Annotated in this window: 79 protein-coding genes (1 of these 79 running past the window's edge); 41 read left to right on the top strand and 38 right to left on the bottom strand. The window is 45.5% G+C overall.

The features are described from left to right. The 12 genes from nuoL to dxs form a co-directional block, all read right to left on the bottom strand. Window positions 1–778, bottom strand: the beginning of a protein-coding gene (nuoL, locus tag NQ565_RS00395; RefSeq protein WP_005657492.1) for an NADH-quinone oxidoreductase subunit L. 1136 nt of this gene lie to the left of the window's left edge; only the first 778 of its 1914 coding nucleotides appear in the window; the start codon lies at window positions 776–778; its stop codon lies off the left edge, out of view. Between the two features lie 173 nt (window positions 779–951). Continuing rightward, entirely contained in the window at window positions 952–1260 is a 309-nt protein-coding gene (nuoK, locus tag NQ565_RS00390) for an NADH-quinone oxidoreductase subunit NuoK (RefSeq protein ID WP_004289123.1), read from the bottom strand. A gap of 5 nt (window positions 1261–1265) precedes the next feature. Further along, window positions 1266–1778: an NADH-quinone oxidoreductase subunit J family protein gene (locus NQ565_RS00385; protein WP_005657487.1), complete on the bottom strand. Its 513-nt coding sequence runs from the start codon at window positions 1776–1778 to the stop codon at window positions 1266–1268. Between the two features lie 29 nt (window positions 1779–1807). Further along, complete coding sequence (locus NQ565_RS00380) at window positions 1808–2317, bottom strand: 4Fe-4S binding protein (protein WP_005657486.1); 510 nt, start codon at window positions 2315–2317, stop codon at window positions 1808–1810. 59 nt (window positions 2318–2376) lie between these two features. Further along, the gene (nuoH, locus tag NQ565_RS00375) at window positions 2377–3453 is read right to left on the bottom strand and encodes an NADH-quinone oxidoreductase subunit NuoH (RefSeq protein ID WP_005657484.1); all 1077 of its coding nucleotides are present in this window, start codon (window positions 3451–3453) and stop codon (window positions 2377–2379) included. 79 nt (window positions 3454–3532) lie between these two features. Beyond that, window positions 3533–5125: an NADH-quinone oxidoreductase subunit D gene (locus tag NQ565_RS00370; RefSeq protein ID WP_034535985.1), complete on the bottom strand. Its 1593-nt coding sequence runs from the start codon at window positions 5123–5125 to the stop codon at window positions 3533–3535. A gap of 14 nt (window positions 5126–5139) precedes the next feature. Continuing rightward, a complete protein-coding gene (locus NQ565_RS00365) occupies window positions 5140–5727 on the bottom strand; it encodes an NADH-quinone oxidoreductase subunit B (RefSeq protein ID WP_005657479.1) in 588 nt (195 codons plus the stop codon). Then, window positions 5718–6068, bottom strand: coding sequence for an NADH-quinone oxidoreductase subunit A (locus NQ565_RS00360; protein WP_005657477.1), 351 nt, complete (start codon window positions 6066–6068; stop codon window positions 5718–5720). The genes NQ565_RS00365 and NQ565_RS00360 overlap by 10 nt, the downstream gene beginning before the upstream one ends. 98 nt (window positions 6069–6166) lie before the next feature. Then, complete coding sequence (locus NQ565_RS00355) at window positions 6167–6514, bottom strand: hypothetical protein (protein ID WP_005657473.1); 348 nt, start codon at window positions 6512–6514, stop codon at window positions 6167–6169. A 125-nt stretch (window positions 6515–6639) separates the two neighbouring features. Further along, the gene (locus NQ565_RS00350; RefSeq protein WP_005657471.1) at window positions 6640–8091 is read right to left on the bottom strand and encodes a TrkH family potassium uptake protein; all 1452 of its coding nucleotides are present in this window, start codon (window positions 8089–8091) and stop codon (window positions 6640–6642) included. An 88-nt stretch (window positions 8092–8179) separates the two neighbouring features. After that, on the bottom strand, window positions 8180–9520 hold the full coding sequence (gene trkA / locus NQ565_RS00345) for a Trk system potassium transporter TrkA (RefSeq protein ID WP_005657469.1): 1341 nt from the start codon (window positions 9518–9520) through the stop codon (window positions 8180–8182). A gap of 78 nt (window positions 9521–9598) precedes the next feature. Continuing rightward, on the bottom strand, window positions 9599–11506 hold the full coding sequence (gene dxs / locus NQ565_RS00340; RefSeq protein WP_005657467.1) for a 1-deoxy-D-xylulose-5-phosphate synthase: 1908 nt from the start codon (window positions 11504–11506) through the stop codon (window positions 9599–9601). 410 nt (window positions 11507–11916) lie between these two features. Here dxs and NQ565_RS00335 point away from each other — a divergent pair, with 410 nt between their 5' ends. The 5 genes from NQ565_RS00335 to NQ565_RS00315 all read left to right on the top strand — a co-directional run bounded on the left by NQ565_RS00335 (window position 11917) and on the right by NQ565_RS00315 (window position 20071). Beyond that, a complete protein-coding gene (locus tag NQ565_RS00335) occupies window positions 11917–12906 on the top strand; it encodes a GSCFA domain-containing protein (protein ID WP_040316219.1) in 990 nt (329 codons plus the stop codon). Then, window positions 12882–15413, top strand: coding sequence for a bifunctional UDP-N-acetylmuramoyl-tripeptide:D-alanyl-D-alanine ligase/alanine racemase (locus NQ565_RS00330; protein ID WP_005657457.1), 2532 nt, complete (start codon window positions 12882–12884; stop codon window positions 15411–15413). Before NQ565_RS00335 ends, NQ565_RS00330 begins: the two co-directional genes overlap by 25 nt. 121 nt (window positions 15414–15534) lie before the next feature. Continuing rightward, complete coding sequence (locus tag NQ565_RS00325) at window positions 15535–15750, top strand: Sec-independent protein translocase subunit TatA/TatB (protein ID WP_016661901.1); 216 nt, start codon at window positions 15535–15537, stop codon at window positions 15748–15750. Window positions 15751–15827: 77 nt separating this feature from the next. Beyond that, the gene (gene tatC, locus NQ565_RS00320) at window positions 15828–16652 is read left to right on the top strand and encodes a twin-arginine translocase subunit TatC (protein WP_016661900.1); all 825 of its coding nucleotides are present in this window, start codon (window positions 15828–15830) and stop codon (window positions 16650–16652) included. After that, the gene (locus tag NQ565_RS00315) at window positions 16649–20071 is read left to right on the top strand and encodes an AAA domain-containing protein (protein WP_005657448.1); all 3423 of its coding nucleotides are present in this window, start codon (window positions 16649–16651) and stop codon (window positions 20069–20071) included. Before tatC ends, NQ565_RS00315 begins: the two co-directional genes overlap by 4 nt. A 315-nt stretch (window positions 20072–20386) precedes the next feature. Here the strand turns inward: NQ565_RS00315 and NQ565_RS00310 are convergent, their stop codons facing one another. The 3 genes from NQ565_RS00310 to NQ565_RS00300 form a co-directional block, all read right to left on the bottom strand. Next, a complete protein-coding gene (locus tag NQ565_RS00310; RefSeq protein WP_005657446.1) occupies window positions 20387–21850 on the bottom strand; it encodes an MFS transporter in 1464 nt (487 codons plus the stop codon). A 142-nt stretch (window positions 21851–21992) separates the two neighbouring features. Beyond that, window positions 21993–22949 (bottom strand): 5-dehydro-4-deoxy-D-glucuronate isomerase, encoded by a 957-nt coding sequence (gene kduI, locus NQ565_RS00305; RefSeq protein ID WP_005657444.1) that lies wholly within the window; start codon window positions 22947–22949, stop codon window positions 21993–21995. A 45-nt stretch (window positions 22950–22994) separates the two neighbouring features. After that, complete coding sequence (locus tag NQ565_RS00300) at window positions 22995–24368, bottom strand: PTS galactitol transporter subunit IIC (RefSeq protein WP_005657443.1); 1374 nt, start codon at window positions 24366–24368, stop codon at window positions 22995–22997. Window positions 24369–24660: 292 nt separating this feature from the next. On the opposite strand from NQ565_RS00300, the gene NQ565_RS00295 reads away from it, so the two are divergent. Both NQ565_RS00295 and NQ565_RS00290 read left to right on the top strand, forming a co-directional pair. Then, the gene (locus NQ565_RS00295) at window positions 24661–25884 is read left to right on the top strand and encodes a glycoside hydrolase family 88/105 protein (protein ID WP_005657439.1); all 1224 of its coding nucleotides are present in this window, start codon (window positions 24661–24663) and stop codon (window positions 25882–25884) included. Beyond that, a complete protein-coding gene (locus NQ565_RS00290) occupies window positions 25881–26852 on the top strand; it encodes a pectinesterase family protein (RefSeq protein WP_005657436.1) in 972 nt (323 codons plus the stop codon). Before NQ565_RS00295 ends, NQ565_RS00290 begins: the two co-directional genes overlap by 4 nt. A 7-nt stretch (window positions 26853–26859) precedes the next feature. Here NQ565_RS00290 and NQ565_RS00285 read toward each other — a convergent pair whose 3' ends face one another. After that, a complete protein-coding gene (locus NQ565_RS00285; protein WP_005657434.1) occupies window positions 26860–27207 on the bottom strand; it encodes a cupin domain-containing protein in 348 nt (115 codons plus the stop codon). A 59-nt stretch (window positions 27208–27266) separates the two neighbouring features. Here NQ565_RS00285 and NQ565_RS00280 point away from each other — a divergent pair, with 59 nt between their 5' ends. The 5 genes from NQ565_RS00280 (at window position 27267) to NQ565_RS00260 (ending at window position 36389) form a co-directional block, all read left to right on the top strand. After that, complete coding sequence (locus tag NQ565_RS00280) at window positions 27267–29033, top strand: pectinesterase family protein (RefSeq protein WP_005657432.1); 1767 nt, start codon at window positions 27267–27269, stop codon at window positions 29031–29033. Window positions 29034–29052: 19 nt separating this feature from the next. Then, window positions 29053–30372, top strand: a complete 1320-nt coding sequence (locus NQ565_RS00275; RefSeq protein WP_005657430.1) for an acetylxylan esterase — start codon at window positions 29053–29055, stop codon at window positions 30370–30372. Between the two features lie 313 nt (window positions 30373–30685). Continuing rightward, window positions 30686–33679 carry a SusC/RagA family TonB-linked outer membrane protein gene (locus NQ565_RS00270; RefSeq protein WP_005657428.1) on the top strand — a complete coding sequence of 998 codons (2994 nt, stop codon included), beginning with the start codon at window positions 30686–30688 and terminating at the stop codon, window positions 33677–33679. 20 nt (window positions 33680–33699) lie between these two features. Then, on the top strand, window positions 33700–35232 hold the full coding sequence (locus NQ565_RS00265) for a RagB/SusD family nutrient uptake outer membrane protein (protein ID WP_005657426.1): 1533 nt from the start codon (window positions 33700–33702) through the stop codon (window positions 35230–35232). 14 nt (window positions 35233–35246) lie between these two features. Further along, a complete protein-coding gene (locus NQ565_RS00260) occupies window positions 35247–36389 on the top strand; it encodes a dienelactone hydrolase family protein (protein WP_005657424.1) in 1143 nt (380 codons plus the stop codon). 108 nt (window positions 36390–36497) lie between these two features. On the opposite strand, the gene NQ565_RS00255 is transcribed toward NQ565_RS00260, so the two are convergent. Both NQ565_RS00255 and NQ565_RS00250 read right to left on the bottom strand, forming a co-directional pair. After that, window positions 36498–40919, bottom strand: a complete 4422-nt coding sequence (locus NQ565_RS00255) for a two-component regulator propeller domain-containing protein (RefSeq protein ID WP_005657422.1) — start codon at window positions 40917–40919, stop codon at window positions 36498–36500. A 20-nt stretch (window positions 40920–40939) separates the two neighbouring features. Beyond that, window positions 40940–42097: a dienelactone hydrolase family protein gene (locus NQ565_RS00250; RefSeq protein ID WP_005657420.1), complete on the bottom strand. Its 1158-nt coding sequence runs from the start codon at window positions 42095–42097 to the stop codon at window positions 40940–40942. A 77-nt stretch (window positions 42098–42174) separates the two neighbouring features. Between NQ565_RS00250 and NQ565_RS00245 the strand changes: the two genes are divergently transcribed. Then, the gene (locus tag NQ565_RS00245; protein ID WP_040316255.1) at window positions 42175–46647 is read left to right on the top strand and encodes a hybrid sensor histidine kinase/response regulator transcription factor; all 4473 of its coding nucleotides are present in this window, start codon (window positions 42175–42177) and stop codon (window positions 46645–46647) included. Between the two features lie 273 nt (window positions 46648–46920). Here the strand turns inward: NQ565_RS00245 and NQ565_RS00240 are convergent, their stop codons facing one another. From NQ565_RS00240 to NQ565_RS00230, 3 genes are all read right to left on the bottom strand, one after another. Next, complete coding sequence (locus NQ565_RS00240; protein WP_005657416.1) at window positions 46921–48708, bottom strand: RagB/SusD family nutrient uptake outer membrane protein; 1788 nt, start codon at window positions 48706–48708, stop codon at window positions 46921–46923. A gap of 21 nt (window positions 48709–48729) precedes the next feature. Continuing rightward, on the bottom strand, window positions 48730–51954 hold the full coding sequence (locus NQ565_RS00235; protein WP_005657414.1) for a SusC/RagA family TonB-linked outer membrane protein: 3225 nt from the start codon (window positions 51952–51954) through the stop codon (window positions 48730–48732). Window positions 51955–52214: 260 nt separating this feature from the next. Then, window positions 52215–53417 (bottom strand): VapE domain-containing protein, encoded by a 1203-nt coding sequence (locus NQ565_RS00230; protein WP_117741726.1) that lies wholly within the window; start codon window positions 53415–53417, stop codon window positions 52215–52217. Between the two features lie 347 nt (window positions 53418–53764). On the opposite strand from NQ565_RS00230, the gene NQ565_RS00225 reads away from it, so the two are divergent. The 8 genes from NQ565_RS00225 (at window position 53765) to NQ565_RS00190 (ending at window position 68440) form a co-directional block, all read left to right on the top strand. Next, on the top strand, window positions 53765–54403 hold the full coding sequence (locus NQ565_RS00225) for an HU family DNA-binding protein (RefSeq protein ID WP_005657408.1): 639 nt from the start codon (window positions 53765–53767) through the stop codon (window positions 54401–54403). 298 nt (window positions 54404–54701) lie between these two features. Further along, entirely contained in the window at window positions 54702–57932 is a 3231-nt protein-coding gene (locus NQ565_RS00220) for a SusC/RagA family TonB-linked outer membrane protein (protein WP_370527567.1), read from the top strand. 22 nt (window positions 57933–57954) lie between these two features. Then, on the top strand, window positions 57955–59892 hold the full coding sequence (locus NQ565_RS00215) for a RagB/SusD family nutrient uptake outer membrane protein (RefSeq protein ID WP_005657403.1): 1938 nt from the start codon (window positions 57955–57957) through the stop codon (window positions 59890–59892). 18 nt (window positions 59893–59910) lie between these two features. After that, window positions 59911–61791, top strand: coding sequence for a DUF5123 domain-containing protein (locus NQ565_RS00210; RefSeq protein WP_005657401.1), 1881 nt, complete (start codon window positions 59911–59913; stop codon window positions 61789–61791). Between the two features lie 23 nt (window positions 61792–61814). Continuing rightward, complete coding sequence (locus NQ565_RS00205) at window positions 61815–63539, top strand: pectinesterase family protein (protein ID WP_005657399.1); 1725 nt, start codon at window positions 61815–61817, stop codon at window positions 63537–63539. A 58-nt stretch (window positions 63540–63597) separates the two neighbouring features. Beyond that, entirely contained in the window at window positions 63598–65205 is a 1608-nt protein-coding gene (locus tag NQ565_RS00200) for a polysaccharide lyase domain-containing protein (RefSeq protein ID WP_222620302.1), read from the top strand. 42 nt (window positions 65206–65247) lie between these two features. Next, entirely contained in the window at window positions 65248–66936 is a 1689-nt protein-coding gene (locus tag NQ565_RS00195) for a pectate lyase family protein (RefSeq protein WP_005657395.1), read from the top strand. Window positions 66937–67006: 70 nt separating this feature from the next. Beyond that, complete coding sequence (locus tag NQ565_RS00190) at window positions 67007–68440, top strand: pectate lyase family protein (RefSeq protein WP_229127176.1); 1434 nt, start codon at window positions 67007–67009, stop codon at window positions 68438–68440. A gap of 239 nt (window positions 68441–68679) precedes the next feature. Here the strand turns inward: NQ565_RS00190 and NQ565_RS00185 are convergent, their stop codons facing one another. The 5 genes from NQ565_RS00185 to NQ565_RS00165 all read right to left on the bottom strand — a co-directional run bounded on the left by NQ565_RS00185 (window position 68680) and on the right by NQ565_RS00165 (window position 76616). Further along, complete coding sequence (locus NQ565_RS00185; RefSeq protein WP_005657390.1) at window positions 68680–71157, bottom strand: glycoside hydrolase family 95 protein; 2478 nt, start codon at window positions 71155–71157, stop codon at window positions 68680–68682. Between the two features lie 6 nt (window positions 71158–71163). Next, entirely contained in the window at window positions 71164–71814 is a 651-nt protein-coding gene (locus NQ565_RS00180; RefSeq protein WP_005657388.1) for an HAD family hydrolase, read from the bottom strand. Window positions 71815–71975: 161 nt separating this feature from the next. Beyond that, window positions 71976–73652 (bottom strand): glycoside hydrolase family 43 protein, encoded by a 1677-nt coding sequence (locus tag NQ565_RS00175; protein WP_005657386.1) that lies wholly within the window; start codon window positions 73650–73652, stop codon window positions 71976–71978. Window positions 73653–73676: 24 nt separating this feature from the next. Beyond that, window positions 73677–74906: a DUF4861 domain-containing protein gene (locus NQ565_RS00170; RefSeq protein WP_005657384.1), complete on the bottom strand. Its 1230-nt coding sequence runs from the start codon at window positions 74904–74906 to the stop codon at window positions 73677–73679. 111 nt (window positions 74907–75017) lie between these two features. Then, window positions 75018–76616, bottom strand: coding sequence for a glycoside hydrolase family 28 protein (locus NQ565_RS00165; RefSeq protein WP_022103704.1), 1599 nt, complete (start codon window positions 76614–76616; stop codon window positions 75018–75020). A gap of 334 nt (window positions 76617–76950) precedes the next feature. Between NQ565_RS00165 and NQ565_RS00160 the strand changes: the two genes are divergently transcribed. Both NQ565_RS00160 and NQ565_RS00155 read left to right on the top strand, forming a co-directional pair. After that, window positions 76951–77808, top strand: a complete 858-nt coding sequence (locus NQ565_RS00160; RefSeq protein WP_005657379.1) for an enoyl-ACP reductase FabI — start codon at window positions 76951–76953, stop codon at window positions 77806–77808. Window positions 77809–77937: 129 nt separating this feature from the next. Then, on the top strand, window positions 77938–78642 hold the full coding sequence (locus tag NQ565_RS00155; protein ID WP_005657377.1) for an SAM-dependent methyltransferase: 705 nt from the start codon (window positions 77938–77940) through the stop codon (window positions 78640–78642). On the opposite strand, the gene NQ565_RS00150 is transcribed toward NQ565_RS00155, so the two are convergent. The 4 genes from NQ565_RS00150 to NQ565_RS00135 all read right to left on the bottom strand — a co-directional run bounded on the left by NQ565_RS00150 (window position 78608) and on the right by NQ565_RS00135 (window position 84180). Further along, a complete protein-coding gene (locus tag NQ565_RS00150; RefSeq protein WP_005657375.1) occupies window positions 78608–79726 on the bottom strand; it encodes a hypothetical protein in 1119 nt (372 codons plus the stop codon). The two genes, NQ565_RS00155 and NQ565_RS00150, sit on opposite strands and share 35 nt — an antisense overlap. Window positions 79727–79785: 59 nt before the next feature. Next, window positions 79786–80649, bottom strand: a complete 864-nt coding sequence (gene lipA / locus NQ565_RS00145) for a lipoyl synthase (RefSeq protein WP_005657374.1) — start codon at window positions 80647–80649, stop codon at window positions 79786–79788. Next, window positions 80650–82866 carry a S9 family peptidase gene (locus NQ565_RS00140; protein ID WP_005657372.1) on the bottom strand — a complete coding sequence of 739 codons (2217 nt, stop codon included), beginning with the start codon at window positions 82864–82866 and terminating at the stop codon, window positions 80650–80652. 162 nt (window positions 82867–83028) lie between these two features. Further along, a complete protein-coding gene (locus NQ565_RS00135) occupies window positions 83029–84180 on the bottom strand; it encodes an MFS transporter (protein ID WP_005657371.1) in 1152 nt (383 codons plus the stop codon). Between the two features lie 250 nt (window positions 84181–84430). Between NQ565_RS00135 and NQ565_RS00130 the strand changes: the two genes are divergently transcribed. The 7 genes from NQ565_RS00130 (at window position 84431) to rprY (ending at window position 93057) form a co-directional block, all read left to right on the top strand. Next, on the top strand, window positions 84431–85357 hold the full coding sequence (locus NQ565_RS00130) for a TIGR01212 family radical SAM protein (protein ID WP_016661869.1): 927 nt from the start codon (window positions 84431–84433) through the stop codon (window positions 85355–85357). Window positions 85358–85421: 64 nt separating this feature from the next. Continuing rightward, complete coding sequence (locus tag NQ565_RS00125) at window positions 85422–86621, top strand: FprA family A-type flavoprotein (RefSeq protein WP_005657367.1); 1200 nt, start codon at window positions 85422–85424, stop codon at window positions 86619–86621. A 38-nt stretch (window positions 86622–86659) separates the two neighbouring features. Beyond that, on the top strand, window positions 86660–87472 hold the full coding sequence (gene nagB / locus NQ565_RS00120; RefSeq protein WP_005657365.1) for a glucosamine-6-phosphate deaminase: 813 nt from the start codon (window positions 86660–86662) through the stop codon (window positions 87470–87472). Between the two features lie 212 nt (window positions 87473–87684). Further along, window positions 87685–88200, top strand: a complete 516-nt coding sequence (locus NQ565_RS00115) for a methylated-DNA--[protein]-cysteine S-methyltransferase (protein ID WP_005657364.1) — start codon at window positions 87685–87687, stop codon at window positions 88198–88200. Between the two features lie 190 nt (window positions 88201–88390). After that, window positions 88391–90547 (top strand): elongation factor G, encoded by a 2157-nt coding sequence (locus NQ565_RS00110; protein ID WP_005657363.1) that lies wholly within the window; start codon window positions 88391–88393, stop codon window positions 90545–90547. A 261-nt stretch (window positions 90548–90808) separates the two neighbouring features. Beyond that, window positions 90809–92350 (top strand): sensor histidine kinase, encoded by a 1542-nt coding sequence (locus tag NQ565_RS00105; RefSeq protein ID WP_005657362.1) that lies wholly within the window; start codon window positions 90809–90811, stop codon window positions 92348–92350. Window positions 92351–92355: 5 nt separating this feature from the next. Then, window positions 92356–93057: a response regulator transcription factor RprY gene (gene rprY, locus NQ565_RS00100; protein ID WP_005657361.1), complete on the top strand. Its 702-nt coding sequence runs from the start codon at window positions 92356–92358 to the stop codon at window positions 93055–93057. Window positions 93058–93138: 81 nt separating this feature from the next. Here the strand turns inward: rprY and NQ565_RS00095 are convergent, their stop codons facing one another. Both NQ565_RS00095 and NQ565_RS00090 read right to left on the bottom strand, forming a co-directional pair. Continuing rightward, on the bottom strand, window positions 93139–93315 hold the full coding sequence (locus NQ565_RS00095) for a hypothetical protein (RefSeq protein ID WP_005657360.1): 177 nt from the start codon (window positions 93313–93315) through the stop codon (window positions 93139–93141). 143 nt (window positions 93316–93458) lie between these two features. Further along, on the bottom strand, window positions 93459–93905 hold the full coding sequence (locus NQ565_RS00090; protein ID WP_005657359.1) for a MarR family winged helix-turn-helix transcriptional regulator: 447 nt from the start codon (window positions 93903–93905) through the stop codon (window positions 93459–93461). A 148-nt stretch (window positions 93906–94053) separates the two neighbouring features. Here NQ565_RS00090 and rpsF point away from each other — a divergent pair, with 148 nt between their 5' ends. Genes rpsF through rplI form a run of 3 tightly spaced genes read left to right on the top strand, consistent with a single transcriptional unit; the run spans window position 94054 to window position 95138 of the window. After that, entirely contained in the window at window positions 94054–94398 is a 345-nt protein-coding gene (gene rpsF, locus NQ565_RS00085) for a 30S ribosomal protein S6 (protein ID WP_005657357.1), read from the top strand. Window positions 94399–94400: 2 nt separating this feature from the next. Next, on the top strand, window positions 94401–94673 hold the full coding sequence (gene rpsR, locus NQ565_RS00080; RefSeq protein ID WP_004288442.1) for a 30S ribosomal protein S18: 273 nt from the start codon (window positions 94401–94403) through the stop codon (window positions 94671–94673). Between the two features lie 15 nt (window positions 94674–94688). Beyond that, a complete protein-coding gene (rplI, locus tag NQ565_RS00075; protein ID WP_005657356.1) occupies window positions 94689–95138 on the top strand; it encodes a 50S ribosomal protein L9 in 450 nt (149 codons plus the stop codon). Window positions 95139–95360: 222 nt separating this feature from the next. Here the strand turns inward: rplI and NQ565_RS00070 are convergent, their stop codons facing one another. Further along, entirely contained in the window at window positions 95361–95567 is a 207-nt protein-coding gene (locus tag NQ565_RS00070; protein ID WP_005657353.1) for a hypothetical protein, read from the bottom strand. Between the two features lie 157 nt (window positions 95568–95724). Continuing rightward, the gene (locus tag NQ565_RS00065; protein ID WP_022103304.1) at window positions 95725–97398 is read right to left on the bottom strand and encodes a long-chain fatty acid--CoA ligase; all 1674 of its coding nucleotides are present in this window, start codon (window positions 97396–97398) and stop codon (window positions 95725–95727) included. 84 nt (window positions 97399–97482) lie between these two features. On the opposite strand from NQ565_RS00065, the gene mtaB reads away from it, so the two are divergent. From mtaB to NQ565_RS00045, 4 genes are read left to right on the top strand one after another with little or no spacing between them, the layout of a single operon-like run. Then, window positions 97483–98805, top strand: a complete 1323-nt coding sequence (gene mtaB, locus NQ565_RS00060; protein ID WP_005657347.1) for a tRNA (N(6)-L-threonylcarbamoyladenosine(37)-C(2))-methylthiotransferase MtaB — start codon at window positions 97483–97485, stop codon at window positions 98803–98805. Between the two features lie 34 nt (window positions 98806–98839). Further along, window positions 98840–99739, top strand: a complete 900-nt coding sequence (locus NQ565_RS00055; RefSeq protein ID WP_040316217.1) for a lysophospholipid acyltransferase family protein — start codon at window positions 98840–98842, stop codon at window positions 99737–99739. After that, complete coding sequence (locus tag NQ565_RS00050; protein ID WP_005657343.1) at window positions 99732–100748, top strand: glycosyltransferase family 2 protein; 1017 nt, start codon at window positions 99732–99734, stop codon at window positions 100746–100748. Before NQ565_RS00055 ends, NQ565_RS00050 begins: the two co-directional genes overlap by 8 nt. 48 nt (window positions 100749–100796) lie before the next feature. Then, entirely contained in the window at window positions 100797–101315 is a 519-nt protein-coding gene (locus NQ565_RS00045) for a methylglyoxal synthase (RefSeq protein WP_005657341.1), read from the top strand. 62 nt (window positions 101316–101377) lie between these two features. Here NQ565_RS00045 and folB read toward each other — a convergent pair whose 3' ends face one another. After that, window positions 101378–101758, bottom strand: coding sequence for a dihydroneopterin aldolase (folB, locus tag NQ565_RS00040; RefSeq protein ID WP_005657339.1), 381 nt, complete (start codon window positions 101756–101758; stop codon window positions 101378–101380). A gap of 433 nt (window positions 101759–102191) precedes the next feature. Between folB and NQ565_RS00035 the strand changes: the two genes are divergently transcribed. From NQ565_RS00035 to NQ565_RS00025, 3 genes are all read left to right on the top strand, one after another. Continuing rightward, a complete protein-coding gene (locus tag NQ565_RS00035; RefSeq protein WP_175455995.1) occupies window positions 102192–102857 on the top strand; it encodes a DUF3575 domain-containing protein in 666 nt (221 codons plus the stop codon). Beyond that, window positions 102854–103867, top strand: coding sequence for a DUF6562 domain-containing protein (locus NQ565_RS00030; protein ID WP_005657336.1), 1014 nt, complete (start codon window positions 102854–102856; stop codon window positions 103865–103867). Before NQ565_RS00035 ends, NQ565_RS00030 begins: the two co-directional genes overlap by 4 nt. Before the next feature lie 65 nt (window positions 103868–103932). Beyond that, complete coding sequence (locus tag NQ565_RS00025) at window positions 103933–107022, top strand: DUF6562 domain-containing protein (protein WP_005657334.1); 3090 nt, start codon at window positions 103933–103935, stop codon at window positions 107020–107022. A gap of 403 nt (window positions 107023–107425) precedes the next feature. Here NQ565_RS00025 and NQ565_RS00020 read toward each other — a convergent pair whose 3' ends face one another. Together NQ565_RS00020 and NQ565_RS00015 are read right to left on the bottom strand one after the other, a co-directional pair. After that, complete coding sequence (locus NQ565_RS00020) at window positions 107426–110116, bottom strand: 4-alpha-glucanotransferase (protein WP_005657332.1); 2691 nt, start codon at window positions 110114–110116, stop codon at window positions 107426–107428. Between the two features lie 130 nt (window positions 110117–110246). After that, window positions 110247–112784 carry an adenosylcobalamin-dependent ribonucleoside-diphosphate reductase gene (locus tag NQ565_RS00015; RefSeq protein ID WP_005657331.1) on the bottom strand — a complete coding sequence of 846 codons (2538 nt, stop codon included), beginning with the start codon at window positions 112782–112784 and terminating at the stop codon, window positions 110247–110249. Between the two features lie 341 nt (window positions 112785–113125). Between NQ565_RS00015 and NQ565_RS00010 the strand changes: the two genes are divergently transcribed. After that, window positions 113126–113860 carry an NADPH-dependent oxidoreductase gene (locus tag NQ565_RS00010; protein ID WP_016661853.1) on the top strand — a complete coding sequence of 245 codons (735 nt, stop codon included), beginning with the start codon at window positions 113126–113128 and terminating at the stop codon, window positions 113858–113860. A 91-nt stretch (window positions 113861–113951) separates the two neighbouring features. Here the strand turns inward: NQ565_RS00010 and dnaA are convergent, their stop codons facing one another. Then, window positions 113952–115343 carry a chromosomal replication initiator protein DnaA gene (gene dnaA / locus NQ565_RS00005; RefSeq protein ID WP_005657328.1) on the bottom strand — a complete coding sequence of 464 codons (1392 nt, stop codon included), beginning with the start codon at window positions 115341–115343 and terminating at the stop codon, window positions 113952–113954.

Raw genomic sequence — 115343 nt, 5'->3', positions numbered from 1 at the left:
CGGCATGAATCAGTGCGCTCACCGGAGTAGGACCTTCCATGGCATCGGGCAGCCAGATGTGCAGCGGGAACATGGCGCTCTTGCCGGCTCCGCCGATGAACATCAGTCCCAGCGCCAGCGGAATCATGGCAGCGCCGCCTTTCAGCAAGGCCATTTCATTGGGTTGGAAGGTGTAGGTTCCGGCATAGTAACCGTAAACCAGGATACCGATAAGGAAGCCCAGGTCGGCAAAGCGGGTCACGATAAACGCTTTCTTGCTGGCGGCGATTGCTGCGGGTTTCGTGTAGTAGAAGCCTATCAGCAGGTAGGAAGACACACCCACCAGCTCCCAGAACAGATACATCTGGAAGATATTGGTTGCCACCACCAGTCCGAGCATGGACATCGTAAACAGCGAGAGGAAAGCGTAGTAGCGTTGGAAGCCGCGTTCGCCTTTCATATAGCCGAAAGAGTAGAGGTGTACCATGAACGATACGGTACTTATGACAATCAGCATCATCACCGATATGGGGTCGAGCAGGATGCCCAGGTCAATGCTGAGTGTCGGCGTAAACGGCAGCCATGTACAGTTGTAAGGCATCAGTGTGGCAAATGTGCCGTCTGCCAGCCGCGGGGCGGTGAAATAGTGTATTGCGGTGAGGTAGGAGAGTACCGCCACTGCACCCAGCACAGCCGTGCCGATGAGTCCGGCAGTGCGGTGCGACATCCATTTGCCGCCCAGTCCCAACACAAGGAACGAGAGCAAAGGAAGGAGAAGGATTAGAATCGTATATTCCATAATTATTGAATTGAGAATTGAAAATGGAGAATTGAGAAATGCTGCTCAGTCTCTCTTTTTGTTTTTATTGAATGGCTCATTATGCAGGCGGTCTGCACAACTCTATGCAGGGTGTCTGCACAGTGCTATGCAGGACATCTGCACAGGCTTATGCAGGATGCCTGCACAGGCATCTACCATTTGAGTTCGTCCAGCTTGTTCACCTGTATGCTGCGGATATTGCGATAGATGTTAATCATGATGGCAATGGCCACGGCCGTTTCGGCTGCCGAGATGGCAATGGAGAACAGGGAGAAGAAGTAACCTTCCAGTCCGCCGGGAAACAGGAAACGGTTGAATACCGCGAAGTTGATGTCCGTAGCATTCAGTATCAACTCAATTGAAATCAGTATCGCCAACGTATTGCGGCGGGTAAAGAACCCGTAGATGCCGGCGAAGAACATGATAGCCGAGACTATCAGGTAATATTCCATGTGTATCATAAATCTTATCTTTTACGTGCTATTAACAATCCGCCTACGATACATGCCAGCAGCAGGATGCTGACGGCCTCGAAGGGCAATAGGTAACCGTATTTGTCGCCGCTCAGCATGTGGTGGCCGATGGTCTTGATGTTGACTTCGAGCGGTTCGATGTCTGTGGTGGCGATGAACTTATGTTTCAGGGTTATGAACAGTACGATGACGGCTCCTGCCACGGTAGCGCCCAGTCCGGCAAGGAACTTGCTGCGTTTCAGCTTGGCCGCCATGTCGCCTTCACCGCTGGTGAGCAGAATGGAGAAGACGTAAAGCACGACGATACCGCCCGCATAGACCATAATCTGTACCGAACCGAGGAACGTATATCCCAGCAGGAAGTAGATGCCTGCCGTGCCGAAAAGCACGAACAGCAGGTATGTGGCCGAACGTACCATGCGTCTGGTGGTTACCGTCAGTATGGAGAATACGCTGATGAAGGCCGCAAGGAAGTAAAATACTATTGTTTCAAGATTAAATTCCATGTTATTGATTACTAATTATGAATGACTGATTACTTCGCTGCTTCAGGCTGGGGAGCGGCGGGTTTCTTCTTCTCTTCTACGTGACTGCCCGGATGGTTCAGCGTCAGTACCAGTTTGCTGCGGTCGAATACGGCATGCTCGAAGTTCTGGTCGAACGTAATGGCATCGTGCGGGCAGGCATTGACGCAAAGCTGGCAGAATATGCACGAACCGAGGTCGTATTCGTACTTCGCCAATATCTTCTTTTTCTTGCCGTCTTCCGTTTCTATCGTCTGGCTCGTCACCTTGATGGTGTCGTTGGGACAAGCCGTCTGGCACAAGCCGCAGGCCACGCAATGGTGTTCGTTCTTCTCGTTGTGGGGCATTGTCAGCGTGCCGCGGAAACGTTCGGAGAGTTTCAGCGTCTTCCGGTTTTCCGGATACTGTTCGGTAGTCTTCTTCCGCCAGAAAACGGTCATGGTGGTTTTCATGCCCGTCAGCAGGGAAGTGATACCGTGTATGAGGCTGCCTATGTAAGAATTATGTTCTTTTTCTTTCATTGTTGTAATTATTATTTAGTGTTGCCCGAAAGGAAATATTGCTCCGGTGCTGTGCCGGCTTAGAAATGCAATTCAAATACTACGATTAATACCATTAGAATCAGGTTCACCATGCTGATGGGAACCAGATATTTCCATTCGAGGTTCAGAATCTGGTCGATACGCAGACGCGGGAATGTCCATTTAATCCACATCAGCAGGAACACCACGAAGAATGCCTTGCCGAAGAACCATACAAAGCCCGGAATGTAATCCATTACAGCGTTGAAGCCGTCCAGGCCCACGATGTGCAACGGCATCCAGCCGCCTAAGAATATCGTGGCTGCCACACTCGCTACGATGAACAGGTTCAGGTACTCTGCCAGGTAGAAGAAGCCGAAGCCCATACCGGAGTATTCCGTATGATAGCCTGCCGTCAGCTCGCTTTCGGCCTCGGGCAAGTCGAACGGACCGCGGTTGGTTTCCGCATTGCCGGCAATCAGGTAGATGATGAAAGCTATCAGAGCCGGGATATGTCCTTTGAAGATGAACCAGCCGTCGGCTTGTCCGGCTACGATTTCGGAGAACTGCATCGTACCCATCAGGACTACCATCGTCAGGATGCTCAGTCCGCACGAGAGTTCGTAACTGATGATTTGCGCACCGCTTCGCATGGCTCCGATAAGCGAGAACTTATTGTTGGAACTCCAGCCGGCAAGCAGGATACCTACCACGCCGATGCTCGAAGCGGCAAGCAGGAAAAACACGCCCACGTTGAAGTCCAGCACTTCCAGACCTTTGCTGACAGGCAGGCAGGCGAAGGTGAGGAACGAGGCTATGATGACCATGAACGGCGCCAGGTTGTAGAGGAATCGGTCGGAGAACTTCAGGTCGATGATTTCCTTGGTCAACATCTTGATAACGTCGCACGGCACTTGGAGCAATCCCCATTTTCCTACACGCATCGGACCGAGGCGGCATTGGAAAAAGGCGCATATCTTGCGCTCCATGTAAATCAGGATAATGGCAAGCACTGCATACATCAGGATGATGCATACGCCTATCACTACACATTCAAGAAACACCGCCAGACCTTCCGGCATGAGGGAGGTCAGCATCTGGTGAATCCAATTGGTTACTATACTAAAGTCAAACATCTGTTTATTTACGGTTTTACGATTTACGATTTGATGTATGTCTGCTGTCTGTTATTGACGTTCTTTTTGCTTTTTACCGTTATCGGTCGATATCGGGTACTACATAGTCCAATGTACCGCCGATAGCGATAAGGTCGGCAATCTTTGCACCGCGGCAAATCGTATCTACGGTAGATACCAGCGGAAGCCCCGTGCTGCGGAAGTGCAGGCGGTAGGGTGTCTTGTCGCCGTGGCTCTCAAGGAATACGCCGAACTCGCCGCGGCTGCCTTCTACGGCAGCGTAGTAAGTGCCTTCCGGTACGCGGATAATCGGTTTCATCTTCTCCTGGTATGCACCTTCGGGGATATTGTCTATCAGTTGTTCGATGATTTTCAGGCTCTCCATGATTTCGTCCATACGGATGAGGTAGCGTGCCCAGGAGTCGCCCTCGGTGCGGACAATCTCTTTGAAGTCCACCTTGTCATACACCCCGTAAGGCATGCGCTTGCGTACGTCGCACGCCCAACCGCTGGCACGGCCCGTACCGCCGGTGGCTCCGAACGCTATGGCATCTTCACGGGAGAGTACGCCTACGCCTTTCAGGCGCTGCTGCGCAATGATGTTTCCTGTAAACACGTCGTGGTATTCGTGCAGGATGCCGCGCAGGTATGGGATGAACTCTTTGACTTTCTTCTGGAAGTCGGGGGCGATGTCGGCTTGCACGCCGCCAATCGTGTTGTAGTTCATGATGAGGCGTCCGCCGCAGGTTCCTTCGAAGATGTCGAGAATCTTTTCACGGTCGCGGAAGCCGTAGAAGAAGGCGGTCAGTGCACCGAGGTCCATTGCCAGGCAGGAGTAGAAAAGCAGGTGCGAGTCGATGCGCTGCAACTCGTCCATGATGGTACGGATGTACTGCACACGTTCGCTTACCTCTATGCCCATGGCTTTTTCGATACACATACACAAGGCATGGCGGTTCTGGTGAGCGCCCAGGTAGTCCAGACGGTCGGTCAGCGCCAGTGTCTGCGGGTATGTAAGACTTTCGCACATCTTTTCGATACCCCGGTGGATATATCCGCAGTTGGCATCGATTTTTTTGATGATTTCACCTTCCAGCGATACGCGGAAACGCATTACGCCGTGGGTTGCGGGGTGTTGGGGACCGATGTTCACCACATATTCGTCGTCGCCGAAGAGTTGCGTTTCCTTGTTCTTTACCGTTCCGTCCGGGTTCAGTTCCAGTTCGGTGGTGGTATCAACCGTTTCCTCATTGTCCATGCGCAGCGGGTTCTGTGCTTCCGGGTCATCGTCTTTACGCATCGGATGCCCTACCCAGTCGTTGCGCAGGTAGAGGCGGCGCATGTCGGGGTGTCCTACGAATACCACGCCGTAGAAGTCGAACACTTCACGCTCCAGAAAGTCTGCCGCTTTCCAGATGTCGCATACAGAGGGAAGTTCGGGATGCTCGCGGTTGAGTGTGGCGGTGCGGATGGCAGTCCGCTTGCCGGTGACGGTGGATTCCAACTGATACACCACGCCAAGTCCGCGCGGAGTGTCGGGAGTGTCTTTGGCGGCATCCGGTTCGCCCCAGTCCATACCGGTGAGGCATTCCAGAAAGTCCATTTGTTCTTCCTGCCGCAGGCGCAGCATTTCGTCATGCAAGGCTGCGGGTTCTATATATCTTATTTCCATACTCATATTCATATTCATTCTTCCGGTCTTTCTTCTTTTTGGTTTACACCGCCAAAGTATTTCTCTATTTTTACTTTACGCTGCAACTGCATCATTCCGTAGTAGAATGCTTCGGGGCGGGGAGGGCATCCGGGGATATATACGTCCACCGGCAAAATCTTGTCTACTCCGTTCACAACGTGGTAGGACTTCTTGAACGGGCCGCCGCTGACAGCGCAACCGCCTACGGCTATCACATACTTAGGGTCTGCCATCTGGTCGTACAAGCGTTTCAGCACCGGAGCCATCTTGTTCGTGATTGTTCCGCACACCATAATCATATCTGCCTGGCGCGGACTGGCACGGGCTACCTCAAACCCGAAGCGCGCCATATCGTAGCGGGCTGCACCGAGGGCCATGAATTCGATACCGCAACAACTGGTTGCAAACGTAAGCGGCCACAGCGAATTGCTGCGTCCCCAATCGATGAAATCGTCCAGAACGCCGATAGCCACATTAGCGCCGCCGGCATTAAGTTCCCGAACCAATTTCTCCAACGTTTCGTTGTCTGTAAACTCCTCATAAGGGATGGATTTTATTTTGGGTTTCTTCGTTACTTCCATTCCAACGCTCCTTTCCTCCAGGCATATGCAAGGCCCAGAACCAATATAATAAGGAAAAATAAAATACTGAAAAGTCCGGCAGCTCCCAGCTCGCGTGCTATGACTGCCCACGGAAACAGGAACACCGTCTCCACTTCAAACATCAGAAACAGGATGGCAAACAAGTAGTAACCTACCCGAAACTGCATCCATGATTTACCGCGGGTGGGAATACCACATTCGTACGGCTCCATTTTCTGCACATTGTACGAACGGGGGGCTATCGCATTGGACAATGCGATGACGATACCCACGAAAGCAATTGCCGTCAGCAAGACGGCTACCAACAAAGTAAAGTTCATAAATCCGATAAGATTTTAGATATATAAAATATAGATATACTGCACTAAAACAAGGATAAAGCGATAAGGCGACAAGGTGATAATGCTTTACCTTTTTTTTAAATGATAATCTTCCTTAACCCGATTATGTAATAATGCGGACCGGGCACGGTAAGACAGTGTACATTCGGCATACGGTCATAGCTTTGCGCACGCAGCAGTTGCTGCATACGGATAATATCAGTGCGCAACAGGGAGCTTTTGTTGTTTGGAACCTGCTGGCTTTCCACATGTTCCAGGCAAGAAGCGGCGGATGATGTATGTCTGTAATAATTATGAATGACCTGTTGGGCGGTAGGCGCCTGCGTCAAAATGCAACTCTCTGCTTTGCAACCGGCCGGAGCGCACAAAAAATCCGCAGCCTCTATTGCACCGTTGTGTAATAAAACCGCGAGTATGGCTATCATACAATATTTTATGCACTGTTTCATACCTCCCTATCTGTTTCAGGGCGCAAAGATATAACAAGTATCTCTCATTTTGCTATCTCTGCATAACAAAATAAGACTATTTTTACACTTTTTATCCTAAATCAATTCCGTTTCCAGAATTCCGGGGTGAACAAAAGTAAGACGGTAAACAATTCCAGACGTCCCAATAACATGAGGAATGACAGTAACCATTTGGCGGCATCGGGCAGGGCATTCCATGAATATGCCGGACCGGTATCACCCAATCCGGGGCCCATATTGCCGATGCTGGATACAACACAGCCGATGGACTCTTCGGCACCTATCCCCATCCCCATCATTATCAGTATGCTGATGATGATAATGATAAAATATAAAAAGAAAAATGCCAACACGGTGGATACGATGGAAGGGGGGATTACTTGTTTGTTTATACGCACCGGCAACACTGCGTTGGGATGGAGGAGGTGCTTGCACTCATTGCGGGATACTTTGGCCAGAATGACCATACGGATACATTTCAGACCGCCGGAAGTGCTGCCGGCACAAGCTCCCATCACCATGACAATGGTAAGAAGTCCCCAAAGCACAGGTGTCCATAACATATAGTCGTCTGTGGCAAAGCCGGTGGAGGTGTGCAGCGATATGACCTGGAACAATGATTTGCGGAAAGCCTCTTCCGCATCCATTGAACCGGTATAATAGAGCACTACGGCTATCACACCGGTAAAGCCTGCTACCGACCAGAAATACCATTTCAGCTCGGCATTGTCAATTACCTTTTTGAATTTCCGGTTGACAAAGAACAGCAATAGCGTAAAGTTGATGCCGGAAATAAACATGAAAATGGAGATTACATATTCTATATAAGGAGAATTGTAATAGGCCACACTTGCCTGCTTGGTGGAGAAACCACCCGTGCCCGTAGTAGCAAAGGCATGGCATACGCTGTCGAACCAGTTCATGCCGCCCAGCATTAACAAGACTACAAGTATGAGAGTGAGTCCGGCATAGATGCTCCATATCCATTTGGCTGTGATGCCGATGCGCGGATGCACCTTGTCGTGCGTGGGACCGCTGGCTTCGGCGGCAAACACCTGCAGGCCGCTGACCCCGAAGATGGGTAATACGGCAATCGTAAACATGATAATTCCCAAACCGCCTATCCATTGTGTCATACCGCGCCAGAACAGCAATCCGTGAGGAAGCGATTCTATATTATCCAGCACGGTGGCTCCCGTACTTGTAAAACCGGACATGGTTTCAAAGAAAGCATTCGTGATGTCAGGGACATATCCGCTGATGTAGAAAGGCAACATACCGAAAAGAGAAAAAGCCACCCAGGCAAAGCTGACCAGGACGTAACCGTCGCGGCGGGTAAGTTGTTTCTCACCGCCTTTTCCGGCGATAGCCATGAGCAGGCCCACTCCTGCTGTGATACCTGCCGATTTCCAGAAATCGAGGAGGGCTTCGTCATTATAGTAGTACGATATTGCCGAACATGCCAGCAACATGACTGTCTCCAGCAGTAGCAGAATACCGATAATCCGTATAATTGTCTTAAAGTTAATCACGCTTGTTTGGATTTTAAGTCGTTAATTTTGAATTATGGGACGGGGCGCAGGTGCAGCCAATTCATAATTCAGAATTTATAACTCCCGATTAATTAAAGTATTTTTCGATTTTCTTAATCATCATGTTCAGGCAGAATACCACCACGTGGTCGCCGGGCTGTATTTGCGTGTTACCCATAACTACCACACCCTCGCCGTTGCGTATCAGTCCGCCGATGGTTGTCCCTTTGGGCAGGCCGAGGTCTTTCACCGGATGTTTGGTTATCTTTGAACCTGCCTTGACGGTAAATTCCGCTACATCGGCATTGGCAAAGGTGAGGCATTTTACGTTGCTTACATCGGCATCCAGCATCATCTGGTAGATATGGCTGGCGGCAATCATCTTCTTGTTGATAACCGTGCCGATGTCGAGGCTTTCAGCCATGCCTATATAGTCGATATTTTCTACTTCGGCTACGGTTTTTCTTACACCCATGCGTTTTGCCGCCAGACAGGCAAGAATGTTTGTTTCCGAGTTCCCGGTCAGTGCCACAAAGGCTTCGGTATTCTTCAATCCTTCTTCTATGAGCAGGTCCATATCCCGTCCGTCGCCGTTGATAATCATTGTCTTGTCATCCAGCAGTTCGGTCAGACGGTTACAGCGGTTCAGGTCGTTGTCCACGATTTTCACCTGCATATAGTCGGGGACATATTGTGCGGTACGTACGGCGATGCGGCTTCCACCCATAATCATGACATTGCGTACGTCGGCATAATCTTCTTTGCCTGCTATCTTGCGGATGTATGGTACGAATTTGCGGGTGGTCGTGAAATAAACAATATCATGCAGTTTCACAACATCATCGCCGCGGGGAATCAGTGTTTCGTTACCGCGCTTGATGGCCACCACATGATAAGGCAATTCCGGTCCGCCCAACTGATGCAGGGGGATGTTCAGGATTTCTGCTTTTTCGCGCATCTTGGCGCCTATCAGAATCAATGCGCCCCCGCAAAATTCCCACCATTGGCGTACCCAGCTCATACGGATGGAAGATACAATCTCTTTTGCCGCAAGCATTTCCGGGTAGATAAGCGAATCTACTCCTAACTTCTGGAAAAATTCCTTGTTTTTGGGCAGCAGATATTCGTAATTGTCAATGCGCCCTACGGTTTTTACCGCACCCAGGTTGGTTGCAAGCATACAGGCGGTAATGTTACGGCTTTCGTCGGGAGTAACGGCAATGAACAGGTCGGCCTCTCCCGCTCCCACCTCTTTCAATCCTTTTATGGAAGTGGGGGAGGCGTTAACGGTCATCAGGTCGAAGTTGGAACTGAGCGTGCTCATCCTTTCTTCGTTGTCGTCTATTAATATGATGTCTTGCTTCTCGCGCGACAATAGTTTGGCCAAATGTGTGCCTACTGCACCGGCACCTGCAATGATTATTTTCACAATGCTTTAAGAAATGAAGAATAAAGAATCAGGAATGAAGTACGGAGGCTTGCATAATGCAACCCGGTTCTTCATTCATCATTCCTCATTCTTAATTAATATATTATAGATTCCTTCTTCGTCCATTCCGCACAGCCGGTGCAGCTCCTGTACCGTACCATGTTCTATGAATGCGTCGGGTACACCGATGCGCTCGACGTGCGGGGTATAGTTGTTGTCTGCCATGAATTCCAGCACGGCGCTTCCCATACCTCCCTTCCGTGTGCCGTCCTCTATGGTGACGATGCGCTTGAAGTTACGTCCTGCTTCATGCAGCAATGCCTCGTCCAGCGGTTTGAGGAAGCGCAGGTCGTAATGGGCTATGGAGAGCCCTTTTTCCGCTTCTGCCCGTTCGATGGCGCGTGCGGCAGTATTTCCTATCGGTCCGATGGTGATGACGGCAATATCCTTTCCGTCCTTCAGTTTGCGCCCTTTGCCCACGGGGACTTCTTCGAGCGGACACTTCCAGTCCACCAGTACGCCTCGTCCGCGGGGATAACGGATAACGAACGGACCTTTGTCCGGCAGTTGTGCCGTGTACATGAGGCGGCGTAATTCATGTTCGTCCATGGGCGAGGATATGGTCAGGTTCGGGATAGGGCGGAAGTAGGCAAGGTCGTATACGCCATGATGTGTCGGGCCATCCTCTCCCACCAGTCCGGCGCGGTCCAGACAAAGGACAACGGGCAGCCTCAGGAGGGCAATGTCGTGTATCACATTGTCGTATGCCCGCTGCATGAAAGACGAGTAGATGTTGCAGAAAGGTTGCATGCCTTCCTTTGCCATGCCGCCGGAGAATGTGGCTGCATGCCCTTCGGCAATGCCTACATCGAATGCACGGTCGGGCATGGACTTCATCAATAGGTTCATGGAACATCCTGTGGGCATGGCAGGAGTAACTCCCACTATCTTCGGATTTTTCTCTGCAAGTTCTACCAGCGTCTCTCCGAACACGGTTTGGTACAGAGGGGGCAGGTTGCTGGTGTCGGTGGTGATGCGCTCTCCGGTTTCGGGGTCGAATCTGCCCGGTGCATGCCAGATGCCCGGGTCTTTTTCGGCAGGTTCGAAGCCTTTGCCTTTTACGGTGTGCAGATGGAGTATTTTAGGACCTTTCAAGTCCTTGATGTCCCGTAGGATGCGGGCAAGATTCTTCACATCGTGTCCGTTTATGGGACCGAAATAACGGATGTTCATCCCCTCGAAGATGTTCTGTTGTTGGGCTGCCATTGATTTCAGGCTGTTGGAGAAGCGGATGAGCGCTTTGCGCCGGTCCTCGTTCAGCACACCCATTTTGAACAGCATTTTGGATGCTTTGAAGCGTAGCTGGTTGTAGCGGTTGGAAGTTGTCAGGTTGAAGAGATATTGCTTCATGCCACCCACGCTGCGGTCTATCGCCATGTCGTTGTCGTTGAGGATAATCAACAGGTTGTTGTTGGTGGATGAGGCGTTGTTCAACCCTTCGAAAGCCAGTCCTCCGCTCATGCTGCCGTCGCCAATGACGGCCACTACGTGGCGGTCTTTTTCTCCTTTCTTGGCTGCTGCGACAGCCATACCCAAAGCCGCCGAAATAGAATTGGAGGCATGTCCGCAGGCAAAGGTGTCATAATCGCTTTCTACGGGAGTGGGAAAAGGACGTATGCCTTTGAATTTGCGGTTGGTGCAGAAAGCCTCGCGACGTCCGGTGAGCATTTTGTGCCCGTAAGCCTGATGCCCCACATCCCATACAATGCGGTCGTATGGAGTGTTGTAGACGTAATGCAGCGCAACGGTCAGTTCCACCGTACCCAAACTCGCAGCAAAGTGTCCCGGATTGCAAGAAAGTTCCTGAATGATGTCTTGTCTTAATTCCTTACATATCTCCGGAAGTTGTTCCACGCTCAATTTGCGCAAATCCTCCGGATAAGAAATGGAATTTAGCAAGTTATATGTTGTTGACTCTGTTTTCATCACTGTACTGAAGATTACAAAATGCAAAAATAGCAAAAGAAAACGGATGGCTGTATCATTTTGTCTGTTTTTTGTTTTGCCGCTTGTCTTTTGCGGGAATTTGTCCGGACGTTTTCGCCTCTTTTAACAGAAATGCTTTCCCTTTGCGAAGCGAGTTTACCGGATTGGCGTACGGGATATGTCCGACACCCGGGTCTTGGTATGTCCGACACCCGGGTCTTGGCATGTCTGACATCCGGGTCTTGGTATGTCTGACACCCGGGTGTCAGACACGGTGTTCTTGCATACGCGGATATGTATAGTTGCCTGAAGAAGCAACGGAGCATGTCCTTTGCGGTTTTTAGAAGGTGCTTTTCCGGTTTTTGCAGTATTTCTTTGTATCTTTGCAGCCCCATTGAATTAAGTTACGTATGAACTTCATTACTCCTGTCGAACTTCCCGCCCATCTGCCTTGCTTGCGGCATACGGACCACTTGCTGCTGCTGGGCTCCTGCTTTGCAGCCAATATGGGCGCAAGGTTTACCGAAGCGAAATTTTCCTGCGATGTCAATCCTTACGGCGTACTTTATAACCCTCTGTCCATATCCGCCGCTTTGCGTGAAATCGTATTTGGGAAAGTGTATGGTAAGGAAGACCTGTTTTTCTTTCGCGATTGCTGGCATAGTCCCATGCATCACGGGGATTTCTCGTCACCGTTGGCAGACGAAACGTTGAAGAGAATCAACGGACGGATTGCCGGTGCGCACGAACAGATTTTCCGTTCGGCGTGTTTGCTACTGACTTTCGGCACGTCCTGGGTGTACGAACAAAAAAATACGGGGCGTATCGTGGGCAACTGCCATAAGCTGTCCGAGAAGGAGTTTACCCGCAGGCGGCTGACAGTAGATGAAATTGTGTCGGACTATGTTTCGCTGCTATCGGGGCTGCTGGCGCGCAACTCCGGATTGAAAGTGATATTTACCGTCAGCCCTATCCGCCATGTACGCGAAGGCATGCATGCCAATCAGCTCAGTAAGTCCGTCTTGCTGCTGGCTGTAGACAGACTGCAAGCTGCTTTTCCGGAGAATGTATTCTATTTTCCCGCCTATGAATTGGTTTTGGATGAATTGCGGGATTACCGCTTCTACGCTGAAGATATGGTGCATCCTTCCGAAGTGGCGGCGCAGTATGTGTGGGAACGCTTCTCGTCCGCCTGTTTTTCGCCGGAGACGTTACAGATCATAGAAGAAAGTGAAAATATACGTAGGGCATTGGCACACAAGCCCTTTCATCCCGGCTCTGAGGAGTATAAGCGTTTTTTAGGACAAATTGTGTTAAAAATAGACCGACTTAACGGAAAATACCCGTACTTAGACTTCCAAAAGGAAAGAGAATTATGTCATACACGATTGAAGATATAGCTCGCATCATCGGTGCGCGGCGGATAGGGGATAGGCCTGCCGCTATCGACTGGTTGCTTACAGACAGCCGTTCCCTGAGTTTTCCCGAAGAAACATTGTTTTTTGCCTTGCCTACAAAGCGGAATGACGGTACCCGTTATATCCGTGATTTGTATGCGCGCGGCGTACGTAATTTTGTGGTCAGCGAAGAGAGGCTGAATGAGGTTGGAATCGGAGAACCAAAAGTTGAAGACGCCGTACGGCAGGAAACTGTGGATACTGCTGCGATGCAGCCGGCTTTCAACTTACTGGTCGTTCCCAACCCGTTGAAAGCCTTGCAGAAACTGGCAGAGCAACATCGGGACCGGTTTCAGATTCCTGTTATCGGCATTACAGGCAGCAACGGAAAAACCATTGTGAAAGAGTGGCTGCATCAGTTGCTGAGTCCCGAACGGATGATAACACGCTCTCCCCGCAGCTACAATTCCCAGATAGGCGTACCTTTGTCCGTGTGGCAGATGAGTGAACAAACGGAGCTTGCCATATTGGAGGCCGGTATCTCGGAACCGGGAGAAATGCGTGCCTTACAGAATATTATCAAACCTACAATCGGTATCCTGACAAATATAGGAGGCGCACATCAGGAGAATTTCTTCTCTTTGCAGGAGAAATGTATGGAGAAGCTGGCTCTCTTTAAGAACTGCGATGTGGTGATTTATAATGGTGACGACGAGTTTATCAACAATTGTGTGGGTAAATCCATGCTTGCCGCCCGTGAAATAGCATGGAGCAGGAAAGATATGGAGCGTCCGTTATATATAAGTAAAGTGGAGAAACAGGAAGATTCCACAGTTATTTCCTATCGTTATTTGGATATGGACAATACGTTTACATTGCCTTTTATAGATGATGCTTCTATTGAAAATTCGCTGAACTGCCTGGCGGCCTGCCTGTATCTGATGCTTCCTGCCGAACAGATAACGGAACGCATGGCAAAGCTGGAACCGGTAGCAATGCGTTTGGAAGTAAAGGAAGGCAAAAACGGATGCCTGCTGATAAATGACAGTTATAACTCTGATCTCGGTTCGTTGGATATAGCGCTTGATTTTCTGTACCGTCGCTCGCAGAGTAAGGGTCTGAAGCGGACGCTTATCCTTTCGGATATATTGGAGACGGGACAGAATACGCCGACTCTCTACCGTCAGGTGGCACAGTTGGTAAACAGCCGGGGAATAGAGCGCATAATCGGTGTGGGAAATGAAATATCTTCATGTGCCGCACGGTTTAGCATCGAGAAGGCTTTTTATCCGGATACGGCTACGCTGATTGAAGCCATTGGCCGGGGAGAACTCCGACTGGAGAATGAAATAATTCTGATTAAAGGGGCGCGTAAGTTCGGTTTCGATGCGTTGACGGAAGCCTTGGAGAAGAAAGTGCACGAAACGATATTGGAGGTAAATCTCGGTGCAATGATCGCTAATCTGAATCATTATCGCGGCAAGCTAAAACCTGAAACCAAAATGGTGTGTATGGTGAAGGCTTCCGCCTATGGCGCAGGTTCGTATGAAATAGCCAGAACTTTGCAGGAACATCATGTGGATTATCTGGCTGTTGCTGTTGCCGATGAAGGGTCGGATTTACGTAAAGCGGGCATTACGGCAAGCATTATCATTATGAATCCAGAGATGACGGCATTCAAGACGATGTTCGACTATAAACTGGAACCGGAAGTTTACAGTTTCCATTTGTTGGATGCGCTGATTAAAGAAGCTGAGAAAGAAGGTATCACCAATTTCCCCATTCATGTGAAACTGGATACCGGCATGCACCGGTTGGGGTTTGCTCCGGAAGACATGCCCCGGCTCATAGAACGTCTGAAAGGACAGAATGCGGTTATTCCCCGTTCGGTATTCTCTCATTTTGTAGGAAGCGACGCTCAGCAGTTCGATGCTTTTACGCGTAAACAGATAGAAACTTTTGAAAAGGCTTCCATGCTGCTGCAGGAGGCGTTTCCGTATAAGATACTTCGTCATATCTGTAATTCGGCCGGTATAGAGCGCTTTCCGGGAGCACAGTTTGATATGGTGCGGTTGGGAATCGGATTGTATGGCATCAGTCCGATAGATAATTCTATAATGCATAACGTCAGTACGTTAAAGACTACCATCCTGCAGATTCGTGATGTGCCCGAAGAAGATACGGTGGGATATAGCCGCAAGGGACATTTGACGCGTCCTTCACGTATTGCTGCCATTCCTATCGGCTATGCCGACGGGTTGAACCGTCACTTGGGCAATGGACACGCCTATTGCCTGGTGAACGGACAGCGTGCTCCTTATGTGGGTAATATCTGTATGGATGTTTGTATGATTGATGTTACTGACATTGATTGCAAAGAAGGCGACAGCGTTGAGATTTTCGGAGATCATCTTCCTATAACCGTCCTCTCCGATGTGCTCGGGACAATTCCCTACGAAGTGCTTACAAATGTTTCGACACGTGTGAAGAGGGTGTATTATCAGGATTGAGAAGATGACAAGGCGTAAAGTATGGATTATACTTCATATTTTATACTTTATACTTTGTATTTCGTGCTTCGTACTTCATAAATCTTCTTATCTTTGCAATCAAATTTAATCCGATATGATTATGACAAACTTACTTTTATTAGGTTTCTTGCCCAGCGGTTCCGAATGGATTATCATCGCATTGGTTATCTTGCTGCTGTTTGGCGGTAAGAAAATTCCTGAACTGATGCGCGGTTTGGGAAAAGGCGTAAAGAGTTTCAAAGAAGGGGTAAACGAGGCTAAAGACGAAATCAATAAAGCAAAGGAAGAGGTGGACAAACCTGTAGATAATAAGTAATAAGGTGATGAAGCGGTTGTTGTCGTCCCGTTACCTTGTTGTTTTACCGCCTTGTCACTCTATCGCTGTTTATGTTTATGGCAGATAAAGAGTTAACCTTCTGGGATCATTTGGACGAACTGCGCCGGGTGCTGTTCCGCATTCTTGGTGTATGGTTTGTGTTGGCTGTGGGTTATTTCATTGCGATGCCTTATCTGTTTGATAATGTAGTGCTGGCTCCTTGCCATAATGATTTCATCTTTTATGATTTGCTGCGTTATATCGGTGAAGTATTTGACTTGCATGACGAATTCTTTACGCAGGAGTTCCAGATAAAATTGATAAATATTAATCTGGCCGCACCGTTTTTCATCCATATATCTACAGCATTTTGGATGTCGGTGGTGACGGCTGCGCCATATGTATTCTTCGAGATATGGCGGTTTGTCAGTCCCGCACTCTATCCCAACGAGCGCAAAGGGGTACGGAAAGCACTCGGTCTGGGTACGGTGATGTTTTTTGTAGGAGTGTTGCTGGGTTACTTTATGGTATATCCGCTGACCTTACGTTTTCTATCCACTTACCAGCTTAGCGCAACGATAGAGAACCAGATTTCTCTCAATTCGTACATCGACAATTTTATGATGCTGGTACTCTGCATGGGACTTGCTTTTGAACTTCCGTTGGTAACGTGGTTGCTTTCGTTGCTGGGGTTGGTGCATAAGACATTCCTGCGGAAGTATCGTCGCCATGCAGTGGTTATCATTGTTATTGTTGCCGCTGTCATAACTCCCACTGGCGACCCGTTTACACTGACCGTCGTTGCCGTTCCGCTCTATCTTCTTTATGAAATGAGTATCCTGATGATTAAGGACAAGAAAGCGGATGAAACCGAGGAGATTATAGAGACCGGAGAGAGATGAATGCTGAAATAGAGGAATATTTTTATTTACTGCGGGAAGTCTGTCGTGCAGATGACTCTTCTTTGGGAACCGCTTACCGTCAATTGCGGGAACTGCTTGAGCATTTATGCCGTACGCAAATGACGGATAGCAGTCTGCAAATGACCGACCTTGCCGCCCGTATCAATTTTGTATCTTCCAAGCTGGGGCTGACCGTTGCAGAGCAAAATCGCCTGCATACTTTCCGGCTTGCCTCTAATGCCGTCCTTAATCGCCAGGCAGAGCCTTCACGCGAAAAACTGCTGCGTGATGCCAAGACAGTATCTTTCTTTGTGAAACGTATAACCGGTGAAGATATTCCGGCAGACCTGTATCGTCTCTTTCCGCAGGCTGATGCCACGTACATTCCAGCTCCCCTGGCAAAGGAGCGTGTACGGCGTATGCGCGTCAATTTTCAGTATGCCGATACGGATTATCTGTATGTACTGCCTGTGGATAGCGTGGCGGACGAACCGTTGCGGGTACGTTATAATGTGCCTCAAATCAATGATGAATTTGCTGAGACTTGTGGTTTGTTGTGGCGGCATGCCCAGATTAATCTGCTGGATGTGGCAGTAGATGAGGCAGGTGTGCTTACACCCTCTTTCATTATTTTAGAACCGGATTATCTGCTTGATATCAGCTCATTGGCAGAATGTTTCAGGGAATATGGCCATCACCCGGCAAACTATATGCTGGCAAGGTTGCAGATGCCCGACAATACCCGCCCTCTTTTGTTGGGTAATATAGCCAACCTCTTTTTGGACGAATGGATTCATGCGGAAAGTGAACCTGACTATCTGGAATGTATGAAGAAAGCGTTCCGCTCATATCCCATTGAACTGGCTGCCTGCGCAGATTTGCGCGACCGGGAGAAAGAACGTGAATTCTTTGCCGACTGTAAACGGCATTTTGATAATATCCGGCAAACTGTTACAGATACTTTCCGGGCTTCGGGGTATGAACTGGACAAAACGGATGCCGTGCTGGAACCGTCTTATATATGTGAGGCGTTAGGTTTGCAGGGACGCTTGGATTATATGCAGCGTGATATGTCGTCTTTCATCGAAATGAAATCGGGTAAGGCGGATGAATATGCTATCCGGGGTAAGGTAGAACCTAAAGAGAACAATAGGGTACAGATGCTGCTGTATCAGGCGGTATTGGAGTATGCCATGGGGAAAGAACATCATCGGGTGAAGCCGTATTTGCTCTATACACGCTATCCGTTGCTCTATCCGGCACGTCCTTCGTGGGCAATGCTGCGCCGGGTAATGGATGTCCGGAACCGTATTGTAGCGAATGAATACGGCATCCAGTTGCGCAATAGTCTGCAATATACGGCAGAGCGTCTGCGCGATATTGCTCCGGGAACTCTGAATGAGCGGCAACTGGATAATACCTTGTGGAAACGTTATCTGTATCCTTCCATCGATGCGGTGACACAGAAGATTCATGCGTTGTCTCCATTGGAACAGTCGTATTTCTATGCGTTGTACAATTTTATAACAAAAGAACTCTATACTTCAAAATCCGGTGATGTGGAGTATGAAGGACGCACCGGCGCATCTGCTTTATGGCTTGCTACTTTAGAGGAGAAAAGCGAGAACGGAGAGATTTTATATGATTTGGCGATACGGCAAAATTGTGCGGCGGATATTCATAAACCTTATTTACTGCTGAAGCGTACACATACGGATATTGATACTTTGCCCAATTTCCGGCAAGGAGATGCCATTGTTCTGTATGAGCGGAATGTCAGTGAAGATAACGTTACCAATAAAATGGTGTTTAAGGGGAATATCGAGGAAATTTCCGATTGCAATATCCGTATCAGACTCCGTGCGGCACAACAGAACGTCAGGGTCTTGCCAATGGAAAGCCGCTATGCAATAGAACATGATTATATGGATACCTCTTTTCGCTGCATGTATTGGGGATTGTCGGCCTTTTTGTCTGCAACGAAAGACCGTCGGGATTTGTTGCTGAATCAACGTAAACCGGAATTTGATACTGCCCTTAACGGAGCTATATCGGCTGCTGCCGATGATTTTGTACGCATTACTTTGAAGGCGCAAGCTGCTAAAGACTATTTCTTGCTGGTAGGTCCGCCGGGAACCGGTAAGACCTCTCGCGCTCTGCGCAGCATGGTAGAGGCTTTTTATAGGGAAGGGAAAGAAATACTTTTGCTTTCATATACTAACCGGGCAGTGGACGAGATATGTAAGATGTTGACAGCCATTACACCGGAGGTCGACTTCATACGTATCGGCAGTGAACTTTCCTGTGACGGCGTGTATCGTCCGCATTTGATAGAAAACGTGTTGGAGTCTTGCTCTACACGCCGGGAGGTGCAGGAGCGTATGGCGCGTTGCCGAATTTTTGTGGGAACGGTTGCTACACTGTCTGCCAAGACCGAATTGTTCCGTTTGAAGACTTTTGATGTGGCCTTGATAGATGAGGCTACTCAGATATTGGAGCCGCAACTGTTGGGATTGCTTTGCATGCGCGGCGTTACCGGCGGGAATGCTATAGGGAAGTTTGTCCTGATAGGTGACCATAAACAATTGCCGGCTGTTGTACTCCAGTCATCGGAGCAATCGGAAATTCAGGATGAAGGTTTGCGGGGCATCGGTTTGCATAACTTGAAAGATTCTCTTTTTGAACGTCTTTATCGGAATGCCATTAGGCAACAGGCGGTTGGCGGTCGGCAAACCTCTGCTTTCAACTCCCGGTTTTCAGCTTTCAATTCTCTTGATATGCTTTGTCGCCAGGGACGTATGAATGTGGAAGTTGCAGCTTTTCCGAACCGTGCTTTCTATGGCGGGTTGTTACAGCCGGTAGGATTGGAACATCAAACAGGGGTTCTTAAACTGTCTCCTCAGCTTTCTGCTGATGAATTTGCCGCTTTGCTGACCCGGCGGGTAGCTTTTCTTCCGTCCGTTCCCGAACCGCCTATGCAGTCGGCAAAGATGAACCGTTCGGAAGCAAAAATCGTAGCCGGACTGGCTGCTGCTGTCTATCGGCAGTATACATTTGCCGAGGGATGCTTCAGCGCAGCTTCTACTTTGGGAGTAATAACCCCTTATCGTAGTCAGATAGCTTTGATAAAGAAAGAAATAGAAGCTTTGGGAATTCCAGCCTTGAATGAAATCCTGGTAGATACGGTGGAGCGTTTTCAGGGAAGCGAACGTGATGTCATCATTTACTCTTTCTGTGTGAACAGGTTGTCTCAGCTGAGATTTCTTGCCAATCTGACAGAGGAGAACGGAATACGGATAGACCGTAAGCTGAATGTGGCTTTAACCAGAGCGCGCAAGCAGATGTTTATAATCGGAGTCCGACAATTGTTGGAGCAGAATCCAATCTATGCGCAACTGTTGAAAAGTTGTGATTCATAAGGTACGAAACGTTTCCTATTGCCGTAGATTGCAGCTATTTCTTCATTTAATAAATCTTAAATATTTTCTTTCTCTTTATATGCTTTATTAATAACATCGTGTGTTATAAAGCCTTATCTTTGCAGCACGTTTTTTTCATAGAGATTTAGATTTAAGGTTAGAAGAATTGTGGAAGTCGTGAGACTTCCCTTTTTTTTATCCCTTAATTCTTGTTCTCTCAGAATTTACCGACAAATCTTATATTGCCAAGAGGATATAAAAAAAAGCTCTTTCATGCGAAAGAGCTTTTTTTTATATCTATATATTCTGTCTGTATCAGTTCAGTACGATGGGTTTGTATTTCGGTACCAGAAGCTTCATGATGCACCAGCCGATAAGGTAAGCAACGGCACAGATGCAGAATATGATGAAGTATCCGGCTGCCTTGCCTTCGAATCCCATGAACATCATCTGGGTTTCATCAGCGTAAGTAAACAGTGTGCCCGAGCCTTTGTTGATGAGGAACGAGCCGATACCGCCCGCCATACCTCCCAATCCGGTAATGGTAGCTACTGCACTTTTGGGGAACATATCGCCCACTACGGAGTAGATGTTGGCAGACCAGGATTGGTGAGCTGCTCCGGCAATACCTATAATGATAATCGGATACCAATAGGAGTATTCTCCTAACGGTTGTGCAAATAGTGCGAGTAACGGGAACAAAGCAAAGATGAACATGGCTCGCATGCGGGCTGCATACGGATTCATACCGGTTTTGTTTATGATGATGGTAGGCAGTTTTCCACCATAGATAGACAGCATGGTAATGGCATAAAGTACGAATATCAGCAACTGTGCCGTTCCGCTGTCCGAAGAGAATCCGTAGACATCGGAGATGTAGGCCGGAGTCCAAAACAGGAAGAACCACCATACACCGTCGGTCATGAATTTACCGATGGCAAAAGCCCATGCCTGAGGGTATTGGAGACATTCCATAAACGACATCTTTCTTTCAGGCTTTTCAGAGACAGCCTTGTCTTCTTCTCTGAGTTTATCTTGTTCGATATAAGCAATTTCTGCTGCATTGACGCGCGGGTTTTCATGAGGTTTCTTATACATGAACATCCACATGCCCATCCAGACGAAGCCTAATCCACCGATGACGATGAACGCCATTTCCCAGCCGTTGCCTACACCGATGCTTTGGAAGTACCGTGCTAAAGAGGGGATGGTGACAGGAGCTATTAAAGCACCTACTGTGGCGCCGGCATTGAAAATGGAAGTTGAGAATGCACGGTCTTTTTTCGGAAAATACTCGGCGGTGACTTTAATTGCTGCGGGGAAGTTTCCGGCTTCACCGACGCTCAATATCACACGGGCAGCGATGAAAAAGTAAACACTGGTAATGGCAATGGTCGATGCTACGGCACCTGTTGCGGAAATCATGGCAGCGGCATCATGAATGCCCACTACATGTTCGGTTGCCCATCCGCAAACAGCATGCAGGCAAGCTCCTAATGACCATACGAAGATAGCCCAGAGATAACCTTTTTTGGTTCCTAACCAATCGATGAAGCGTCCGGCAAATAAGTTTGCAATGGCATATACTATGGAAAATACGGCTGTGATATCTCCATAATCGGCATCTGTCCAATGGAATTCCGGGGCGATAAAATCTTTCCAGGTAAGTGATAATACTTGTCGGTCGAGATAATTAACTGTTGTCGCGAAGAATAACATGGCGCAAATTGTCCAGCGATAGTTAGACATTTTGCCCAATGTGTTCTGATTTGTACTCATGATAATAGATTTAATTTATAATGTCGCAAAAATACGCGTTCTTGTGTTATGTGTATGTGTAATATTTGGTAGAAATCATGGAGAAAATGACAAAAATAGGCATAGTTGAGAACAACCATGCCTATTTTCTTGTCTACGGATATTATTTCATATCTGTGTATTTGATTTCATCTTTGTCGCTGTACTTCAGGTTCTCACCTCCCATACCCCAGATGAAAGTATAGTTGCTGGTGCCTGCAGCTGCGTGGATGCTCCATTCGGGAGAAGTGATGGCCTGCTCGTTGTGTAACCAAATCAGGCGTTCTTCTTGAGGCTCACCCATTAAGTGGCAAATTGCATTTCCCGGAGCCAGGTTGAAGTAGTAATAGGCTTCCATACGACGTGTGTGAGTATGGGCAGGCATGGTATTCCATACAGAACCCGGAGCAAGCTCGGTAAGTCCCATCTGTAATTGGTTTGTACCGCCGTTTTTCACTCTTTCCAAAACATCTTTTACAATCAGCTGGTTTACGATACGGTCGTTGCTGTCTTCCATTTTTCCGTAATGGTCGGAAATGCCCAAAGCATATTTTTTAGGATTGGCCTTTTGAAGTTTGGCATCGGTTGTAATCAACTGAGTAACGTAAGGTTTGTAAGCCGGAGCCGAGTTGATATAGAATTTGGCAGGGTTGGCAGCATCGTTGCTCTTGAAAGTTACTTCTTTATTGCCACAACCTACATAAAGAGCTTCTTTATACTTCATGGGGTATTCTTTACCGTCTACGGTAACTACTCCATCGCCACCGGTGTTGATAACACCCAACTCGCGACGTTCGAGGAAGTAAGTGATTTCAGGACCCAACTCACGGAAAGTCTCCAGTTTCAATACTTTGTTTACAGGCATTGCACCTCCGTAAATCAAACGGTCATAGAGGGTGTAAGTAACATTGATTTCGTCCGGAGCCATTACTTTGCTCATCATAAAAGAGCTACGGAGACGTTGTGTGTCATAATGCTTTACGTCCAATGGATGGCAGGCTGTCTGCACAGTGTAATTTACTTGGGCGGAAGCCGTAACTGCGGCTGCACCCAACATCAGGGCAATTGCTAATTTTTTCATGTCTGATATAAACTTTAAATATTAATATGCTTAATGATTACTTTTTTATTTAGCACTCTCTTTAGCTTCTTTTTCACTGCGGACAATGATGCGACGGTTGATGAACATCATGGTTATTGCTACCAGTACCAGCAGTGCAGCACCTACATACGAGAGTTTTACACCTCTATATATAGTCCAGCCGAAGAAAGAAGCGGCAAAGTCGATGGAACCGCCATCAAATCCTTCAGGAATGTGTGCCGTAGGATCGTGTGTTTCGGCATATACCTGATTGGCTGCCAGCGTGAAGTCCGGTGCCATATCGGTTACGAAATACAAACCTAAAATAAGAGTGATAAGACCGATAATAAGTGTCTTCAATACATTTCCTTTAGTAAAGGGCAATATCATCGGAAACAGATAGAACATACCTGCAAGTGAGGCCAATGGCAGGAACTGATTACCCGGCAGGAATACGGCAAGTGCCAGGATAACGGGAATCAGGATAACCGATGCCACCAATGTAGCGGGGTGGCCGATAACCAGTGCCGGGCTCATACCGATATGTACTTTCTTACCGTTGAATTTAGCTTTTACCAGTTCCGAAGTCTTTTCGGAGATAGGCTTCAATCCTTCGATAAACAGAGAAGTGATGCGGGGGATGAGTTCCATTACGGCTCCCATTGTGATACCCAGGAAGAGAACTTTCTTGATGTCGAGTTGGGCTGCCCAGCCTATCAGCATACCTACGATAACTCCCAATACCAGCGGTTCACCTATTACACCGAACTTTTTCTTCATGCCTTCTGCATCGATTTCCAGCTTGGAGAAACCGGGAATTTTATCTAATGCCTTATTGATAAGTATGGCAAACGGTGTGAAACTCTGGCAGAAAGGCTGGGGAATAGAGATACCGTCCAAATCATAGAACTTTTGGAATTTTTCTGCGGTAAGGTCTGCGCAGACCAATGTAATAATGTAGCAGATGATAGCGGCGAAATAGCCCCATGCCAGATTCTGGCCGGTAACAAAATAAGCCACAGCACCGATGAAGGCGAAGTGCCAATAGTTCCACAAGTCTATGTTTACAGTACGTGTGGTCTTGGTGATAAGCATCAGGAAATTGACGCCTAAGCAGATAGGAATGATAAGCGCACCAACAGCGGTATTATAAGCTACGGCAGCGGCGGCGGGCCATCCCATATCGAATACGTTCAGTTGCAGGTGATACAAATCGGATATGGCTTTCAGAGGAGAATTAAAATTTGTTGTCAGCAGGGCGGTAACTACGCCTAAGCCCACAAAACCGACTCCGACAAAGAGACCTGATTTCAGAGCCTTGCCAAATTTCATACCGATGCACATGCCTATGATTGTAAAAATAATAGGCATCATTACAGACGCTCCCAAAGCGATGATGTAACCGAAAACTTGTTCCATTCTTTATGTGATTTAATTGATAAATGATTATGTTTTACAATAGTACGAATTGAAAATCGGGGTCAAAAATAAGACCTTTTCCTAATTAATCAAACTGTAAAGGCATAATAAATAGTAAATAAGGATGATTTTGGACAAATTTGTCGTTATCGTGCACAAATTTGTTCGTTTTCGTACACGAAAATCAAAAAATGCACCCTCTGCGCCAAAAAGTGCACAGGTGTTTGGAAAGAAACATCTACTTTTGTTTCGTGAAAAATTATAAGGTCTAATACCCAAAAAGAACAACTACATGAAAAAGAACTTTATTTGTAATTTTATTCTATCCGGTTTATTGTTGTTTTCTCCTTTAAGCATGTTTGCACAGCGTGTGGATTCAAACTTGCCGTGGTCGGTACGTATGGTGGAGTCCGAAATGATTCGTTGTCCGGAATCCTGGCAGTTGGACTTTCAGCCTAAATTGAAATGGGATTACTGTCACGGGTTGGAATTGCAATCCATGCTGGATGTGTATGATCGCTACGGTAATCGGAAAATCTATGATTATGCTTTGGCTTATGCCGATACAATGGTAAATGCAGATGGTACTATCAAAATGTACAAACGTGAGGAGTATAGCCTTGACCGTATAAACTCCGGTAAATTTATATTCCGCATCTATGAACAGACGAAAGATGAGAAATATAAGAAAGCGCTTGCATTGATGAGAAGTCAGCTCGATGAGCATCCCCGGAATGCCGACGGCGGCTTTTGGCATAAGAAGATTTATCCGAATCAGGTATGGCTGGATGGTATTTATATGGGAGCGCCTTTCTATGCGGAATATGCTTTCCGTAACAATCAGGTAGACGATTATGCGGATGTTATCAATCAATTCCTGATGGCGGCCCGTCATACTTACGACCCGAAAAATGATGTGTACCGTCATGCTTGTGACGTAAGCCGTAAAGAACGTTGGGCCGATCCTGTTACCGGACAATCAAAGCATAGCTGGGGACGCGCTATGGGCTGGTATGCCATGGCCTTTGTAGATGCTTTGGATTTCATTCCGAAACATGAAGCGGGCCGTGATTCCATGTTGGTTATCTTCAATAAAATAGCTTCTCAGATAAAGCGTTTGCAAGATTCCAAGACCGGTTTGTGGTATCAGGTACTGGACAAGAGTGGAGCGCCGGGTAATTATCTGGAATCTTCCTGTTCTACTATGTTTGTATATTCTCTGTTCAAGGGTGTGCGTAAAGGGTACATTGACAAATCCTATCTGGAAGTAGCAGTTAAAGGATATAAGGGCATCCTTGGCAACTTTATAGAAGTGGATAAGAATGGTGTGGTAAGCATCACAAAGGCTTGTGCCGTAGCAGGACTTGGCGGAAAGGTCTATCGTTCGGGAGACTATGATTATTATATCAATGAAACTATCCGCAACAATGACCCCAAAGCTGTAGGTCCGTTTATTCTTGCATCATTGGAGTGGGAACGTCTTCAGGACGTGAAAGTGATTGTTAACCGGAAATGATAGCGAAAGTAACTATGAAAGCACTGTGTAGTTTTATAATAGCCCTGCTTTGCGGGGTCGGTTCGTTATCCGCGGCGCAGCAGTGGAAAGATACGATTGTTGTAGCCCGTGACGGCACGGGAGATTACCGTACGCTGACCGAAGCAATGGAGGGTATCCGTGCCTTTATGGATTATAAGGTGACGGTTTTGGTTAAAAAGGGTGTATATAAGGAAAAGGTTGTTCTTCCTTCTTGGTTGGAAAACGTCGATTTCATCGGTGAAAATGTAGAAAATACGATTATCACCTACGATGATCATGCCAATATAAATAAGATGGGAACTTTCCGTACCTATACTTTGAAAGTGGAAGGAAGTTCCATCACTTTTAAGAACTTGACGATAGAGAATAATGCTGCACGGCTGGGGCAGGCAGTTGCGCTTCATACGGAAGGTGATCGCTTGGTCTTTATCAATTGTCGCTTTTTGGGCAATCAGGATACTATTTACACCGGTGCAAAAGGTACTCGTCTCTGCTTCCTGAATTGTTATATTGAAGGTACTACCGATTTTATTTTCGGTCCTTCTACGGCATTGTTCCATAATTGCACGATTCATAGTAAAGCCAATTCGTACATCACGGCAGCCTCCACTCCGAAAGACATTGAAGTGGGATATGTTTTTAAGAACTGTAAGCTGACTGCCGCACCGGACGTTGATAAGGTTTATTTGGGGCGTCCGTGGCGTCCCTATGCAGCTACAGTGTTCATTAACTGCGAGATGGGTAAACATATCTGTCCGGCAGGATGGGATAATTGGCGTAATCCGAAGAATGAAAAAACAGCCCGTTATGCTGAATATGGTAATACGGGAGAGGGGGCTGATAATACAAATCGGGTAAAATGGGTAAAGCAACTGACCCGGAAGGATGTTGCAAAATATGAGGAACCGGATTATCTTTTCAAGATATGCAGTGAATGGAAACCGTAAGTTTATCTTACGGTTTCAGAAAATCCGCTCTCATAGGACTGAAGCAGTCGATTAATATACCGGCTTCCAGACAAGTGCATCCATGTTCGGCATCCGGTTCGATATAAACACCGTCGCCAGCCGATACGATTTGTTTTTCACCGTTAACCGTGAATTCAAATTTACCGCTTGCCACATAAGTTGTTTGAGTATGATAATGGGTATGTGTTGTACCTACTGCACCTTGTTCAAATTTAACCTTGACGAGCATTACCTGACCGTCGTACCCCAAAATCTGACGAACAACGCCCTCTCCGGCGGGTTCCCATGCTTTCTCGTTTTCGAGAATGAATGCATTGCTTCTTGTTCTTTTCATTGTGTGAATGATAATTTTACTGATACAAATATAGCGATAAATAATAAGTTTGAAAAACCATGAAAAGTAAATTGATTCTGCTGTTGGCAGCTTTTTTCTTGTGTTCCGCTTTCAAGGCCGATAAGCCGGTAATTACCATTTTTATGATTGGTGATTCTACGATGTCAAATAAGTCGTTGGTGGGCGGTAATCCCGAAAGAGGGTGGGGGCATGTCCTGCCCGGTTTCTTTTCTGAAGACATACGGGTGGATAATCATGCCATGAACGGACGCAGTTCCAAGAGTTTTATCGATGAGGGGCGCTGGGACAAAGTGCTTTCACTGATAAAGAAAGGCGATTATGTTTTTATTCAGTTCGGGCACAACGACGAAAAGCCCAAAGCCGACCGCCATACAGACCCGGGAACAACCTTTGATGCCAACCTGCGTAAGTTTGTTAATGAGACTCGTGCGAAAGGCGGTATTCCTGTTCTGTTCAACTCCATTGTGCGCCGTAACTTTGGTACGGCCGATAATAAAGCCGTAGCGGAAGCTATTCTTCAGGATGATATTCGCAAGGGAATCAATCCTGATGCCAAGCAAGACGCCTCTCAGGAAAAGAAAGTGGTGGAAGGAGACAAACTGATTGATACGCACGGAGCATATCTGGATTCTCCGCGCAATGTAGCAAAAGAGTTGAATGTTCCTTTTATTGATATGAATAAACTCACCCACGATTTGGTAGAAAGCTTGGGACCGAAAGAATCGAAGAAACTCTTTATGTGGGTACCCGTCAACACAATTGCTGCCATGCCTAAAGGTCGTGAAGACAATACTCACCTCAACATATACGGTGCACGTGTCATAGCCGGTATTACAGTAGATGCCATTGCCAAAGAAGTGCCGGAATTGGCAAAATATGTCCGCCATTATGATTTCGTGGTAGCTCAGGATGGCAGTGGCGATTTCTTTACTGTACAGGAAGCTATTAATGCCGTACCCGATTTCCGTAAAAATGTACGCACCACGATATTGGTGCGTAAAGGCGTATATAAAGAAAAACTGATTGTGCCCGAGAGCAAGATTAATATCTCTTTGATAGGACAGGAAGGAGCTGTCATATCCTATGACGACTATGCCAATAAACAGAATCTCTTTGGAGAGAACAAAGGTACGTCCGGTTCATCTTCCTGTTATATCTATGCGCCCGATTTTTATGTGGAGAATATCACGTTCGAGAATACATCCGGTCCGGTAGGGCAGGCGGTTGCCTGTTTTGTCAGTGCCGACCGTGCTTATTTCAAGAACTGCCGTTTTCTCGGATTTCAAGATACACTCTATACGTATGGGAAGGGAGTGCGGCAGTATTATGAAGATTGTTATATAGAGGGTACGGTCGATTTTATATTCGGTTGGTCTACGGCGGTATTCAACCGTTGCCATATTCATAGTAAACGTGACGGGTATGTCACGGCTCCTTCTACCGATGAAGGACAGAAATACGGCTATGTATTTTATGACTGCAAATTAACTGCGGATGCCAACGTGAAGAATGTTTATTTGTCCCGTCCGTGGCGTCCTTTTGCTCAGGCTGTGTTCATTCATTGCGATTTAGGAAAGCATATTCTTCCGGTCGGTTGGCATAACTGGAATAAGAAAGATGCTGAGAAAACCGTTTTCTATGCAGAGTACGACAGCTATGGCCCGGGTGCTAATCCTAAAGCACGCGCTGCTTTCTCCCATCAGTTGAAAGATACGGAAGGATATGAAATAGAGTCCGTCCTTGCCGGTACTGACGGTTGGAATCCGATTGCTAACGGCAATGCATTGGTAAACATTAAACGTTGATTGATAAAACAATTCTGATATGGTAAAGAATAAAACAATATTGGGTGTTCTTACTCTGCTATTGGGTTTGGCATTGACTGCCAGTGCGGAAAATTATCCTTACAGGAGCGATGTACTTTGGGTTACCGTACCCAATCATGCCGATTGGCTCTATCAGACAGGGGAGAAGGCTACCGTAGAAGTACAATTCTATAAATACGGCATCCCGCAGGATGGTGTAACTGTCTGTTATGAACTTGGAGATGACATGATGCCTTCGGATACGAAAGGCTCTGTTACGTTGAAGAATGGTAGAGCCGTTGTTACTATCGGCACAATGAAGCAACCCGGATTCCGGGATTGCCGCTTACAGGCTACTATCGCTGGAAAAACTTATAAACATCATGTAAAGGTAGGTTTCTCGCCCGATAAACTTCAACCTTATACGAAGATGCCTGCCGATTTCGATGAATTCTGGGATAAGAGTAAGTCTGAAATTGCAACTTTCCCTTTGTTGTATACGAAAGAGCGGGTTGAAAAGTATTCTACCGACAAGATAGACTGTTACTTGGTTAAACTACAGTTGAACAGTCGGGGACAAAGTATTTACGGCTATTTAACCTGTCCCCGGAATATGCAGAAAGGTGCTTGCCCGATAGTGCTTTGTCCGCCGGGTGCAGGAATCAAAACTATCAAAGCCCCTCTTCGTCATAAATACTATGCAGAGCAGGGATGTATCCGTTTTGAGATGGAGATACATGGACTCAATCCGGAGATGTCCGAAGCGGAGTTCAAGGAAATCAGTAATGCATTCAACGGCAGAGAGAACGGGTATTTATCAAACGGACTGGATAATAAGGATAATTATTACATGAGACGCGTTTATCTGGCATGTGTCCGCAGTATTGACTTTCTAACTTCTTTACCCGAATGGGACGGTAAGAATGTCATTGTGCAAGGGGGTAGCCAGGGAGGTGCTTTGGCATTGATTACCGCCGGACTGGATACACGGGTAACAGCGTGTGTAGCCAATCATCCGGCTTTAAGCGATATGGCAGGCTATAAGGCTGGCAGAGCGGGAGGTTATCCGCATTTCTTCCGTGTAGCAGGTATGGATACTGCCGATAAGCTGAATACAATGGCTTATTATGATGTAGTAAACTTTGCCCGCCGGATAAAAATTCCTACTTACATGACTTGGGGATACAATGATGATACTTGTCCGCCCACTACCAGTTATATCGTATATAATGTGTTGAATTGCCCCAAAGAAGCGCTAATCACTCCTATTAACGAACACTGGACATCTGAAGCTACGGAGTATGGGCATTTGAAGTGGATATTGAAACACATGAAATAAGCAAGAATTATTCTATGTACTTTCCTCTCTGATATATTTTTGGGGTAATATATCAGAGGGGATTTTTTATAAACCTCTCCGTTGTAGAATAATCGATTGCCGAAGGATAAAAATGTGCAGAAAACATGTGGAATAATTGTTTAAAGCTCTTCCATAGAGACGTTCTGAGTTAGTTAGACTATTTTTTTAACCGATTTGAGTATATTTTTCACCTTAAAAATCAAGATAATCCCCTTCTTTGCATAGTAAGGTGAAAGACAAAATCTTATAGAGAAACTTTGAATCTTTATTTATTAACTCCAAATGTATTAATATGAAAAACAAACTGCATTTTGACTTTAGAAAGTTATGTTTTGTATTGGCATTAATATTGACACAATGTTTGTATGCACAAAACAAGACGATTACAGGAACGGTGACTGACTCGACGCAAGAGCCGTTGATTGGTGTGAATGTTACTGTGAAGGGTAATTCAAGCGTAGGAACAATTACCGATATGGATGGTAAATATACCTTGCCTGTTCCCTCCGGAAAAATCACTCTTGTGTTTTCTTATATAGGATATATGGCACAAGAAATTGTAGTAGGTTCACAGAGTACGATTGATGTAGTACTGTTGGATGATGCCCAGGCTTTGGAAGAAGTGGTAGTAGTAGGTTACGGAACAATGAAAAAGTCCGATTTAACCGGTTCCGTATCTTCCATTAGTAGCGACCGATTTAAGGTGGGTACTGACTTGAGTCCTCAGCAGTTGATGCAGGGCGCCTTTTCTGGTGTAAATATCAGCCAGAATAGTGGTAAACCTGGTGGTTCTAATACAATCCGTGTCCGTGGAGGTACATCCATCTCCGCTTCCAATGACCCATTATATGTAATTGATGGCGTACCTATTAATAGCTCTGCTGGTGTAAGTTCTAGTCATATTGCTTCCAATGGTAGTAATACGGACTTCTTCGATCAGGAGTCGGTGAATCCCCTGGCTTCTATTAACCCTAATGACATTGAATCCATCAATATCCTGAAAGATGCTTCTGCTACTGCCATTTATGGTTCCCGTGGTGCTAATGGGGTTATTATGATTACTACCAAGAAAGGAAAGAAAGGAGTGAAGCAATTGGACTATAGCTATAGTTTAGGTATTTCTAATGTGAGCAATAAGCTGGATGTATTGACGGGTGATGAATATCGTAAGGCAGTGAATGATTTAGGACTGACATTGGATGATAAAGGTGATAATGCAGACTGGCAAGACCGTATTTTTCGTACGGCAATCTCTCAGAACCATTACCTTTCTTTCATGAGTGGGGGTGAGGATACAAACTACCGTGCATCTTTGGGGTATAGCGATCAGGAAGGAGTCATGTTAGGTTCCGGTATGACTAGTGCCAATGCCCGTATGAATATTAATCATACGGCACTGGATGGCAAACTAAAATTGAGCATGAACTTGAACTATGGTGAAACAAATGCCGATCAGGCACCGGTATCCAATACGGTTGGTAGTGAAATGGGAAGTAGCATGCTATACGAAGCTTATGTTTTTAATCCAACTTATCCGGTCTATAATGATGAAGGTGATTTCTATGATGTACCTCCTTATCGTGTTAACCCGGTGTCTTTCGCATCGGAGATTTTGGACGAACGTAAGAACAGGAAGTTTTTGGGTAATCTGACCGCAGACTGGAATTTCTACAAACCTTTCACGTTTCAGGTGAATTTGGGTTACACTTATAATTCGATTGAGCGTAATTCCTATATATCCAAAAGCAATCTGCTTGGTAATGGTAATGGTGGCTACGTCAGTGTACAAAAGTTGCAAGACTATTCTAGATTGTTGGAAACTATCCTGAAATATAATCAGAAGTTTGGCAAACACTCTATTGATGCCATGTTGGGTTACTCTTACCAATATTTCTATGATGAAGGTAACCATACCCGTGCCTATGGCTTTTTGTCTGATACATTCAAATGGTATAGCCTTGCTGCGGCAAAGACAGTGGAGAGCATAAGCAGTTTTGCTGAAAGTAACACACTTATATCTATGTATGGCCGTATAAACTATAATTATGGAGATAAATACCTGTTTACTGCTACTGTACGTCGTGATGGTTCCAGCCGTTTTGGTGCCGACCACAAGTGGGGTGTTTTTCCTTCGGCTGCAGCTTCCTGGAGAATTTCTCAAGAAGAATTCTATCATAGCGATATTCTTACCGACCTGAAACTGCGTGTCAGCTATGGTATCACAGGTAATCAGGAAATAGGCAACTATAATTCCCTGAATACGCTGGGAGCCAGCACTAACGGATATTTGGTAGGCGGTGAAAAAGTGACCATTGTGTTGCCGCAACAATATTCCAATCCGGATATAAAGTGGGAACAGACTGCACAGACGGATATAGGTTTGGATTTCGGACTTTTCAACGGAAGAATTCATGGTAGTATTGATTATTACTATAAGAAAACCACCGATTTGCTGCTTTCCGTAGCTGTTCCTTCTCCGTCTTTGATTACTTCGCAGATTGCTAATGTAGGTTCTGTAAAGAATCAGGGTATTGAAATTGATTTGGGATTCGATGTGTTGCGTACAAAGGATTTCTCATGGGATATAAATCTGAACTTCAGTCGTAATAAGAATGAGTTGATAAGTCTGTCGAATGATAAGTGGACCGGTGAAAATATGAAGGTGGCTCCTTGTCAGGGGCAGGGTCTTTCCGGTTCTTATGCCCAGTTGGTTATGCCGGGACAACCTTTGGGAACCTTTTATGGAAAGAAGTTTATTGGCATCAAGGATGGAAAAGAACAATTTGCCAATGATGGTGAGTCTGAAATCATCGGTTGTGCACAGCCCGACTTTACATACGGCATCTCTACCACTTTGCGCTATAAAAACTGGAGTTTGAGCATGAATCTGCGCGGTAGTGTAGGCAATGATGTATATAACTGTACGGCGAATAATCTTGCTTATCTGAATAACCTGCCGGGTAGAAATGTGTTGAAAGAAGCTGTGACCGCTGGTGTGAACCGTGAAGAAGCCAAGGTGTTCTCTTCCAGATTTATAGAAGATGGTTCGTTCCTGCGTATGGATAATCTTTCTTTGGGTTATGATTTCAGTTTCAAACCGTTGCGTATTACCCATGCACGTGTATTTGTCTCCGGTCAGAATCTGTTCACCATCACCGGATATTCTGGTCTGGACCCTGAAGTAAACTCCGAAGTTTCAAGAACTGGCGTAGCTCCGATGGGTGTCGACTATCTGAGTTATCCAAAAGCACGTACTTTCACAATGGGTATCAACGTTTCATTTTAACCTTAATTTATTATCAGAAGATGAAAACAAAAAGAATATTTAAAAGCATAGTTGCTTGTGGCGTCGGAATCAGTATGTTGTCCGGTTGCCTTAATTTGGATGAAGAGTTATATGGCAGACTTTCTCCTGAGACCTATTATCAGACAGAAGAAGAGGCTCTCTCTTCTGTAGTCGGTGTATATCAATATTTGGCATATATGTCCAGAGCTGGCGGTGATGGCTGGCGAATAGGAGAGTTTGGTACAGATGAGTTTTTCTGTCCGGGGCGTGCCAGTGGTGGTTGGTATGACGAAAGCAATATGCAGATAATGGCGCATAAGATAACACCGGATAATGCCCGTCTTGAAACCTGCTGGGGAACCTATTTGTTTCCGGGAATCGGCGCTGCCAATGCTGTGATAGCCAGCATGGAAGCCTCTCCCATGAAAGATGACTTGAAAGCCCTGATTGCAGAGACACGGGCTCTTCGTGCCTACGGATATTATTACGCGATGGATTATTTCGGAAATGTTCCTCTTTTCACAGAAGCTAAAGTGGATGCGAATGATTTGCCGAAAACTGCATCCAGAAAGGAAGTTTATGAATTCGTGGTAAAAGAGTTTACAGAGGCGGCTGCGGAGTTGCCTTCCATTAAAGAAGTGAATCGTACTGCTTATTATCCTCGTTTGACAAAAGAGGCGGTATATACAGCGTTGGCTTCCGTCTACCTGAATGCTGAGGTGTATGCCGGCGAGGCTCATTGGGCTGATGTGGTGACGATGTGTGATCATGTTATCGGAACCAATGCCTATTCACTGGAAAATAAAGTGGGAGACTGTTTCCTTGCCACCAACGAAGCAAACTCGACGGAAGTCATTTCTTCCTTTGCAGTAGACCCGTCGAAAGGTGTGGATGGAAATGAGTTTATACTTTATACTCAGCATGCTCTCGACCAGAAAAAGTATAACTTATCTTTTGCTCCGGCCAATGGATATTGCTTCACTGATGATGCCTTGAAGAGATATGAAGAAGGTGATGAACGTCTGGAACTTCTGGAATATGGTCCTCAGTATTATCAGGATGGAGTGACTCCGCTATGTGATGATAAAGGTACTCAACTCGTACTGACAACTATCAAGGATATGGTTGCCGCACAGGATAATGAAGGCTACAGGGTATTGAAGTATTCACCGATAGGTGTGGCATGGTCCGGCAGTAAAGCGGATAATGATTATATTTTGGAACGCTATTCCAATGTTCTTCTTATGAAGGCTGAGGCTTTGTTCAGGCAAGGAATACAGTTGGACGAAGCACTCGAATTGGTCAATCAGGTGCGTCGGCGTAGCGGAGTGGCCGATTGGGATGAACTGACCCTGAAAAAGATAGAAGAAGAACGCGCCCGTGAATTCATTTGGGAGAATCAACGTCGCCGTGATATGATTCGTTTTGGATCTTACTTCACAGATACTTGGTTTTATAAAACCGGTGTAACAGAAGAGTGGAGAGGAATTTATCCAATACCTGCCATTCAGTTGAATAATAATCCTAATTTGAAACAAAATCCGAATTATTAATATATGTTTTTAGTATGATAAAAACTATCATTCTTTGCGTGTTAGGGCTGGTCACTTCGGTGGCTGCCCTTTCTCAGCATTTATCCGGCTACGAGCTGGAGAGAGAGATGCCGGTTTTTTTGGACCAGCTAAAGCAAGAGTTGACGTACCCTATGGCTTGGGGAAACAGTCCGGTCAAGAACTTTAAGAAATGGCGTAAGAAGGCGCGTAATGCAGTGCTGGATGCCATGTTGGCCCCGCCTCCTTATACTACTGATTATAAATTGGAGGTAGTTGCGGAAGAACAACGGGATGGGTATAAAGCAAGGAAACTGCGTTTCAACCTGACGGGCTATTCGCGTGTGAATGCCTATATGCTGGTTCCTGACGGCGAAGGACCATTTCCGGCAGTTGTACTTCTTCATGACCACGGAGGTCATTATACAATTGGTAAAGAGAAAATGATCCGTCCCTTCGGTGTGTCTTCTGAGGTGTTAGCTGATGCTGATGCATGGGCTAAACAATGCTATGGTGGGCAATATGTAGGCGATTATCTGGCGATTCATGGTTATGTGGTTATCTCTATTGATGCCATATTCTGGGGCGAACGCGGGCGTAAAGAAGGGATTGACGGTGACAGTCATATGGCTGTAGCGGGTAACTTTATGATGTTGGGACGTAGTTGGAGTGCTTTTATGAACTATGAAGACATGTATACCACTGATTTCCTGGCGACATTGCCGGAAGTTGACCCTGAACGCATCGGTTGTATGGGCTTCTCCATGGGAGCTTACCGTGCCTGGATGCTTTCGGCGCTGACAGATAAAGTAAAGGCAGGTGCAGCAGTTTGCTGGATGGTGACTACGGATTGCCAGTTCTCGTGGGAGTATGGACGCGAAAGAGGAGGCTTTGCCAATATGTTGCCGGGTATCAGACGTTATCTGGATTATCCGCATATCGCTTCCATAGCTTGTCCCAAGCCCATGTTTTTCCTGAATGGCGAGCATGATAAATTGTTTCCTCCGGTGGGTGTCAATGCGGCTTTTGCCGAAATGAGGAAGGTATGGGAAAGCCGTTCGGCAGGTGATAAACTTGTTACTGAGTTATGGGATATGCCGCATGACTGCGGGATAAAGGTGCAGGAAGCTGTTTTGTCATTCTTGAATAAAAGTCTGTAGATCAAAGGCTGGTAGCAAAGGTGTCTTGCCGCAGCCTTGGCAACATTTAGCCCCTTCTTTGGCAAGGTTTTGCCAGAGAAGGAGCAAAATGCATTCGATATCTTTCCGTTAATCCATGTTCGGCTTCCGGCTTTCTTTGTACTCAGTTGGGGTAATGCCATATTGTTGCTTAAAGCATTTACTGAAATAGTGAGAATCATTAAGCCCCACCATGTAAGCTATCTGAGCCATGCTGTATTCATCAGTTTCTATCAGTTGGGCGGCACGTTTCATACGTATTTCTTTTAGGAACTCAACGGGCGATAATCCGGTCAGTGTTTTCAGCTTTTTAAAGAATACGGAGCGGCTCATATTTACTTCATTAGCAATATCCTCAACCATGAGGTTGCCGTTATCTAGATGCTTTTCTATGGTTTTCATTACTTTATCCATAAATTTCCGGTCGTTTGGGGAGAGGGCAGGAGATGCTTCCTTTCCTTCGCCCGGCTGTTGCTCGATGGATGTGGGTAACAGGCTGGCACAGAACAATGCCTGCAACTTCTTGCGCTGGTCAATCAGATTGAAAATCCGTGCTTTCAGGTAAGCTGCGCTGAATGGTTTTGTAATATAATCATCCGCCCCTGATTCTAGACCCTCTATTCTGCTCTCAATGGTCGACTTGGCTGTAAGCATTACGATAGGAATATGGCTGGTGCTCATGTCTTCGCGAAGCTCACGCACCATCTCAATGCCGTCTTTCTCGGGCATCATCACGTCGCTGATAATAATATCCGGAAGGTATTTCTTACTCTTTTCCAATCCGATAATTCCATTTTCGGCTTCTATCACATTGAAATGCTGGATGAAGATGGTCTTGATGAAGAAGCGCAGTTCTTGATTATCTTCTACAATTAGGATGGTCTCCTTTTCATTATTTAGTTTCTCTCTTTCGCTTTCGGCAAGGGAGGTTAGTGAGGCATTCATGTATCCCGGAGCAACATCAGTTATGGTGTAATCAGTCAGGATGAACTCAACAGTTTCGTCGAAATGCTCCTTGCCTTTGGGGAGTTTTACCGTAAAGCAACTTCCTTCACCGGGCTTACTATGGATATTTATCGTTCCGTGATGCATATCAATCAGCTCTTTTACGAGCGAAAGACCGATGCCGGTGCTGGCCTGATTGAACAGGTTCTTGTCCACTAGGTTTTCAAAACGGATGAATAGGGATTTCTGCTTGCTTTCGGCAATGCCAATGCCTTGGTCTTCTACCGCAATCATTACTTCATCTTCTTCATCTTGCACGATAACTCTAATTTGCTTGCCCTGAGGCGTATATTTGAATGCATTTGATAACAGATTAAATAATATCTTCTCCAGTTTATCCGGGTCCGCCCATATTTTGAGTTGGGAGACTTGCGTAGTCATTCCAAAGTCTATTTGATGTTCGTCTGCCAGCCTGTTGAAGCTTTCCATAATCTGGCGGGTGAAGGGGATAAGGTCTATCTGTTGCACTCTCATTTTCATCTTCTTGTTCTGGATTTTGCGGAAGTCCAGTATCTGATTGACAAGGCGAAGCATGCGGTTCGTGTTACGTTCCACTAACATCAATTGTTCCCTTTCTTCATTATCTAGCTTACCATGTTGCAATACGTGCTCTATGGGACCGGCAATCAGGGTCAACGGGGTACGCAGTTCATGAGAGATGTTCGTAAAGAAACGTAGCTTGATATCTGAAATCTCTTGCTCGACAGAGACTTTATGCTTAAGCCTGAAAATGGTAAAGAGAATATAGGCGGCTGTGAAAATGACTAACAGGATGAAGAGTACATAGAGAAGATACGCCCAAGGGGTTTCCCAGAAAGAGGGGAGCACAGTGATATGCAATGTGCGTGTATTTTCTACCCATACGCCGTCACTGTTGGTGGAGCGAACTTTCAGGGTATAATGTCCTTTGGGAAGATTGGTGTAAGTGGCGGTGCGCTGGTTCCCTATATCATTCCAGTTTTTTTCGAACCCTTCCAGTTGGTAGGAGTAAGAAATGTTATCAGGGTATTTCATGTCCAACGCTGCAAACTGAATACTGAATCCATTCTTGTCATGTGGCAATGTCAGGAGTTGGGTATCATCAATGTGGGTGATTAGTATGCCGCCTTCTTCGGGTGTTACCGTCTTTTCCGCTTGCTGCAGGCGGGTAAAAATGATTGGCGGAGTATAAGTGCTGGTGTGGATTGAATCTGGAAAGAAATAAAGGATACCTTTCACAGTGTTGAACATCAGATAGTCGGAATGTGTGCGTAGCGCAGCTCCTTCGCTGAAATTAATTCGTCTCGGAAAAACTCTGGAAGGGTAGTTTGTGATCTTCTCCGTATCCGGTATAAACTTGCAAAGCTCTTCTTCGGTGGCGCACCACAAATTGCCGTCTGCATCTTCTTCGATGGATAATAACACGTCTGAGGGAAGCCCATTCTTCATGGTATAGGCTTTAAATGTGGCCTGCTCTTTGTTGAGTGATAGTAATCTGTTCAGCCCACCTCCAAAAGTAGCCACATACATTTCTCCTTTTTGAGTGAAAAAGATATTGTGCACATCATTATTGCTGAGGCTTTGCGGGTTACCCGGTATGCGGCTATAGCGATGGAAAGTGATCTTCTCCGGTTCGCTGAAATCTCCTTCGCACATCAGCAATCCTGTGGCACTACCTATCCAGATATTGCCTTGGGTATCAGAAGTTATGAAGCGCGTGCGGTTACACTGGGTAATGGGGTAGTTTTTTAACCGGTTCCGGTAGTTAATGAACCGGGCGGATTCTTCATTCACTCCTTTTTCCAGATAGTTTACTCCGCCCTCAAATGTTGCAATCCAAATTCGTTGCTGTTTATCTTCATACAAACTATAGATTTCATTACCACTCAGACTGTATATGTTGTCAGTATCGGCTGTGTATTGCTTCAGGCGATAGGTCAATGGTTTGTTTTGGGGAGTGGCTGCAAATAGCCCGTTGCCTTTGGTACCAATCCAGATAGTTCCTTCATGGTCCTGCGTGATGGCATAGGCAATGCCCAACTCATCTGTGGCGTGGGGAGAAATGGTTCCTTGTGCTGTAAGATTACCTATGTAGCGTTGTTCTTTGTCGTAAACCCGCACTATCTTATCTTTGTTTCCGGTCCATAGATATCCGTCACGGTCTTGATAGATAGCACGAATGTTGCTGCCGGGAAATTCCGGATCATCCGGAGCGGCTGTTAAAAGATGGAAGTGGTTGGTATTGAAAGATACTTTCTCCAGCCCGTTTCCATATGACCCCAACCATAGATTACCTTGTTTATCAGTGAAAATAGCGGTGACTTTATTGTCGGAGCTCCATCCGGATTGTAAAGCTGGGTTATAAAAGGGCTTTATCCGATTGTTTTTACGGTCATACCAGGCAAATCCACCGCCGGAGGGGTGCAGCCATAAAGCTCCGTTTATATCTTCATAGATATACATCTCGGGGCGGGAATCAACTATATCTTTCCCATATTTATCTTTTAGAATGAAGAAATCGAATTGTTCGTTTTCCGGGTTGAAATGTGTTACTCCTTTAGTTTGCAGGCGTATCCAGATTTCTCCGTTGGAGTCTACATATGCTTCCTTTATCTGATTATCCCTTAATGAAGAGCAGGTGGAGGTGTTGTAATGGCGAAAACTTTTGTTCTTGAGGTCGTGAATGAAGAAGCCGTCGGATGCTGTACCGATAAATAGTTTATCGTGCTTTAGTTGCCGGACAGACTTTATAGAGGAGTGGGTGGTGAATTCTTGTCGTGAAAACTGACCGTTATCGGGGTGGTATTCGTACATCCAACCTCGTTTGGAGGTAAAGTAAATGGCATGCTCATTCTCTAATGCATCGTAAAAGGGTTGCTTATCCTTGGCTGAGGGAGAGACGAAGTAGGAGGATAGTTGCTCTTCCTCCTTATCCTTGCTCAACCTGTATAACCCGTTTTCTGTAAGTATCCACTGGTTTTGTTGCTTATCTTGAAAGATAGAGTTAATTCGTTCTGAAGATGAGATTTGATGAGACTTGAAGAAATTGGTAGCTTTCATTTCCCGGGTGTCGGGCTGAATGGTTATGCGGATTAATTCATTGAGTGCAGTAACTACCCATACATCTCCACATGAAAGCACATATATGTCCTGAGACAGATAGTTTCCATAAGGAATTGCCTGAAATTGTTCGGTTCTTGGATTAAACCGATAAACCTGGTGGTCATAGCTTCGCACCCAGATATAGCCGTATTTATCCTCTTTTATGTTGTCCAGGCGGTTGTTGCTTAGTCCGATACTATCTCCCGGTTGTGCTTTATAGTTCTTGAATGTATATCCGTCAAATTTATAAAGTCCATCCCATGTGGCGAACCACATAATTCCTTTATGGTCTTGCATAATTCCCTGTATGGTTTTCTGTGCAAGTCCATCCTTAGAAGTATATTGTGTAAAGGTGTGTGGCAATTGCGCTAGACATACAGTGATGCTGAGTATACAAAAAGTGAATAGTATTCCGATTCGTTTCATGATTGGATTCCAAACGAGATTTATTTCAACCATTTATTAAAGAACTCCAAAGTTTCCCGTTGCATCTCTTTATTGAAAAAGTGCTTCTCTTCCCATATTTTAGTAACCAGACGGTCGGAGACTTCCTGGCTCTGCCAAACAGACTGCATGATGCTATAGGCATCTTTTACTCCTTCTACAGGGAATAGTTTGTCTTGGGTACCATTGAAGAATAAGGTTGGTTTGGGACATGCAATGCTTGCCACGTGCGGGTAATCGAGGTAGCGGCGTAGGCCGGGTATCAGCATTGAAAAGGCGGAACCGCCCTTATTCTGATTATTAGTCAGCGTCATCAGATGCTCTGTGGTATTCATCCAGCAGATGGAAGCGGATGCTTTTACACAATCAGTCAGCGCAGCCAGCATCCAGGAACGGTAGGCTCCCATAGAGAATCCCAAACAACCGACCCTGTTTTTATCTACCATTGGCAGTGAAGCCAGAAACTCGGCACTACGCACATCATCCATGTTGATAAAAGCCCCCCAGGATGCTCCCATTTGCATGAAATTGGAAACCAGTGCCTGCTGTCCGTCATAACTTACTCCTTCCTTTCGTCCGCGTTCTCCCCAAAACAGGGCGTCAATAGACAGTACTACGTAACCGTTTTGTGCAAAGTAATCTCCGGTATATTGTCCGTCGTAACAACGGACCACCCAATCTTCGGCATCAGCCGATATTTCCGGTGAGACCCCGAAAGGACGTACCATTTTCTCTTTGCCGATGGAAAAGTGTGCTCCATGATCGTGCAGCATTATCACAGCCGGAAAAGGCCCTTTTCCGTCAGGAACCAATAAATAAGCCGGTATGCGGGACCATTCCGAAACATTAAACCATATCTTGCGGGCTTCATATCCCGCCCGCTGCTCTGTTCCGACGACAGACATATCGTATTTCGCGGGAGCAGGTGGCAGATTCTGCATGCACTCCATCACTACATTTCGTGTTTCGATTCTCCATTTCCCGAAGTCTTTTGTGGTAGACTTTCCCCATGCTGCGGGATAGGTAAGTTGCTGTTTCAGTTGCTCGTAGAAAACGGGCATGTTTTTTGTCACTTCATAACTTACCGTATCAACTTGTTGAGCCTTTATACCCAGACTTACGGTAAGGAAAACAGCATAAAGTATAACGCTTGGTTTCATAGTGGTATTTAAAATAATGACAAATATACGATATTTTCGGCGAAATGCGTATCTTTACCCCACAGAACGAATATGTTATGAGAAAACTTCTATATCTGGTCATAGGCTTATTGTTTGTATTTGCGTTACCGTCCGGAGCACAGCCGGAGTGTGTCTTTACCCATTATTCGTCCGAAGAGGAACTTTCGCAGAATACTGTCATGAATATTCTGCAAGACAGAAAGGGAAATATGTGGTTTGCCACTTGGGATGGCATCAATAAATTCGATGGGTATGATTTCAGGACTTATAAGGCAAAGTTTGATAACCGCATTAACCTGACAAACAACCGGGTGGACTATATGTATGAAGACCGGTACGGCTTTCTGTGGCTGCTCACTTACGACAATCAGGCTTGGCGTTTTAATCCCCGTACCGAAGTATTTGAACATGTTCCTGCCATGAAAGAAGAAGGAAGCCGGTTTGTGGTAACTTCAATCAAGGTATTGCCTTGCGGTTCGGTCTGGTTGCTTTCGGAGGAAGAAGGGGCTATCCGCCTCAAGACCGATCCGGAGAGTTTTCGCCTTTCGCCAGAGATGTATTCAGCTGATAACGGTTTGTTCCCGGCCGCACGCGTATATGATGTTTATGAGGATGCTTCCGGAAATGAGTGGATGCTGACTGACAACGGGCTGGGGATGCTTGCTGCCGGAAGTGGTGCCCTTACGTCCTTTTTCGTAGAGAAAACATTGAAGAAAGAGAAAGGCGGCCAAATTTTTTATACAGCCCAGGAATGTGGAAATGAAATCTTTTTCGGGTCGGATAGCGGACGCGTATGGCGTTATCAGAAGAAAAACGGCCGGTTTCTGTTATTGCAGTTGCCTTGTGCCTCACATATCGTGGCTGTAGGAAAGATTGACGAACATAATCTGATAATGGTTACAGAGACAGACGGCTTTTTTACTTACAATGCGTCCGCTAAGACAACTGTTCATTATCCGGCTTCCCGTCTGCCGGGTGCTCCTGTTCACTCCATTTATATAGACAGAAACTCGGAAGTATGGTTCGGGCAGGATATTGCGGGAACCGTTGCACATTTTAATGCGAGGACAAAAGTGCTGAAAACGGAAGTAATCCCGGTAGAGCCTACATCTACCGACCGTTCCCGTCCGGCTTTTCACGTGCACGAAGATATTTTCGGTTCTGTTTGGGTGCATCCCTATGGCGGAGGTTTTTCGCGTTTCGATAAGGCTGCTAATTGCCTGCGTCCCTTCTATAACGGCTTTTCGGATACCGACTGGCGTTTTTCCAATAAAATCCATTCTGCTTTTTCCGACAGGCAAGGCAATCTGTGGATGTGCACCCATTCCAAGGGACTGGAGAAAATCACTTTCCGCTCTTCCTTTTTCAGTATGATGACGCCGGAACCTCATCGGTATGAATCATTGAGCAATGAGGTGCGTGCTCTTTGCGAAGACACGGAGCATAATCTTTGGGTGGGACTGAAAGACGGCAAAATAAGGATTTACGATAAGAATCGCACGGAACTGGGATACTTCACGGAGACAGGTACGATATCACATGCGGGGATACCGTTAAAGGGAAATACTTATTGCATATTTCAAGACAGTAAGCACAACATTTGGATTGCCACCAAGGGTGAGGGATTGGTAAAAGCCCGGCCTCAGGGTGGAGGACATTATAAACTGACCCGCTATTGCCATAGTAGGGATGATATCTACAGCCTGAGTGACAACAATGTATATTGTGTCTATGAGGACGTGAAAGGACGTATCTGGGTTGCCACTTTTGGAGGAGGAATCAACTACCTCACCCATAACCGTGGCGGACGGGAGATATTTGTTAACCACCGTAACAACCTGAAAGGTTTCCCTATAGATAATTGCCATAAAGTACGCTTCGTTACAGGTGACCATCGCGGAAATATATGGATTGCCACTACAGTCGGCGCATTAATGGTAAACAGTGATTTTAAGAAGCCCGAAGATGCAGTGTTTCATCACTATGTACGTGTGCAGAACGATGTAAACAGCTTGAGTAATAACGATGTGCACTATATTCTGTCTACCCGGAAGAACGAACTTTATCTGGTTACTTTCGGCGGCGGGTTGAATAAGTTGCAGACTATAGATGCTGCCGGCGACGCAATATTCAAGTCGTATGGCGTGGCCGAGGGATTGCCTTCGGATATATTGCTCTCCATACGTGAGGATAATAAGGGCAATCTTTGGATGAGTACGGAGAACGGCATCAGCAAATTTATTCCTGAAGAAGAACGTTTTGAAAACTATGCAGACGGTCATGTCTCGCCTCATGTCCGCTTCAGCGAAGCGGCATCGGCCTATACTTCGTGGGGAGACTTGCTGTTTGGTACGAGCAACGGCGTCTTACTGTTCAATCCCGATTCTATCAGGAAGAGCACATATGTACCGCCGTTAGTGTTTTCCAAATTGCTTATAGCCAATGAAGACGTTGTGCCGGATGAAAAAAATATATTGAAAGAGAGTTTGGATGATACCCGTGAATTGAAACTCTCGCACGAGGAAAACATTTTCACGATTCGTTTTGCCGCACTTGACTATACGGAACCTGCCGGAATACAGTATGCCTATATTCTGGAGGGATTTGAGAAATCTTGGAACTATGTCGGCAAGCAGCGTACCGCCACCTATACCAACCTGCCCAAAGGGCATTATGTGTTTAAGGTACGTGCCACCAATGCTGATGGAGTATGGACGGATAACATGCGCTTGCTTGATATTGAAGTGCTTCCTTCCTTTTGGGAGACTCCTTTTGCCTATTTCCTGTATGTCCTGTTTGTTCTGTTGATTATAATAACGGCTGTTTATATCTTGTTTACGATTTATCGTCTGAAGCACGAAGTTGTTGTGGAACAGCATATGACAGATATGAAATTGCGTTTCTTTACAGATATTTCCCATGAACTGCGTACTCCTTTAACCCTGATTTCAGGTCCGGTGGAATACGTGCTGGAGCATACGCAACTGCCGGCGGATGCCCGTGAACAGCTACAGGTTGTGGAGCGCAACACAAATCGTATGTTGCGTCTCATCAATCAGATACTCGACTTCCGTAAGATTCAGAACAAAAAGATGAAGATGCAGGTGCAGCGTGTCAATGTAGTGGCCTTTACCCGCAAGATAATGGAGAATTTCGATTCAGTGGCCGAGGAGCATCACATTGACTTCTTGTTCGAGACGGAAAAGCCCGAACTTTATCTGTGGGTGGATGTCGATAAATATGAAAAGATTATTTTCAACTTGCTCTCCAATGCTTTCAAATATACTCCGAATGGAAAAATGATAAAGGTTTTTATCCATGAGGACGAGGAAACCGTTTCTATTGGCGTGCAGGACCAGGGCATCGGCATTGCCGAGAACAAGAAGAAATCTATTTTTGTCCGTTTTGAGAATCTGGTAGACCGTAATTTGTTCAATCCAAGCACCGGCATCGGTTTGTCATTGGTAAAAGAACTGGTGGAGATGCACAAAGCTTTGATTACGGTAGATAGCAAGTTGGGAGAAGGCAGTTGCTTCAAGATAGACTTTATGAAAGGCAAGGAGCAGTATGACGAATCGGTGGAATTTATGCAGGACGATATAACAGTTGGTCTGGAGGCTTATCACCGGCAAACGGCGGATACGGAAGATGCGCAGTCTTCACAACCGGAAACGGGTTCTCAGGAAAAAGGCGGTGGAGATGCATCCAAAGATTTGATGCTGCTGGTAGAAGATAATTCCGAACTGCGTATTTTCCTGCGCAGCATCTTCGCTTCCGAGTATCGCATTGTAGAGGCTGCCAATGGTATGGAGGGGCTGAATAAGGCGTTGAAGTTTCTGCCGGATATTATTATCAGCGACGTGATGATGCCGGAAAAAGACGGTATCGCCATGACCCGTGAATTGCGTGCTGATATGACTACCAGCCATATTCCCATTGTGTTGCTTACGGCGAAGTCGTCCATCGAAAGTAAGTTGGAAGGATTGGAGTACGGTGCTGATGATTATATAACCAAACCTTTCAGCGCCACCTATTTAAAAGCACGTGTAAAGAACTTGCTTGCCCAGCGGCAGAAACTGCAAACTTTGTACCGCCAGAACTTGATGCAGGCAGGAGCGGTTGCAGCTGTTGCCGATGAACAGAGTATCGGTAATGTCCAGGATAATCCTCAAACGGATAAATCTGCGGCAATGTCTCCCAACGACCGTAAGTTTATGGATAAACTTATAGAACTGATGGAGAAGAACATGGATAACGGTGACTTGGTTGTAGATGATTTTGTGCAGGAACTTGCCGTGAGCCGTTCCGTATTCTTCAAGAAGTTGAAAACCTTGACCGGACTGGCGCCTATCGAGTTCATTAAGGAAATGCGTATCAATCGTGCAGCTCAGTTGATAGCCACCGGTGAGTATTCCATGACGCAAATATCCTATATGGTGGGTATCAATGACCCTCGTTATTTCAGTAAGTGTTTCAAGCAGAAAAAGGGAATGACACCCACGGAGTATCGGGATAAAGTGCTGAAATAAACCATTATTCGTGTTCAGAATGAACATAAACTATTGGAGTCTTGTTGTATTTGAATTATTTGAAAACTAAACAAAGTCTATGATTATATATTTGATATGCTTGCTGGTTATTGGCTTGATAATAGCCTGGAATATAAAAAAGGCTCCTTCGGATAAGGATTTGTGGGGAGAGGATGAGTAAGCTGTAAAAAGAGAAAGATGAATTCCGAAGTATCAGAATTTCGGAATTCATCTTTCTTTTAGTGAATATTATTCAGAAAACGGAAGCAATAATCAATATCCGGGATTTTGGTCTTCCATACTCAACTGGCCGTTGGCATCGATAGCTGCTTGTGGGATAGGCCATAATAATTTTTCTCCTATGGTAGCAGCGGCTGTACCTATCATATGCGGATTGTATTTGTTGTTGTATTCAACCAATTTACCGGTACGACGAAGGTCCATACGACGATAACCGTTTCCAAACATTTCGCAGGCCGACTCTTTCAATATGATGTCCAAATCAATATTATTTTCAGCTGTTAAACCGGCGCGTTCACGTACAACATTCAAACGCTCCAAGGCTTTGGGATCATTCAATTTGTAGTAAGCTTCGGCTGCTACGAAAAACATTTCCGGCAGTGTGATTACGTGGAGGTCGCGGAAACTCTTTCCGGCATTATAGTCAGCGGTTTGGCTATCGTCAAATTTACGGCAAGGCTGTACAGACCAACTGAGTTTTTGCGTGGAGGCATCGTCAAAATCATATTTGGCAATAACCCCGTCCGGATATTCTGCCAGATCTTTTACGTAAGTGGACATTGGCTCCATTTTGGCTGTCTTATCATTTTGTGGAATGATAAATGTGTTTTTCCGGTTTTCCGGGTCTTTGGCACGCCACTCAGCAACGGAAGCAGCGTCACTTTCCCAATAAGCCGGATAATACACTCCTACCATTTTGCCGTCAGCTTTACCGCCATTTTTGTAGAAAGAGAAATAGTCGCCGATAGGCTTGCCTTTTTCATCTTTAAATCCGTTCTTGATATCCCATTCTTTCTTGACCAGTAGGGTCTTCATGAAAGTTGCATCGTAGCGTTTGTCTCCTTTTTCAAAATTTCTCAATGCATGCATGTAAGGTATGAAAGATGAACTACCATTTTTCATGCCTTCTTCACTACCCCCGTAATAGTTGGAAAAGAAACTCTGCCAACGATTACCGTCATTTTTGTCATGCTGGTTTTCTGCATCGTATTCCACATCGAAGATAAACTCTTCATCGTCATCTCCGGAGCGGTCAGCTGCCCATAATTTGGCAAATTCGGTTGTCAGTTTGCGTCCGGCTATAACTTCGTCGGCATAGGCTGCCGCTTTGGTAAAGTAATCATCTTTCTTTAAGTCCCATGCAGCAGACAAGTAAGTTTTTGCCAGCAATGCCTTAACGGCTTCTATGCTGGCTTCCCCTCCTCCTTTTGTTGCAGAAGAAGCAACCAATTTGTTATTGTCGATAATGTTGGTCAGTTCTGTGATGATATGCGTATATACTGCTTCTGCCGTAGCACGGGGCTGTTCTTTGATTTCACCGGCCTGTTTGGCATATTCGGTTACTAAAGGAACGCCACCAAAGTTATTGACCAGCAAGTAATAATACAAACACTCGATGAAACGGCCTTCATCAATGTTTTTTTGTTTTATATCTTCACTCACCGTTGATTGTGCAGCATAGTACTGAATGGCAAGACATGAACGTATTCCATCGTAGCAATCCGTATAGAAGTTTTTTACAGTCCCATTTTCAGGAGTAAAATTAGACCAACGGTGAAGAGCTGCACTGATATCATTGCGTCCATCCTGATACAAGTCTGTTCCGGAGTTGAAATAAGCGGTTACATCACTGCTGTTAAAGATATTTTTCAGTTGGGCGTATGCATCGTATGTCAGAGCTTGTAAACCGGCAGAAGTGGTAAAATATTCCACATCATTTACCGCGCTTTTATTGTCAGGTGTGAGGAAATCGTCACAGCCGGTCAATGTGATAGAGCCAGCCATGCACATTGTGTATAATAGTTTTTTATATAGTTTCATATTACTTATATGTTTTACTGGTTAGAATTTGATATTTGCACCAATCTGGTAGGTTACGGAAGCCGGTCCGCCGTCAGTCAGGTTTGCGCTTGCCCATTCCGGATCGAAACCATCGTAGCCGGTGAAGCAGAACGGATTAAGTACGTTTACGTAAAGGCGTAAATGTTTAACGGCTATTTTGCTCATCCACTTCTTCGGGAAAGTATAACCTAAAGTGATGTTTTTAACCTTTACAAAAGACGTTTTTTGGTATCTTACTCCCGAGCTGCTTTTACTGAAGTAACCGCCACCGGTTTTTTCATAATTGTTAGGATAGGGGTAAGCACCCATATGCGGTGTTTCCAAGTAAGTGATGTCTCCTGTTGCCTTGTCCAAAACCGGAGTTCCTGCTGGGATATAGTAATCGAAACTCATCTTTTGACGGCCACGGTCGCTGATATCCATGTATTGTTCGTGGAAATAACTGCGTGACCATTGTCCTTGTTTGGTGTAAAGCATAAACGAGAAGTCGAAGCCTTTATAGGTCATTGTGGAGCTCAGGCTACCGGTCCATTTAGGGTCGGTGCATCCATAAATCTGCTTGTCCTCGTCATTGATTTTTCCATCATCGTTCCAGTCGTTTACAGCCATCTGGCCTTCGTACCATTTCAGTTTATTGGGACTCTTGGGACCATATTTGTCGTACACTTCCTGTAATGTATAGTGTTTGTCTCCATTGATAGTGTGCATCGTGACTCCGTCCGCCGTAATTACACCTGCATAGGTGTAGTCGCGCAGTACATTCAGGCGTTCGCCTATGAACCAGTTGTTGCTGACATCGTCTCCGCTCGGCAATTCTTTGATTTTACTCCAGTTGCGTGCGAATGCTACATTGACATCCCATGTAAAGTTCTGGTTGCGTATAACTCCGAAGTTGACGCCCAACTCAATACCGGCGTTCTGAACAGAGCCAATGTTGGTTGTCAGACTGCTTTCTCCGGTTTCCAAAGGCACTGTCGATTTCATGATTTGTCCGTCGGCAAGGCGGCGATAAGCATCTGCCGTTATATTGATCCGGTTCTGCAATACGGCAAAGTCCACACCGAAGTTGAATTCCTTGATTTTCTCCCACATCAGGGCTTGGTCAATGATTCCGTTACCGTAATAACCTTGGAATTCATTACCGCCGATTACAGCATAAGACGGTCCCGATGTGTAATAGCTTGTAGCATAATCTCCTACATTATTGTTACCGGTAATACCATAGGACAGGCGAAGTTTCAGATTATCCAACCATTCCACATCTTTCAGGAAATCTTCTTCAGACATTCTCCATGCCAGGGCGGCAGAGGGGAACCATCCCCAGCGGTTGCCTTTTGCGAAGCGTGAAGAGGCATCGGCACGTACGGTAACTGTGGCCATGTAACGTTCTTTGTAGGCGTAGTTCAGGCGGGCAGCTACGGAAACCATGGACGATTCGGTATACGAGGACTTGGTAGCCTGGTTTTTGGCACCTTTTTCCATGGCATGATAAGACAATCTGTCGTCTGATATATCGGTAACGGATTGGGTATAAGTCTCTTTGTCTGTTCTATACATGGAGAACAATCCCATAGCTCCCAAGCGGTGATTGCCCCAGGTCTTGGTGAAATCAATCTGGTTATCCCATGTCCAGTCCATCCGGTCTGTGTTGACAACCGATGCATAGTTTTGCTTTTTATTCTGGTAATATGCCGTTCCGTCAGGATATTTGTCCGAAACGCCGGTACCCATGAAGATACCTTGACGTCCATGGTAGAAGTTGGGAGAGAAAGTCGTTGTGAATTTCAGTCCTTTCATAAGATTGAAGCGGAGATAAGCATTACCGAACACATGGAATTTGCGGGTCTGGTTTTCGTAAGCATCGATATCCAAATCAACCAATGGAGACGGAGTAGATGTTAAAGACATATTGCCCACTTTTGCTGGTCTGGCCAACAGGTTTCCGTCTTCATCCCACGGAGAAATGACCGGAGCAAACCAGAAAGCATTGTTGTAAGGAGAATACGCATTGGAAGAATCGGTAATCCAGTCATCCTGTACATCGTATACCATATTGACCGACATACCTGCTTCCACTACTTTAGATAATTTGCTGTCGAAAGCAGCTTTGATGTTGAAGCGGTCATAGCTGTTTTTCTTGAAAACATTTTCTTCGCCTTGATAACCAGCGCCCAAGCGGTAGGATGTTTTCTCGCTTGCACCGCTTGCACTGATGAAGTGGTTTTGTTGTGAACCGGTCTGCAACACCTGGTCTGCCCAATCATAACTTTCATTATTCATCCACCGTGCATACAAAGGCGACTCTTTCCACTCAGTGCCATTCTGGAATACAGACTGCAAGTCTGCATCTTTGATTATATATTTGATATGTCCCGTTTCATCCGGACCGCTTGAAGTTGTATATTTGGCAAAGCGGTAGTTCATCCATTCCGTAGACTCCATGAATTTGGGCATGCGGGCTACTTTTCGGATACCGTAGTAACCATCGTATGTAATTTCTACCGGTTGGGCTTTGCTTTGTCCGGCTCCGGCTCCTTTAGTGGTAATCAAAATCACTCCTTCGGATGCACGCGAACCGTAGATGGCTGTGGAAGAAGCATCTTTCAGCACATCGATACGTTCGATATCTTCGGAGTTCAGAAAGTCGATAGAAGAGACTACCATACCATCCACTACGTAAAGAGGACCGTTTGAATTGTTAATGGAAGATTGACCGCGGATTTGCATGCTGAATTTACCATTGGCGCGACTGTTGGTTGCCGTGATGTTGACTCCCGGAACAGATCCCTGCAGAGCATCTTCTACGCGAAGCGCACCACGGGCGGCCAATTTATCGGCAGAAACCGAAGCCAAGGAACCTGTCACATCGGTTTTCTTCATTGTTCCGTAACCTACCACCACCACTTCATCCAATGCCTGCGCATCTTCTTTCAGTGTTACCTTAATGTTCTTTTGGCTGCCCACTGTAACGGTTTGCGTGATATAACCGATAAATGATACCTGGATTTTTGCATTGGGCTGTACACTGAGTTTGAAATTACCGTCAATATCGGTAATTACACCGTTGGTCGTACCTACTTCCAATACGTTTGCACCGATAATAGGTTCACCTGTACCGTCGATTACGGTACCTGAGATTTGGTGACCTTGTGCAAAGGCGATTAAGCATAGCATACTCAACGACAGAGTAGCCAATGCTCTTTTTGCAAGTCTTTTTAGATTCATAAGTTTGTTTTTTATAGTTATTAAATGTAGTAAGGCTGATAATCGTAATGAGGTATTCTCACCCGTTATCGAGCACAAAAATACATGATACATCGTAAATATTATAGTATTTTTTGATATTCTTTGTGGAAAAATTAACTGTTATCCTCTGACTGTCCGTGTGACATATTCTCCTTTCTCCCTTCACATCTTCCTATTCATCAGGCTTTGCGGGTGAACCCTTTGTTGGGAGGACCATAACAGATAAGCACCTCATCTTTTTATGTCAGAGACACTACCGGATAGAAATTTCCATAGCGTCCGTGCTTTCGCAGAAAACCGGCAGGCACGAGCTGCTGCGAAAAACTGTTCGGGTTGCTTCCCCTCATGGCGGCAGGGTTTTGCTTTTTCAGTTCTTTGAAGATGTCGGCAGCGGAGAGATTTCTTATTTTTTCTTTTGGGTCCTCGGATGTTGCAGGACGGAAACAACTGCGTAGTACTTCTTCTGCCGGATTGCGGTGCTGGAAGATGAGGTTGTGCTCTTGGAGCTCTTCCTCTTCTTCGGCCGAAAACCAATAGCGTGCTCCGTCCGAAAGTTCCTGTTTCAGTTGTGCATAGATTTGCTTGTGCTCAATGCAGGTACAATCAATTTTATCCTTTACCTCTACACAGAGAAAACGGCGGCTGCCGGTGTTGTCGGACAATAAGTCGAAACGGTTGCTCGTGCCGATGAAAGAAGCGATACGGGGCAGGTTACGGAAATTCTTTTGGTATGCCTTGCAAAGGTTTAAATCCGCCATTTGCATCAGGTTTTTGAGCAGCGGTATTTTTCCTGGAGAATATTTATCGAATTCATCGAGGTTCAGCAGTCCCATTTCCGACATTTTGCGGGTGGCATTGCTCCGTGAGGTAAGCTCCACTTCATCCGAATAGTAGCGGGACAGGCTGTCGGGCATCAGACTTTTGCAGAATGTGGATTTCAGACAGCCCTGTCGGATGCTGACGAGTAGGGGAGCTACGCTGTTGGCATGCTTTCCGGTCTGTCCTGTCCATTGGGCAGTGAGACCGAGCATCCATGTATGGAAACCGTTTATCCAATATGATTCGGACGAGATGCGTTGGGCCAGTCGGGTTATCCGGTCGATGCCATCCCAAACGGGAAGCTGTTCAAAATAAAGCAGGAAGGGATGATATTCAGGTACATGTTTGGAGAAAAGAAAACGGCTGATATCTTTGTCCCAACATAGAATTCCCCGGGCATGGGCTTCGAGGCATAGGGTATTCAGTTCCCGTTTGCCGATGGTGACAAACGTTTTGTCTGCGGCATTGGCGGGGCGGTATTCGGTTTCGTCTGTCAGCAGGTTGTAACGGAAGAGGTAACTGTTTTGCAAAAAGCGGTTTACCTGTTCTGTCAGGTTACATTTTTGCACGCGGGCAGGTTTGTCATGCTTCCGGTTTCTTAGTAGAAAGAGGATAAATTTCATAATGCTTTTTTTCATGGTATGCATTGTTTTTATTAATGGGTTCATGCCACTAAGTTACTATCGGCAGGAAGCCTTTTGCAAGCCTTTCTTATACTATTTTTATTGGTGGTACAGTATGTGGAAAGACCTTGTGTTATTGTATTTTCAATGTGAGATAATTCTTTTTCTCTCGTTGCAAAATAGGGTGTTGACTATAGTCAACCGTTCTGTTCATTACTGTTGGCTGTTCTGTTTACAACAGTCGGCTGCTTTGTTGACTGTTGTCGGTAACCGGTTTATCTTAAAGGAAAAATAGATTATCTCGTAGGAAAACACTATATTTACACAATATAAATAAATACTGCACAATGGCAATTCATTTTGAATGGTATGAGAATCCGGTTCCACCAAACCGGCCGGATGAGAAAAAACTCCATGCACGCATTACGTACAATGGAAAGGTAGGGACAGACTACGTGAGGCGTAAAATCCAGGAGCGTTGTTCGCTGACGGAAACGGATGTAACGGCTGTGCTCGATGCACTGTCGCATGTGTTAGGGCAGGAACTGGGCGACGGACGCCAAGTGCATCTGGACGGGATAGGCTATTTTCATCCTACGCTGAAATGTATAGAAGAGGTGACGGCAGAGACGAAACGCAAAAATACCAAGGTTCGCTTAAAAGGTATCAAGTTTCGTGCCGACCAGGCATTGAAGAACGAAGTAGGAGCTGTAAAGCTTAAAAATATCAAGCATGACGGACACTCCAGTAAGTTATCGGACGTGGAAATAGACATGTGTCTCCGTGCTTATTTTGCCGACCATCAGCTGATGACCCGTGCAGACTTCCAACAGATTTGCGGATTTATGAGGTCGAAGGCTATGGAACATATCCGCAGATTGAAGTTGGAAGGAAAAATACGGAATATAGGGCTGCCTATGCAGCCGATATATGTGCCTGTGGAGGGATATTACGGGATAAGCAGGGATAGGATTGTCAGGAAATGATTTTTAGACTTTTATTATGGATTTGCGGGTGAAGGCTTGGAAAGAGGCTTCACCCGCAAATGCTGATGGATAGGGAGATGTGAAGGGTAAAGAGATAAATGACAGATGGATATAAGCATATATCCTTATGATGTTTTTTAGCAGGTAAAACAATTTTTAGCAGTTTTATGTCAAAATCTACACAAGAGATGTGACTTAAAAAATGAATTTTGCCCCGTGAACAAATATCGTGGAGAACATTATTTTTTTAACACATCTTTTTATGTATAATCAACAAAGACTAAAGAAAGTTGCTTTGATGCTCATGATGAGCATGCTTTGCCTGATTTCCTTTGCACAGGAAAGACAGGTGCAGGGCATCGTGAAAGACAAGAGCGGTGAACCGATGATTGGTGTCAACGTTTTGGTAAAAGGTACCACCAACGGTACCATAACTGGAGTGGACGGAGATTTTACGCTTTCGGGCGTGAAAAAGTCCGATATCCTCTCTTTTACCTATATCGGCTTTAAGAATAAAGAGCTGAAGTATGAAGGAGAGAAACTGCTGAATGTGGTTTTGGAAGAGGATTCCGAGTTATTGGATGAAGTTGTTGTCATTGGTTACGGTACGGTGAATAAGCGAGACCTGACCGGTTCCGTAGCTTCCGTCAGTTCGCAGGATATTGCATCTATTCCGGTATCTAGCGCTTCCGAAGCATTGACCGGTAAAATGGCGGGGGTGAATATCACTACTACGGAGGGTTCTCCCGATGCGGATATTAAGATACGTATACGTGGTGGTGGTTCTTTGTCGCAAGACAATTCACCTCTTTATATAGTAGACGGTTTTCCTGTATCCAGTATCAGTGACATTGCTCCGTCTGAAATTCAGAGTATTGATGTCTTGAAAGATGCTTCTTCTACAGCTATTTACGGTGCACGTGGTGCTAATGGTGTAATTATCGTTACTACCAAGAGTGGTAAAGAAGGAAAGGTTCAAGTGGATTTTGGCGCTTCGTTCGGTTTTAAGAAAGTGACTAAAATGACCGAAGTGATGAGTCCTTATGATTTTGTGGCTTATCAACGTGAAATCGGTTCGTTGGATTACGGAAATTATAATGATATGGATATCTGGAAATCAATCGATGGTATTGACTATCAGGATGAGATATTCGGACGAACAGGTAATCAGCAGCAATATAATGTGAATGTGGCCGGGGGTAGCAAACAATTGACCTACAGTGTAAGTTATGCTCATAATGAAGAAAAAAGCATTATGCTTGGCTCAGGCTTTAAGAAAGATAATATCAATGCAAAGCTTAAGTCGGAACTGAACAAATGGCTGACTTTAGACTTCAATGCGCGTTTGAGTTATTCTACTATCGAGGGTTTGAGTGGTGGTGCTGATACGAATGAGTCCAATGCTGCTAATTCTACTGTAGCCAATGCGGTGGTTTTCCGTCCGGTCAATGCTTTGTCTCATAGTTCGGATGATGATGAGGAGAGCAATGCTGCTTTACAGAAAACGCCTTTGGAACGTTTGCTGGCAACGAATAAAGGACGCAATTCTTTCCGTCAGAATTATAATTTCGGTTTGAATTGGAAGCCGTTTAAGAACTGGACTTTCCGCTCGGAATTTGGTTATGGTTGGAGATATGAAGATACAGAACAATATTGGGGTACTGACGCTGTAAGTAACTCTAAATATGGTTATAACGGACGTCCTCAGGCATATTTGCTGCGTGAGACGACAAAGAACTGGCGCAATGCCAATACTCTTACTTACGAAAATAAGAAAATGTTTGATGGTCGTGACCGTTTGAATGTGCTCGTGGGACATGAAGTGAGCAGCAGCATGGAGGAATCCATAGAGAATGTATCTGTAAATTTCCCTACAACAATGGGATTTGAGGATATGAAAGCCAATATGGGGGCCGGCACGGCATTGCCGAACCAGTCTACTATCTCTGCCGAAGAGAACATGCTTTCATTCTTCGGGCGTGTCAATTACACGATGATGGACAAGTATTTGCTTACGGTAACGGTACGTGCCGATGGTTCCAGTAAGTTTGGAGATGGAAACCGTTGGGGCGTTTTCCCCTCTGCCGCATTGGCATGGCGTATTTCCGATGAGGCGTTTATGGCTAATACAAAGGATTGGTTGTCTGCATTGAAATTGCGTTTGAGTTTTGGTACGGCTGGTAACAACCGGATTAATTCAGGGCTTCTTTATACTACTTACTCGTTGAGTGGCAATGATTCCCGTAATCCTTTCTTCAATGGAACCAGTACACCTATGTTGGAACATGGGACCTATCTTTATAACCCAAAGTTGAAATGGGAGACTACCGTTACCCGTAACTTGGGTATTGACTATGGTTTTTGGAACAATCGTATTTCGGGTTCGGTAGATGTATATTGGAATACGACCAGAGATTTGCTGATGAAGGCGGAGATACCCGGTAACTCCGGTTATTCTTATCAGTATCAGAATTTTGGACAGACTTCGAATAAAGGTATTGAAATGTCGATGGATGCAGTATTGGTAGATACGAAAAACTTCAGCTTGAACTTTACTGCCAATGTTGCCTACAACCGAAACCGAATTGACAAATTGACCACCGACAGCCCTTGGCAGAGTAGCAATTGGGCAGGAAGCACTATTTCCAAATATGAAGATTTCCGTGTGGAAGAGGGTGGACGTCTGGGTGAAGTATGGGGATTCCGTACCAATGGATATTATACAGTATATGATCCTGTTACCAATCCGACCGGAGAATTGGTATGGGGCGATAAACAATGGGTGCTGAAAGATGGTATGAAAGATAACAGCCCTACGATAACAGGAGGTTCTTACTATCCTGGCGGATTGAAAATACAGACCGATGAGAATGGAAATCCTTTGAAACAGCGTCTTGGAAACACTGTAGCTCCTTGGGTAGGCGGTTTTGGGCTGAATGGGCGTTTCGGCAATAGCCGCACCGGTGAGTTGGATGTGAATATCTTCTTTAACTATTCTACCGGCAATGTGATTATCAACGGTACAAAACTGGCATCGTCTTTCCGTTCCGGCTCTAGGACCGGTTATAACTTGAATAATGATTTCCGTCTTGGTAACCGATATACATGGATCGATCCGGAAACAGGCTTGAATCTTGCCAGCTCTTCAACCGCAGTCTTGAATCATTATGGTGACATGCAAGCTGCCGGATTGCGCCTGAATGAAATCAATTCCAATGCCAATATGTATAATCCGGCTGCTGCTTCTACTATGCAGTTAATAGATTATGCGGTGGAGGATGCTTCTTTCTTGCGCCTGAACAATCTTACTATCGGTTATTCGCTGCCTAAGCACCTTGTTAAGAAAGCATTCTTGCAGAATGTAAGGGTTTATCTGACCGGATATAACTTGTTCTGTTGGACCAGCTATAGCGGAGCCGATCCTGAAGTGGATGTGAGCAGCAAGCGCAACGCCATGACACCGGGTGTGGACTATGCCGCTTATCCCAAGAGCCGTACGTTTGTAGGCGGCATTAACATTACATTCTAAAACCTAACAGATATTGACTGATATGAGAAATATATATAAAACTTTATGTTTAGCGGCAGGGTTGGTTGCCATGACTTCCTGTTCTGATTTTCTGGATCAGACTTCTCCTTCCGAACTGGATAATAAAACTACTTTTAATAACACATACTATACGGAACTGACCGTGAATAAGATTTACGGAAGTCTGACTCAGGACCAAGCCTACTCCAACTTTATGCCTATTATAGCAGGTCTGAATACGGATTGTGAATTGGTGGACGGACTTGGTACCGATGCCAGCAATACCTCCAGCGAACGCGGTAATATGAATTACAATGCTAATCCGGGTTGGACGCAACTTTCGCGTGTATGGGATGTGATGTATGGCATTATTGAGAACGCCAATCTGGTAATAGATGGCATAAACAACAGCGAGCTGATTAAGACGAAAGGCGATGATTGCGATATGATGCTACGCTTCCGTGCCGAAGCTAAAGTGTTGCGTGCAATGATTTATTTCGACTTGATTCGCCTTTTCGGAGATATTCCGTTTGCTACCGGTGCTTCGGATAGCAATCTGGAAAATGTGTATGTAGGGAAGACTGACCGTGATGTTATTATGGAGGCTTTGATTGGCGATTTGGAAGAATCCATTCCTTATCTGCCTTGGGCAGGTGGTACAACTTACACCACAGAGCGTGTCACCAAAGGATATGCACATGGTTTGCTGGCAAACATAGCATTGACCCGTGCCGGATGGTTTATTCGTGAAGCTGCGAAGGAAGGATATGTGACAGCTACGGAAAACTCAGATCCGGCTTATCCTACTCAGCGTTGCGATGATGAAAAACGTCATGAGATGTATAAATTGGCAGAGGAACATCTTGCCGCTATCATCAATGATAATACACACTCGATGACTCCCACTCTTGCAGGTTATTGGAATGGGGTGAACTTGTGTGAACTGGATAATACCTATCGTGAAAATTTGTTTGAAATCCCGATGGGGCTGAATAATAGCAGTGAATTGGGGTATACTGTAGGATTTCGTGTAAACGGTGCTTTTCCCGGTGGTGTGTCTGAGGAACATAACTATGGTCCGAAAGGTAATTCCAGTGGTAAGCTCAAACTGACAGCTCCTTATTATATGTCTTTTGATGCTGCAGACCAGCGTCGTGACCTGACTTGTGCCCTGATGCAGATTCGTACGAAGAGTGGCGTTTATAAAGAAGATATGCTTGGCAATGCTCCTTTTGCCATTTATTGCGGCAAGTGGGACTATCGTAAGATGAAAAATCGGAAAGACGGTTGGTGGGATGCTGTGAAAGCAAGCGACCAGAAAGTGTGCAGTGGCATCAATGTTGTAAAGATGCGCTATCCTCATGTTTTGCTTATGTATGCGGAGGTTATGAATGAACTTTACGGCAGCTATAATACAGGTGGCGAGTATTGTTCAAAAACAGCTTTCGAAGCTCTTTCCGAGATACATACACGTGCCTTCAACGGTGACAAGGCTGCTGCAGAGGCTCATTTGACGAAACTCATTAATGAACAGGGCTTCTTTGAAACGATTGTTGATGAAAATGCCTGGGAATTGGCAGGTGAGGGTGTACGTAAATTCGACCTTATCCGTTGGAATCTGCTCAGTGCCAAGATTGACGAGTTCAAGGAGAGCTATCGTAATGCAGTGAATAATGGTTCATATCCGGCTAAAATTTATTATAAGTTCAAGGAGGATAATTTCACGATTGATGTAACCACATTCAATTACAACGAACCTGTGGATGCCGGTTACTTTAGCGCCAATTTCTTCGGCAGAGAGACTACAGATGCCAAGCAGGAGCAACTGCTTGTTAATCTGCCCAGTATTTCGGCAGGGTTGAACCGTGTAGTGAAAAACCGTTATTTGCTTCCTATCGCTTCTACCACGATTTCTACATCGAATGGCAAGTTGCATAATTCTTATGGATATAGTGATTAATCTTAAACACTCAAGGAAATGAAAAATATCAGAAATATATTGGCTAAAGGGGTATTTATGCTCCTTGTCTCTTTACTTGCAATGGCATGTACAGAGAAAAGCGATTGGGGTATTGATGCCTCGTACAGCCGTCCGTTTGGAACCAATGAGGATGGTATAAATGTGACAAAAGATGAAAAAGTAGCTCGGGTTACGGTAACTTGGGATGCCATGCCCGGCGTAGAATATTATATTCTTGAAATAAGCAAGAATGAGCTGACTGATGAAATTCCTATGGGCTCGGAAGAGAACGGTAATCTTGTTTATGGGAATACGGTAGAAAACCGCATATTGAAAGCTCCTTTTTTAATTGACAATCTGGAAGCAGGTGCGGAATATTATCTGCGTATTAAGTCTGTGGCAAATGGCAAGGAATCCTATTGGGCTTATTTAGACGAACCGTTCAAAACAGTAACGGAAGAGGATGTATTGAATGTGCCTGCCGAAGAGGATCTTCCGGTTGCATCAGGTAAGGTACGTATGTCATGGGAAGCTGGTCTGACGGTAACGCATTTCGAGATTGTGGGCGGTGCTGCTCCTATAGAGCGGGCAATTACGGCTGAGGAAGCTGCTGCAGGAGAGGCATGGATTGAAGGACTGAAAATATTCACAGCTTATACTATCAGCATTTATAATAATGAAACGTTACGCGGTTCACAGGAAGTGGTAGTGCCGGGATTGGAAATAGAGTCTACCGTAGATGAGATTACAGCCAATACGGCAAGATTCTCTTGGGATAATACAGTGGATGTGGACCAATATATCTGTCAGCCCTCTTCGGCGCCTACTCCGGATGATGCCACCGGAGCAGTTTCGCTAAGTGCTTCCGAGGTAAATGAACATGCCGTTATTATACCGAATCTGGAACCAAGTACGGAATACACAGTTTATGCTTTCTATAATGGGGCTATATGTGCACGTGCTACATTTACAACAAAGAAGGGAAAACCTGTTGGGTATACGGAATATAATGGTGTTGAGGCTTTAATAGCCGATTGGGATAACTTGTCCGGTAATATTTTAGTGACAATCAGTGCAGATGCGGATTTGAGTAACAAATCTGAGATACCTGCTGCGGTTACTAATATTGTCTTTTGGGGTGAGGGAGCTACACAACCGAAATTAGCTGTTAAGAATATGCAAACTTTAGGGGCTATTGATAAAATAGAGTTTTATAATCTGAATATCAGTGCACTTAGTAACGATTGTGTTATTGCTCCGAATACAGAAGGTTCTTCTATAGCAAATATTGAAATAACTTCATGTACTATAGAAAATTATCGGGGTATTGTTCGTGTGCGTAAGGTAAATGGGGAAAGTAGTCTGAAATTGAATATTGATGACTGTATTATTAGAAACTTGGGTACTAAAAGCACAAGTAACTACTATGGTATTGTTCAAACGGATGGGGCTGTGAAATCTGTAATTATTAATATGATGAACTCTACTTTTGCTAATCCAGGTGGAACCAGTGCATCGCTCCTAAGAGTTGATAAGGCTGATAATTCTATTTCTGTAATTAAAAACTGTACTTTCTATAATTTAGTTGATAAAGATGCTCTTGTGAGAGGAGCGAAAGGTAGTCTTACTGTAGAAAATGTTTTATTTGCAGGTAGTAATACTTTCCAGATATTCTATGATGATAAAACTCTTCCGGCTTCTTTAAATTGGTCGAAAGTTTATAGAACATCAGACCTTACTGTTTCAAAACCTGGTTCTACATCTACTACAGCTTTGTCCTATTCTTCATCCCAACTGTTCCCGAATGCATCTTCAAGTACCGATGTGCTTGATTTGACTTTCGGTGCAGATATTCCGAATGAAGTTAAGATAATCGGTGATCCGCGTTGGAATAAATAATAAATTTAATAACATGAACTAATATGAATACAAAATCTATTTATACAGTAGGCAAATGCTTGCTCCTCTTGTTACTTATCTTCACAGGTTATGCCTGTGAAGATAACGATGAAGGCAAGGAAAATACAAGTGCTCCTGTTCTTATTTCATGCAATATCAATGGTACGGAGGTTGATCTTGCCAATATTGATTCGGAAACGGAGAACAATTTGACGGCGGGTACTGATGGTTATGTGGAGTTTGTCTTTAGCAAAACCATGCGCCAGACTCCGCCGACTAAGGATGAAGAAACCGGTGAAGTGCTGACAACCGGAATTTATTTCAATGATAAGGTTGCTTCCAATCAGATTGTCATCAATTATGAGAAAGTCCGCTATCCTTATTCTGTCAGTGAAGGTTCCGAATGTTCCTTATTTATCGAGGCGGGTACATTGACGGATATGCAGCATCGTCCTTACAGCAAAGATATTACTTTGAAGTTTACAGCCACTTCCGGTATTTCCGGTGGAGATAGCGAAACGGTGTTTGATGCTGTTGTTGATGCAAACGGAAGAGGTGATTATACCACTGTACAAGCTGCTATTAATGCCGCTCCTGCCAATTTGACATCGCCTTACCTGATTTTTATTGCAGCAGGAACCTATAATGAATGTGTATATATACCTAAAACAAAACCGTTTATTCATTTGATTGGAGAAAATCCTGACAGAGTGAAAATTCAATTTGCGTTGAATCGTGTAGAGGAGCAAACTAATTCGGATACATGGCCTTATTCTATTCACAATCCTAATTCACCTGCGCGCCTTGCAGGATATACCACAGATCAGAATTGTGTAGTATTGATTAAAGCCACTGATGTTTACCTGGAGAACATTTCCATTATTAACTTGTACGGTGCATTGAAAAGCCGCTATGACGGTGGTCTTGGAAAAGGTGGACAAGCTGAAGCTCTGTGTAGCCATTATGATAGATTGGCTATGAATAATTGTAAATTGGTTTCATTCCAGGATACGTGGTGGACGCGTTTCCAGAAAGTGAACGGAACGTATGGTATTTGCCGGGCTTATGTACAAAATTCATGGATTGAAGGTAGTACGGACTATATCTGGGGAAGTGGTGATGTGCTGATAGAAAACAGTACTTTTTATAACACGGGCAATGGTAGTTTTATTACGGCTTCACGTAGTAACGAAACCGATGCTTATGGGTATGTGATGAAAGACTGTACGATAGACGGTGAGGCAGGTATAACCGCTTTTTCTTTCGGACGTCAGCAATCAACTTCTGCGAAGGCGGTTTTCATTAACACTGCTTTGAAGATGGATATTATAGACGGTCATTGGACTGCGGGTAGCGCAGCGCCTGCTCTTTTTGGCGAATATAATACGGTTGATAAAAATAATCAGGTAATTTCAACAGGAGATATGACAGTTGGTAGCGGCAGCAGTCAGTTTACTGCAAAAGTTCTTTCTGCAGATGAAGCTGCCGGATATACTTATGAGAACATCATTGCCAGAGAGGGATGGAATCCGAAACAGTATATGCAGACCCCAGGCACTACTATGGCTACCTTGGATGGTACTACTTTAAGTTGGAATGCAATAGACGGAGCAGCAGGTTATCTTATTTTTGTGAATGGCGTCTATTTGGCACAGACTACCGAAACTTCGGTATCTGTTACGACTGCTGCTGACGGGGTATACACAGTCAGGGGAGTAGGACACTACGGAAGCATCAGTGCTGAATAATTGTTTTATAAAAGCCGGTAAATCTGCTGCCGGCTTTTATGTATTAAAAAACTTACTTATGAGAATATTGAAACTCGTTTATTTTGGTTTGCTGTGTTTCATCCTTTCTGCTTCAGTAGTGGCATGTTCGGATGATAATCCGGTTTCTGGCGGAACGGAAGTTCCGCCAGAAACTGATAATAATGGGGATGGAGATAATAATCCAGATACGGATAATACATTGGAAGAGTATCCTGCTCCGGACCGTTCTTCGATTGCTGCATTTCCGGGTGCATATGGCGCCGGTCGGTTTACTACAGGCGGAGCAGGTGGAAAGGTGTATGTGGTGACTTCATTGGCAGACACCAACGAAAAAGGGACTTTGCGTTACGGTATCAGCCAAAGCGGAGCGCGTACGATTGTGTTTGCAGTGAGTGGACTGATAGATTTGAACAGCCCGCTGAAAATAGTAAATGGTGACCTGACAATTGCCGGTCAGACAGCTCCCGGAGACGGTATTTGTTTGAAAGGTTATCCGGTTTCTGTACAGGCTGATAATGTCATTATTCGTTTTATGCGTTTTCGAATGGGATCTGATAATTTCACAACTGAAGGTGAGGCGGATAGTGGCGATGCACTTTGGGGAAAGCAACATAAGAACATCATCATAGATCATTGTTCCATGAGCTGGTGTACGGATGAGTGTGCTTCCTTTTATGATAATAGCAATTTTACTATGCAGTGGTGTATTATCAGCGAGAGTTTGAACCGTTCTGTACATACCAAAGGTAATCATGGGTATGGAGGTATTTGGGGTGGCTCACCTGCTACGTTCCACCATAATCTTCTGGCACATCATAGTAGTCGTACTCCTCGTCTATGTGGCAGTAGGTATACCGGTAAACCCGGCAATGAAAAAGTAGATCTACGCAACAATGTCTTTTATAATTGGGGACCTACCAATGGCGGCTATGCCGGTGAAGGAGGAAGTTATAATTTTGTGAATAATTATTATAAACCGGGGCCTTCTACCAATGAAAAACCAAATATTGTCAATCGCATTTTTCAGCCGAATGGAGATGATGGAAAAAATAAAAATGCAAAAGGAACATGGGGAATGTTTTATCTGAATGGTAACTATTTTGATGGTACATGCCCTCAATTAAATCCTGCTTATCAGTCTTTGCTGGAGGAGGTGAACAATGATAATTGGGTCGGTTTGCAGCCGAATGAGACATCCGGTGTACTCTTACCTTCCGGTGGAAAGTCTGCTATTCAGGCTAACTCGGAATTTACAATAACCGATGATGCGGCATTATTTACGCAGTCTGCTTCAGAAGCTTATAAAGCCGTACTGCTGTATGCCGGTGCTTCGTTGAAGTCTGATGCGGTGGACAGGCGTATAGTAGACAATGTACGTAATGGAGATTATACGGCCTCAGGAAGTAACGGCAGTGTGCTGGGACTTATTGATAAGGCAACGGATGTGGGAGGATGGCCTGTATATGTGAAAGAGAATGCCCCTGTGGATACAGACGGCGACGGAATGCCGGATGCTTGGGAGGCAGCCAATGGGTTGAATCCGAAAAGTTCTGCAGATGGAGTCAAATATAATCTGAGTAAGGAATATACAAATTTGGAAGTATATATCAATAGCTTGGTAGAGAAACTTTATCCGGCTAAATGATATTTGTATAATTACATATTTGGATTAAAAAACGGATAAGATATGAAAGGTATATATTGGTTGTTCTATTTGCTATTTGTTTTAGGATTCGGGGGTATTTCCTGTTCCGGAGATGATCCGATTGTAGATTCGGAAGGAAATATAGGTAGCAACGGCGACGATGAAAGCAATGGTGAGGAAAACGACTCTCCTGATACCGGAGTGAAAACATTGGACTATGGCGAGTTATTTGCTTTTCCTTATGCTGAAGGTCATGGTCGCAATGCGACCGGTGGCCGCGGAGGTGCTGTATATGTTGTGACACGTTTGGATGACCCTGCCAGCAAGCCGGAAGGAACTTTACGATATGCAGTAGAGAAAAGCGGTGCACGAACTGTTGTTTTTGCAATTTCCGGTACTATCATGCTGGAACGTGAACTTAAAACAAAAAATGACAATCTTACGATTGCAGGGCAGACCTCGCCGGGAGGAATCTGTATAGCAAATTATCCTTTTACCATAAACTCTGATAATGTGATAATCAGATTTATTCGCTTCCGTCCGGGTAATATCAATACGGATAATGATGGTCTGGGAGGTTCGGATAATAAGAATATTATTATCGATCATTGTTCTGTAAGTTGGGGAACGGATGAAGGATTGTCTGTATATGGTTCGGAATATACTACGGTACAGTGGTGCTTGGTTGCGCAGTCATTGCGAGTAACTCCTGCCAAAATAACAGGAGAGAAATTTAATACTCATGGATACGGAGGCAATTGGGGAGGACACTATGCTTCTTATCACCATAATATAATTGCTCATTGCGAAAGCCGGGTACCACGTCTTGGACCTCGCTACACGACATTGGCTCTTGATAAGGGTGAACTTGTTGATATACGCAATAATGTGTACTATAATTATGCGGGAGAAGGCTGTTATGGCGGTGAAGCTCAAAAGGTGAATCTTGTAAACAATTATTATAAACCCGGACCTGCAACTAAACTTTTTACCGGCAGTAAGGAAAAACGTCAGTATCGCATTGCCAAACCCGATGTGTATCCGAAAGATTATTCGGGAGCAGATTATAAAAAATGGCTTCAGACCTGGGGCAGGTTTTATGTTAGTGGAAACTGTGTGGAAGGATATAGTGACGTGACTGCCGATAACTGGCAAGATGGTGTATTCGGACAAATGGATGCTAAAAATTGCGAAGGCGGGGAGAGTTCAGCCCTTTGGAAAGAACATACAAGCATAAAGGTAAATTCTCCTGTTTCCGGAGCCGGACATGTGACGACCCATTCTGCCGTTGATGCTTATGATATGGTTTTACAATATGCCGGTGCTTGCAATTATAGAGATAAGCTTGATGAACTTATTATAAGTGATGTCAGAAAAGGTGTGGCAACTTGTACAGGCAGTGCCAAAGAATGGGAATCATTGAAGGGATGGTCGGATAATAAACCGGGATATATCAATAAGCCGTCTGACATTGGTACTAATGCCGGACAATTGGATGAAAAGGGATTCCCGGTTCTGGCAACAGATACTGAAATATGCACTGAAGATACTGACAGTGACGGAATTCCGGATTATTGGGAAAAGGAATATGGGCTTGATTTTAAGAAAAATGATGCGAATGAACGGACTGTTGATGTTAATGGTAAATATACTAACATCGAGATGTATATGAACAGTCTTGTACACGGTATTATGGAGGCTGGCAGTAAAGGCGGTGCTGTGGCTGATTGAGATGTGTTTTGTTTAAAAAGAATTTGTTATGAAAAAGAACTTGTTATTGGCTGTCTGCATGGCAGGGGTTATGGTATCTTTTGTTTCTGAGGTATTTGGACAGAGTTTGCCGGTATATGATACTCCCGACCGTTCTAAGATTCCGGCTTTTCCGGGTGCAGACGGAGCAGGAAAATACACAACCGGAGGAGCTGGTGGTGAGGTATTGGTCGTAAACTCTTTGAAAGATGACGGAACAGAGGGTACTTTACGTTGGGCCTTGAGAAAGAAGGGTTCTCGTACTATAGTTTTTGCTGTTAGTGGCTTGATTGAATTGCAGTCACCTCTGAAAATTAATAACGGTGATGTTACCATTGCTGGACAAACAGCGCCGGGAGATGGTATCTGTTTGAAAAATTATACGTTGAGCGTACAGGCAGATAATGTAATAATCCGTTTTATCCGTTCGCGTATGGGGGCAGAGATAAAACAAAAAGGCGATGATGCGATGAATGGTTTTAAACATCATCGTAATATCATTATTGACCATTGCTCTATGAGTTGGAGTACCGATGAATGTGCAACTTTTTATGATAACAGTAATTTTACGTTGCAATGGTGTATTATCAGCGAAAGCCTTGCAAATTCCATTCACGAAAAAGGTGCTCATGGGTATGGTGGTATATGGGGCGGTCAAACGGCGTCTTTTCATCATAACCTGCTGGCGCATCATATGAACCGTACTCCGCGTTTATGCGGAAGTCGTTATACTGGCAAGCCTGAAGATGAAAAAGTGGATTTGTTCAATAATGTAATCTATAATTTTGGTAGTGATGGAGCGTATGCCGGTGAAGGAGGAAGCTATAACTTTATAAATAATTATTATAAACCGGGACCTCATACGGCTACTAAATCATCTTACAAACGTTTGTTTACTGCTTATTCCGATGATGGGAAACATCAAAATGTAAAAGGAACGCATGGTGTATTCTTCTTTTCCGGAAATTATATGGATCCTACTTGTGAAAAACTGAACGAGAAACAACGTCAGGAGATGATGTTGGTTAATAAGGATAATACAGTTGGATTGATAGTGAAGAATAATTTTGCTCCGAAAAGCGATTTGCTGGCAAAGCAGCCGTTCGATTTTGCAGAACGTACTTCTTTGCAGTCTACATGGGATGCTTTTGAAGCTGTCCTTCAATTTGCCGGCGCATCATACAGCCGTGACATAAATGATAAGCGTATTGTAGAGGAAACCCGTAAAGGGATATATACCAATGAGGGTAGTCATGGGAGTACAAATGGCATGATAGACAGACCGGAGGATGTTGGTGGGTGGCCTGAATATAATTCTAAAACAGCTTTGACTGATGCCGATTTGGATGGTATGCCCGATGAATGGGAGATAGCTAACGGGTTGAATCCGAATGATGCCTCGGATAGTAAAAATTATAACTTAAATGCAAATTATACGAATTTGGAGATTTATCTGAATAGTTTAGTGGAACATCTCTTTCCCTAATAAATCTCTTCTTTCTTAAATAGGAGCATTTGGTGACTATCCTAAAGAATAAGATGGTATATGGAAATGATTGATTATAATTACTCCATATACCATCTTTATATTTAATATTCTGTATTGTCTACTAATTCTTATCTATTCAGACATACTATTTTGAAAAGAATCTGAGCCTATTTATGAGATAGCATCAATAAAGACTTGGAATTTTAAATGTATATGTAAACTTACATCATGGTAAACTAATCGGTAGGGAGAAACGTATACCTTTCTCCGGCTTTGGTCTTGATGTCATAAATATACGATTGCTGCTTTTGAGGTACTGATAGCGGTGCACTGGCTGCAACCAACGGCTTCCGTATCGGTTGGGATAGCAGCAGCGGATTATTGCATGACTCTTCTGTCGCCGGTGTCAGCTTTTCTCCATTCAGATATAAAGGGGAGGCGGTACGTATACGTAAGGTTCCGCCGATGGTGGAAGCTATGGTAACCGTTTGCACTTTTCCTTTTTCCCATTTCATCTCTTCCAGCAGAAAACCGCCGCGACAGCGAATTCCTTTTATAGTGCCATGTTCCCACACATTGGGCAATGCAGGCAGGAGATGAATGGCACCGTCATGGCTTTGTACAAGCATTTCGGCTATGCCGGCCGTGCATCCGAAATTGCCGTCTATCTGGAAAGGCGGATGGGCATCGAACAGATTAGGATAGGTCCCCCCGTTTTGTCCGCGTTCATCGGTGGTGGGGTGGAGTTGTTCGGTAATCAGTTTATAGGCGTGATTACCGTCGAGCAGCCGTGCCCATAGGCAGACTTTCCATCCCATAGACCAACCGGTGGAGTGGTCTCCACGGGCAATCAGCGATTTCTTGGCCGCTTCAAAAAGAACAGGAGAATTATAGGCGCTGATTTGACGGCCGGGATATAGTCCCCATAAGTGGGAAACATGACGGTGGTGATCCTGAGGATTGTCCCAGTCTTCCATCCATTCTTGCAACTGTCCCCAGCGTCCTACCTGCATGGGTGCCAAATGCTTGGCCACGGTTTGCAGGCTGTCTGTGAAGGATTTATGCTCATTCATTAAGGTGGCGGCTTGAATGGTATTGTGGAAGAGGTCGTAAACCATTTGATTATCCATCGTAGCACCGGCAACAATTACAAAATCGCGTTTACCGTTAACAGACGGACTGTTTTCCGGTGAATAGGAAGGAGCTACTACCAGCCAGTTGTTTTGGGGTTCGCGTACTAAGAAGTCCAGATAAAATTCGCAGGCGCCGCGCATAATCGGATAAACCTCTGCCAAATAGTTCTTATCGCCGGAGAACAGATACCGATCCCATAAGTGCTGGCAGAACCAGGCGTTACAAGTGGGCCAAATACCATATTTAGGACCGTCTACGGCGCCTGTACTGCGCCATATATCGGTGTTGTGATGCAACGTCCAGCCACGGCAGCCGTACATGGCGGCACTCTCGCGACCTTGTATGGCTACTTCTTTTACCAATTGCAGAAACGGCTCGTGCATTTCGGGCAAGGCAGTGGTTTCTGCTGGCCAATAATTCATTTCTACGTTAATGTCGGTGGTGTACTTCCCGTCCCAGGGAGCGCGTAACTGATAGTTCCAGATGCCTTGCAGGTTGGCGGCTTGTCCACCCGGCTGTGAAGAACATATTAAGAGATAACGTCCGAATTGGAAGTATAGGGCAGCCATTTGCGGATCGGCAGTAGAACTGAATTCTTTTACACGCCGGTCTGTCGGTTTTTTGATTTGGGAATTGCTGCCCAAGTCGAGGGAAACGCGGTTAAAGTATTTTTGATAGGCGGCAATGTGGGCTTCTTTTCTTTTTGTGTAGTTCTTGCCGGCCTGCTTCATGTATTGCTGTGCGGTTTTAAGTGCATCTCCCGATATGTCTTTGTAGTTTATGAAGTTTGTGCCGATGGAGACGTACAGAACAACGCTATTGGCATTCTTGACTTGCAAAGTACTGTCGGAGGTTGCTTTTAGCGTACCGCCGTTATTCTCAATCCGGGTAAGTGCGGTGAATCGAACCTTCCCCTCAATGCCTTCGTGGTCGTTGGCCTTTCCGTTGAGTTGCAATTCGTTGAGGGAAGAGATGCGGCGCTCTGTGTTTTCGGTATAAGGAGTGGTGTAATGCGCAGTGAAAGAAATGCTTCTTTTTTTCGAGGCTGTTAGTCTGATAACTAATAACCGGTCGGGAAATGAGGTGAATGTTTCCCGTACGTAAGTAATGCCATTGGCTGTGAAACGGGTGGTGGCTATTGCCTTTTCAATATCCAGATCCCGGTAATAGTCATCGTATTTACTGATTCCTTCAAAATCGAGATGCAGTGTGCCGACCGTTTGATACGGCATTCCATTGGCGGATTGTGAACAGATGGCAGGGCCGCATAACTCTTGCGCTTCTTTATTTTTCCCTTCGAATATCAGTTGGCGTATGCGAGGCAATGCTTCTTTTGCCTTGGGATTGGTGTTGTTGTGAGGTGAACCGCCCCAAACAGTCTCTTCATTGAGCTGGAACCGTTCGTGTATGGGGTCGCCGAAGACCATTGCTCCCAAGCTTCCGTTGCCCAATGGCAGAGCTTCTACCCATTGTCTGGCTGGGCTGTCGTACCATAGTTTCAGGACGGTATCATTTTGTGCCGTGACCTTACCGCCGATACAGCAAAAGGTAAGGATTAGCATGAACCATTTTTTGATCATAGCTTGTCAGTTTATCCGTTTTAAGATTTCTTCCGCTTTGTCTGCAATATAATCGGGGTGAAACTCCTCTAACTCTGTCCGTGGACGGAACCCCCAGGTTACTCCGCAAGACGTTACTCCGGCATTGATTGCCGTCTGCATATCCACGCCGGAATCTCCTACATAAAGCACATCTTTTCTATCTGTTTTGGCAATGGATAGAATATCGTCTACAATGGTCGGGTCGGGTTTCACGTTTACTCCTTCCCGTTGGCCGAATACGGCGACAAAGTTTATTTTCGGGAAATAGTGAGCTATCAGTTTTTGGGTTGCTGCTTGGTATTTATTGGATGCAACCGCTATTTGCAGTCCCAGCGACTGTAATTGTTCTAGCAGTTCGGGTATGCCGGGATAGGGACGGCTCTTGTCGGCATTGTGTGCATCGTAGTAAGGAATGAATTCCTTACGGACACGGAGCACATTTTCTTCGCTCTTCTCTCCTTCGGGAAGGGCCCGCTCAAATAGTTTGTTGATTCCGTTGCCCACCATGAAGTTATAGGCTGATTCCTCGTGGGTGGGGTAACCAAGTACGCTTAATGCATGGTTGGTGCTTTGCGCCAAATCGGCAATGGTATTTAATAATGTACCGTCTAAGTCGAATATAACAAGTTTCTTCATTGTTTTCTCTTTTTTATTTTGGGAACAAAGATATAACAATTTGCAGGGGTTATATAAAAACTCACCATAGATAACGCGGATTAATACCGATTTTAAGATAGATACCTGATAAACCGGAAATCAATGTTATCTATGGTGAGGCAGTATTTCCATGAAGCCTGTTATCTGGTAATTCTGAACCAGTCTACATCTGTCCAGCCGCCGTCGTTGGTAACGATAGCCGGGCGGGTACAGAACATGCCAACTTTGGCACCGATCCACTTGCCTTCTTTTACTTGGAACGGTTTGCCCAATGGCTGGAATTTCTTTCCGTTGAGGCTGTAACTGAAGTGGCACATTACCAACAGGTCGTGTCCGCCTTCGCTCTTGGAAATCTTTTTTCCGTCAGAGGTGAACTTGGCACGCAGGTAAATCGTATTATCCTTTAAATCGACTGTACCGTTTACGGTTTCGGAAGTACCTTTGTCTGCTTTTGGGCAAGACACTTGAGACAATACCAGGCCTTTGTCCGTATTTTCCAGGATAAGTCCGGCGTAGTCAAGTCCCATAACTACCAGTCCGGTACGTTCTCCTTTGTATTTCTCCGTCGGTTTGAAGGTCAGCTTCATTGTGGCAGTAAAGTTGTCGGAGGGAGTTTTTTGCAACAATAGGTTGGCTGCATCCCAAAGGTTCTTATATTCTTTGACAACCGGGTAGGAGTAAAGACGTACAATGCCCCGGTCGCCTGCATAATAGGCCCATTTTTCATTGATGTTGGCATGCCATTGCCACTGCGGAGAGAGGGTATAACCGTCAAACTCATCGCTTTCTTGCGGAGTGCGGATAGGATATGTCTTGCCTACGTTCGGCTTCGTATGAACCAGAACCGGGTCGCCGCAGCCGTCGCCGTCTTTGTCGATGCCGATAACCGGCCAGTCGTTTACCCATTTCATAGGTTGCAGGTGCACCAGACGGCCGTATGCGCCGACATCCTGAAAATGCAGGAACCAGTCTTCACCGGTAGGAGTGTCGACCCATGCTCCCTGATGAGGGCCGTTGATAGGGCTGTTACCCTGTGCCAGTACCTTCTTCCATTCGTAAGGACCGTATATGTTCTTGGAGCGGAGGACAACCTGCCAGCCGGTGGGCACGCCGCCTGCCGGATGGAAGATGTAGTAATATTCTCCTCTTTTATAGAGTTTGGGACCTTCGCAGGTCTGATGCGCTTCATGACCGTCGAAGATGATGCGCGATTGTGTCATGGCTTGGGTGGCATCCGCATTCAACTCGCAGATGGATATGATGCTTTTCAATCCGGCACGGCTTCCTGCATAGGCGTGTACCATGTAGACCTTTCCGTCTTCATCCCAGAAAGGGCAGGTGTCTATGATGCCCTTGCCCGGTTTTACGAGCACGGGTTCTGTCCACGGGCCTTTGGGGTCTTTGGCTTTTACCATGAACGCGCCTTGGTCGGGGTCGCCCCAAAAGATGTAGAATTCACCGTTATGATGGCGGATGGCAGGCGCCCATACACGGTTGCCATGCTCCGGACGTTCCGGTGTTTCGATAGGGGGGAGGGCGTAGGGAACGGCAGCGCCGATGATACTCCAGTTAACGAGGTCTTTGGAGTGTAAAATCTGCAGACCCGGCAGGCAGTTGAAACTGGAAGAGGTCATATAGAAATCATCTTCTACGCGGCAGGCATCCGGGTCGGAATAGTCTGCGTAGAGTATCGGGTTCTTATATTTACCGTTGCCTTGGTCGGCTACCCATACCTCGGAAACATAATTCTTTTCTTGTGCCGCCAGCGGCATTGCCAGCAGCAGGCTGAGTCCTAAAAGTGCGTTTCTGCTTTTCATGTTACGATTTGATTCTTTGAGTGTTTAATTCTTGATTTTAATCTGAACCGGGTGTTGCAACTCTTCTTTCCACTCGCGCATATAGGCAAACCATGCTTCGGGAGTAGGATATCCGAAAGTTTCCTTGCATGAAGTAAACATGGTGTAATGGTGGAAACGGTCGCTACCCGGTGCAGAAAGGGTATAAAGGAAATTATCTTTATCTTTTACTTCCTGACGGATATATTTCTGAGGAACATAGGTGGCAATGCCCACTGTCTCTTTGGCGTATTTTACGGTGTCGTTGACCGGCCAGTGCCTTCCCCAACTGCCTATCAATCCTTTGTGATCTGATTCCGAGCGTGTTTCGTTGCCCATGATATTCTGCACACCGGTACAGAACACTTCGTTCTCCAGCGGTTCGTCAAAGAAAGTCTCTACCAGCAGGTCACGGTGTCCGGCATAAAGGATATAGCGGTTGGTCATGTTCAATTCTTTTCCCTGATAGTTCCAGCCTTTTACGGTTACATCGACTATGGTGCGTATAGGGCCATAAGCAAGAATGCTTTCGGTGCGGAAAGCTATCGGTTCTATGTGGATGGCCTTCGTTCCGTCCCAACCTTTCAGGGCGCCGACACCGCAACTGTTGCCAACCATCAGTACATCGTCTCCGAAACCGCGTGCAAGCTGTTCGTCATTGGGATAAAAACCGCTTTCCTTGATTTCCAGTCCTTTTTTAAACTTGCCATACGGGTCAACGGTTTGCTTTTGATTGAAATAAACGCGGTAAGCCACTAATTCCGATTCGAACATCGGCCCGTGCCCGTGTAGCATATTATAAAAATTGGTAGAGCCCGGTACTGTAACCGACTGTGTGGGGGCGTGCTTCTGCTTTTTTGCATCGCGTATCAGCATTTCGGCAAATACACGTGCCGGATAGGTCTTATCTGCTTGGGCGGAAGACAGGGTAATTGCCAGCGTTTTCTTGCTTTGGGCAGGAATGTCCATGACAAATGCCAGCTCATCGGCTTTTAAATCGCCGTTCAAGTCGTCCAGTTGCGAGGGGATTTCCTCACTGCCGTTCATTACAACAGCCGAACGTACGCGGAAGCCGGGTTGCAGGTCTTTGATTTTCAGTACTACCGGAGCATCGCTCTTGTCCTTGCTCCATGAGTTGGTTACTTCTACCGAAATGGTTTTGGTATTTGGTTGTGATTGTGCGGCAAGAGTGCATGCGCACATTAACAGGAAACCGGTTAAAAAGGTCGTTTTCATAAGGAATGTGTTTAATAAACTGCGGCAAAATTAAACTAAATAGAGCAGACAGCTCTTTTCCTTTTGGCAAAAAGACTGTCTGCTTTGCGCTTATTGCTTATTGAACTTTACTTAAAAATCCAGCATTTTTCCTTCTGCGCCAATAGCGGAATATACTTTTCCGTCCACTTTCAGATTTTTGGCGTTTTTCACATCCAATGTGTGTCCCTTAGTCTCTATACGTATGTTTTCCAATGTGACACCTTCCGCCTGGCTGATGACAACGCCTTCTTTGGCATCGTTGATGATTACATCCTTTACGGTTACATTCCTGATGGGCATTTCGGGCAGTCCGTTGAAGAACATGGCGCGTCCGGAACCCTTGCAGATGATATTGGAGATGTGAATATCCCGGAAAGAAGGCGTTTCAACAGTCACTTGGGGAACTGCTGTCTTCATGCGGCCTTTCAGGTCTTCTTCCGTTTCTTCACCGGCAGCCTTGCCGCCATAGAATAGGTCGAAGAGCAGTGCTTCGTGGGGTATATCAATCATGTGGATGTTGTGAATATAGATTCCCTCTACAACACCGCCGCGTCCTCTGGTGCTTTTAAAGCGCAAACCTACGTCTGTGCCGAGGAAAGTGCAATCTGTTACATAAATATTTTTCACACCGCCGGACATTTCACTGCCCACGACGAAACCGCCATGACCGTGTAACACAGTGTTATTCTTTACGATAACGTTCTGGCAAGGTTCGCCGCGTTTGCGTCCGTCCTCGTCTTTACCGGATTTGATGCAGATGGCATCGTCACCGGCATCGAAGATGTTATTGATTATCAATGCATTCTTGCAGGATTCCAAATCCAGGGCATCGCCGTTCTGAGAATACCAGGGATTGAATACTTTTACTTGGTTAATGGTGATGTGCTCGCATGATAGCGGATGCAGACACCAGCTTGGTGAGTTCTTGAATGTAACACCTTCTAACAGGACTCTTTTACTCTTGACGATATTGAGCAATACGGGGCGCAACCACGGACGGATTTCATTCCATTCCTCGTCTGTTTCGATACCTTCGGGATTGTTGAAGTTCTTGCAGGCCAATGCTCCCTTTAACGATCCGGCTGTGGGATACCATATGGATTTGTCTACTACACCGCCCGACTTGACAAGTGCATCCCATTGGCCGGCAGTCAGTTTGCTTTTTTTCACCGGACGCCAGCTATCGCCCGAACCGTCGAATACACCATAGCCTGTAATGGCTATGTTTTCTGCGTTGCGCGCAGAAATAGGCGACTGGCAACGGCGGGTATTCAACCCTTCAAACGATGTCTCAAGAATGGGATAGGCATTGAAATCATCTGTAAAGACAACGAGGGCATTTTTCTCCGTATGCAGATTGACGTTGCTCAATAACTCAATAGGACCTGTCAGCCACAATCCTTCTGGAATGACTACTTTACCGCCGCCTTTTGCATTGACGGCTTTAATGGCATCATTAATCGCTTTTGTGTTTAAGGTAGTTCCGTCGCTTTTGGCTCCGAATTGCAGGATACTGACTGTATAATCAGGAAACGACGGCTGCTCAACCTTTGGCATGTTGAAAGGCAATTCTTTATAGATGTTCTCATCTATAGAATTTTTGCATTGGGCATGAACAGCATTCTGTGCAGGCAGTAATGCAAGAGAAAATGTGGTAAGCGTAAATAGCTTTTTTAGTAATGTGTTCATTCGTGATACTATGTTAATGAATTTATGAATTCTGATTTGCGGATTAAGCGGCATTTCCTAATCTTTACTTTCCATCTTATTACTTCCCCGTAAGCTGCTCTCACGAGTGGCTTACGAAAGAAATAATAAATGATTCATGTTAACCTAATTCTAACCTTAAATAAATTATTATGAAAAAACCTCTTAATTACCGTTTGCAAATGTATCGGGCTTTGGTAGAAAAGATGTGTACAAATTGTTGGTTTTGGTGTATTTTTTGCGGTTTTACCCTTTTCTTTGCGTGCATTCGGGGTTTTTGCACTATCTTTGCAACTCAAAACTTAGTAAAAAAGGTATGAGTTACAATTTGTTGAAAGGAAAAAGAGGCATTATTTTTGGTGCTCTGAATGAGCAGTCCATTGCCTGGAAAGTAGCAGAAAAAGCAGTAGAAGAAGGTGCAACGATCACCTTGTCCAATACACCTGTCGCTGTACGTATGGGTGAAGTTTCGGCATTGGCCGAAAAACTGAATTGCGAAGTCATAGCAGCGGATGCCACCAGTGTGGAAGATTTGGAGAATGTATTCAAACGCTCTATGGAAGTGCTGGGCGGTCAGGTGGATTTTGTCCTTCATTCTATCGGTATGTCTCCTAATGTACGCAAGAAACGTACATACGATGACTTGGATTACGATATGTTGGATAAGACGCTGGACATTTCGGCAATATCTTTCCATAAGATGATACAGGCTGCCAAGAAGATGAACGCTATTGCCGAATACGGTTCTATCGTAGCTTTGAGTTATGTGGCAGCGCAACGTACGTTCTACGGTTACAATGATATGGCGGATGCAAAAGCACTGTTGGAGTCTATTGCCCGTAGCTTTGGTTATATCTACGGACGTGAGCACAATGTACGTGTCAACACAATTTCCCAGTCTCCGACAATGACCACTGCCGGTTCGGGTGTAAAGGGTATGGACAAACTGTTCGACTTTGCCAACCGTATGTCTCCGCTGGGTAATGCTTCGGCTGACGAATGTGCGGATTACTGTATCGTTATGTTCTCCGACTTAACCCGTAAGGTTACTATGCAGAATTTGTTCCACGATGGCGGTTTCTCCAGCGTAGGTATGAGTTTGCGCGCTATGGCTACTTATGAAAAAGGTCTGGATGAGTACAAAGACGAAAACGGAAATATAATCTACGGATAAAAAAGGATGATGAAGCGGTAAAGTGATAGGGTATTCAGGCTCATAGCCTTATCGCCTTACCGCTTTACCGCTTTTTTATATCCCTTTATAAATCTTACCACTCTATTTTTATTTCTTTAGTTGATTTACATGGAAACTGCTCTTTATCTGTTGCCTGTTACTTTAGGCGATACTCCTGTTGAAACCGTATTACCCTCTTATAATAAAGAAGTGATTTTAGGTATCCGTCATTTTATAGTGGAGGATGTGCGTTCGGCACGTCGTTTCCTGAAGAAAGTCGACAGGGAAATAGATATTGATTCGCTTACGTTCTATACGCTCAATAAGCATACTTCACCGGAAGATATATCCGGATATTTGAAACCGCTTGAGGCAGGAAATCCAATGGGAGTGATTTCCGAGGCAGGATGTCCGGCTGTTGCCGATCCGGGGGCGGATGTGGTGGCTATAGCGCAGCGTAAGAACTTGAGGGTGGTTCCTTTGGTCGGGCCTTCTTCAATCATATTATCGGTTATGGGTTCCGGTTTTAACGGACAGAGTTTTGCCTTTCACGGATATTTGCCTATTGAACTCGGTGAGCGTGCCAAGAAACTGAAAGCGTTGGAACAACGCGTGTATAATGAGCATCAGACCCAGCTTTTTATAGAGACTCCCTATCGTAACAATAAGATGATAGAGGATATTCTGCATAACTGCCGTCCTCAGACCAAACTTTGCATTGCTGCCGATATTACATGTGAGGGAGAGTATATTAAAACGAAAACGGTGAAAGAATGGAAAGGGAAGGTTCCCGATTTGTCTAAAATTCCTTGTATTTTTCTCTTGTATAAATAATTTCTTTTGTGTGTTCGTATTCACGTTCGAAACAACTGCTGAAAAAGTTTCTGTGAAGGTTATGCTCTATTTGCTGGAATGTCCAAAGTTTTCCGCCTTTGAACTTTTTGTTGCATAGGATGGAATCATTGTTCAGGTCAAGGATAAAGTTGTAGACCAGGCGGTTGGTAATTTCATTCTCAAAGTGGTACATGAAACAGAAGTGGAGATTTTGGGGCGGAGCTGAGGGAAGGATTTCTTGTAAGATTCTTTCAGCACCTTGTTCCAGAGTTTCTCCATACAATAAGTAGTTCTCCATTAATATATCCGTTTTGCCTTTTTCGAGTATGCTGCATTGAGGACGGGGCAGTAAAAACAGCATACCGTGTGAAGTTACGGTGATGCGGATAACGGGATTGATATATTCGTTTTTCCGGTTGATGGCTTCTGAGGCCATTGCTTTTCCAATAACATCTCCTTTTTTTGTCACGATAGGTACAAATACGGTATGACTCATTATCTTGTTGAAATAGTATATGCCGAACTGATTGAACAAGATACCCAGTATGAATACGCAGGGCGGCATGATACGGAATAAAATGTAGCGTAGCGTATCGTTCAGCGGATGCCCGAACAATATGGCAAGCGATATGATAAGAAAATGCAGGAAACCGATGAGCAGTAATACACGGGCCGATACTATGGCGGCTTCGGCTCCTTGTGCAAAAAACTGCTTGCAGCATTTATGGGTCTGGGCTGTGTGATAGTTCAAAAAGCGTCTTCTATTCAGAAAGATGATGAGCGGAGGTATAATCGCACTGATTTCCAGCGTAAACGGAAACATTGCTTCCGGACAATAATCAGCGGAAAAAAAGGAAGTTATTGTCAATAACAGTAACATTCCTGTCGTGCTGTATAATATGAATTGGGGGATATGCGGCCCCTTGCGCTGCCACATATAGATACTGGACAACACACCTACGCCTGCACCGATGTAGATAGCAATGTCTTGTATTATGAATTCACATAATATAATGGATATAATAACGGGAATATATCCGAGCGACATATTAAACTTAGATGATAGAATTCGTTGCTTGCCCATTACTACGCTATTTTGCCGTTTCCTATTCAACAAACAGCCGGTATAAAATGTTCTTTATTTCATTTTTTTTGTAGATATTGGGTTGATTTTTCTGCATGGTAGGACGAACGGACCAATGGTGCGCTTTCTACCTGGGTGAATCCTTTTTTTAATCCGAGTTCCTTGTAGGCGGTAAATTGGGCAGGGGTAACATATTCTGCTACGGGATAATGCTTATGCGTAGGTTGCAGATATTGTCCGATAGTGAGTATCCGGCAACCTGCGTCGCGCAGGTCGTCCATGAGCGCTGCCACTTCATCCGGAGTCTCCCCCAATCCTACCATAATGCCGGATTTGGCAACAGTGCCGCTTTCGGATATCTGCCGCAATACTTCAAGGCTTGTTTCATAATGAGCAGCACTCCGTACCAGCGGACTGATACGTTTTACGGTTTCCATATTATGGGAGATTATCTCCGGCCGGGCTTCGATAACCATGTCTATGAGTTCCTTTCTGCCCTGAAAGTCTGGAATCAGTACTTCAACGGTCGTATCCGGGTTGAGGCGTTTGATTTCGCGGATCGTTTGCACCCAATGGGCGGCTCCCAAATCCGGCAGGTCGTCTCTGTCTACGGAAGTGACAACGGCGTGGGAGAGCTTCATTAAGGCGATGGATTCGGCTACGTGCACCGGTTCTTGCGGGTCAAGCGGCATGGGCTTGCCTGTTTGTGTATTGCAGAACTTGCAGCAACGGGTACAGATATCTCCCCCTATCATAAAAGTGGCCGTACCTTTTCCCCAACATTCTCCCATATTGGGACAACGTCCGCTGCTGCATATCGTGTGCAGGCAGTGGGATTCTACAATGCGTTTTGTCTCGGTATAACGTTCGTTGGCACCGATACTTATTTTGAGCCATTCCGGCTTACGTACTCTTTCGCTCATTTACTTTTTCAATTCCCGATTAAAGAAGTTCGTTAATTTGGTATACAGATGCAGACGGGTGTTGCCTCCGAAGATGCTATGGTTGCGGTTGGTATAAACCTGCATGTCGAACTGTTTGCCAAGTTGTACGAGGTGTTCGGCATATTCCGCGCAATTCTGGAAATGAACGTTATCATCCGCCATGCCATGTACCAACAACAGATTGCCATGCAAGTTGTTGGCACGGGTAAAGGCGGACGAGGCTTTGTAACCTTCGGCATTTTCTTTCGGGGTACGCATGAAACGTTCGCCGTATACGGTATCGTAATAGTTCCAGTCGGTAACCGGAGCAACGGCTGCTCCGGCTTTGAATACGGGAGTTCCTTCGCTCATGCTCATAATGGTCATGTAGCCGCCATAACTCCAGCCCCAAATTCCGATACGATTTTTATCTACGTAAGGTTGGCGTCCTAAGTACAGGGCGGTTTCCACTTGGTCTTTGGCTTCTTTGACACCGAGATTCAGATAGGTGCTTTTGGCAAATTCCGCACCGCGTCCGCCCGTGCCTCGTCCGTCTACGCACACTATGACATAGCCTTGGGAAGCCATGTAAGTTTCCCAGCTCACGCCGAACTTGTCAAGTACCTGCTGCGAGCCTGGACCGCTGTACTGATACATCAGAACCGGATATTTTTTGCTTGCGGAGAAGTTTGCCGGCTTTATCATCCAGCCATTCAGTTCAGTGCCCTCGGAGGTCTGGAAAGAGAAGAATTCTTTCTTCGGCATATCATATCCGTTTAATTTCTGCTTCAGTGCGGCATTATCTACAAGTGTGGTCAGCGTTTTGCCGTTATTGTCGTTCAGGGTGATGACAGTCGGAATGTCCAGGCTTGAATAGCGGTTCATGAAATACTTCATGTCTGTACTGAACAGGGCGCTATTTGTCCCTGTATGCGATGATAACTTTGTTTTTTTGCCTTTGCGGTCTATCTTGTAGATAGCGCTGCGCAGCGGACTTTCTTCGTTGCTGCTGTAATAAAAACTTCCGTTTTCGGGGTCATAACCCAGAAAATCCTGTACTTCGTATGAGCCGGAAGTGACCTGTTTGATAAGATTTCCGTTTATATTGTACCAGTACAAGTGGTTGTATCCGTTTCTTTCACTGACAAAACTGAAAGTCTCCGGATAGAAAATGATGTTGTCAAATACATTCTCGCGGATATAAGTGCCGCTCTCATCACGTACGGCCAACTTGCATACGGTACTGCGAGGGTCGGCAAAATACAAGTCGAACCGGTTCTGGTGGCGGTTCAGCGTCATGATGGCAAGCTTGTTCGGGTCTTGTGTGAAACGGATACGGGGAATGTAGCCGCCTTCTTCCAAAGGAAGATTGATTTTGCGGGTTACTTTGGATTTGATATCAAAAGTATGTACGGATACTTTTGAATTCTTTTCACCTGTCTTGGGATATTTATAAGTATATTCTCCCGGGTATTTCTCGTAAGGGGCAATATGAGGCACTTCTCCGGCAAATACCGGGAAAGTATAAGAGGGAACTTCCCGTTCGTCGAAACGGATGAAAGCCAGCATCTTGCTGTCGGGACTGAATTCCAAGGCACGGTTAAATGCAAACTCTTCTTCGTATACCCAGTCGGGAATGCCGTTCAGCACTTCATTGCGGCTGCCGTCTTCAGTCACCTGGCTTTCGCTGTTGCCGTAAAGTAATTTAACGAGGAAGATGTTGTTGTCGCGCACAAAAGCCACTTGGTTTCCATCGGGCGAGAAGATGGGGACTTGTTGCGGTCCGCCGTCCGACAGTTTCTCCACTACATTGTTTATCTTGCCGTCCAAATTCCGCTTCAGGCTATATATATAATGTACTGCTGTATAAGAGTGGCGGTATACAGGCACTGTTTCTGTTGCAATAAGCAATTTGCTGCCGTCCGGAGCAAAGCTGTAGCTGTCGAACTTCTTGAATGGACACTCGCGGGCAGTAGCCGCATCGAACAGCACTTCTACCGATTTACCTGTCTTGAAAGAGTATTTGATGATTTGTGTCTTATCCGCATTCATTTGCGAATAATGTTCGCCGTCTCCCGGAATAGGGATGACACCCGAAATGTTTTGAGGGATAAATTCTCCGGATACGATTTCTTTCAAATCGAGTGGCTTGCTGTTCTGGGCAAAGCCTGCCAGTGCACAAAGGCAGAAAAAAAGTGCAAAACTTATTTTTTTCATATCTCTTAATTCGGTTATTCAGGGCAAATATACGATAAAGCGAAAATCTAATCTAATTAATTAATGATAAATTCCGTTTTGTGTCAGGAAATTTTTCCGGCTTTTCCACCATGTCGTGAGTTTTCTTTAATAATTCCCGGCAGAATGCAGAGGGTAAATAATTTATTTGAGTGAACGCTTAAACAAAACAAGCATGATAGCCAGTGAACCTATCATTATATAAGGGTAAAGCACGATGCCGTTGTCATATGTGAAAACCATTCCCATCAGTCCGTTCATGGCAGTTTGTCCTATAAGGGCGATGGCGAGCGCTATGCCGAATGCCGTTCCCGACAATGAAGGGTAGCGGGTTCCGAGAATACTCAGGATAACCGGATAAGTAGACGATAATCCCATTCCTATTACAGCCATTCCTGCAGCAGTCCGTATGAAACCGGGAGCTGCTGTCAGCAGGGCAAAGCCTGTTGCAGTGAGGATAAGACTGTAGGGGAGCACCTTTGCCGGTTGTATCTTTTTGAAAAGTACGATTTGCAGCATACGTGCTACGGTGAGTCCGGCAACCATACAGGTGAGTGCTATCAATCCCTGATTGGCAGGTATGTCGGTTACCTGACCGAAATAACTGGTGGACCAGTTATTGCATACTCCTTCAATGCCGCTTTGAAAGAATAGAATGAAGCTGAGCAGCAGCAGGCTGCTTTCTTTCAGCAGGCCTAATCCTTCCTTTACAGGAAATCCCTGTGCTTGTTTGGGTGCGGGAAAACGTATGGGGATGCAGAACAATATACCTGCCAGCATAATGATGCCTATACCTTGCAGGATGGTTTCAAAAGAGTAATGCTCGGACAGGATTCCCAAAAGGCTTGGTATGCCAAGCGCTCCCAACCCGTAGAACACTCCCAGGAAGCTGATCCGGGAGCCTTTTTCGGATTCTCCGGAGATGTCGGAAACCAAGGCGTTGGTTTCACCGTTAAGGATGCCGCCGCCCAGACCTATGCCTACAATGGAGATTTGAAGGAGCGGGATGCTTTCGAAGAATATCAGTCCTTCCAATCCCGATAATACGATGATGCAACTGGGCACCAACAATGCTTTGTGTCCGAAACGGTCCGCAATAGGACCGAAAATCAACGAACCGGCCAGCATGCCGATGGGAAGAAAGGTTACCAGTGACGTAGTTTGCAGTCCGCTTAATTCCAGTTTTGTGACGAGAGAAGGCAGTACCGAACCCAATGTAATCATTGAAACACCGAAAAAACACATTCCGATGCACGCTGCCGTGAACACAAGATTCTTATGATAACCGCTATTCATACAAATGTTTTTTTTGATGGTAGGAATATTTTGTTGTGTCTTTCCATATTATATACAAAGTTATGAATTTATTTCAATCGCTATGCTTCCGGTATTATAAATTTGCATGTAGAATATGTAATCGGACTCTGAAATGTATTTGTTGACGAATATGTGCCTCTTCCATGGCAGTTGTTAACATATCTAATCCGTTTTCTATTAGTAAAAATCGAAGAAAAGTTTTACTTTTGTTTCTAAATAACATAGGCTTATGAGTGCGACTCCTCTTTATAATGAATTTCCTTCTTTCCTGAAACGTTATTTTCCGTATAAGGTACAGAAAATTTCGTTGAATGCCGGGTTTACCTGTCCCAACCGTGACGGGAGCAAGGGGTACGGCGGCTGTACCTACTGCAATAACCAGACTTTCAATCCCGACTACTGCCGTACCGAGAAGCCGATAGCCCTGCAACTGGAAGAAGGAAAGCGTTTCTTTGCGCATAAATATCCCGAAATGAAGTATCTGGCATATTTTCAGGCTTACACCAATACGTACGGAGAGCTGGAGTCCTTGAAGCGGAAATATGAAGAGGCATTGGCGGTAGACGGAGTGGTGGGGCTGGTTATCGGTACACGTCCCGACTGCATGCCCGATGATTTGCTGCGGTATCTGGAAAATCTCAACAAGCATACTTTCCTTTTGGTGGAATACGGTATTGAGAGTACTCGCGACGAGACACTCCGCCGCATTAACCGCGGGCATACTTTTCAAGTTACCGTCAATGCGGTGGAGCGTACGGCTGCTTGCGGAATACTGACCGGCGGACATGTAATCCTGGGGCTGCCGGGCGAGACTCACCGCAGTATCGTGGCACAGGCGAAGGACCTGTCGCGTTTACCGCTTACTACGCTGAAAATGCATCAGTTGCAATTGATACGCGGCACCCGTATGGCTTTGGAATATGAACGGAATCCCGAAGACTTCCATCTTTTCAATGTCGATGAATATGTTGACCTCGTGGTGGACTATGTAGAGCATCTCCGTCCGGATATTGTTCTGGAACGCTTCGTCTCCCAATCTCCCAAAGAGCTGCTTATTGCACCCGACTGGGGACTGAAAAATTATGAGTTTAACCACCGGGTGCAAAAAAGAATGAAGGAACTTGACGCATATCAAGGAAAGAAGTATGAAATGTGAGAAAAAAGACTTATTTTTGCCGCTGATTAAATATGGAATCAATCTAAATTAGAAGATAATAACAATGAACCCAAAAACAGTGATAAAAGGAAAAATCCACTATGTGGGAGTGAATGACCGCAATAAGCATTTGTTTGAAGGTATGTGGCCATTGCCTTACGGAGTGTCTTACAACTCTTACCTGATAGACGATGAAACGGTTGCGCTGATTGATACTGTAGATATTTGTTACTTTGAGGTATATCTTCGGAAGATAAAGAGCATAATCGGCGAACGTCCCATCCAGTATCTTATCATCAACCATATGGAACCGGACCATTCCGGCTCTATCCGCTTAATCAAACAGCATTATCCCGACATCATCATTGTTGGCAACAAGCAGACTTTCGGTATGATAGAAGGTTTCTATGGCGTGACGGGCGAGCAATATATGGTAAAAGATGAAGACTTTCTTGCCTTGGGCCACCACAAGCTCCGTTTCTATATGACTCCGATGGTGCACTGGCCCGAAACCATGATGACCTTCGACGAAACGGAAGGCGTGCTGTTTTCCGGCGATGGCTTCGGGTGCTTTGGTACGCTCGATGGGGGATTCCTTGATACACGCATGAATCTGGATAAGTATTGGGACGAAATGGTTCGTTATTACTCCAATATCGTGGGCAAGTACGGCTCTCCCGTGCAGAAGGCATTGGCAAAGCTGGGCGGTCTGCCCATCTCCACCATCTGCTCCACTCACGGACCGGTATGGACGGATAATATCGCCAAGGTTATCGGCATCTACGATCGCTTGAGCCGGTATGCGGCCGAAGAGGGTGTTGTCATTGTCTATGGTTCCATGTACGGCAATACCGAACAAATGGCGGAAGCCATTGCTGCGGAACTTTCCGTTCAGGGCATCAAAAATATTGTGATGCACAATGTCAGCAAAAGTAATCCGTCTTACATCATAGCCGATATATTCAAATACAGGGGTCTGATAATCGGAAGTCCCACGTATAGCAACCAGATTTATCCGGAGATAGAATCACTGCTCTCCAAGATATTGGTACGCGAGGTGAAAGGCCGTTATCTGGGTTACTTCGGTTCGTTCTGCTGGGCAGGTGCAGCCGTGAAGCGCATGGGCGAATTTGCCGAGAAAAGTAAGTTTGAAATCGTGGGCGATCCGGTGGAAATGAAGCAGGCCATGAAGGACATTACCTACGAGCAATGCGAGAATCTGGCACGCGCCATGGCGGAGCGTTTGAAGAAAGACAGACAATAAAGTTACCCCTAATTTATTAACCTGATAAAATAATTGTAATGAGACTAATCATTCAACCGGATTATCAATCCGTATCACAGTGGGCGGCACATTATGTAGCTGCCAAAATCAAGGCTGCCAATCCTACCCCTGAAAAACCGTTTGTATTGGGATGTCCCACCGGTTCTTCGCCTCTGGGTATGTACAAGGCCTTAATCGACCTGAACAAGAAAGGTATTGTATCTTTCCAGAACGTAGTGACTTTCAACATGGACGAATATGTAGGCTTGCCGAAGGAACACCCCGAAAGCTACTATTCCTTTATGTGGAACAACTTCTTCAGCCACATCGATATCAAGCCGGAAAATACCAATATCCTGAACGGAAACGCTGCCGACCTCGATGCCGAATGTGCACGTTATGAGGAAAAAATCAAGTCTTACGGCGGTATCGACCTCTTCATGGGTGGTATCGGTCCCGACGGACACATCGCTTTCAACGAGCCGGGCTCTTCCTTGTCGTCGCGTACCCGTCAGAAAACGCTGACTACCGACACCATCATTGCCAACTCCCGCTTCTTTGACAACGATGTAAACAAAGTGCCCAAAACATCTTTGACCGTAGGTGTAGGCACTGTGCTCAGCGCAAGGGAAGTGATGATTATCGTAAATGGCCACAACAAGGCCCGTGCCCTTTATCATGCGGTGGAAGGACCTGTGATGCAGATGTGGACAATCAGCGCGCTGCAGATGCATGAAAAGGGAATCATCGTTTGCGACGATGCTGCTACGGCAGAGCTGAAAGTCGGTACATACCGTTATTTCAAAGACATCGAGGCAAACCATCTCGACCCGGAGTCTTTGCTGAAATAAGAACGATACATTTTAGATAAACGGCCGCCCGTTCTTCTCTTTGTTGTGAGAGGACGGGCGGTTTTTACTTGTAAGGAAATTTATCTGCTACGCTTTAATATGACCGTAATCAGGTATATGTATCCGGTTTCGTGATAGCGTAACAGGTGTTTTTTCATTTTCAAACTCTTAAAATTGGAAACAGATAGATGCAATTATCCTATTTCTGCTGTATGAAAGATAAGAATAAAATCATAGTCAATCCCTATCAATCGCCCTGCGGCGTGCTGTTGCTTGGTTCGATAGGCGATAAACTCTGTCTTTGCGACTGGCGGACGGAAAAGCATAGTGCCCGGGTGGACAACAGACTGAAACGGATGTGGAATGCCGAATTTGAGGAAGGTACTTCGGCTGTAATCGAAAGCGCCCGGCAACAGTTGGACGAGTATTTTGCCGGAAAGCGGCAGACATTCGATATACCGCTCCTGTTCATAGGTACGGATTTTCAGAAGACAGTGTGGAGTGAATTGTTGAAGATACCTTTCGGCACGTCAGTTTCCTATGGAGAAGTGGCACGACGCATCGGCAGACCTGCGGCAGTGCGTGCGGTAGCTAATGCCAATGGAGCAAATCCGATGTCGATATTTGTTCCTTGTCACCGGGTAATCGGCAGTGACCGTTCCTTGACCGGCTACGGCGGCGGGCTTGGCTCCAAACAGAGATTACTTGAGCTGGAAGGGGTTTTGTGATATTGATTACAGGCTGAAGTGCAGCTTTTCCGGATACCATATAATAAGGTATATAGCCGATGTGTTACATAACATAGTTTAGTAACACAGACGTTTTATTGCTTTTCTTTTGATTAATTTCTAATTTGCGGCTCACTAAAATAATGGCATACGGAAGCATGCTGAGTATTCACTTTAAATCTTATATATCATGAAAGTATATCAGACGAATGAAATTAAGAACATTGCCCTCCTTGGCAATGACGGCTCGGGTAAAACCACTCTCACGGAAGCGCTGCTCTTTGAGAGTGGTATTATAAAACGTCGCGGCAGAATTACTGCCAAGAATACGGTCAGCGATTACTTTCCGGTGGAGCAGGAATACGGCTATTCTGTGTTTTCCACCGTTTTCCATGTGGAGTGGAACGGTAAGAAGCTGAATATCATAGACTGTCCGGGCAGTGACGACTTTGTGGGAGCGGCCATGACGGCACTCAACGTTACCGATACGGCTATCCTGCTGCTGAACGGACAATACGGCCCCGAGGTAGGTACTCAAAATCATTTCCGCTATACGGAGAAGCTGGGCAAACCGGTTATCTTCCTGGTAAACCAGCTCGACCATGAGAAGTGCGATTATGATATGGTATTGGAGCAACTGCAATCAATTTATGGTTCAAAAGTGGTTCCCGTTCAATACCCGCTGGCTACCGGACCTAATTTCAATTCGTTGATTGATGTACTTCTGATGAAAAAATATTCGTGGGGACCGGAAGGCGGAGCACCCACAATCGAAGATGTTCCCGCTGAGGAGATGGAGAAAGCAACTGCCATGCATAAAGCATTGGTGGAGGCCGCTGCCGAACACGATGAAACCCTGATGGAGAAATTCTTCGAACAGGATTCTCTGACCGAAGACGAGATGCGCGAGGGCATCCGCAAAGGATTGGCTTCCCGCGGTATGTTCCCCGTATTCTGCGTATGTGCGGGCAAGGATATGGGTGTGCGCCGTTTGATGGAGTTCCTGGGTAATGTCGTTCCGTTTGTAGACGAAATGCCTCCGGTGCACAATACACGCGGCGAAGTTGTGAACCCCGATTCCAACGGACCTACTTCCCTGTATTTCTTCAAGACTGCCGTTGAACCGCATATCGGTGATGTGCAGTATTTCAAGGTTATGAGCGGCAAGGTACACGAAGGAGAAGACTTTACCAATGCCGACCGCGGTTCTAAGGAGCGTATTGCGCAGATTTACGCATGTGCAGGAGCCAACCGTATCAAGGTGGAGGAAATGGTAGCCGGTGATATCGGCTGCACGGTGAAACTGAAGGATGTGCATACGGGCAATACGCTGAATGCCAAAGGGGCTGAGAATCGTTTCAACTTCATTAAATATCCGAATTCCAAATATTCCCGCGCCATCAAGCCGCTGAATGAAGCCGATACGGAAAAGATGATGGTTATCCTGAACCGTATGCGCGAGGAAGACCCGACATGGGTTATCGACCAGTCCAAGGAGTTGCGCCAGACCATTGTGCACGGACAGGGTGAATTCCACCTGCGTACATTGAAATGGCGTTTGGAGAATAACGAGAAATTGCAGGTTAAGTTCGAAGAACCGCGTATCCCGTATCGTGAAACCATCACGAAGGCTGCCCGTGCCGACTACCGCCATAAGAAACAATCCGGTGGAGCAGGACAGTTCGGTGAAGTCCACCTGATTGTAGAGCCCTATTATGAAGGCATGCCGATGCCGGAAACCTATAAGTTCAACGGGCAGGAATTCAAGATGAACGTGAAAGGCGTTGAGGAAGTTCCGCTGGAGTGGGGCGGCAAGCTGGTGTTTGTCAACAGTATCGTGGGCGGTTCTATCGATGCCCGCTTCATGCCGGCTATCCTGAAAGGTATCATGTCCCGTATGGAGCAAGGTCCGCTCACCGGTTCGTATGCCCGCGATGTGCGCGTTATCGTATACGACGGTAAGATGCACCCGGTGGATTCCAATGAAATTTCCTTTATGCTGGCCGGTCGCAATGCGTTCAGCGAAGCGTTCAAGAATGCCGGTCCTAAGATTCTGGAACCGATATACGATGTGGAAGTGTTTGTTCCTTCCGACAAGATGGGTGATGTGATGGGTGACCTGCAAGGACGCCGCGCCATGATTATGGGTATGAGTAGCGAAGCCGGTTATGAAAAGCTGATTGCCAAAGTGCCTTTGAAAGAGATGTCGTCCTATTCTACGGCCCTGAGTTCGTTGACGGGCGGGCGCGCTTCGTTCATTATGAAGTTTGCCAGCTACGAACTTGTACCGAGCGACGTACAGGATAAACTTATCAAGGAATTTGAAGCAAAGCAGGCTGACGAATAAAGTATTTTAATAAATCGTGAAAGCCGTTGTTCGCTCATTGTGAGGAATAACGGCTTTTTTATTAACACTGGTTAAGAATGAAGGAGAATGTGAATGCTAATATTTAATTTTTTATTAAATTTGCAAACCAAAGGTGTCTCATTTTGTTATAATGCTCGTAATACAACTTAAAAAACACGCTACGGTTAATTAACGAGAACACCCGGTTAAATCAGGTTAATTTGTTAGGAGTGTTAATTAGGGAGTGTTAATTTTGTGACTATGAAAAAGTCGACAATATGGATATTAGGCGTCGTTATGGGCCTTTCCTTCATCAGTTTGCTGTATCTGCAGATCAGCTATATTGAGGAAATGGTGAAGATGCGTAACGAGCAATTCGATGAATCGGTGAAGCGTGCTTTGATGGCTGCTTCAAAAGATGTGGAGTCTGCGGAGGTCGACCGTTGGTTGCGGGAGGATATCTCCGAGGCTGAGAAGAAAGCGTGGGAGCAAAGCTCACAAGGTAAGGGAGTGGTGCAGACGCAGCGTTTTACGGTTACATCACCGGACGGTACAAGGTATTCGGCTATCGAACTGAAGACATTTACCAACGAAGCATCAGAACTGCCCAGGGCAATGATTTCGCGTAAACACGGAACGAAAACGATACCCCAGACATCGCGTTCGCTGGCGGATGCCATAAAGAACCGTTATCTGTATCAACGCGCCTTGCTGGATGAGGTGGCCTGGCAGATGATTTACCGTGCCAGTAGCCGGCCGATAGAAGAACGGGTGAATTTTAAGAATCTGGACCAGTATCTGAAATCGGGGTTGATTGACAACGGTATCGAGTTGAACTATCACTTTAAGGTGATAGACCGGGACGGCAGGGAAGTGTATCGCTGTTCGGATTACAGCGATGAAGGCAGTGAGAGTTCCTACTCGCAGCCCTTGTTCCTGAACGACCCGCCTGCCCGTATGAGTATCGTCAAGATACATTTTCCCGGCAAGAGGGATTATATCTTCGATTCGGTCAGCTTTATGATTCCATCGATGATATTCACCTTTGTGCTGTTGATAACGTTCATCTTCACGATTTACATCGTGTTCCGCCAAAAGAAGCTGACGGAGATGAAGAATGACTTTATCAATAATATGACGCACGAATTCAAGACGCCGATTTCAACCATTTCGTTGGCGGCGCAGATGCTGAAAGACCCGGCGGTAGGCAAATCTCCGGCAATGTTCCAGCATATATCGGGTGTCATTAATGATGAGACGAAGCGGTTGAGGTTCCAGGTAGAGAAGGTTCTCCAGATGTCGATGTTCGACCGGCAGAAGGCGACGTTGAAAATGAAGGAATTGGATACCAATGAACTGATTACCGGCGTAATCAATACGTTTGCCTTGAAAGTGGAACGGTACAACGGGAAGATTGAGTCGGACTTGAAAGCAACCGATCCGATAATCTTTGCAGATGAAATGCACATCACGAATGTGATTTTCAATCTCATGGATAATGCGGTGAAGTATAAAAGACCGGATGTGGACTTGCAGTTGATGGTGAAGACCTGGAATGAACCGGGTAAAGTGATGATTTCGGTGCAAGACAACGGTATAGGTATTAAGAAAGAAAACTTGAAAAAGATATTTGATAAGTTCTATCGCGTGCATACAGGTAATCTGCACGATGTTAAGGGGTTCGGACTCGGACTGGCTTATGTAAGGAAGATTATTCAAGACCATAAGGGGACCATCCGTGCGGAAAGCGAACTGAATGTTGGAACTAAATTTATTATTGCATTACCTCTATTAAAAAATTGATTGATATGGATGAGAAACTGCGTATTTTATTGTGCGAAGATGATGAGAATCTTGGCATGCTTTTAAGAGAATATTTACAGGCAAAAGGTTACGCTGCCGAGTTATATCCCGATGGAGAAGCAGGATACAAGGCTTTCCTGAAGAATAAATATGACCTGTGTGTGTTTGACGTGATGATGCCGAAGAAGGATGGCTTTACTTTGGCACAGGAGGTTCGCGCAGCAAATGCGGAAATTCCTATTATCTTCTTGACGGCCAAAACCTTGAAAGAAGATATTCTGGAAGGTTTCAAAATCGGTGCGGACGATTATATCACCAAACCGTTCAGTATGGAAGAGCTGACTTTCAGAATTGAAGCTATCTTGAGACGTGTCCGTGGCAAGAAGAACAAAGAAAGCAGCATTTACAAGATTGGTAAGTTTACGTTTGATACCCAGAAACAGATTTTGTCAACGCCTGAAAAGCAGACCAAACTGACTACAAAAGAATCCGAATTGCTGGGCTTGCTTTGTGCACACGCCAACGAAATCCTGCAACGTGACTTTGCATTGAAGACTATCTGGATTGACGATAACTACTTCAATGCGCGTAGTATGGACGTATATATCACCAAATTGCGTAAGCACCTGAAAGAAGATGAATCTATCGAGATTATCAATATTCACGGAAAGGGATATAAACTGATAACTCCGGAAGCCGAGTCCTGATGGGAATCCGGCTTCGGACAATGGAAAATAAAAAAAGGCGGTTGCAGTGCAATCGCCTTTTTTTATTTCTTTTTCTCGGTATTAATCCGCAATTCTCTTGTTGATAAGAATGTAAGAAATCAATCCTATTACAATTAAAACAGCGCTGGTGCCCAGAATCGCGTTGTTGTTTACATTGCCGGTAAAAGAACATGCAACCAGGATTACAGCTCCTACCAAGATTAATATCAATCCCAGATTTTTTAATAAGCCTTTCATGTGTGTGTATTTTAATAGATTATTATTTTCGTATTCTTGTCACAAAGAAAAGCATAATTCTTTAACAAGCGAAATTATTTTTGCAAAAAAACTATTATTCGCTTAATTTAGTTGGTTTTCAGCTCTTCCCTATGGATTTACGGTTAGTCTTTCGTATTGAAAAATATTTTTCTCAGCACTTCCTGGCTCACGCTCAGCTCCTCAATGGTGATGCCTTGCAATGCTTCCTTTAACGTCTGGTTGGCTATGACGCGGGCGCGCTCTTCCAGTTCCTTTCCGTCTTTAGTAAGGTGTATCAGATTGGTGCGGCGGTCTTTTTTATCGGAAATGCGTACTACAAGATGCTGGCGCTCCATATTATCTATAAGGCGGGTCATGCTGGGTTTGTCTTTAAAGGTTGCATTGCACAACTCTTGCTGCGTAACTCCGTCTTTTTCCCATAAAAAGATGAGGACAGTCCACTGCTCCGGAGTGATTTCCAAACCATTCTGCCTGAAGTTGCGTGATAATTTACGGTTAATCGCGGCAGATACCTTACCATTCAGAATAGCGAATATCAGCTGGATGTCAAAGTTAAATTGCTCTATCATGAAATTATTGTTTAAACAACTTTGCAAATATAGTACAACTTGGATACAATACAAAATAAGTCCGCTTATTTTTGCAGTTCAAAATAAAATGCCTACCTTTGCACCCGCATTTAATAAACAAATAATTTATTTATTTAATTAAACGAGTATGAATCAATACGAAACCGTTTTCATTTTGACTCCCGTTTTGTCTGATGTTCAGATGAAGGAAGCGGTAGAAAAATTCAAAGGCATCCTTACTGCTGAAGGTGCTGAGATTGTAAATGAAGAAAACTGGGGACTGAAAAAGCTGGCTTATCCTATCCAGAAGAAGTCAACCGGTTTCTATCAGCTGATTGAGTTCAATGCAGAACCTACTGTAATTGAGAAATTGGAAATCAACTTCCGTCGTGACGAGCGCGTAATCCGTTTCTTGACTTTCAAGCAAGACAAGTACGCTGCAGAGTACGCTGCGAAGAGAAGAAGTGTTAAATCAACTAAAAAGGAGGATTAATCATGGCACAACAAGTTCAATCAGAAATCAGATATTTAACTCCGCCCTCAGTAGACGTTAAGAAGAAAAAATACTGCCGTTTCAAAAAGAGTGGTATTAAGTACATCGACTACAAAGACCCTGAATTCTTGAAGAAATTCTTGAATGAGCAAGGTAAAATCCTTCCGCGTCGTATTACCGGTACTTCTTTGAAGTTCCAACGTCGTGTAGCTCAAGCTGTGAAGAGAGCACGTCACTTGGCGTTGCTGCCTTATGTAACTGACATGATGAAATAATAGGAGGAGGAAAGTATGGAAATTATATTGAAAGAAGACATCGTAAACTTGGGTTATAAGAACGACATCGTAACCGTTAAATCCGGTTATGGTCGTAACTACCTCATCCCGACAGGAAAAGCTGTCATCGCTTCTCCTTCTGCAAAGAAAATGCTGGCTGAAGAGCTGAAACAACGCGCTCACAAGCTGGAGAAAATCAAAAAGGATGCTGAAGAACTGGCTGCTAAGCTGGAAGGCGTATCCTTGAAGATTGCTACTAAGGTTAGTGCTACAGGTACTATCTTCGGTTCTGTAGGCAACATCCAGATTGCTGACGAGCTGGCTAAACTGGGTCACAACATCGACCGTAAGATTATCGTTGTTAAGGATGCAGTGAAAGAAGTTGGTAACTACAAGGCTATCGTTAAGCTGCACAAGGAAGTTTCTGTGGAAATTCCTTTTGAAGTAGTTGCTGAGGAAGCATAAATATAGAATTCTATATAAAAGGAAAAGTCCGGTTTCTGAAAAGAAGCCGGACTTTTTTGATTTTCTCCCTTTCCCGGTTATTTATTTGGGATGGAGTGATGTTTCATGATAAGACAGATGTTTAAATGGCAAGATGTCTTCTTGTGCTGATTGGATATAAAAAAAGTCTGTCCGTACTTTCGTACGTCAGACTTTCAATTCTCTCTAATTGTTGTTCTGAAATTATTCAGCTACAACTGCTGCGCTATCTGTTGCAGTAGTATCAGCTACTGATGCTGCTGCCTCAGCTGCTGCAGCTTCTACAGCTGCGATTGAGTCAGCGATACGGATTGAATCAGCTGTTGCTTGTTCAGCGTTAGCTGCTTTGTTACCACAAGATGCGAAAGATACTGCTACGATAGCTACGGCCATCAAAACTAATTTTTTCATTTTCTTTACTTTTAAAACGTAATACAATCAATTGCTTTATTAAAACGCTGCAAAGGTATGTACTTTTTGGATATGTTGTTCTCCAAAACCCAACTTTTTTTATACTTTTTTTTGAGGAAAGCCCATTTTGCCCTCTTCAAGCATGTTCTATAACATATTAATCCTCTGCAATGCTGTTGTATAAATACCTTTTGATACTTCTTTTCGGGGTTTTCTCAAATTCTGTAGGATAAAGCTGTATTTGGCTGACTTTTTCGTAAGCGGCAACGCTGTTGTTCAGATTCTTGAGATTTTCATCCATGATGGTCTTCAGGTTTTCCGGATTGTTCAACCCTAAAGAATCCAGTGCCTCATAGTCGGCATAGACCAAAGCTACCAATTTCCTGTTGCGCTCAATCACAAGGCTTTCCAAAACGAACGGCATATTGTTGAGGCGGGCTTCTATTTCTTCCGGGAAAATATTTTGTCCGCTGGAGCTAAGAATCATAGTTTTGCTGCGCCCACGGATATAAAGGTTGTTATGCTCGTCCAAAGTACCTAAATCGCCGGTACGTAGCCAACCGTCTTCAGTAAAAACCTCTTTGGTGGCTTCCGGATTTTTATAATATCCAACCATTACATTCTCACCGCGTACCTGTATTTCGCCAAGTCTGTCATCCGGATTTTCTTTATAGATGCGGGCTTCCATAATATCAAGTACCCGTCCGGAAGAAGTGGTTACGAATTCGTTCCAGGGAGCGTAGCTGATAAGCGGGGCGCATTCCGTCATGCCGTATCCGATGGTGAAAGGAAATTTGATGCGATGGAAGAATTCTTCCACTTCCGGATTCATGGCAGCGCCACCGATAATCACTTCTTTGAATCGGCCACCTAACGCATCTACCAATTTCTTACGGATTTGCCCATATATCTGTCCGTCCAGCAAAGGAATGCTGAGCGCCCATTTCATGGACTTTTTGTTGATAATAGGCTGGATGACGTTCTTGTATATCTTTTCGATAACAAGGGGGACGGTTATAATCAGGTTTGGCTTTACTTCTTCAAACGCCTTCATCAGGATTTTGGGAGAAGGAACTTTTCCTAACAGTGTGACATGTGTACCCACGGCCGTAGCGGTCAGGAAGTCGAAAGCGCAACCGTAAGCGTGTGCCAGTGGTAGAAAAGAGAGTACTTTATCTCCTTTCTTCAGCAGTTCGGTACGTATGCCGAAAGTTACGTTACCTGCCAGATTGTTTCCTGTCAGCATGACACCTTTACTGAAGCCTGTTGTACCCGAAGTATAGTTCAACAACATTATTTTGTCGTTGGAGAGGTCGGTATAAGTTACATCTTCCCGTGTGAAACCATTCGGATAAGTTTCTTCCATTTTATCACCCAGATGTTTGAGGAAACGTTGGATAGTCTCTCCGTCACGCTGGTACAAACAGCGAAAATCGTTGAGAGAGAATACACCGCGCAATCCGGTAAGCCGTTCTTCTTCCAGATGCTCCCAGATGGCATCACTGGTGAAGAGGAATACCGATTCGGAATGATTGACGATGTGATGTACATCATTGGGGTTGAAATCCTGCAGAATAGGAACCACGATGCCGCCATAGGTGATAACCGCCATATAAGCGATGCACCAACGGGCATTATTCTTGCCGATAATTGCTATCTTATCGCCGCGGCGCAGGCTGCAATACTTGAACAGAAGGTGTAATTTGGCAATTTCCTGCGCTACTTCTCCATAGGTATAACTTTCGTTTTCTCCATAATCGGTGTAACAGGGAAGATCCCAATTCTCGCGGAAACTATGCTCGTATAGCTTGATAAAGTTTTCTTGTATCATTGCACGTTTTTTGATGAATTGTGCAAAAGTAGGAAAAATATAATAATAATGTGTACCTTTGTCGTGAAAATGTGATTTAGACTCATGATAGATACCAGTATATTTCAAGATAAGACAGCGGTTTACTATACGTTGGGGTGTAAACTGAATTTCTCGGAAACTTCGACTATCGGTAAGGTTTTGCGGGAGGCAGGCGTGCGTACGGTGCGCAAGGGAGAGAAGGCGGATATATGTGTGGTAAACACCTGTTCGGTCACCGAAGTGGCGGATAAGAAGTGCCGCCAGGCAATTCATCGTTTGGTGAAGCAGCATCCGGGAGCTTTTGTGGTGGTAACGGGGTGCTATGCCCAGTTGAAGCCGGATGCCGTAGCAAAGATAGAAGGTGTGGATGTAGTGCTGGGTGCGGAGCAGAAGAAAGACCTGCTTCAGTATCTGGGCGATTTGCGGAAGCACGAAAGCGGAGAGGCACATACCTCTGCCTTGAAAGATATCCGTTCGTTCGCTCCGTCGTGTTCGCGTGGCGACCGTACCCGCTTCTTCCTGAAAGTGCAGGACGGTTGCGATTATTACTGTTCTTATTGCACCATTCCTTTTGCCCGCGGCCGCAGTCGTAACGGAAGCATCGCATCTTTGGTGGAACAGGCTCGTCAGGCAGCCGCCGAAGGCGGTAAGGAGATTGTATTGACAGGGGTAAATATCGGCGATTTCGGTAAGTCGACGGGAGAAACCTTCTTCGACCTGGTAAAGGCGTTGGACGATGTGGAATGCATTGAGCGCTATCGCATATCTTCTATTGAACCTAACTTGCTGACGGACGAAATCATTGAGTTCGTATCCCGTTCCAAGCGGTTTATGCCTCATTTCCATATTCCGTTGCAATCGGGTAGTGATGAAGTGCTGAAACTGATGCGCAGACGATATGATACGGCGTTGTTTGCTTCTAAAGTGAAGCGGATAAAGGAAGTGATGCCCGATGCCTTTATCGGTGTGGACGTGATTGTAGGAACACGTGGAGAAACGGAAGAATACTTTGAGCAGGCATACCGGTTTATTCAAAGTCTGGATGTGACGCAGCTTCATGTGTTCAGCTATTCCGAACGTCCGGGTACGCAGGCTTTGAAGATAGAGCATGTGGTGTCTTCCGAGGAAAAGCACAGACGCAGCCGGCTTCTGCTGGATTTGTCGGACGAAAAGACACGTGCGTTTTATGCCCGCCATATCGGGCAGACAATGCCTGTGCTGTTGGAACGTTCTAAACCGGGAACGCCGATGCACGGTTTCACTCCGAATTACATCCGGGTGGAAGTGCCGCATGATGATGCGTTGGATAATCAGGTAATTCCGGTGCGTATGGGCGATTTTAATGAAGAAGGCACGGCGCTTTCGGGAGCGTTTGGCGATAAGTGATTTACTCAGTAATCTGTAATAAGGAATTGACAAGGTGAAATCAAGATTGATTTATTGGTTGACTTATGCGGGCATGTGGTTGTTGGCCTTATTGCCTTTTAAGGTACTTTATATACTGTCCGACGGGCTTTGTTTTTTGATGCATCACGTCGTGCACTATCGGCGCAGAGTAGTACGTGCTAATTTGTGCAATGCGTTTCCTGAAAAATCCGCGGCTGAACTGCGGGATATAGAGCGTGAGTTCTACCGTTATATCTGTGATTATATGTTGGAGGAGGTGAAGATGCTGCGTATGTCTTTCAAGGAGCTCTGCCGACGCATGGAATATGACAATAAGGAAGAGTATCTTGCCATGATTGAAAAACATGGGGGTATTGTGTTGCTGATACCGCACTATGCTAACTTTGAGTGGATTACGGGAATGAGCAGTATCATGCAAGAGGGAGATATACCGGTGCAAATCTATAAACCGTTGCATAATAAATATATGGATGCTATGTTTAAACGCATCCGTACCCGTTTTGGCGGTTACAATGTGGCCAAACATTCTACGGCGCGCGAGATTATAAAACTGTGCCGTGACAACAAGCGTGTGGCGGTAGGTATGATAACCGACCAGTCGCCCAATCCTAACGAGGCGCATTACTGGACAACTTTCCTGAATCAGGATACCGTCTTTATGGATGGTGCCGAACGTATTGCCAAACTTATGGACTTTCCTGTATTCTACTGTGAACTGCAAAAGCAGGGAAGGGGATATTGCCGGGTTCGTTTTGATCTGATAACCGAAACTCCGAAAGCGACTGCCGACGGTGAGATAACGGAATGTTTTGCCCGTCGCCTGGAACAGACAATCCGTCGCGAACCGCCCTATTGGTTCTGGTCGCATAAGCGTTGGAAACTAAAGCGTGAGGATACCATACAACATGGATAAGATTGCTGTTGTCATATTGAACTGGAATGGGTGTGAAATGCTTCGTTCGTTTCTTCCTTCCGTAGTGCGCTATTCCAAGACGGAAGGTGCGAAAATTTATGTGGCGGATAACGGTTCGACAGATGCTTCCGTTGATATGCTTCGCCAAGAGTTTCCTGACGTGCATCTTATTATATTAAAAGAGAACCTCGGTTTTGCCGAAGGGTACAACCTTGCCTTGCAGCAGGTGTCCGCAGAGTATGTGGTGCTGCTTAATTCCGATGTGGAAGTGACCGGACACTGGCTGGCGCCACTTGTAAGCTACATGGACGCTCATCCTGAAGTTGCGGCATGCCAGCCTAAAATCCGGAGTTGGCGGCAAAAGGAACTGTTCGAATATGCAGGAGCGGCCGGCGGATTTATAGACCGTTACGGTTATCCCTTTTGCCGGGGGCGGATAATGAGTGCAGTAGAGAAAGACAACGGACAGTATGATACTGTCGCTCCTGTGTTTTGGGCTACAGGCGCTGCCTTGTTTATCCGTCGGAAAGACTATTTGGATGCCGGCGGATTGGATGGACGTTTTTTCGCTCATATGGAAGAGATAGACTTGTGCTGGCGACTTCGTGCCCGCGGGCGGATGCTGGTTTGTGTACCCCAAAGTACCGTTTATCATGTAGGCGGTGCAACCTTGAAAAAGGAGAATCCTCATAAGACTTTTCTCAATTTCCGTAACAATCTTGTAATGCTCTATAAGAATCTGCCGCAAGAAGAATTGGGGCCTGTAATGCGTGTGCGCGCAGTGCTTGATTATGTTGCGGCTTTGAGTTTTCTGCTCAAAGGGCAGTTTCCCAATATGTGGGCAGTGCTTCGCGCACGTCGTGCATTCCATTTGCTCCGTCCCTCGTTTGCGGATGCCCGTAAAGAGAACTTGAAAAAAACATCACTCCCGATGATTCCCGAACGGGTAAAAAGTAGTATCTTGGTAGGGTTTTATCTGTGTGGGAAGAAATTTTTCTCTCAGTTGTAGGAACTGTTATCTATTCTTGATTGTTTGTTTTGTAAAAGTTATTTGCTTATGGAAAAATTGGTTAGAAAGATTGGCCTGGTGGCGCATGATGCCATGAAGAAAGACCTCATAGAGTGGGTACTTTGGAATTCGGAATTGCTTATGGGGCATAAGTTCTATTGTACGGGTACTACGGGAACCCTTATTTTGGCAGCATTGAAAGAGAAGCATCCCGATGTCGAATGGGATTTTACCATTCTCAAATCCGGTCCTTTGGGCGGTGACCAGCAAATGGGCTCGCGCATTGTGGACGGGGAAATTGATTATCTTTTCTTCTTTACAGATCCCATGACTTTGCAGCCGCACGATACCGATGTTAAGGCTTTGACCCGTCTTGCCAGCGTGGAGAACATCGTGTTTTGCTGTAACCGCAGTACGGCAGACCATATCATTTCGAGTCCGCTCTTCCTTGATCCTACTTATGAACGTACTGTTCCCGATTATAGCAACTATGCCAAGAGGTTCGAGAACAAGCAAGTCGTTGCCGAGGCGGTTGAATCGGCTAAGAAAAGAAAGAAGAAGCAATAATTCATTCTGTGCATATAATGAGGCGGGGATGTCCGAAGTGCCTGTACAGGGTTGCTTTTGTTTTAAGTAGCTATTGCTGTCGCTTCCCGTGAGATGCAAATCTCTATTCCCGCCGCTTCGATGTCTGCCCCCATTGGCGGATTGCGCTTTGATAACTTTAATTCAATATTTTCTATTTGGGGAAAGTCGCCGAACAACCGTTTCACAATACGTCCTCCGACATGTTCCAATAGCTTGGAAGGAACCTTCATTTCTGCCTTTACGGCTTCATACACATCTGCGTAGCTCACGGTATCCGCCACATCATCGGTCTGCATGGCAGGTGCGATGTTTACTTGCAGTCGCAGGCTGACGGTGAATTCGTTACCTGCCAGTGTTTCCTGTTCGCCTACACCGTGGTGGGCGAAAAAGCATATCCGGTCTAAAAATATGTAGCTTTTCATAAACGAAAAAATAGTCTCTCATGCAAACTTATGGATAATATTTTTGTTCTACAACTCGTGGAGCACGATTTCTATGCTTTTTTGCAAAAAATGGCGTGAAAATTTTCATTCTAATTATATTTCTATAACTTTGCATTGAAGTTCGGTAGCGACTGTAGCTTGATTTTTTAAGGAGAAAAATATATTAGAAGCGTTGTGCTTTGTCCTCTAAATGGAAACCTAGGAAATTTTCATTATTTAACGAAGGACAGCACAGTGGATTCTCACGTTTGTAGCGTGGGACTGCTGTCTGTTTTCGTTAAAGGGCTATTCCTAGGGCCTCCATTTAGAAACAGCACGCAGCTCCACGTTTCTGTTTCTAACCGGTCCTTTCGGAGTTTGGAGGACGCATGCTTCCGGTCTGCCTGTGCAGACAGAAGTTTATAAGACGTTTATGCAGATAAGATTGTTGCTGTTTCTGTTGTGCATATTTCTCATGACTCCGATTGATGGGTATGTAAAAGCCGGTAATGGGGAAGATACCTTGTACTACGCCGGGCGAACATTCAGTCCGAATTCGAGCATCGGGCGCAATAACCATTCGTTGTTGCTGAAGACCAATGCTGTGGCGTGGGGGATGACGGTTATGAACGTAGCGGTGGAGTATGATATTTCGCCTGCAATTTCTGTCCTTATTCCTTTTTACTATTCTCCTTTCAATTATTTTACTTCTTCCCGCAAACTGCGCATTTTCTGCGTGCAGCCCGAAGTGCGTTATTGGTTCGGGCAGGTGGATGGTCTTTTTACCGGTGTGCATATCGGGGTGGCTTCTTACAACTATGCTCTTAAGAACAGTACATATCGCTATCAGAATAGCGATACGGGTGTTCCATTGCTGAACATGGGGCTTACTGCCGGTTACCGGCTTTCACTCGGAAAAGGCGGGTGCTGGTGTCTGGAGTTTTCTTTGGGAGCGGGATATGCTTATCTGGCTTATGACCGCTTTTTCAATATTCCCGGTGGTGCTTATGTCGATACTCGTCATAAGAATTTTTTCGGCATCGACCATGCGGGTATTTCAGTGGGCTACCGTATTGATTGGAAAGGAGGCCGGCGATGAAACAACTGTTTGTGGCTGTCTGTAGCTTGCTGTCTGCACTCTTGTGGGGAGGATGCAGCGTACGCGAATTGCCGGAAGGCGATGGGATAGACCCTACAACCGTACATACCGAAATTGTCCTGCTACCCGGTGCTGATATGACACAGTTCGATGTTCCGGAGTTCTCTACACGTACCGCCGGTGTGCACAAGTACAAGGTGCGTTATATTGTGGAAGTATATGCCGATGACAGGTTCGACCAAAGCCTGCAATTCCGCCGTCAGTTGATTTGTGAGGAAGGAGATGCAGGAGAAGTGGCATTGGAATGTGAACTTCATGCACGTAACTATCGGGTGGTGGCATGGCGAGACTTTGTACTTGCTGCCGAGGTTTCCGACAACACTGCTGCCGACTGTTTTTATACCACTTCCGATTTTGCTGCCGTCAAGCTGAAAGGCGATTATACGGGTGGAACCGACTATAAAGATGTGTTTTGCGGACAGGTAACCCTCGACCTTACCCCTTATCGTTGCCGTTTGGCAGCCCGTCATCGCGAAGAGATACAATTGGAACGTCCGCTGGCGAAAATAGAGTTGATTACTACCGATGTCATCAAGTACCTCAACAAGTTGGAACAAATGAAGTCTGTCCGTCCTGCAGGCATAGAAGATTTTACGGTGCAACTGGGTTACACCGGTTATTTCCCCACAGGTTTTAATGTCGTTTCCAACCGTCCCAATGAGGCGGTCACAGGTATACAATTTACTTCCGTTCCCATTGTTATTTCCAACAATGAGGCTTGTCTGGCTTTCGACTATGTGCTGGTGAATGGTACGGAGTCTTCCGTTACGCTGGAAATGGTTATCTGCAACGAAAAGGGACAGGAGGTGAACCGGGTCGGCGGCGTGGAAGTGCCCGTCAGACGGAATAGGATTACTACGGTGCGTGATGCGTTTCTTACCCGTGAGTTCGCTCCCGGCATCGGTATCAACCCCGGTTTCGACGGAGAGATAAATGTGGTGGTTCCCTGACGGCTTATTTAAACATGACTTATTCAAACAGAATAAACAGATGTCTCATTTTAAACAAAACGAACATGAAAAAGTGTTTTTTATTAATGGCAGGTATTATCCTGCTTGTATTCGCAGCCTGTCAGAGTGACGAGCTGGCGAATGGCGGAAGAAACGGCGAAGTAGCCGCCTCTTTCAGTGTACAGTTGCCTGGGAACGGGAACAATGCTGTAACCCGTGCTGCAACGGCGGGTGACGGTACATCGGTGAACCGTTGTATCATGGAAATCTACCTGAACGACGAACTTTATAGCCGGCAGATAGGTGCGATTCAATCGGATGGTCTGACGGCCGGCTTTGATGTCCGCCTGGTTACTTCACAGACTTATAAGTTCGTATTCTGGGCAGACCACGTCGAGTCAGTGGAAGATGATGCCATAAAGACCGATTTGCATTACAACACTGCCGACCTTCGTAACATTTCCATGCAAGGGGATTATAACGGAAGCAGCAAGGATGATACGCGGGATGCTTTCTTTGCCAGTCTGGAGAAGCTGGTGACTAATGCTTTTTCTGAAAATGTGGAGCTGACCCGTCCGTTCGGACAGTTGAACATCAAAACGGAAGATTTGGCTTCTATTCCTAATAATCAAAAAGAAGCATTTGTTCCGGTAACGGCGGGCTTGTCATTCAAGAACCTTTATACCGGTTTTAATGCTGCCACGGGTGACTTGCTCGGCGAACCGACGGCTGTAGCTTACAAAGCGGCTTCGGATGTGGCGGATGCCAACGGTAACCTGACTGTGGACTATCTCTTTGCACCGAATACAGCGGGCGGACAACATCTGGTAAATATGACGCTTGCCGTATACAACGCTGCCGGTGAGCAGATTACCACGAAAGACCTGAATAACATACCTGTTCAGCGTAACTACAAGACGAATGTAACGGGTAATTTACTGACGGTTGACGGTAAGGTAAACGTAATGGTTACTCCTGCATTCTCTTCTCCTGCTTTAAGTGAAAAAGTAATAGAGGTAGCATCCGTAAGCGAAGTGGCTGAAGCCTTGAAAACCAATACTAATGTGGTTGTAACGGAAGCACCGAAAGAAGCAGCCACTATTTCACTGCCCAAATATGAGAGCGGGGATGTTGCGGTATCCATAACATTGCCTGAAACATCGAATGACATAACCATTAATTATGCGACAGAAACCGGAGGGGATAGTAAAAATGCTCCTAAGGAACTGAATATAACGACTCCTTCCGTCAGCAAGATAATCATTGACGCTTCGGAATCTACCGTAACGTTGAACGGACAGTCTTATACGGCTGTTGAGGCTACTACAGCGGATAATACGCTGATTGTGGGGAAAGATGTTACAGTTGCAGATTTGACCGTTAAGAAAGGCAATGTGGAAATTTATGGAACGGTAAACAATATCAACTTTACAGACAACGGCGGTTATGTTACTGTTTACAGCGTTTCCACTGCCGCACAGCTTAAGGCGGCCGGTGCTTTGGTAACCCAAAAGAAGTGCCGGAAAATTGTATTAACTGCCGATATAGACCTCAACGGAAGCAGTGAAAATCTTTGGGAACCGATGAATGCAGAATACAATGCACTCAAAAACGGAGAAGCCAACCTTGAAGAGTTTGACGGTGGCAACCACACCATCCGTAATCTTTATGTTGATAATGTTACGAATAAAACAAATACTAAAGGAAATTATTATGGTGGTCTGTTTTATGTACTCAACGGTACGGTGAAAGATCTTACTATTGATGGGGCAACAGTAACTTGTTTCCGTGGTGCAGCATTAATAGGACGATTGGACGCCGGATTGGTGGAAAACTGCCACGTGAAGAATGCCAGGATATATAGTGAGCAAAAGGCCGGCGGGCTGGCGGGTTATGTAAACAACAGCAGCCAAGATTTGATTATCCGCGGATGTTCTGCATCGGATATAACACTCGATAAACTTTCAAGTATGGATGAAGCCTATATGATGGGAGGTTTTATCGGTTATTTGCAATCTTACGAACGGAATACGCTCATCGAAAATAATAGTGTAAGCAATATTGCCATAAATTATATATATACTTCTCCTGACGAGGTTACGGATAAGGTTGCTGATATGGAGCAGACCTATTGCCATGCATTTATCGGAAATGTGATAAACACTTCTAAGAAAGACGAATCATACAATAAGTATAGCGTTGTTTTGAAGAACAATCGAGTGGATAAACAGCTTGAAAATGCCGTAACTTGTGACCGTACCAATAATTATATAGGTTGGTGGGCAGGTGACTACAATCTTAATGGAAATAATGTCTCTTACTCCACTAAATTGGTGATTGACGGTGAGATTATGGACCGTTGGATAGAGGTGAAGCGCGTGGCAAACCTGCTCAGAACCGGGGGAGATATTTCCATTTATCGCTATGTAGACCTGACAAAGAACAATGAATCAAGTCAGGAAATAAATATTACTGCGGAAACGGTGTTGACATTGGAGAAGAATGCCGTACTCATTGTAGGAAAACAACAAGTCAATAATAAGAGTAAACTTACAGTAAAAGGTGCAGGTGCCATGAAAGCTACCGATTACCTGCTTATGAATGAAACCGGAGCCGAATTGATTATTGAAGGCGGCATTTTCACTGCTACATCAGCTACGGATGCCAACGGAGTGGCTGTTTATAATCAGGGAAAATGCACTGTCAATTCCGGAGTCTTTGATGCTCCCGGATTTACACTGATGAATACCGGCAATGCAGATATGACAATTACAGGCGGTACTGTAAAATGTGGCGGCATAAAAACGGGATATGCGTTAATGGCGGCAGGTTCTGCTGCCAAGCTTACCGTAAGCGGCGGTGATATAGAGGCTATACAGTCTATCGGTGGCGCCCAAGTAAATATTTCGGGTGGTTCGGTGTATTGTGAGGGGACATATTATGCCTTGTATAACGGAGGCGGCAATACTTCGATTTCCGGTGGTTACTTTTATAGCCCGACAGGAAAGAATATTTATGTAGCAAGCGGAACCGTAAAAACTACCGGTGGCTACTTTAGTGATAAGTCCGCTCCTTTGGAAAGCGGTTATAAATTTCAGGATGTTAGTGTAACCGCGAATGGAAATCAGTATAACTATCAGGTAGTGTCTGAATAATAAATATCTAAATAAGATTGGTATGAAAAAGTGTTTTTTACTTAGGATAGGTATTTTTCGCTGACTATTAACGGTACAAGATACTGATCCCCCCCCCCCTTTTATGGGACATGGAACTTGTCTCTTTCGCAAGAGGAGATGATGCAACTGTTGCTTTCCGGATTACGGAAGTGTTCTGCGGTTCGGAGAGCATACGGTTTTTTTGTTTGTTTGCCTTCCCTGCGTTGCGAAACGTGGGGAAGTTTTTGTATGATTTAGTCAGTTGTTTGGTATCATAGGTCTGTTTATTAAGTAGGGGTATAGCAGAAAATTCTATGTAAGGAGATGCAATGAGTAAAAAAGCGGTGGAAAACTATTAAAAGGTCTCCACCGCTTTTTTACTCATTATCAGTCAATATGCTGTTTATCGTCCCGTTTGTGCGATCAGCTCTTTTATCTTTTCGTTCAGGCTTTCGGCTTTCATCAGTTGTTCCAGCGTCAGGTGCATACGCCAGCGCCAGTAGTGGCGCGGATTGGCAGGTACATTGATACGTTCTTCCTGCGCATTGGGGTTGCGCCATTTGCCATCCATCGACATCCAGTCCTGCAGGGAGAGGATGGCAAGTATGGAATTGCTTTGCAGGTGCTTGCGTACAACCTCTTCACAAAGTTCGGGTGTGGCAACGGCAGGAGCGGCACCGTAATGTCCGAGCATCGTGTTGTAGTAACGTTGTGTCTGCTGGAAGTCTTCTTCCCACCAGCCGCGCAAGGTGGACATATCGTGTGTGGATATGGTGCAGACAGAGCGATACGGATACCAGTCCGGATGTCCGAACTCCTGTGCCGGGTCTTTGGGCATGCGTTGTATTTCCAGGGATAGAATGCGTAAATCGTTCATTACCCATGCCACGCAACCGGGAATCATGCCCAAGTCCTCACCGCATACCAACATCCGGGTAGATTGCGTCAGTTGCGGCAGTTTGTTCATAGCCTGCTCACGCCAGAATTCGTTGTGGCGGTGATAGTAGTACTGGTCGTACAGACGGTTGAAGGCAGCCTTTTCCCAATCGTTCAGGGAACGGTAGATATAGTCGTGCTGCACACCGATACGCGGGTGGAATTTGTACGGGTCATTGCGGTCGGGCACAAACAGCACGTCGCTGATAAGCGCATACAGGCCGTCGCGTATCCAGATGCTGTCCTCATCCGTTTTGCCGGCAAAGTAGGCCTCTACCTTGCGCTGGGTATCGAATTCGGGACGCATCCGGTAAATTTCCCACGTATCTGTCGGTTCGATGAACGTCTGCTTTACGTAATCGGTATGCGGGCCGAACATCTGTCCGAGGAAATACTCGTGTATGTAAGGTTTCAGAAACTCATCGCGGAAAGAGAGACCGTAACTCTCTATCTCCTCACGCGTCATGGGCAGGGCGGGCACGAATTGTCCCAGCAGACCGTGCACAGCGTGCATCGGAATTTCCCAGATTCGGAAGAAACCGAGGATATGGTCAATGCGGTAGGCATCGAAGTATTCCGCCATTTTACGGAAGCGCTTCATCCACCACGCATAGCCGTCCTTTTCCATGACATCCCAGTTGTAGGTGGGTAATCCCCAGTTCTGTCCGTTTACGGAGAAATCATCGGGCGGTGCGCCGGCTTGTCCGTTCAGGTTGAAATAGTGGGGTTCTGTCCATGCTTCTACACTGTTGCGGCTGATGCCGATGGGTATGTCACCTTTCAGCACAACACCATTGGCGCGTGCATGTTCGGTAGCGGCAAGCAGTTGCAGATGCAGGTTGAACTGGATATAAAAGTAGATGGCTATATGCGGGTAATCGGCTGATGCCGGTTGGCAGAGCTTCTCAATCTCTGCGGCATCGTAGCTGCTGTATTTAGGCCACTCGCGGAAGTTGGGCGTTTTATAAACATCGCGCAGGTAACTGAAAACGGCGTACGGTTGCAGCCACTCTTTGTTTGATTCAAAAAAATCGTGGAAAGCTGCCGAACCCAATACTTTTTCTCCTTCTTGCTTGAATATGAGATGAAAATATTCCCACTTGGTTTTGTTGACGGCTTCGTAATCGACGGCAGGCAGGGCATTCAACTCTTTCTGCCGTTTGTTGAAGTCTGCCATGGCTTTTTTGTCCTTCAATGTTCCCAGTTGCTTCAAGTCGGTGTACATCGGATGGAAAGCATAGATGGAGATGCTGTTATAAGGATAAGAATCCGTCCATGTATGCGTCATGGTAGTGTCGTTAATGGGTAGAATCTGTACGGCTTTCTGTTTGGTGCTTACCGCCCAGTCGATCATACGCTTCAAGTCGCCGAAGTCACCTACACCGAAGCTCTTTTCGGAGCGGAGTGAGAATACGGGCACGGCAACACCTGCGCCCTTCCAGGCGGGAAGGCTGAAATATACGTAGCGGTCGCCGACAGCAAGGGTCTCGTTGGCGCCTGTTTGCGGGTCTGCCATATACCGGTTCGGATTGTTTTCCCAGCAAACGGCACGGCGTTCTTTCTTGTTATATAGAATGAATTTATATTCCAGCGGGAAGCTGATTTTGGTGGCATCCACCTCTATCTGCCACTCCGGGAAGTTGGCATCACTCATAAGCACGGCTTTGTCCGGATTCCACTCTCCGAATATAGGCTGGTTTCCGCAGATGCCCAGGCAGTGGTCACTGTCTATGCAGGGCGCGTATGCCTTTATCAGCAGCCCTTTCTTGTGTCCTTTGGGTGCGGCGTTGCGTTCGCGGTGTGCCAGAAGAGATTCCGTAAAGGCGGAAGTATAGAAATACTGCTGCTCCGGCAGGTTTTTCCAGCAATCCTGTATCCGGTACGTTTTCTTGGAAGTTCCGGAAAGGTAAAGCGTACGGGGCAGGCTGTTCCACTCTGCACGTGTATGCCGGCCGTCGCGGAAGATATGGTAGCTGTATCGGACAAGTCCGTCTTCCGGCATTGCAATGTTTACTTCCGCAGTCCAGTGGATACCGTCTATGGTCTGTAGCGGCAAAGCTTTGTCGGGATGTTCGTTTCCGAGTTCGGGGATGGAGCCTGAAACTCTGACTTCTTCACCCCAATTGGTTCTGTACTCGATATTGAATAATAAAATCATATATATTAGATTTAGAAACAACAATAGCTGCAATGATTATGCAAGTATAGAAAATATTCCTCATAATCATGCAGCTATTGCCGGCTATCTCATTTAAATTCCTATGCAAACGTTTGTGCTTGCCTGAACCTTATCCGCAACGGGATGTACCGCAGGTGGTGCAGATAAGGCAGCCTTCCTGATAAACCAGTGTCTCGTTGCCGCAATTCGGGCATTTCTGACCTTTGGCTGCGGTGCCGTCCGTAACGTATTTCTTCAAGGCACGTTCCACGCCGTTTTTCCAGGTATTGATGTTCTCGCTGTCCAGTTGCAGTGAGCTTACCAGCTTCATTACCTGCTCGATAGGCATGCGGTAACGCAGTACGCCGGAGATGAGTTTGGCATAGTTCCAGTATTCTTTGTTGAACTTCTCGGACAGTCCCTCGATGGTTACCTTGTAGCCGCGCTTGTTCTCGAACTGGAAGTCGTAACGCTTGTTGCCGTTTTCGTCAACGTTCTTGATGATGTGTCCTGTTGAAACGTTCTTCGGAAGGATGATTCCTTCATCGTCGTCCTGAAGACCGGTAAATATTTCATAAGGATATCCGTCGAGCAAACCGACGAATGCCACCCATTTCTCCTTATTGTTCTGGAAGCGTACAACGTCTGCTTCAAGCACTTTCGGGCGGGTTTCGACAACCGTAGGCGGTTTGCACGGGGGCAACTCCTCTTTTTTGTCTTTTTTGGTGGAGATAAGCACGCCCGAACGTGAGCCGTCGCGGTATACCGTACAGCCTTTGCATCCCGATTTCCACGCTTCTACATAGAGACGGTTCACCAGTTCCTCGTCTACATCGTTCGGCAGGTTGATGGTAACGCTGATGGAGTGGTCTACCCATTTCTGGATACGTCCCTGCATCTTTACTTTCATCAGCCAGTCCACATCATTGGAAGTTGCTTTATAATAAGGTGACTTCTGTACCAGTGCATCTACCTCGTCCTGTGTGTAGTGCTTGGCAGGATCGTATCCTTGCGCCTGCATCCAGGTGACGAACTTGGGATGGAATACGATGTATTCCTCGAATGCGTCTCCGGTTTCATCCACGAAATCCACATGTACGTTGGCGTCATTCGGATTGACTTTGCGACGTCGCTTGTATACCGGCAGGAATACGGGTTCGATGCCGGAAGTGGTTTGCGTCATCAGGCTTGTCGTGCCTGTCGGTGCGATGGTGAGACAGGCAATGTTGCGGCGGCCGTATTTCTTCATCTCCTCGTACAGTTCCGGGTCTGCTTCGCGCAGGCGGTTGATGAACGGGTTGTTCTTTTCGCGTTCGCTGTCGTATACTTCGAAAGCGCCGCGTTCTTTAGCCATTTCCACAGAAGAGCGGTATGCGCTCAGTGCTACGGTCTGGTGTACTTTCTCTGCAAATTCGGTAGCCTCTTCAGTGCCGTAACGCAGTCCCAATGCTGCAAGCATGTCGCCTTCGGCGGTGATGCCTACGCCGGTGCGGCGGCCTTGTCCGCTCTTTTTGTAGATTTTCTGCCACAAAACGCTTTCGGTATGCTTTACATCTTCGTTTTCCGGATCGGAGTCAATTTTGGCCATGATACGTTCTATCTTCTCAAGTTCCAGGTCGATGATGTCGTCCATGATGCGCTGGGCGAGTGCTACGTGCTTCTTGAACAAATCGAAATCGAAGTAGGCATCCGGTTTGAACGGATTGACTACATATGAATATAGGTTAATGGCCAGCAAACGGCAGGAGTCGTAGGGACACAAGGGAATTTCACCGCAAGGGTTGGTGGACACGGTACGGTAACCCAGGTCCGCGTAGCAATCGGGTACGGACTCTCTTAATATGGTGTCCCAGAAGAGTACGCCGGGCTCGGCGGACTTCCATGCGTTGTGCACGATTTTTTTCCACAAATCGGTGGCGCTGATTTCTTTCTTGAACAGAGGTTCGTCCGCGTCAATGGGATATTGCTGTACGAATGGCTTGCCGTCGATGGCTGCCTGCATAAATGCGTCGGTCAGCTTGACGGATACATTGGCCCCCGTAACTTTACCTTCTGTCATTTTTGCATCTATAAAGGCTTCCGAATCCGGATGCTTGATGGATACGCTTAACATCAGCGCACCCCGGCGGCCGTCTTGGGCCACTTCACGGGTGGAGTTGGAGTAGCGTTCCATGAAGGGAACCAGTCCGGTTGATGTCAGGGCGGAATTTTTTACCGGAGAACCTTTCGGGCGGATGTGTGACAAGTCGTGTCCTACACCGCCGCGGCGTTTCATCAGTTGTACCTGCTCTTCATCAATCTTGAAGATTGCACCGTATGAGTCGGCCTCGCCATCCACACCTATCACAAAACAGTTGGAAAGGGAAGCTACCTGGTAGTTGTTTCCGATTCCGGTCATCGGGCTGCCTTGCGGAACGATGTATTTGAAGTGGTCCAACAAGCCGAAGAGTTCTTCGGAAGTCAGTGCGTTGGGGTACTTGGCTTCGATGCGGGCTACTTCATTGGCTATTCTCCAATGCATGTCTTCCGGAGATTTTTCGTAAATATTTCCGAAAGAATCTTTGACTGCGTATTTGTTCACCCAAACCCTTGCAGCCAGTTCGTCGCCTTGGAAGTATCGTAAAGATTCTTCGTAGGCTTCGTCATAAGAATAAACTTTCTTTTCCACGATGCGATAACTCTTAGATTTAATTATGAATAAGTAAAAGTGTAGAAGTTGTACTTATTGCTAACAAATGTGGCTGCAAATCTATGAATGTTTTTTGTTATGGCAAAATAAAAATTGATGTTTTTATTAACCGGTTGTTAGTTTTCAGTTTTAATCGGTTAATTTGTTGGTTTATAATAAAATGGCTTTTTGTAAATTAACAAAAAGTTTTCTAAAAAGAAAATTCCATAACGAATACAGTTCGGGTAGTTTGTCCTTTTTAGAAAACATGCCTGCACATATTCTAAACTATTGGATGATATTCTGTGTTTCTTTTCATATATTTGCAGAAAAAAGAAAGAATGGAAAGTCTAAAACAAAGGAGAACAATCCGTAAGTATCAGCAGAAAGATATTTCTTCTGATTTGTTAAATGATTTGCTTGAAACCTCTTTCCGTGCTTCTACGGTTGGAAACATGCAGGTGTATAGCGTAATTGTAACCCGTGACGCTGACCGGAAAGCCAGGTTGGCACCGGCGCATTTCAATCAGCCTATGGTGAAGACGGCGCCGGCAGTTCTTACTTTTTGCATCGACTTGCGCCGTTTTAGCAAATGGTGCGAGCAGCGGAAGGCAGAACCGGGATATAACAATTTTGAATGGTTTGTTACCGGAGCTGTGGATGCTTTGTTGGTTGCGCAAACATTCTGTGTGGCAGCCGAAGAAAAAGGTTTGGGCATCTGCTATCTGGGTACTACCACCTACAACCCCCAAATGATTATTGAGGCATTGGAGTTGCCCGAATTGGTCTTCCCTATCACTACCGTTACCGTAGGCTGGCCGGCAGAGACTCCTGCACAGGTAGACCGCCTGCCTTTGGAAGCCATTGTCCATGAAGAAACTTATCATGATTATACTCCTGAGGATATCGACCGTCTGTATGCCTATAAGGAGTCTTTGCCTGAGAATAAACAGTTTATCGCAGAAAATAATAAAGAGACATTGGCTCAGGTCTTTACGGATGTACGCTATACAAAGAAAGACAGCGAGGCTATGTCCGAGAACCTTTGGAAAGTAATGAAACAACAGGGATTTTAATTTGAGTATAACGTATGAGGTATAAAGCGTATCCATGCAGTTTTTTGCATGATGACTTTATACCTCATACCTTATACTTTTATTCCGTACCTTATACTTTTTTCAAGGCGGTCTGAATTTCTTCGATTTCAGCGCGGAATGATTTGTCCACCTCTTTCAGTTGCTTGATTGTTTTGCAGGCATGCAGTACGGTGGCATGGTCTTTATTTCCGATTAGCGTACCTATCTTGGCTGTAGAGAAATCTGTATGTTTTTTGGCTAAATACATGGCTATCTGACGGGCTTGCACCACTTCGCGTTTACGCGATTTTGTATGTATGGCGGCATTTTCCAAACCAAAATGTTTGCATACGGTGGTGATGATGTCGTCAATGGTTATGGCTTTGCTTTCGCAGTTCACGACTTTGCGTACGATGCGTTGTGCCAACTCCAGGTCGATTTCCTTGTTGTATATCGTAGAATGGGCCATAATGGAGATGACAATGCCTTCCAGGTCGCGCACGCTGTTACCTACATTCTCTGCTATATAATCAATTACTTCCGGCGGGAATTGTAAACCGTCACGATGTATCTTATTGCGCAGGATATTTTTGCGCAATTCTACCGTGGGCTTTTCCAGTTCCGCCACCATTCCCCATTTGAAACGTGTAATCAAGCGTTCTTCCATACCTTGAAGCAGTACGGGAGCTCGGTCTGAAGTGAGAATAAGCTGTTTGCCGTTTTGATGCAGGTGGTTGAAGATATGGAAGAATGTGTTCTGCGTTTTGGTAACGCCTGCAAATTCCTGAATATCGTCAATAATCAATATGTCAATAGTCTGGTAGAAGTTGATGAAATCGTTGGTCGTATTGTTACGTACAGAGTCGGTGTATTGTACTTGGAATAAATGCGCAGATACGTACAATACGCGTTTCTCCGGATATAATTCCTTGATTTTTGTACCGATGGCATTGGCAAGGTGAGTTTTTCCCACACCTGATGCTCCATACAAAAACAGCGGATTGAATATGGTCTTAGCCGGATTGAGCGCCACTGCTTCTGCAACACTACGAGAGAGTTTATTGCTATATCCTTCAATGAACGTGTCGAAATTGTATTCCGGATTCAGATGCGGATCCAAATCGGGAACAGGTATCTGTGGAATAGCTTTATCTATCGTTTGCTTTTGTGGCATAATAGTACGGTGGGTCGACTCGTAGTTGACGGTCTTTTCAGGCCGTGAACTTTTGTCCACCATAACATTATACATCAACTTTGTTCCCTCTCCGATTACCTTATAGAGGGTCTTACGCAACAAGTCTACAAATTTATCCTCCAGAAATTCGTAAAAGAACTGGCTGGGAACTTGTACAACGAGCGTTTTATCCTCATATTTTAAGGGAACGATGGGGAGAAACCAAGTTTTATATGTCTGTTCCGGAACATTGTCTCTGATGATTTCAAGACAGCGGTTCCACAATCCGACATGATCCTGTCCACTCAT

Origin of the sequence: Bacteroides stercoris ATCC 43183, from assembly GCF_025147325.1 — a bacterium.
Classification (GTDB): Bacteria; Bacteroidota; Bacteroidia; order Bacteroidales; family Bacteroidaceae; genus Bacteroides; species Bacteroides stercoris.
Note: the sequence above shows the minus strand (reverse complement) of the source record. Positions and strands in the feature narration are given on the sequence as shown.

Coding starts and splice junctions, on each gene's coding strand:
- nuoK (WP_004289123.1), bottom strand. CDS start 1,260: ATGATACACATGGAATATTACCTGATAGTCTCGGCTATCATGTTCTTC.
- NQ565_RS00385 (WP_005657487.1), bottom strand. CDS start 1,778: ATGGAATTTAATCTTGAAACAATAGTATTTTACTTCCTTGCGGCCTTC.
- NQ565_RS00380 (WP_005657486.1), bottom strand. CDS start 2,317: ATGAAAGAAAAAGAACATAATTCTTACATAGGCAGCCTCATACACGGT.
- nuoH (WP_005657484.1), bottom strand. CDS start 3,453: ATGTTTGACTTTAGTATAGTAACCAATTGGATTCACCAGATGCTGACC.
- NQ565_RS00370 (WP_034535985.1), bottom strand. CDS start 5,125: ATGGAAATAAGATATATAGAACCCGCAGCCTTGCATGACGAAATGCTG.
- NQ565_RS00365 (WP_005657479.1), bottom strand. CDS start 5,727: ATGGAAGTAACGAAGAAACCCAAAATAAAATCCATCCCTTATGAGGAG.
- NQ565_RS00360 (WP_005657477.1), bottom strand. CDS start 6,068: ATGAACTTTACTTTGTTGGTAGCCGTCTTGCTGACGGCAATTGCTTTC.
- NQ565_RS00355 (WP_005657473.1), bottom strand. CDS start 6,514: ATGATAGCCATACTCGCGGTTTTATTACACAACGGTGCAATAGAGGCT.
- dxs (WP_005657467.1), bottom strand. CDS start 11,506: ATGAAAACAGAGTCAACAACATATAACTTGCTAAATTCCATTTCTTAT.
- NQ565_RS00335 (WP_040316219.1), top strand. CDS start 11,917: ATGAACTTCATTACTCCTGTCGAACTTCCCGCCCATCTGCCTTGCTTG.
- NQ565_RS00330 (WP_005657457.1), top strand. CDS start 12,882: ATGTCATACACGATTGAAGATATAGCTCGCATCATCGGTGCGCGGCGG.
- NQ565_RS00325 (WP_016661901.1), top strand. CDS start 15,535: ATGACAAACTTACTTTTATTAGGTTTCTTGCCCAGCGGTTCCGAATGG.
- tatC (WP_016661900.1), top strand. CDS start 15,828: ATGGCAGATAAAGAGTTAACCTTCTGGGATCATTTGGACGAACTGCGC.
- NQ565_RS00315 (WP_005657448.1), top strand. CDS start 16,649: ATGAATGCTGAAATAGAGGAATATTTTTATTTACTGCGGGAAGTCTGT.
- NQ565_RS00310 (WP_005657446.1), bottom strand. CDS start 21,850: ATGAGTACAAATCAGAACACATTGGGCAAAATGTCTAACTATCGCTGG.
- kduI (WP_005657444.1), bottom strand. CDS start 22,949: ATGAAAAAATTAGCAATTGCCCTGATGTTGGGTGCAGCCGCAGTTACG.
- NQ565_RS00300 (WP_005657443.1), bottom strand. CDS start 24,368: ATGGAACAAGTTTTCGGTTACATCATCGCTTTGGGAGCGTCTGTAATG.
- NQ565_RS00295 (WP_005657439.1), top strand. CDS start 24,661: ATGAAAAAGAACTTTATTTGTAATTTTATTCTATCCGGTTTATTGTTG.
- NQ565_RS00290 (WP_005657436.1), top strand. CDS start 25,881: ATGATAGCGAAAGTAACTATGAAAGCACTGTGTAGTTTTATAATAGCC.
- NQ565_RS00285 (WP_005657434.1), bottom strand. CDS start 27,207: ATGAAAAGAACAAGAAGCAATGCATTCATTCTCGAAAACGAGAAAGCA.
- NQ565_RS00280 (WP_005657432.1), top strand. CDS start 27,267: ATGAAAAGTAAATTGATTCTGCTGTTGGCAGCTTTTTTCTTGTGTTCC.
- NQ565_RS00275 (WP_005657430.1), top strand. CDS start 29,053: ATGGTAAAGAATAAAACAATATTGGGTGTTCTTACTCTGCTATTGGGT.
- NQ565_RS00270 (WP_005657428.1), top strand. CDS start 30,686: ATGAAAAACAAACTGCATTTTGACTTTAGAAAGTTATGTTTTGTATTG.
- NQ565_RS00265 (WP_005657426.1), top strand. CDS start 33,700: ATGAAAACAAAAAGAATATTTAAAAGCATAGTTGCTTGTGGCGTCGGA.
- NQ565_RS00260 (WP_005657424.1), top strand. CDS start 35,247: ATGATAAAAACTATCATTCTTTGCGTGTTAGGGCTGGTCACTTCGGTG.
- NQ565_RS00255 (WP_005657422.1), bottom strand. CDS start 40,919: ATGAAACGAATCGGAATACTATTCACTTTTTGTATACTCAGCATCACT.
- NQ565_RS00250 (WP_005657420.1), bottom strand. CDS start 42,097: ATGAAACCAAGCGTTATACTTTATGCTGTTTTCCTTACCGTAAGTCTG.
- NQ565_RS00245 (WP_040316255.1), top strand. CDS start 42,175: ATGAGAAAACTTCTATATCTGGTCATAGGCTTATTGTTTGTATTTGCG.
- NQ565_RS00240 (WP_005657416.1), bottom strand. CDS start 48,708: ATGAAACTATATAAAAAACTATTATACACAATGTGCATGGCTGGCTCT.
- NQ565_RS00235 (WP_005657414.1), bottom strand. CDS start 51,954: ATGAATCTAAAAAGACTTGCAAAAAGAGCATTGGCTACTCTGTCGTTG.
- NQ565_RS00230 (WP_117741726.1), bottom strand. CDS start 53,417: ATGAAATTTATCCTCTTTCTACTAAGAAACCGGAAGCATGACAAACCT.
- NQ565_RS00225 (WP_005657408.1), top strand. CDS start 53,765: ATGGCAATTCATTTTGAATGGTATGAGAATCCGGTTCCACCAAACCGG.
- NQ565_RS00220 (WP_370527567.1), top strand. CDS start 54,702: ATGCTCATGATGAGCATGCTTTGCCTGATTTCCTTTGCACAGGAAAGA.
- NQ565_RS00215 (WP_005657403.1), top strand. CDS start 57,955: ATGAGAAATATATATAAAACTTTATGTTTAGCGGCAGGGTTGGTTGCC.
- NQ565_RS00210 (WP_005657401.1), top strand. CDS start 59,911: ATGAAAAATATCAGAAATATATTGGCTAAAGGGGTATTTATGCTCCTT.
- NQ565_RS00205 (WP_005657399.1), top strand. CDS start 61,815: ATGAATACAAAATCTATTTATACAGTAGGCAAATGCTTGCTCCTCTTG.
- NQ565_RS00200 (WP_222620302.1), top strand. CDS start 63,598: ATGAGAATATTGAAACTCGTTTATTTTGGTTTGCTGTGTTTCATCCTT.
- NQ565_RS00195 (WP_005657395.1), top strand. CDS start 65,248: ATGAAAGGTATATATTGGTTGTTCTATTTGCTATTTGTTTTAGGATTC.
- NQ565_RS00190 (WP_229127176.1), top strand. CDS start 67,007: ATGGTATCTTTTGTTTCTGAGGTATTTGGACAGAGTTTGCCGGTATAT.
- NQ565_RS00185 (WP_005657390.1), bottom strand. CDS start 71,157: ATGATCAAAAAATGGTTCATGCTAATCCTTACCTTTTGCTGTATCGGC.
- NQ565_RS00180 (WP_005657388.1), bottom strand. CDS start 71,814: ATGAAGAAACTTGTTATATTCGACTTAGACGGTACATTATTAAATACC.
- NQ565_RS00175 (WP_005657386.1), bottom strand. CDS start 73,652: ATGAAAAGCAGAAACGCACTTTTAGGACTCAGCCTGCTGCTGGCAATG.
- NQ565_RS00170 (WP_005657384.1), bottom strand. CDS start 74,906: ATGAAAACGACCTTTTTAACCGGTTTCCTGTTAATGTGCGCATGCACT.
- NQ565_RS00165 (WP_022103704.1), bottom strand. CDS start 76,616: ATGAACACATTACTAAAAAAGCTATTTACGCTTACCACATTTTCTCTT.
- NQ565_RS00160 (WP_005657379.1), top strand. CDS start 76,951: ATGAGTTACAATTTGTTGAAAGGAAAAAGAGGCATTATTTTTGGTGCT.
- NQ565_RS00155 (WP_005657377.1), top strand. CDS start 77,938: ATGGAAACTGCTCTTTATCTGTTGCCTGTTACTTTAGGCGATACTCCT.
- NQ565_RS00150 (WP_005657375.1), bottom strand. CDS start 79,726: ATGGGCAAGCAACGAATTCTATCATCTAAGTTTAATATGTCGCTCGGA.
- lipA (WP_005657374.1), bottom strand. CDS start 80,649: ATGAGCGAAAGAGTACGTAAGCCGGAATGGCTCAAAATAAGTATCGGT.
- NQ565_RS00140 (WP_005657372.1), bottom strand. CDS start 82,866: ATGAAAAAAATAAGTTTTGCACTTTTTTTCTGCCTTTGTGCACTGGCA.
- NQ565_RS00135 (WP_005657371.1), bottom strand. CDS start 84,180: ATGAATAGCGGTTATCATAAGAATCTTGTGTTCACGGCAGCGTGCATC.
- NQ565_RS00130 (WP_016661869.1), top strand. CDS start 84,431: ATGAGTGCGACTCCTCTTTATAATGAATTTCCTTCTTTCCTGAAACGT.
- NQ565_RS00125 (WP_005657367.1), top strand. CDS start 85,422: ATGAACCCAAAAACAGTGATAAAAGGAAAAATCCACTATGTGGGAGTG.
- nagB (WP_005657365.1), top strand. CDS start 86,660: ATGAGACTAATCATTCAACCGGATTATCAATCCGTATCACAGTGGGCG.
- NQ565_RS00115 (WP_005657364.1), top strand. CDS start 87,685: ATGAAAGATAAGAATAAAATCATAGTCAATCCCTATCAATCGCCCTGC.
- NQ565_RS00110 (WP_005657363.1), top strand. CDS start 88,391: ATGAAAGTATATCAGACGAATGAAATTAAGAACATTGCCCTCCTTGGC.
- NQ565_RS00105 (WP_005657362.1), top strand. CDS start 90,809: ATGAAAAAGTCGACAATATGGATATTAGGCGTCGTTATGGGCCTTTCC.
- rprY (WP_005657361.1), top strand. CDS start 92,356: ATGGATGAGAAACTGCGTATTTTATTGTGCGAAGATGATGAGAATCTT.
- NQ565_RS00095 (WP_005657360.1), bottom strand. CDS start 93,315: ATGAAAGGCTTATTAAAAAATCTGGGATTGATATTAATCTTGGTAGGA.
- NQ565_RS00090 (WP_005657359.1), bottom strand. CDS start 93,905: ATGATAGAGCAATTTAACTTTGACATCCAGCTGATATTCGCTATTCTG.
- rpsF (WP_005657357.1), top strand. CDS start 94,054: ATGAATCAATACGAAACCGTTTTCATTTTGACTCCCGTTTTGTCTGAT.
- rpsR (WP_004288442.1), top strand. CDS start 94,401: ATGGCACAACAAGTTCAATCAGAAATCAGATATTTAACTCCGCCCTCA.
- rplI (WP_005657356.1), top strand. CDS start 94,689: ATGGAAATTATATTGAAAGAAGACATCGTAAACTTGGGTTATAAGAAC.
- NQ565_RS00070 (WP_005657353.1), bottom strand. CDS start 95,567: ATGAAAAAATTAGTTTTGATGGCCGTAGCTATCGTAGCAGTATCTTTC.
- NQ565_RS00065 (WP_022103304.1), bottom strand. CDS start 97,398: ATGATACAAGAAAACTTTATCAAGCTATACGAGCATAGTTTCCGCGAG.
- mtaB (WP_005657347.1), top strand. CDS start 97,483: ATGATAGATACCAGTATATTTCAAGATAAGACAGCGGTTTACTATACG.
- NQ565_RS00050 (WP_005657343.1), top strand. CDS start 99,732: ATGGATAAGATTGCTGTTGTCATATTGAACTGGAATGGGTGTGAAATG.
- NQ565_RS00045 (WP_005657341.1), top strand. CDS start 100,797: ATGGAAAAATTGGTTAGAAAGATTGGCCTGGTGGCGCATGATGCCATG.
- folB (WP_005657339.1), bottom strand. CDS start 101,758: ATGAAAAGCTACATATTTTTAGACCGGATATGCTTTTTCGCCCACCAC.
- NQ565_RS00035 (WP_175455995.1), top strand. CDS start 102,192: ATGCAGATAAGATTGTTGCTGTTTCTGTTGTGCATATTTCTCATGACT.
- NQ565_RS00030 (WP_005657336.1), top strand. CDS start 102,854: ATGAAACAACTGTTTGTGGCTGTCTGTAGCTTGCTGTCTGCACTCTTG.
- NQ565_RS00025 (WP_005657334.1), top strand. CDS start 103,933: ATGAAAAAGTGTTTTTTATTAATGGCAGGTATTATCCTGCTTGTATTC.
- NQ565_RS00020 (WP_005657332.1), bottom strand. CDS start 110,116: ATGATTTTATTATTCAATATCGAGTACAGAACCAATTGGGGTGAAGAA.
- NQ565_RS00010 (WP_016661853.1), top strand. CDS start 113,126: ATGGAAAGTCTAAAACAAAGGAGAACAATCCGTAAGTATCAGCAGAAA.
- dnaA (WP_005657328.1), bottom strand. CDS start 115,343: ATGAGTGGACAGGATCATGTCGGATTGTGGAACCGCTGTCTTGAAATC.